114 protein-coding genes and 1 pseudogene (2 of these 115 running past the window's edge) are annotated in these 112,525 nt (G+C 65.2%); 49 read left to right on the top strand and 66 right to left on the bottom strand.

The features are described 5' to 3' along the window. Positions 1 to 856, bottom strand: partial view of an LLM class F420-dependent oxidoreductase gene (locus MRAB57_RS12625; RefSeq protein WP_077087853.1) — the 5' portion only. Its footprint begins 128 nt before the window's first position; the window shows 856 of its 984 coding nt (coding positions 1-856); it begins with the start codon at positions 854 to 856; its stop codon lies off the left edge, out of view. 110 nt (positions 857 to 966) lie between these two features. Here MRAB57_RS12625 and MRAB57_RS12620 point away from each other — a divergent pair, with 110 nt between their 5' ends. After that, positions 967 to 1,293 (top strand): hypothetical protein, encoded by a 327-nt coding sequence (locus tag MRAB57_RS12620; RefSeq protein WP_157900598.1) that lies wholly within the window; start codon positions 967 to 969, stop codon positions 1,291 to 1,293. A 77-nt stretch (positions 1,294 to 1,370) separates the two neighbouring features. Here MRAB57_RS12620 and MRAB57_RS12615 read toward each other — a convergent pair whose 3' ends face one another. Continuing rightward, positions 1,371 to 1,907 (bottom strand): TetR/AcrR family transcriptional regulator, encoded by a 537-nt coding sequence (locus tag MRAB57_RS12615; RefSeq protein WP_077087851.1) that lies wholly within the window; start codon positions 1,905 to 1,907, stop codon positions 1,371 to 1,373. 70 nt (positions 1,908 to 1,977) lie between these two features. Between MRAB57_RS12615 and MRAB57_RS12610 the strand changes: the two genes are divergently transcribed. Beyond that, positions 1,978 to 3,186: an FAD-dependent monooxygenase gene (locus tag MRAB57_RS12610; protein WP_077087850.1), complete on the top strand. Its 1,209-nt coding sequence runs from the start codon at positions 1,978 to 1,980 to the stop codon at positions 3,184 to 3,186. Positions 3,187 to 3,228: 42 nt separating this feature from the next. Continuing rightward, entirely contained in the window at positions 3,229 to 4,086 is an 858-nt protein-coding gene (locus tag MRAB57_RS12605; protein WP_077087849.1) for an LLM class F420-dependent oxidoreductase, read from the top strand. A gap of 59 nt (positions 4,087 to 4,145) precedes the next feature. On the opposite strand, the gene MRAB57_RS12600 is transcribed toward MRAB57_RS12605, so the two are convergent. After that, entirely contained in the window at positions 4,146 to 6,290 is a 2,145-nt protein-coding gene (locus MRAB57_RS12600) for a 3-hydroxyacyl-CoA dehydrogenase NAD-binding domain-containing protein (protein ID WP_077087848.1), read from the bottom strand. A 4-nt stretch (positions 6,291 to 6,294) separates the two neighbouring features. Then, entirely contained in the window at positions 6,295 to 7,506 is a 1,212-nt protein-coding gene (locus tag MRAB57_RS12595; protein WP_077087847.1) for an acetyl-CoA C-acetyltransferase, read from the bottom strand. A gap of 187 nt (positions 7,507 to 7,693) precedes the next feature. Between MRAB57_RS12595 and MRAB57_RS12590 the strand changes: the two genes are divergently transcribed. Continuing rightward, positions 7,694 to 8,872, top strand: a complete 1,179-nt coding sequence (locus tag MRAB57_RS12590) for a pyridoxal phosphate-dependent aminotransferase (RefSeq protein WP_077087846.1) — start codon at positions 7,694 to 7,696, stop codon at positions 8,870 to 8,872. On the opposite strand, the gene MRAB57_RS12585 is transcribed toward MRAB57_RS12590, so the two are convergent. The 4 genes from MRAB57_RS12585 to MRAB57_RS12570 are packed head-to-tail and all read right to left on the bottom strand — an operon-like array spanning position 8,853 to position 11,398. Further along, positions 8,853 to 9,311, bottom strand: coding sequence for an SRPBCC family protein (locus MRAB57_RS12585; protein ID WP_108638083.1), 459 nt, complete (start codon positions 9,309 to 9,311; stop codon positions 8,853 to 8,855). The two genes, MRAB57_RS12590 and MRAB57_RS12585, sit on opposite strands and share 20 nt — an antisense overlap. Positions 9,312 to 9,361: 50 nt before the next feature. Beyond that, positions 9,362 to 9,817, bottom strand: a complete 456-nt coding sequence (locus MRAB57_RS12580; RefSeq protein WP_077087844.1) for an SRPBCC family protein — start codon at positions 9,815 to 9,817, stop codon at positions 9,362 to 9,364. 57 nt (positions 9,818 to 9,874) lie between these two features. Further along, positions 9,875 to 10,948, bottom strand: a complete 1,074-nt coding sequence (locus MRAB57_RS12575; protein WP_108637935.1) for a CaiB/BaiF CoA transferase family protein — start codon at positions 10,946 to 10,948, stop codon at positions 9,875 to 9,877. Between the two features lie 6 nt (positions 10,949 to 10,954). Next, complete coding sequence (locus MRAB57_RS12570; protein ID WP_077087843.1) at positions 10,955 to 11,398, bottom strand: SRPBCC family protein; 444 nt, start codon at positions 11,396 to 11,398, stop codon at positions 10,955 to 10,957. 64 nt (positions 11,399 to 11,462) lie between these two features. Here MRAB57_RS12570 and MRAB57_RS12565 point away from each other — a divergent pair, with 64 nt between their 5' ends. Next, positions 11,463 to 13,166 (top strand): alpha-keto acid decarboxylase family protein, encoded by a 1,704-nt coding sequence (locus MRAB57_RS12565; RefSeq protein ID WP_108638082.1) that lies wholly within the window; start codon positions 11,463 to 11,465, stop codon positions 13,164 to 13,166. On the opposite strand, the gene MRAB57_RS12560 is transcribed toward MRAB57_RS12565, so the two are convergent. From MRAB57_RS12560 to MRAB57_RS12540, 5 genes are all read right to left on the bottom strand, one after another. Beyond that, positions 13,163 to 13,348, bottom strand: coding sequence for a (2Fe-2S)-binding protein (locus tag MRAB57_RS12560; protein WP_077087841.1), 186 nt, complete (start codon positions 13,346 to 13,348; stop codon positions 13,163 to 13,165). The genes MRAB57_RS12565 and MRAB57_RS12560 overlap by 4 nt on opposite strands. Positions 13,349 to 13,364: 16 nt before the next feature. After that, on the bottom strand, positions 13,365 to 13,988 hold the full coding sequence (locus MRAB57_RS12555) for a fatty-acid--CoA ligase (protein WP_077087840.1): 624 nt from the start codon (positions 13,986 to 13,988) through the stop codon (positions 13,365 to 13,367). Beyond that, complete coding sequence (locus MRAB57_RS12550; RefSeq protein WP_245836092.1) at positions 13,985 to 15,388, bottom strand: FadD3 family acyl-CoA ligase; 1,404 nt, start codon at positions 15,386 to 15,388, stop codon at positions 13,985 to 13,987. The genes MRAB57_RS12555 and MRAB57_RS12550 overlap by 4 nt, the downstream gene beginning before the upstream one ends. A gap of 32 nt (positions 15,389 to 15,420) precedes the next feature. Next, positions 15,421 to 16,611, bottom strand: a complete 1,191-nt coding sequence (locus tag MRAB57_RS12545) for an amidohydrolase family protein (protein ID WP_077087838.1) — start codon at positions 16,609 to 16,611, stop codon at positions 15,421 to 15,423. A gap of 87 nt (positions 16,612 to 16,698) precedes the next feature. Next, the gene (locus MRAB57_RS12540; RefSeq protein ID WP_077087837.1) at positions 16,699 to 17,118 is read right to left on the bottom strand and encodes a lipoprotein LpqH; all 420 of its coding nucleotides are present in this window, start codon (positions 17,116 to 17,118) and stop codon (positions 16,699 to 16,701) included. A 109-nt stretch (positions 17,119 to 17,227) separates the two neighbouring features. Between MRAB57_RS12540 and MRAB57_RS12535 the strand changes: the two genes are divergently transcribed. Together MRAB57_RS12535 and MRAB57_RS12530 are read left to right on the top strand one after the other, a co-directional pair. Continuing rightward, a complete protein-coding gene (locus MRAB57_RS12535) occupies positions 17,228 to 17,980 on the top strand; it encodes an enoyl-CoA hydratase/isomerase family protein (protein WP_077087836.1) in 753 nt (250 codons plus the stop codon). 101 nt (positions 17,981 to 18,081) lie between these two features. Continuing rightward, positions 18,082 to 18,405, top strand: a complete 324-nt coding sequence (locus MRAB57_RS12530) for a hypothetical protein (RefSeq protein ID WP_108638081.1) — start codon at positions 18,082 to 18,084, stop codon at positions 18,403 to 18,405. On the opposite strand, the gene MRAB57_RS12525 is transcribed toward MRAB57_RS12530, so the two are convergent. After that, positions 18,321 to 19,022 carry a TetR/AcrR family transcriptional regulator gene (locus MRAB57_RS12525; protein ID WP_077090574.1) on the bottom strand — a complete coding sequence of 234 codons (702 nt, stop codon included), beginning with the start codon at positions 19,020 to 19,022 and terminating at the stop codon, positions 18,321 to 18,323. The genes MRAB57_RS12530 and MRAB57_RS12525 overlap by 85 nt on opposite strands. A 193-nt stretch (positions 19,023 to 19,215) precedes the next feature. On the opposite strand from MRAB57_RS12525, the gene MRAB57_RS12520 reads away from it, so the two are divergent. Next, on the top strand, positions 19,216 to 20,511 hold the full coding sequence (locus MRAB57_RS12520) for a cytochrome P450 (RefSeq protein WP_077087834.1): 1,296 nt from the start codon (positions 19,216 to 19,218) through the stop codon (positions 20,509 to 20,511). 19 nt (positions 20,512 to 20,530) lie between these two features. Here MRAB57_RS12520 and MRAB57_RS12515 read toward each other — a convergent pair whose 3' ends face one another. From MRAB57_RS12515 to MRAB57_RS12500, 4 genes are all read right to left on the bottom strand, one after another. Continuing rightward, positions 20,531 to 20,812, bottom strand: coding sequence for a cytochrome C oxidase subunit IV family protein (locus MRAB57_RS12515; protein ID WP_077087833.1), 282 nt, complete (start codon positions 20,810 to 20,812; stop codon positions 20,531 to 20,533). A 3-nt stretch (positions 20,813 to 20,815) separates the two neighbouring features. Further along, positions 20,816 to 21,346 (bottom strand): cytochrome c oxidase subunit 3, encoded by a 531-nt coding sequence (locus tag MRAB57_RS12510; protein WP_077090573.1) that lies wholly within the window; start codon positions 21,344 to 21,346, stop codon positions 20,816 to 20,818. Positions 21,347 to 21,411: 65 nt separating this feature from the next. Continuing rightward, entirely contained in the window at positions 21,412 to 22,212 is an 801-nt protein-coding gene (locus tag MRAB57_RS12505) for a hypothetical protein (RefSeq protein WP_077087832.1), read from the bottom strand. Continuing rightward, positions 22,209 to 22,979 carry a hypothetical protein gene (locus MRAB57_RS12500; protein WP_077087831.1) on the bottom strand — a complete coding sequence of 257 codons (771 nt, stop codon included), beginning with the start codon at positions 22,977 to 22,979 and terminating at the stop codon, positions 22,209 to 22,211. The genes MRAB57_RS12505 and MRAB57_RS12500 overlap by 4 nt, the downstream gene beginning before the upstream one ends. Positions 22,980 to 23,151: 172 nt before the next feature. Between MRAB57_RS12500 and MRAB57_RS12495 the strand changes: the two genes are divergently transcribed. Together MRAB57_RS12495 and MRAB57_RS12490 are read left to right on the top strand one after the other, a co-directional pair. After that, positions 23,152 to 23,697: a TetR/AcrR family transcriptional regulator gene (locus MRAB57_RS12495; protein WP_077087830.1), complete on the top strand. Its 546-nt coding sequence runs from the start codon at positions 23,152 to 23,154 to the stop codon at positions 23,695 to 23,697. 41 nt (positions 23,698 to 23,738) lie between these two features. Next, positions 23,739 to 25,181 carry a cytochrome P450 gene (locus tag MRAB57_RS12490; protein ID WP_216823738.1) on the top strand — a complete coding sequence of 481 codons (1,443 nt, stop codon included), beginning with the start codon at positions 23,739 to 23,741 and terminating at the stop codon, positions 25,179 to 25,181. On the opposite strand, the gene MRAB57_RS12485 is transcribed toward MRAB57_RS12490, so the two are convergent. After that, positions 25,161 to 26,336 carry a cytochrome P450 gene (locus MRAB57_RS12485; RefSeq protein WP_077087828.1) on the bottom strand — a complete coding sequence of 392 codons (1,176 nt, stop codon included), beginning with the start codon at positions 26,334 to 26,336 and terminating at the stop codon, positions 25,161 to 25,163. The two genes, MRAB57_RS12490 and MRAB57_RS12485, sit on opposite strands and share 21 nt — an antisense overlap. Positions 26,337 to 26,755: 419 nt before the next feature. On the opposite strand from MRAB57_RS12485, the gene MRAB57_RS12480 reads away from it, so the two are divergent. From MRAB57_RS12480 to MRAB57_RS12460, 5 genes are all read left to right on the top strand, one after another. Then, positions 26,756 to 27,823 carry a Rieske 2Fe-2S domain-containing protein gene (locus MRAB57_RS12480; RefSeq protein ID WP_077087827.1) on the top strand — a complete coding sequence of 356 codons (1,068 nt, stop codon included), beginning with the start codon at positions 26,756 to 26,758 and terminating at the stop codon, positions 27,821 to 27,823. Next, the gene (locus tag MRAB57_RS12475) at positions 27,820 to 28,836 is read left to right on the top strand and encodes a Rieske 2Fe-2S domain-containing protein (protein WP_077087826.1); all 1,017 of its coding nucleotides are present in this window, start codon (positions 27,820 to 27,822) and stop codon (positions 28,834 to 28,836) included. The genes MRAB57_RS12480 and MRAB57_RS12475 overlap by 4 nt, the downstream gene beginning before the upstream one ends. After that, on the top strand, positions 28,833 to 29,852 hold the full coding sequence (locus MRAB57_RS12470; RefSeq protein ID WP_077087825.1) for a Rieske 2Fe-2S domain-containing protein: 1,020 nt from the start codon (positions 28,833 to 28,835) through the stop codon (positions 29,850 to 29,852). The genes MRAB57_RS12475 and MRAB57_RS12470 overlap by 4 nt, the downstream gene beginning before the upstream one ends. Before the next feature lie 300 nt (positions 29,853 to 30,152). Next, positions 30,153 to 31,583: a cytochrome P450 gene (locus MRAB57_RS12465; RefSeq protein ID WP_083743378.1), complete on the top strand. Its 1,431-nt coding sequence runs from the start codon at positions 30,153 to 30,155 to the stop codon at positions 31,581 to 31,583. A gap of 173 nt (positions 31,584 to 31,756) precedes the next feature. Beyond that, positions 31,757 to 33,163: a WS/DGAT/MGAT family O-acyltransferase gene (locus MRAB57_RS12460; RefSeq protein WP_077087824.1), complete on the top strand. Its 1,407-nt coding sequence runs from the start codon at positions 31,757 to 31,759 to the stop codon at positions 33,161 to 33,163. A gap of 14 nt (positions 33,164 to 33,177) precedes the next feature. Here the strand turns inward: MRAB57_RS12460 and MRAB57_RS12455 are convergent, their stop codons facing one another. Then, positions 33,178 to 34,248 (bottom strand): Rieske 2Fe-2S domain-containing protein, encoded by a 1,071-nt coding sequence (locus MRAB57_RS12455; RefSeq protein ID WP_077087823.1) that lies wholly within the window; start codon positions 34,246 to 34,248, stop codon positions 33,178 to 33,180. Positions 34,249 to 34,796: 548 nt separating this feature from the next. On the opposite strand from MRAB57_RS12455, the gene MRAB57_RS12450 reads away from it, so the two are divergent. After that, positions 34,797 to 35,663 (top strand): SAM-dependent methyltransferase, encoded by an 867-nt coding sequence (locus MRAB57_RS12450; protein WP_157900596.1) that lies wholly within the window; start codon positions 34,797 to 34,799, stop codon positions 35,661 to 35,663. 162 nt (positions 35,664 to 35,825) lie between these two features. Here the strand turns inward: MRAB57_RS12450 and MRAB57_RS12445 are convergent, their stop codons facing one another. The 15 genes and pseudogenes from MRAB57_RS12445 to MRAB57_RS12380 form a co-directional block, all read right to left on the bottom strand. Beyond that, a complete protein-coding gene (locus tag MRAB57_RS12445; protein ID WP_077087821.1) occupies positions 35,826 to 36,719 on the bottom strand; it encodes an SDR family NAD(P)-dependent oxidoreductase in 894 nt (297 codons plus the stop codon). Positions 36,720 to 36,845: 126 nt separating this feature from the next. Then, the gene (locus MRAB57_RS12440) at positions 36,846 to 38,042 is read right to left on the bottom strand and encodes a cytochrome P450 (RefSeq protein ID WP_077087820.1); all 1,197 of its coding nucleotides are present in this window, start codon (positions 38,040 to 38,042) and stop codon (positions 36,846 to 36,848) included. A 148-nt stretch (positions 38,043 to 38,190) separates the two neighbouring features. Continuing rightward, positions 38,191 to 39,480 (bottom strand): cytochrome P450, encoded by a 1,290-nt coding sequence (locus MRAB57_RS12435; RefSeq protein WP_077087819.1) that lies wholly within the window; start codon positions 39,478 to 39,480, stop codon positions 38,191 to 38,193. Then, complete coding sequence (locus tag MRAB57_RS12430; protein ID WP_083743376.1) at positions 39,480 to 40,361, bottom strand: phthiotriol/phenolphthiotriol dimycocerosates methyltransferase; 882 nt, start codon at positions 40,359 to 40,361, stop codon at positions 39,480 to 39,482. Before MRAB57_RS12430 ends, MRAB57_RS12435 begins: the two co-directional genes overlap by 1 nt. After that, the gene (locus tag MRAB57_RS12425; RefSeq protein WP_083743610.1) at positions 40,358 to 41,812 is read right to left on the bottom strand and encodes a WS/DGAT/MGAT family O-acyltransferase; all 1,455 of its coding nucleotides are present in this window, start codon (positions 41,810 to 41,812) and stop codon (positions 40,358 to 40,360) included. The genes MRAB57_RS12430 and MRAB57_RS12425 overlap by 4 nt, the downstream gene beginning before the upstream one ends. Before the next feature lie 276 nt (positions 41,813 to 42,088). Further along, positions 42,089 to 44,149 carry an FAD-dependent oxidoreductase gene (locus tag MRAB57_RS12420; protein WP_083743375.1) on the bottom strand — a complete coding sequence of 687 codons (2,061 nt, stop codon included), beginning with the start codon at positions 44,147 to 44,149 and terminating at the stop codon, positions 42,089 to 42,091. Positions 44,150 to 44,181: 32 nt separating this feature from the next. Further along, positions 44,182 to 44,373 (bottom strand): annotated as a pseudogene (locus MRAB57_RS29175) (SDR family oxidoreductase); the annotation flags it as partial. A 10-nt stretch (positions 44,374 to 44,383) separates the two neighbouring features. Further along, on the bottom strand, positions 44,384 to 46,297 hold the full coding sequence (shc, locus tag MRAB57_RS12410) for a squalene--hopene cyclase (protein ID WP_083743374.1): 1,914 nt from the start codon (positions 46,295 to 46,297) through the stop codon (positions 44,384 to 44,386). Further along, entirely contained in the window at positions 46,298 to 47,314 is a 1,017-nt protein-coding gene (locus MRAB57_RS12405) for a polyprenyl synthetase family protein (protein ID WP_077087815.1), read from the bottom strand. Continuing rightward, a complete protein-coding gene (gene hpnE / locus MRAB57_RS12400; RefSeq protein ID WP_077087814.1) occupies positions 47,311 to 48,663 on the bottom strand; it encodes a hydroxysqualene dehydroxylase HpnE in 1,353 nt (450 codons plus the stop codon). Before hpnE ends, MRAB57_RS12405 begins: the two co-directional genes overlap by 4 nt. Next, on the bottom strand, positions 48,660 to 49,514 hold the full coding sequence (gene hpnD, locus MRAB57_RS12395) for a presqualene diphosphate synthase HpnD (protein WP_077087813.1): 855 nt from the start codon (positions 49,512 to 49,514) through the stop codon (positions 48,660 to 48,662). Before hpnD ends, hpnE begins: the two co-directional genes overlap by 4 nt. Beyond that, positions 49,511 to 50,404: a squalene synthase HpnC gene (gene hpnC, locus MRAB57_RS12390; protein ID WP_083743373.1), complete on the bottom strand. Its 894-nt coding sequence runs from the start codon at positions 50,402 to 50,404 to the stop codon at positions 49,511 to 49,513. Before hpnC ends, hpnD begins: the two co-directional genes overlap by 4 nt. Before the next feature lie 668 nt (positions 50,405 to 51,072). After that, complete coding sequence (locus MRAB57_RS28540) at positions 51,073 to 51,414, bottom strand: hypothetical protein (RefSeq protein WP_157900595.1); 342 nt, start codon at positions 51,412 to 51,414, stop codon at positions 51,073 to 51,075. A 99-nt stretch (positions 51,415 to 51,513) separates the two neighbouring features. After that, a complete protein-coding gene (locus tag MRAB57_RS29605; protein ID WP_425436809.1) occupies positions 51,514 to 51,648 on the bottom strand; it encodes a Rieske 2Fe-2S domain-containing protein in 135 nt (44 codons plus the stop codon). A 222-nt stretch (positions 51,649 to 51,870) separates the two neighbouring features. Continuing rightward, positions 51,871 to 52,260 (bottom strand): hypothetical protein, encoded by a 390-nt coding sequence (locus MRAB57_RS12380; protein WP_077087811.1) that lies wholly within the window; start codon positions 52,258 to 52,260, stop codon positions 51,871 to 51,873. Positions 52,261 to 52,475: 215 nt separating this feature from the next. On the opposite strand from MRAB57_RS12380, the gene MRAB57_RS12375 reads away from it, so the two are divergent. The 3 genes from MRAB57_RS12375 to MRAB57_RS12365 all read left to right on the top strand — a co-directional run bounded on the left by MRAB57_RS12375 (position 52,476) and on the right by MRAB57_RS12365 (position 54,530). Further along, entirely contained in the window at positions 52,476 to 53,243 is a 768-nt protein-coding gene (locus tag MRAB57_RS12375) for a hypothetical protein (RefSeq protein ID WP_077087810.1), read from the top strand. After that, entirely contained in the window at positions 53,240 to 53,875 is a 636-nt protein-coding gene (locus MRAB57_RS12370) for a hypothetical protein (protein WP_077087809.1), read from the top strand. Before MRAB57_RS12375 ends, MRAB57_RS12370 begins: the two co-directional genes overlap by 4 nt. A 133-nt stretch (positions 53,876 to 54,008) precedes the next feature. Continuing rightward, positions 54,009 to 54,530 (top strand): Rv2253/PknI dimerization domain-containing protein, encoded by a 522-nt coding sequence (locus tag MRAB57_RS12365; RefSeq protein ID WP_077090570.1) that lies wholly within the window; start codon positions 54,009 to 54,011, stop codon positions 54,528 to 54,530. Positions 54,531 to 54,594: 64 nt separating this feature from the next. Here MRAB57_RS12365 and MRAB57_RS12360 read toward each other — a convergent pair whose 3' ends face one another. The 9 genes from MRAB57_RS12360 to MRAB57_RS12320 form a co-directional block, all read right to left on the bottom strand. Continuing rightward, on the bottom strand, positions 54,595 to 56,343 hold the full coding sequence (locus MRAB57_RS12360; protein ID WP_077087808.1) for an MCE family protein: 1,749 nt from the start codon (positions 56,341 to 56,343) through the stop codon (positions 54,595 to 54,597). Continuing rightward, a complete protein-coding gene (locus tag MRAB57_RS12355) occupies positions 56,344 to 57,633 on the bottom strand; it encodes an MCE family protein (protein WP_077087807.1) in 1,290 nt (429 codons plus the stop codon). It lies immediately after the preceding gene. Then, entirely contained in the window at positions 57,630 to 59,063 is a 1,434-nt protein-coding gene (locus tag MRAB57_RS12350; RefSeq protein WP_077087806.1) for an MCE family protein, read from the bottom strand. Before MRAB57_RS12350 ends, MRAB57_RS12355 begins: the two co-directional genes overlap by 4 nt. Continuing rightward, on the bottom strand, positions 59,060 to 60,178 hold the full coding sequence (locus tag MRAB57_RS12345) for an MCE family protein (RefSeq protein ID WP_077087805.1): 1,119 nt from the start codon (positions 60,176 to 60,178) through the stop codon (positions 59,060 to 59,062). Before MRAB57_RS12345 ends, MRAB57_RS12350 begins: the two co-directional genes overlap by 4 nt. Next, positions 60,178 to 61,200: an MCE family protein gene (locus MRAB57_RS12340; RefSeq protein WP_077087804.1), complete on the bottom strand. Its 1,023-nt coding sequence runs from the start codon at positions 61,198 to 61,200 to the stop codon at positions 60,178 to 60,180. The genes MRAB57_RS12345 and MRAB57_RS12340 overlap by 1 nt, the downstream gene beginning before the upstream one ends. Further along, positions 61,197 to 62,459 (bottom strand): MCE family protein, encoded by a 1,263-nt coding sequence (locus tag MRAB57_RS12335; protein WP_077087803.1) that lies wholly within the window; start codon positions 62,457 to 62,459, stop codon positions 61,197 to 61,199. Before MRAB57_RS12335 ends, MRAB57_RS12340 begins: the two co-directional genes overlap by 4 nt. A 21-nt stretch (positions 62,460 to 62,480) precedes the next feature. Beyond that, positions 62,481 to 63,326, bottom strand: a complete 846-nt coding sequence (locus tag MRAB57_RS12330) for an ABC transporter permease (protein WP_077087802.1) — start codon at positions 63,324 to 63,326, stop codon at positions 62,481 to 62,483. A gap of 9 nt (positions 63,327 to 63,335) precedes the next feature. Next, positions 63,336 to 64,154 (bottom strand): MlaE family ABC transporter permease, encoded by an 819-nt coding sequence (locus MRAB57_RS12325; protein ID WP_077087801.1) that lies wholly within the window; start codon positions 64,152 to 64,154, stop codon positions 63,336 to 63,338. A 325-nt stretch (positions 64,155 to 64,479) separates the two neighbouring features. Further along, positions 64,480 to 65,685 carry a CaiB/BaiF CoA transferase family protein gene (locus tag MRAB57_RS12320; RefSeq protein ID WP_077087800.1) on the bottom strand — a complete coding sequence of 402 codons (1,206 nt, stop codon included), beginning with the start codon at positions 65,683 to 65,685 and terminating at the stop codon, positions 64,480 to 64,482. Between the two features lie 362 nt (positions 65,686 to 66,047). Between MRAB57_RS12320 and MRAB57_RS12315 the strand changes: the two genes are divergently transcribed. The 7 genes from MRAB57_RS12315 to MRAB57_RS12285 all read left to right on the top strand — a co-directional run bounded on the left by MRAB57_RS12315 (position 66,048) and on the right by MRAB57_RS12285 (position 72,030). Next, positions 66,048 to 66,749, top strand: a complete 702-nt coding sequence (locus tag MRAB57_RS12315) for an SDR family NAD(P)-dependent oxidoreductase (RefSeq protein WP_077087799.1) — start codon at positions 66,048 to 66,050, stop codon at positions 66,747 to 66,749. Between the two features lie 61 nt (positions 66,750 to 66,810). Beyond that, positions 66,811 to 67,011: a ferredoxin gene (locus MRAB57_RS12310; protein WP_077087798.1), complete on the top strand. Its 201-nt coding sequence runs from the start codon at positions 66,811 to 66,813 to the stop codon at positions 67,009 to 67,011. 14 nt (positions 67,012 to 67,025) lie between these two features. Continuing rightward, entirely contained in the window at positions 67,026 to 68,390 is a 1,365-nt protein-coding gene (locus tag MRAB57_RS12305) for a cytochrome P450 (protein WP_077087797.1), read from the top strand. Positions 68,391 to 68,488: 98 nt separating this feature from the next. Further along, positions 68,489 to 68,950 carry a hypothetical protein gene (locus tag MRAB57_RS29170; RefSeq protein ID WP_077087796.1) on the top strand — a complete coding sequence of 154 codons (462 nt, stop codon included), beginning with the start codon at positions 68,489 to 68,491 and terminating at the stop codon, positions 68,948 to 68,950. Positions 68,951 to 69,005: 55 nt separating this feature from the next. Then, positions 69,006 to 69,917, top strand: a complete 912-nt coding sequence (locus MRAB57_RS12295; RefSeq protein ID WP_077087795.1) for a hypothetical protein — start codon at positions 69,006 to 69,008, stop codon at positions 69,915 to 69,917. Further along, positions 69,914 to 70,528 (top strand): hypothetical protein, encoded by a 615-nt coding sequence (locus MRAB57_RS12290; RefSeq protein ID WP_077087794.1) that lies wholly within the window; start codon positions 69,914 to 69,916, stop codon positions 70,526 to 70,528. The genes MRAB57_RS12295 and MRAB57_RS12290 overlap by 4 nt, the downstream gene beginning before the upstream one ends. 125 nt (positions 70,529 to 70,653) lie before the next feature. Then, positions 70,654 to 72,030, top strand: coding sequence for an alpha/beta hydrolase (locus tag MRAB57_RS12285; RefSeq protein ID WP_077087793.1), 1,377 nt, complete (start codon positions 70,654 to 70,656; stop codon positions 72,028 to 72,030). 4 nt (positions 72,031 to 72,034) lie between these two features. Here MRAB57_RS12285 and MRAB57_RS12280 read toward each other — a convergent pair whose 3' ends face one another. From MRAB57_RS12280 to MRAB57_RS12250, 7 genes are all read right to left on the bottom strand, one after another. After that, the gene (locus tag MRAB57_RS12280; protein ID WP_077087792.1) at positions 72,035 to 73,210 is read right to left on the bottom strand and encodes an acyl-CoA dehydrogenase family protein; all 1,176 of its coding nucleotides are present in this window, start codon (positions 73,208 to 73,210) and stop codon (positions 72,035 to 72,037) included. Further along, a complete protein-coding gene (locus MRAB57_RS12275; protein WP_077090569.1) occupies positions 73,194 to 74,192 on the bottom strand; it encodes an acyl-CoA dehydrogenase family protein in 999 nt (332 codons plus the stop codon). The genes MRAB57_RS12280 and MRAB57_RS12275 overlap by 17 nt, the downstream gene beginning before the upstream one ends. A gap of 114 nt (positions 74,193 to 74,306) precedes the next feature. Continuing rightward, on the bottom strand, positions 74,307 to 74,975 hold the full coding sequence (locus MRAB57_RS12270) for a nitroreductase family protein (RefSeq protein ID WP_077087791.1): 669 nt from the start codon (positions 74,973 to 74,975) through the stop codon (positions 74,307 to 74,309). Positions 74,976 to 75,042: 67 nt separating this feature from the next. Then, entirely contained in the window at positions 75,043 to 76,440 is a 1,398-nt protein-coding gene (locus MRAB57_RS12265) for an acyl-CoA reductase (RefSeq protein WP_077087790.1), read from the bottom strand. Then, entirely contained in the window at positions 76,437 to 77,783 is a 1,347-nt protein-coding gene (locus tag MRAB57_RS12260) for a hypothetical protein (RefSeq protein WP_077087789.1), read from the bottom strand. The genes MRAB57_RS12265 and MRAB57_RS12260 overlap by 4 nt, the downstream gene beginning before the upstream one ends. Positions 77,784 to 77,851: 68 nt before the next feature. Beyond that, positions 77,852 to 78,601, bottom strand: coding sequence for an alpha/beta fold hydrolase (locus MRAB57_RS12255; RefSeq protein WP_077087788.1), 750 nt, complete (start codon positions 78,599 to 78,601; stop codon positions 77,852 to 77,854). Between the two features lie 7 nt (positions 78,602 to 78,608). Then, positions 78,609 to 79,253 (bottom strand): TetR/AcrR family transcriptional regulator, encoded by a 645-nt coding sequence (locus MRAB57_RS12250; RefSeq protein ID WP_077087787.1) that lies wholly within the window; start codon positions 79,251 to 79,253, stop codon positions 78,609 to 78,611. Positions 79,254 to 79,301: 48 nt separating this feature from the next. Between MRAB57_RS12250 and MRAB57_RS12245 the strand changes: the two genes are divergently transcribed. From MRAB57_RS12245 to MRAB57_RS12235, 3 genes are read left to right on the top strand one after another with little or no spacing between them, the layout of a single operon-like run. Continuing rightward, complete coding sequence (locus tag MRAB57_RS12245; protein ID WP_077087786.1) at positions 79,302 to 80,726, top strand: aldehyde dehydrogenase family protein; 1,425 nt, start codon at positions 79,302 to 79,304, stop codon at positions 80,724 to 80,726. A 12-nt stretch (positions 80,727 to 80,738) separates the two neighbouring features. Then, the gene (locus MRAB57_RS12240) at positions 80,739 to 81,131 is read left to right on the top strand and encodes a carboxymuconolactone decarboxylase family protein (RefSeq protein ID WP_077087785.1); all 393 of its coding nucleotides are present in this window, start codon (positions 80,739 to 80,741) and stop codon (positions 81,129 to 81,131) included. An 8-nt stretch (positions 81,132 to 81,139) separates the two neighbouring features. Beyond that, a complete protein-coding gene (locus tag MRAB57_RS12235; protein ID WP_077087784.1) occupies positions 81,140 to 82,042 on the top strand; it encodes an NAD(P)-dependent oxidoreductase in 903 nt (300 codons plus the stop codon). Here MRAB57_RS12235 and trhA read toward each other — a convergent pair. Together trhA and MRAB57_RS12225 are read right to left on the bottom strand one after the other, a co-directional pair. Continuing rightward, entirely contained in the window at positions 82,039 to 82,755 is a 717-nt protein-coding gene (trhA, locus tag MRAB57_RS12230) for a PAQR family membrane homeostasis protein TrhA (RefSeq protein ID WP_077087783.1), read from the bottom strand. The two genes, MRAB57_RS12235 and trhA, sit on opposite strands and share 4 nt — an antisense overlap. 25 nt (positions 82,756 to 82,780) lie before the next feature. Then, positions 82,781 to 83,185 (bottom strand): hypothetical protein, encoded by a 405-nt coding sequence (locus tag MRAB57_RS12225; RefSeq protein ID WP_077087782.1) that lies wholly within the window; start codon positions 83,183 to 83,185, stop codon positions 82,781 to 82,783. Between the two features lie 188 nt (positions 83,186 to 83,373). Here MRAB57_RS12225 and MRAB57_RS12220 point away from each other — a divergent pair, with 188 nt between their 5' ends. Continuing rightward, positions 83,374 to 84,780, top strand: a complete 1,407-nt coding sequence (locus tag MRAB57_RS12220; RefSeq protein ID WP_425436743.1) for a sensor histidine kinase — start codon at positions 83,374 to 83,376, stop codon at positions 84,778 to 84,780. Between the two features lie 8 nt (positions 84,781 to 84,788). On the opposite strand, the gene MRAB57_RS12215 is transcribed toward MRAB57_RS12220, so the two are convergent. The 3 genes from MRAB57_RS12215 to MRAB57_RS12205 are packed head-to-tail and all read right to left on the bottom strand — an operon-like array spanning position 84,789 to position 87,624. After that, positions 84,789 to 86,045 carry a COG4705 family protein gene (locus tag MRAB57_RS12215; RefSeq protein ID WP_077087781.1) on the bottom strand — a complete coding sequence of 419 codons (1,257 nt, stop codon included), beginning with the start codon at positions 86,043 to 86,045 and terminating at the stop codon, positions 84,789 to 84,791. 50 nt (positions 86,046 to 86,095) lie between these two features. Beyond that, positions 86,096 to 86,764, bottom strand: a complete 669-nt coding sequence (locus MRAB57_RS12210; RefSeq protein WP_077087780.1) for a response regulator transcription factor — start codon at positions 86,762 to 86,764, stop codon at positions 86,096 to 86,098. A gap of 47 nt (positions 86,765 to 86,811) precedes the next feature. After that, entirely contained in the window at positions 86,812 to 87,624 is an 813-nt protein-coding gene (locus MRAB57_RS12205; RefSeq protein ID WP_077087779.1) for a COG4705 family protein, read from the bottom strand. 406 nt (positions 87,625 to 88,030) lie between these two features. On the opposite strand from MRAB57_RS12205, the gene MRAB57_RS12200 reads away from it, so the two are divergent. Genes MRAB57_RS12200 through MRAB57_RS12185 form a run of 4 tightly spaced genes read left to right on the top strand, consistent with a single transcriptional unit; the run spans position 88,031 to position 91,579 of the window. Next, positions 88,031 to 89,122: an amidohydrolase family protein gene (locus MRAB57_RS12200; protein ID WP_077090567.1), complete on the top strand. Its 1,092-nt coding sequence runs from the start codon at positions 88,031 to 88,033 to the stop codon at positions 89,120 to 89,122. 29 nt (positions 89,123 to 89,151) lie between these two features. Next, positions 89,152 to 90,297, top strand: a complete 1,146-nt coding sequence (locus tag MRAB57_RS12195) for an amidohydrolase family protein (protein ID WP_077087778.1) — start codon at positions 89,152 to 89,154, stop codon at positions 90,295 to 90,297. A 1-nt stretch (position 90,298) separates the two neighbouring features. Further along, a complete protein-coding gene (locus MRAB57_RS12190) occupies positions 90,299 to 90,697 on the top strand; it encodes a Rieske (2Fe-2S) protein (RefSeq protein ID WP_077087777.1) in 399 nt (132 codons plus the stop codon). Positions 90,698 to 90,712: 15 nt separating this feature from the next. Further along, complete coding sequence (locus MRAB57_RS12185) at positions 90,713 to 91,579, top strand: alpha/beta fold hydrolase (RefSeq protein WP_077087776.1); 867 nt, start codon at positions 90,713 to 90,715, stop codon at positions 91,577 to 91,579. A 5-nt stretch (positions 91,580 to 91,584) separates the two neighbouring features. Here MRAB57_RS12185 and MRAB57_RS12180 read toward each other — a convergent pair whose 3' ends face one another. After that, positions 91,585 to 92,058 carry a hypothetical protein gene (locus tag MRAB57_RS12180; protein ID WP_077087775.1) on the bottom strand — a complete coding sequence of 158 codons (474 nt, stop codon included), beginning with the start codon at positions 92,056 to 92,058 and terminating at the stop codon, positions 91,585 to 91,587. Positions 92,059 to 92,094: 36 nt separating this feature from the next. On the opposite strand from MRAB57_RS12180, the gene MRAB57_RS12175 reads away from it, so the two are divergent. The 9 genes from MRAB57_RS12175 to MRAB57_RS12135 all read left to right on the top strand — a co-directional run bounded on the left by MRAB57_RS12175 (position 92,095) and on the right by MRAB57_RS12135 (position 100,093). Continuing rightward, complete coding sequence (locus tag MRAB57_RS12175; RefSeq protein ID WP_077090566.1) at positions 92,095 to 93,390, top strand: NADH-ubiquinone oxidoreductase-F iron-sulfur binding region domain-containing protein; 1,296 nt, start codon at positions 92,095 to 92,097, stop codon at positions 93,388 to 93,390. Continuing rightward, positions 93,387 to 93,683, top strand: a complete 297-nt coding sequence (locus MRAB57_RS12170; protein ID WP_077087774.1) for a ferredoxin — start codon at positions 93,387 to 93,389, stop codon at positions 93,681 to 93,683. The genes MRAB57_RS12175 and MRAB57_RS12170 overlap by 4 nt, the downstream gene beginning before the upstream one ends. A 76-nt stretch (positions 93,684 to 93,759) precedes the next feature. After that, a complete protein-coding gene (locus tag MRAB57_RS12165) occupies positions 93,760 to 94,083 on the top strand; it encodes a hypothetical protein (RefSeq protein ID WP_077087773.1) in 324 nt (107 codons plus the stop codon). Between the two features lie 266 nt (positions 94,084 to 94,349). Further along, positions 94,350 to 96,005, top strand: coding sequence for a thiolase C-terminal domain-containing protein (locus MRAB57_RS12160; protein ID WP_077087772.1), 1,656 nt, complete (start codon positions 94,350 to 94,352; stop codon positions 96,003 to 96,005). 48 nt (positions 96,006 to 96,053) lie between these two features. Further along, positions 96,054 to 96,944: an alpha/beta hydrolase gene (locus tag MRAB57_RS12155; RefSeq protein ID WP_077087771.1), complete on the top strand. Its 891-nt coding sequence runs from the start codon at positions 96,054 to 96,056 to the stop codon at positions 96,942 to 96,944. Further along, entirely contained in the window at positions 96,944 to 97,759 is an 816-nt protein-coding gene (locus tag MRAB57_RS12150; protein ID WP_077087770.1) for an NAD(P)-dependent oxidoreductase, read from the top strand. The genes MRAB57_RS12155 and MRAB57_RS12150 overlap by 1 nt, the downstream gene beginning before the upstream one ends. Next, positions 97,756 to 98,556, top strand: coding sequence for an NAD(P)-dependent oxidoreductase (locus MRAB57_RS12145; RefSeq protein WP_077087769.1), 801 nt, complete (start codon positions 97,756 to 97,758; stop codon positions 98,554 to 98,556). Before MRAB57_RS12150 ends, MRAB57_RS12145 begins: the two co-directional genes overlap by 4 nt. Positions 98,557 to 98,676: 120 nt before the next feature. Further along, entirely contained in the window at positions 98,677 to 99,882 is a 1,206-nt protein-coding gene (locus MRAB57_RS12140) for a cytochrome P450 (RefSeq protein ID WP_077090565.1), read from the top strand. Positions 99,883 to 99,892: 10 nt separating this feature from the next. Continuing rightward, positions 99,893 to 100,093, top strand: a complete 201-nt coding sequence (locus MRAB57_RS12135; protein ID WP_077087768.1) for a ferredoxin — start codon at positions 99,893 to 99,895, stop codon at positions 100,091 to 100,093. 7 nt (positions 100,094 to 100,100) lie between these two features. Here MRAB57_RS12135 and MRAB57_RS12130 read toward each other — a convergent pair whose 3' ends face one another. The 9 genes from MRAB57_RS12130 to MRAB57_RS12090 form a co-directional block, all read right to left on the bottom strand. Next, positions 100,101 to 100,385: a DUF1330 domain-containing protein gene (locus MRAB57_RS12130; RefSeq protein ID WP_077087767.1), complete on the bottom strand. Its 285-nt coding sequence runs from the start codon at positions 100,383 to 100,385 to the stop codon at positions 100,101 to 100,103. A 29-nt stretch (positions 100,386 to 100,414) separates the two neighbouring features. Beyond that, positions 100,415 to 100,615, bottom strand: a complete 201-nt coding sequence (locus MRAB57_RS12125) for a ferredoxin (RefSeq protein WP_077087766.1) — start codon at positions 100,613 to 100,615, stop codon at positions 100,415 to 100,417. After that, complete coding sequence (locus tag MRAB57_RS12120; protein WP_077087765.1) at positions 100,612 to 101,895, bottom strand: cytochrome P450; 1,284 nt, start codon at positions 101,893 to 101,895, stop codon at positions 100,612 to 100,614. The genes MRAB57_RS12125 and MRAB57_RS12120 overlap by 4 nt, the downstream gene beginning before the upstream one ends. Before the next feature lie 120 nt (positions 101,896 to 102,015). Then, positions 102,016 to 102,543: a hypothetical protein gene (locus MRAB57_RS12115; RefSeq protein WP_077087764.1), complete on the bottom strand. Its 528-nt coding sequence runs from the start codon at positions 102,541 to 102,543 to the stop codon at positions 102,016 to 102,018. Beyond that, complete coding sequence (locus MRAB57_RS12110) at positions 102,540 to 103,157, bottom strand: TetR/AcrR family transcriptional regulator (protein ID WP_077087763.1); 618 nt, start codon at positions 103,155 to 103,157, stop codon at positions 102,540 to 102,542. The genes MRAB57_RS12115 and MRAB57_RS12110 overlap by 4 nt, the downstream gene beginning before the upstream one ends. Before the next feature lie 129 nt (positions 103,158 to 103,286). Beyond that, positions 103,287 to 104,435 (bottom strand): thiolase family protein, encoded by a 1,149-nt coding sequence (locus MRAB57_RS12105; protein WP_077087762.1) that lies wholly within the window; start codon positions 104,433 to 104,435, stop codon positions 103,287 to 103,289. A 4-nt stretch (positions 104,436 to 104,439) separates the two neighbouring features. Next, the gene (locus tag MRAB57_RS12100) at positions 104,440 to 105,255 is read right to left on the bottom strand and encodes an enoyl-CoA hydratase/isomerase family protein (protein WP_077087761.1); all 816 of its coding nucleotides are present in this window, start codon (positions 105,253 to 105,255) and stop codon (positions 104,440 to 104,442) included. Continuing rightward, complete coding sequence (locus tag MRAB57_RS12095; protein WP_077090564.1) at positions 105,252 to 106,418, bottom strand: acyl-CoA dehydrogenase family protein; 1,167 nt, start codon at positions 106,416 to 106,418, stop codon at positions 105,252 to 105,254. The genes MRAB57_RS12100 and MRAB57_RS12095 overlap by 4 nt, the downstream gene beginning before the upstream one ends. Positions 106,419 to 106,536: 118 nt before the next feature. Continuing rightward, on the bottom strand, positions 106,537 to 107,835 hold the full coding sequence (locus tag MRAB57_RS12090; RefSeq protein ID WP_077087760.1) for an amidohydrolase family protein: 1,299 nt from the start codon (positions 107,833 to 107,835) through the stop codon (positions 106,537 to 106,539). 419 nt (positions 107,836 to 108,254) lie between these two features. Here MRAB57_RS12090 and MRAB57_RS12085 point away from each other — a divergent pair, with 419 nt between their 5' ends. The 6 genes in view from MRAB57_RS12085 to MRAB57_RS12060 are tightly spaced (at most 21 nt apart) and all read left to right on the top strand, a layout consistent with a single transcriptional unit that may run on beyond the window. Continuing rightward, complete coding sequence (locus MRAB57_RS12085) at positions 108,255 to 108,764, top strand: carboxymuconolactone decarboxylase family protein (RefSeq protein ID WP_077087759.1); 510 nt, start codon at positions 108,255 to 108,257, stop codon at positions 108,762 to 108,764. Positions 108,765 to 108,785: 21 nt separating this feature from the next. Beyond that, entirely contained in the window at positions 108,786 to 110,063 is a 1,278-nt protein-coding gene (locus tag MRAB57_RS12080) for an aromatic ring-hydroxylating oxygenase subunit alpha (protein WP_077087758.1), read from the top strand. After that, the gene (locus MRAB57_RS12075; protein WP_077087757.1) at positions 110,047 to 110,370 is read left to right on the top strand and encodes a hypothetical protein; all 324 of its coding nucleotides are present in this window, start codon (positions 110,047 to 110,049) and stop codon (positions 110,368 to 110,370) included. Before MRAB57_RS12080 ends, MRAB57_RS12075 begins: the two co-directional genes overlap by 17 nt. Positions 110,371 to 110,373: 3 nt before the next feature. Continuing rightward, on the top strand, positions 110,374 to 111,588 hold the full coding sequence (locus MRAB57_RS12070) for a metal-dependent hydrolase family protein (RefSeq protein WP_077087756.1): 1,215 nt from the start codon (positions 110,374 to 110,376) through the stop codon (positions 111,586 to 111,588). After that, complete coding sequence (locus tag MRAB57_RS12065; protein ID WP_077087755.1) at positions 111,572 to 111,991, top strand: nuclear transport factor 2 family protein; 420 nt, start codon at positions 111,572 to 111,574, stop codon at positions 111,989 to 111,991. Before MRAB57_RS12070 ends, MRAB57_RS12065 begins: the two co-directional genes overlap by 17 nt. Continuing rightward, a protein-coding gene (locus tag MRAB57_RS12060) for an acyl-CoA dehydrogenase family protein (protein ID WP_077087754.1) crosses the window boundary here: on the top strand, positions 111,988 to 112,525 show its 5' end (the start). It continues 569 nt past the right edge of the window; 538 of the gene's 1,107 nt are visible here — the first part of the coding sequence; it begins with the start codon at positions 111,988 to 111,990; its stop codon lies off the right edge, out of view. Before MRAB57_RS12065 ends, MRAB57_RS12060 begins: the two co-directional genes overlap by 4 nt.

The raw sequence follows: 112,525 nt of genomic DNA, 5'->3' as shown, positions 1-112,525 counted from the left end.
CTTGTTCCGTTGTGCCCGTTGCACCCTCGGAGCCGCCGGAGAGCATCGCCGCGGCCGCCGCCTGGGGGACGTAGCGGGACATGCGGTCGAGTATCCGCGCCTGCCGGTCTTTGACGTCGGCCTCGGAGCTGCCGATGATCGCGCTGAAGTTGGCCGAGCGCACGATGGCGTCGTAGTCGGTGCCCACGTCGCGGCAGTGCTGCGCCAGCACATCCGATTTGTGCTTGAACGCCTCGAGCTCCGGCGTGAAGTTCGTGTATTGCGCGTACTGCGCGGCGATCCGCAGCGTCACCTTCTCGCCGCCGCCTGCGATCCAGAACGGAATTCCCCCGTTCTGCAACGGCTTTGGCTCGACGATCGCGCCGTCCACCTGGTAGTGCTTGCCGTCCAGGCTGACCTTGCCGTCGCGCCAGGCGTCGCGCATGATCTGCACGCCCTCGTCCAGCCGGGCCAGCCGCACACCCGCCGACGGAAAGCCGTAACCGTAAGCGCGCCATTCGTGTTCGTACCAGCCGCCGCCGATCCCCATCTGGATGCGGCCACCGGAGATGATGTCCGCGGTCGCCGCCACCTTGGCGAGGTAGACAGGATTGCGGTAACTCATCGCCGTGCACATCTGCCCGAGCTTGATCCGCGAGGTGGTCGCCGCGTACGCCGCCATCAGCGACCACGCCTCGTGGGTGGCCTCGCCCGTCGGCATCGGCACGGTGTGGAAATGGTCGTAGACCCACAGCGAGTCCCACGCGCTGTCGTCGGCGTAGGTGGCAAGGTCGCGCATCACCGCCCAGTGCTTTTCGGGTTCGATATCGACCAGATCCATCCGCCAGCCCTGCGGAATGAAGAGTCCAAAGTGCATAGCTACGGACTTTAGACCGCACCGCCCGCCGCGGATATACCGATCAGCTCACAGCGGATCGCTATGTTGCACCCAGGCCATTCCTGGCCGCGGCACCGTAAATGAGAGGCATGACGAACATCCCCTCCCCCTCGCACGACGCCCCTGTGGCCGACGCCCGTCGTCGGCAGATCCGCACCATGCAACTGTTGTTCGCCGGGGCCGCGGCCGTGGCGACGCTGGCCCTCTTCGGTACCGCCCAGCCCGGCGGCGCTACGGTGTCCCTCGCCTCCGCGGGCACCCCCCACGTGAGCATCAACGGCGGCGGCGCCGGCGGCGTCAAAGCCGTCAACGACGACAGCCCCGGCGGCGTCAACGACCAAGGCCAGACCTCCGGCGACATCTTCACGCAGAACGCCCAGGACCAGAGCACCGCCGACGGCGCGGGCACCTCGTAAATCCCTGCGCAACAATCGGTTTCACCTGAGCCCAATCCCCCCAACAGCCACGGGCGGTCCCCCAGCCGCCCGTGGCTTCATGCTCCCAGCGCCGCCAACGCGGCGTCCACCGATTTCTCCCGCAACTGCCGCTGTGGCGTGTCAGGAAACTGCAGACAGCAGTCCTGCAGGCCACCCAACGCGACGACCGCCCGGGTGGCCTGAGCCAGCGTCGGCCGCGGACCGAACATCCGCTTACCGAGCCGGCCATGCCAGGCCAGCACCTTGTCGATGAGGCCGAGGTCGGTAAGCATCGTCCACTCGGACAGCACCAACATCAGGTCTTGGCGATGCCGGTAGAAGAAATCGAAATACCCCTCCAGCAACTCGCGGGCGTCGGCGTCGTCGCGGCCCTCCTGGTCGGCGACGAACCGCTCGCCCTCCTCGATCAGCGGCATCAGGATGCTGCGCACCAACTCTTCCCGCGATGAGAAGTGGTAGTACAGCGCGGGTTTGGTGATGCCCAGCTTGTCGGCGATGTCCTGCAGGCTGGTGCGCTGCACGCCCTGCTGCCGAAACAAGTCCCGCGCAACTTCTTGAATGCGCCGTCGCGTATCCGACCGCGGTCTGGTCACCAGAAAATAGTAGCTGACTTACCGATAGGTAAGTGCTATCTTAGGGTGACCTAACCTGGAGGAGGTCGACATGCGGATCCTCATCTCGGGCGCCAGTATCTCGGGCCCGGTGCTGGCGTATTGGCTGACCCGCCACGGTTTCGAGGTCACGGTCGTCGAACGGGCGGCCGAGCTTCGCAAGACCGGGGGCCATGCCGTCGACCTGTTCCGGCCGGCGATGGAGATCTCGGAAATGATGGGCGTGCTGCCACGGATCGAGGCGCTCGCCACCGGGACGACCGAGATGGCCATGCATCGCGAAGGTGTCCGGCGCCCGGCGCGCGTCGATCTGACCAAGGTCTTTGGCGCGTCCTCCGACCGGCATGTCGAGATCATGCGCGACGACCTCAGCGAGGTCTACTACGACGCCGGCCACGATGGCGTCGAGTACCTGTTCGGGGATTCGATCACGGCCATCGCGCCGGACGGAGATGTCACGTTCGAGCACGGCGCGCCGCGCAGCTTCGACGTCGTCATCGGCGCCGACGGCCTGCACTCCAACGTCCGCCGCCTGGTGTTCGGCGAGGACGCCGGGCACGGCCGGTTCCTCGGTGGCTACCTGGCGGTCGAGTCGGTGCCGAAATCGCTTGCTCGCGACGGAGAGATGGTCGTGCACATGGGCGCCGGCCGCATGGCGGGCATCTACACCGCACAACCCCTGGATGACGCGCGGGCATTGTTCATGTTCCGTAGCAAGGAAGAACTGCAGTACCACTACCGGGATGCCCTGCGGCAGAAGGAAATCCTGCGGTCGACCTTCGCCGGAATGGATCCGGCGGTGGACGAGTGGCTCGGCGAACTCGAGCGTACGCCGACGTTCTACTTCGACTCGATCATCCAGCTGGAGATGGACACCTGGTCGCGCGGGCGGGTCACGCTGGTCGGCGACGCCGGGTACTGCCCCGGGCCGGCGGTCGGCGGCAGTACCAGCATCGCGGTGCTGGGCGCCTACGTGCTGGCGGGCGAATTGGCCGAAGCGAAGGGCGATTACGCGCGGGCGTTCGCGGCCTACGAACGGGCAATGGCCGACGCCGTGCGCCGCAGCCGGGCGTTCGCGCGGGCGGCGGCGAAAACCATCGTGCCCGGCTCCCGGGCCGGGGTGTGGGCGCTGGCCGGCGCCGCCCAGCTGATCTCGGCGCTTCCCGCTCCCCTCACCAAGGCGATCGCCAAGCTCAACACGAGCGGCGCCCGGCTGTACGACTCAATGCAGTACCGCCGGTACGCCGAAATCGACGTTTGACAGAATGGCCGCTGAAGCATCCCACGAAAGGAACAATCTGCGATGGAGCTCAGCGGCGTCGGGATATGGAGCAGTCAACTTCGCTACGGCAATTCGGCCGAATCTGCCGATGCCGCAGCGGAATTAGATGAGCTTGGTTTCAAGGCGCTGTGGATCCCCGATGTCGGCGGCCCAGTCCTCGATGCTGTGGGGCACCTGCTCGCGTCGACCAAGCGCACGGTCATCGCCACCGGAATCCTGAACCTCTGGATGCACGCGCCCGGCGACGTCGCCGAACGATATGCCGCGCTGACCGCCGAGCACGGGGACCGGTTCCTGCTGGGCATCGGGGTCAGCCACGCTCCGCTGATCGACGCCGGCGAACCGGGTCGCTACCGCAAGCCCCTGGCGGCGACGGCGGCGTTCCTCGATGGGCTGGATGCCGCACCGCAGCCCGTGCCCGTCGACAGGCGGGTCCTCGCAGCGCTGGGCCCGAAGATGCTTACCCTGTCCGCCACCCGCGGCCGCGGCGCGCATCCCTATCTGGTCACGCCCGACCACACCGCCTCCGCCCGGGCGACGTTGGGCGAGGGTCCGCTGCTGCTGCCCGAGCAGACCGTCATCCTCACCGACAACGCCGACGAGGCACACAGCATCGGAAAGGACTGGCTGCGCGCGTATTTGGCGTTGCCGAACTACGCCAACAATCTGCTGCGGAGCGGGTTCACCGAGGACGATGTGGCACAGGTCAGCGATCGGCTCCTCGACGCGATCATCGCGTGGGGCGACGAGGAAGCCATCCTGCGCAGGGTCGCCGAGCATCGTGACGCCGGCGCCGACCATGTCTGCGTGCAGGTGCTGCTGGCCGACCCGACGGCCTTCCCGCGCGAGGAGTGGCGCCGGATCGCCGCCGCGATCTGACCCGGGAAACGCAAAAGCCCCCGAAGGCAACCCTTCGGGGGCTTTTGCGTCTGGAGAAACTACGTCAGCGAGGCAGGCGGCAGGAAGCGGTCGCCGTATTTGGCGGCCAGTTCCTTGGCCCGGGCCACGAAGGCTTCCTTACCGATACCGCCCGCGCCCTGGTAGCCGACGATGAACTGCGCGCTACCACCGGTGTACGGCGGGAACCCGATGCCCATGATCGAGCCGATGTTGGCGTCGGCGGTCGAGGTCAGCACGCCCTCGTCGAGGCACTTCTGGGTTTCCAGCGCCTCGGCGAACAGCATCCGATCGATCATGTCCTGCAACGGAATTTCCGCGCTTCCGGACTTGAACGTCTCGCGCAGGCCCGGCCACAGCCGGGTGCGCTTGCCGTCGACGTACTCATAGAAGCCCGCGCCCTTCAGCCGCGACGGCCGCTCGAGCTCGATCATCTTCTCGACGACGGCCTCGGCCGGGTGCGGCTCGTGGGTGCCGCCCGCATCCTCGACGCCCTTGCGGGTAGCGGTCGCGATCTTGTGCATCAGCTCCAGGTTGAGCTCGTCGGACAGCTGCAGCGGCGGCGCCGGGTAGCCGGCCTGCGAACCGGCGTGCTCGACACTGGCGGGCTCCACGCCCTCGCCGAGCATCGCCAGCGCCTCGTTCACAAACGTGCCGATGACGCGGCTGGTGAAGAAGCCGCGGCTGTCGTTGACCACGATCGGAGTCTTGCCGATGGCCAGCGTGTAGTCGAACACCCGGGCCAGCGCCTCGTCGGAAGTCTTTTCACCCCTGATGATTTCGACCAGCGGCATCTTGTCGACCGGCGAGAAGAAGTGGATCCCGACGAAGTCCTCCTGGCGCTTCACGCCGGTCGCCAGACCGGTGATGGGCAGCGTCGACGTGTTGGACCCCAGCAGCGCGTTGGGTTCGACGACGTCCTCGATCTCCTGGAACACCTTGTGCTTGAGGTCCTGGTTCTCGAAGACCGCCTCGATCACGAAGTCGACGCCCTTGAAGGCCTCGGGGTCGGCGGCAGGCGTGATGCGGTCCAGCAGCGCCTTGCTCTTCTCCTCGGTGGTCTTGCCCCGCTCGAGCGCTTTGGCCTCAAGCTTTTCCGAGTAGTTCTTGCCCTTCTCGGCGGCCTCGATGCTGACGTCCTTGAGGACCACGTCGAAGCCGGCCTTGGCCGAAACGTAAGCGATGCCGGCACCCATCATGCCCGCGCCCAGCACACCGATCTTGTTGATCTTGACCGGCTCGATGCCGTCGGGGCGCGAACCGCCGGAGTTGATGTACTGCAGGTCCAAGAAGAACGCCTGGATCATGTTCTTGGCGACCTGGCCGGTGACCAGCTGGGTGAAGTAGCGGCTCTCGATGCGGCTGGCGGTGTCGAAGTCAACCTGCGCGCCCTCGACGGCCGCATCCAGGATGGCCCGCGGCGCGGGCATCGGCGCACCCTTGAGCTGCTTCTTGAGCAGCGCCGGGAAGGACGGCAGGACGCCAGCCAGCGCGGGGCTGGACGGGGTACCGCCGGGCATCTTGTAACCCTTTTTGTCCCAAGGCTGTTCGTGTGAGTCGGGGTTGGCCTTGATCCACTCCTTGGCGGCGGGAACCAATTCCTCGACCGAGCCGACGAGCTCGTCGACCAGGCCGATCTCCTTGGCCTTGGCGGGCTTGAAGCGGGTGCCCTGCGACAGCACGTTCATGAAGGCGTTCTGGATGCCGAACATCCGCACGGTGCGGGTGACCCCGCCGCCGCCGGGCAGCAGGCCCAGCGTTACCTCGGGCAGGCCGAGCTGACTTCCCTTGACGTCGGCCGCAATTCGGTGGTGACACGCGAGCGCGATCTCCAGGCCGCCGCCCAGCGCGGCGCCGTTGATGGCGGCCACGACCGGCTTGCCCAACGTCTCCAGGGCGCGCAAGTCGCGCTTGACCGACTCCACGGTGTCGAACGCCTCGCCGGCGTTCTCGGGACCGAGGTTGATCATCGCCTTGAGGTCACCGCCGGCGAAGAAGGTCTTCTTCGCGCTGGTGATGACCACGCCGGTGACCGAATCCTTCTCGGCCACAAGGCGTTCGACGGTGTTGTGCATGGACGTGCTGTAGTGCTCGTTCATCACGTTGGCCGACCCGGTCGGGTCGTCCAGCGTCAGGGTGACGATGCCGTCGCCGTCCTTGTCCCAAGCAATGGTGTTCTCTGGCATGTCCTTAAACCCTCTCGATGATGGTGGCGACACCCATGCCGCCACCAATGCACAGCGTGATCAGCGCGCGGCGCGCGTTGCGGCGCTCGAGCTCGTCGACCATGGTTCCGGTGATCATGGCGCCGGTGGCGCCCAGCGGGTGGCCCATCGCGATGGCGCCACCGTTGACGTTGAGCTTCTCGTCCGGGATGTTGAGGTCCTTCTGGAACTTCAGCACCACCGACGCGAACGCCTCGTTCAGTTCGAACAGGTCGATGTCGTCGATCGTCATCCCCGCGCGATCCAGCACCTTCTGAGTGGCGGGCGTTGGGCCGGTGAGCATGATGACCGGGTCCGCGCCACTGGTGGCGGTGGCCACGATGCGCGCCCGCGGGGTCAGGCCCTGCGACTTGCCCGCGGCTTCCGAACCGACCAGCACCAGCGCGGCGCCGTCGACGATGCCCGAGCTGTTGCCGCCGGTGTGCACGTGGTTGATCTTCTCGACGTAGTGGTACTTCTGCAGCGCGACATCGTCGAAGCCGCCCATCTCGCCGACTCCGTCGAAGGCGGTCTTCAGCTTGCCGAGGCTCTCGACGGTCGATCCGGGCCGCATGTGCTCGTCGTGGTCGAGGATGACCAGACCGTTCTGGTCGCGGACCGGGATGACTGACTTGGCGAAGTACCCGCCCGACCACGCCGCGGCGGCCTTGTCCTGCGAGCGGGCCGCGTACGCGTCGACGTCCTCGCGGGAGAAGCCCTCGATGGTGGCGATCAGGTCGGCGCCGATGCCCTGCGGCACGAAGCCGATTCGGTAGTTGGTCTCCGGGTCGGTCGCCCAGGCGCCGCCGTCGGAGCCCATCGGGACGCGGCTCATCGACTCGACGCCACCGGCGAGCACCAGGTCGTCCCAGCCGGAGCGCACCTTCTGCGCGGCAGTGTTGACGGCCTCCAGGCCCGAGGCGCAGAACCGGTTGAGCTGCACGCCACCGGTGGTCTCGGGCAGCCCGGCCACTAAGGCCGCGGTACGGGCGATGTCGCCGCCCTGGTCGCCGACCGGGGAGACGACACCCAGGATCAGGTCGCTGATCAGGTTCTCGTCCAGGTCGGGGTTGCGCCTGCGGAGCTCCTCGACCAGGCCGACCACCAGGTTCACCGGCTTGACCTCGTTCAGCGAGCCGTTGCGCTGCTTGCCGCGTGGAGTGCGGATGGCCTCATAAATGAAGGCTTCTTCGGACATGTCGATTTCCTCTTCGCAAAATGGGGTTTCGGATCCGTGTACCAGCACCCTAACAGGGGTTCCCGGCCAACCTGTTGGTTGGTCAGGTCGCCGCTGCTCAGTGGCCACGAGCGTGACACTGCAGTCACAGTCGACCCCGGGCGTGACGGTGCGGTCACGTTCGGGCGCAAAGCTAAGCTCAACGACCATGACCGTCTCGCGCCTACGGCCCTACGCGACCACGGTGTTCGCCGAGATGTCGGCGCTGGCCGCGCGGATCGGCGCGGTGAACCTCGGTCAGGGCTTCCCCGATGAGGACGGGCCCCCCGCGATGTTGAAGGCCGCGCAGGAGGCCATCGCCGACGGCGTCAACCAGTACCCGCCGGGGATGGGCATCGCGCCGCTGCGCCAGGCGATCGCGGCCCAACGGAAGCGGCACTTCGGCATCGAGTACGACCCCGACACCGAGGTGCTGGTGACCGTCGGTGCCACCGAGGCGATCGCTGCCGCGGTCATCGGGCTGGTCGAGCCCGGCTCCGAGGTGCTGCTGATCGAGCCGTTCTACGACTCCTACTCACCGGTGGTCGCGATGGCCGGCGCGCGGCGGGCCGCCGTGCCGCTGGTCGCGGACGGCCGCGGCTTCGCTCTGGACACCGACGCGCTGCGCCGGGCGGTCACACCCGCGACACGGGCGCTGATCGTCAACACTCCGCACAACCCGACCGGCGCGGTGCTGAGCGCGACCGAGTTGGCCGCCGTCGCGGAGATCGCGGTCGAGGCCGACCTGTTGGTGATCACCGACGAGGTCTACGAGCATCTGGTTTTCGACGGGCGCAGGCACCTGCCGCTGGCCGGCTTCGACGGCATGGCCGAGCGCACGATCACCATCTCCAGCGCGGCGAAGATGTTCAACTGCACCGGATGGAAGATCGGCTGGGCTTGCGGCCCAGCGCATCTCATCGCCGGGTTGCGGGCTGCCAAGCAGTATTTGAGTTACGTCGGCGGTGCGCCCTTCCAGCCCGCCGTTGCCCTGGCGCTGGACACCGAGGACGGCTGGGTGGCCGAGCTACGAAGTTCGTTGCAAGCCAGGCGTGATCGGCTGGCCGCGGGGCTTACCGACATCGGCTTCGCCGTGCACGAGAGCAACGGCAGCTACTTCCTCTGCGCCGATCCGCGCCCACTCGGGTACGACGACAGCACGGCCTTCTGCGCGGCCCTGCCGGAACAGGTCGGCGTGGCGGCCATTCCGATGTCGGCGTTCTGCGATCCGGCGGCACCGCACACCGATGTGTGGAATCACCTGGTGCGCTTCACCTTCTGCAAACGCGACGACACCCTCGAAGAGGCGATCAGGCGACTGTCCGCGCTCAAGAATGGGGCTGGGTAGGACCCTCGTCGCCCATCACGCGCGTGCGCAGGCCCTCCAGCGCAGCGTTGAGGATTTTGTTACCGGCCGAACGCACCCAGAACCCGGGCAGCGGCACCCGAAGCTCGATCGTGAGGCTGAATCGCACCCGGGTCTTCTCGTCGCCCTCGCGCTCCAGGTTGTATTCGCCGTGCTGAGCGTGTTGTTGGGAGGTCCGCTGCGCATCCCAGACCATCCAGTCGGGGCCCCAGTGATATTCGACCAATTCGGTGTCCGCGATGCCGCTCACCCTGATCGTCATTCTCACGTGATGGGGCAGGCCGTCCGGATAGCGGTCGACGACTTCCACTCGCCTGTGCAACGGGGACCAGGAGGGGACGGCGTCCATGTCGGAGAGCGCCTCCATGATCACTGTCGGGGGCGCCTCAATGACAATCTCAGACGATGCGCGTATGGCCACCATCTACCAAGTTAGACCTCGCGCTGCCCCGCCGAGCCGAAAAGCGGTAATTACGTTGCGTTGTCCGCTTCGCCGCTCCCCGCGACGAGGGCGCGCAGCCCCCGCATCGACTTGTCGAGAACGTTCTCGGCGGCCCGCCGCACGATGAAACTCGGGATGGGCCCCGCGGGTTCGACGGTGATGTCGAACCGCACGCGGGTCTGGTCGACGCCCGCGGGCTTGAGGTTGTACTCGACGTGTTGGCCGTGCTGTTGGGCGGTGCCCTTGGCGTCGTAGACCACCCAGTCGGGGCCCCAGTGATACTCGACGATTTCTTTGTCGGTGAGCCCGAAAACCCTGATAGTCGCCCTCACGTGGTGCGGCCGCCCGTCGGGATAGCGGTCGATCACTTCCACCTTTTTGTGCAGTGGCGACCAGGTTTCCAGCACGCCGACATCCTCGAGCGCCCCCATGACCACGTCCAGCGGCGCGTGAACGATAAATTCTCGTGATGCCTTTACAGCCACTGCCTTCAACCTAGCAACGGCGTCCGGCCTACGGAACGTATTAAGTTAAATTTCTGGCTACCAGCCGATTTCGCTGATCGCTGTGGTGGAACGCGGCGGTGGCCCGACCGGCCCCGGCGGCGTTCGGGAAAAGCGGGGAGCCGGTGCGGCCTGCTCGACGCCATGGGCGGTGATCACCGTGGCGCGCGCGTTCAAATGGTCGTCGGTGGCGGCCTCGGTCCACGTCAGCACCGGAGTGACGCACGCATCGGTGCCGGCGAAGACCTGCGTCCACTCGTCGCGCGTCCGGCTGGCGAACCGTTGCGCGAAGACGTCGTGCATCTGTTGGTACGAACCCGCGTCGAGCTGATCGGGTACGTCGCCGGGCGCCAGCCCGAGCCCGCTGCACAGCGCCGCGAAGAACTGCGGCTCGATGGCGCCGACGGCCATGTACTTGCCGTCGGACGTCTCGTAGCACCGATAGAACGGGGCGCCACCGTCCAGCAAGAAGGATTCCCGCTTGTCGCGCAGGCTGCCAATTCCCTTCATAGTCCACATCATTTGGCACAGCACGCTGACGCCGTCGACCATCGCGGCGTCGACAACCTGGCCCCGGCCCGACCGCTCCCGCTCGTACAGTGCGGTCACGATCCCCAGCAGCGCCAGCATCGAGCCGCCGCCGAAGTCCGCGACCAGGTTCAGCGGCGGCATCGGCGGACGATCGGCATAGCCCAGCGCCGACAGCGCGCCCGTCTGCGACAGGTAGTTGATGTCGTGGCCGGCGGTCGAAGCCAGTGGCCCGTCCTGTCCCCAACCGGTAATCCGCGCGAAGATCAGTCGCGGGTTCACCGCCGCGCACTCGTCGGGTCCGATGCCCAGGCGCTCGCAGGTGCCGGGCCGAAAGCAGTCCAACAACACGTCGGCCTTGGCGGCCAGCGCCAGCAGCGCCTCGGGCTCGGACTTGACGTCGAGATCGACGATCCGCTTGCCGCGGTGCAATAGGTCGCAGTCTTCGGCCGGCATCGTCAGCCCGCCGGGGCGGCGCACCCGCACCACGTCGGCGCCGAGATCGGCGAGCACCATTCCGGTGTGCGGGCCCGGGCCGATGCCACCGAGTTCGACGACCTTGATGCCGGCCAGCGGTCCAGCCACGGCGTCCTACTTGCCCTTCTTCAGCTGCAGCACCCGCTTGCGCAGGCCATCGGTCCCGCTGTCGACCGTGCCCTTGATGGCGCGTTTCAAGATGAACCCGGGCACCGGGACCACCGGGTCGACGCTGAGCTGGAACTTGACCAGGGTGGCATCGCCGTCGGGAACCAGCGTGTAGGACGCGTCCTGCGAGCGCTGTTGGCCCGAGCTGATCAGCGACCAGCTCACCACGTTGTCGCCCCATGTGTAGGCGATCACCTGGTCGTCGGTTATGCCCGCGGCTTTGACTTTCATCTTGACCTTGGTCGGGCGGCCAGCGGCGTTGCGCTCGAGAATTTCGGCGCTCTGGTGCGCCGAGGACCACTCGGGCATGCTCTCAAAATCAGCGACGACATCGAGGATCTCTTCGGGGCTGGCCTCGATGACAACTTCCCGGGTTTCTTTGATCGCCATGGCCGCACCCTAGCGAAACGACGTCGCACCGGTAGCAAATTCGACCGAGCGTACCGTCGTGTTCGTGACTGATTCCACGACCGCGGCGGGATCGGTTCCCGCCGAACCCGTCTACACCGTCGGTGACTACCTCTTAGACCGTCTGGCCGAACTCGGCATCTCCGAGATCTTCGGCGTCCCAGGTGACTACAACCTGGAATTTCTCGACCACATCGTCGCCCATCCGGCCATTCGCTGGGTCGGCTGCGCCAACGAACTCAACGCCGGGTACGCCGCTGACGGCTACGGGCGACTGCGTGGAATGTCAGCTCTGGTAACAACATTCGGGGTGGGTGAACTCTCGGCGGTCAACGCGGTCGCCGGCGGGTACGCCGAGCACGTGCCGGTCGTGCACATCGTCGGCGGCCCCTCCAAAGACGCCCAGGGCACCCGGCGGGCCCTGCATCACTCGCTGGGCGACGGGGACTTCGAGCACTTCTTCCGGATCAGCCGCGAAATCACTTGTGCCCAAGCGAATCTCATGCCCGCGACGGCGCGCAGGGAGATCGACCGAGTGCTTTGCGAGGTGCGTGAGCAAAAGCGGCCGGGCTACATCCTGCTGTCCACCGACGTCGCGCGCTTCCCCACCGAACCCCCGGACGCGCCGCTGCCGCGCTACACCGGCGGCACCAGTCCCCGAGCGCTGTCGATGTTCGTCGATGCCGCCACCGAGCTCATCGCCGATGACCAGTTGACGGTGCTGGCCGACCTGCTGGTGCATCGCCTCCAAGCGGTCAAAGAGCTCGAGGCGCTGCTGGCGGCCGACGTGGTGCCGTACGCGACATTGATGTGGGGAAAGAGCCTGCTCGACGAGAGCTCGCCCAACTATCTGGGCATCTATGCCGGTGCGGCCAGCGCGCCGCAGGTGCGCTCGGCGGTCGAGGACGCACCCGTTTTGGTCACTGCCGGAGTGGTTTTCACCGATATGGTCAGTGGCTTCTTCAGTCAGCGGATCGACACCGCGCGCACCATCGACATCGGGCAGTACCAGAGCAGCGTGGCCGGCCACGTCTTCGCGCCACTGGAGATGGGCGCCGCCCTGGACGCGCTGGCCGGGATCCTGACGGGGCGCGGTGTCACGTCACCACCGGTGGTATCGCCGCCGGTGGTGCCGCCGCCGCCGTCCCCACCGCGCGATCAACCACTCACCCAACAGATGTTGTGGGACCGCGTTTGTGGAGCCCTCACACCGGGCAACGTGGTGCTCGCCGACCAGGGCACCTCGTTCTACGGCATGGCCGACCACCGGTTGCCGCGGGGTGTCACCTTCATCGGCCAACCCCTTTGGGGCTCAATCGGTTACACGCTGCCTGCGGCCCTCGGCGCGGGAGTGGCGCACCGCGACCGGCGAACGGTGTTGCTGATCGGCGATGGCGCCGCTCAGCTGACCATCCAAGAGCTCGGCACTTTCTCGCGCGAGGGGCTGTGCCCGGTGATCGTGGTGGTCAACAACGACGGCTACACCGTGGAGCGCGCGATCCACGGGCCGCAGGCGCCGTACAACGACATCGTCAATTGGAACTGGACGGACGTTCCGAAGACGCTGGGCGTCGTCGATCACTTGGCGTTCCGGGTACGGACCCACGGGGAACTCGACGATGCATTGGCCGCCGCCGCGGACTACCAGGACCGCATGGTGTTCGTCGAGGCAGTGCTGCCCCGGCTCGAAATACCGCCCCTGCTAGGCAAACTCGTGCAACCCATGTCGCCGCAGGCTTCGGCGCCCTAGACCGAACGCGTCTTGCATTCGGGGTCTGGGGACCCCAATATCGAGCGCACCGTGCGCCGGCAGCGTCCGCAGTCGGCGCCCGCACCGCAGGCCCGGGCGACGTCCTTCGTCGTCGCCGCCCCGGCCGCCACGCACTCGGCCACCGTTTGGCTGGTGACCCCGTTACACAGACACACGAACACCGAGTGGTCCGCTCACTCAAGCCTCGATACGCATGATGTCGGACATCTGGCCGACGAACAGCGGAGGGTAGGCGCCCGCCCCGGCCCTGGACATCCATTGGGCGGCGGCATCGGGGTGCTCGATCCACTCACGCGCGCTCCGCTCGTCGGCGAACTCCTGAAGGATCAGCACCTCGTGATCGTCGTCGAAAGCTTGGAACACCCAGGTCTTTCGGATGCCAGCCACGGCGAACCTGTCCATCGCGGCTCCGACCTCGGCGGTCAGGATCGCCACGTTGTCGACCGACGCGATGGCGGCGACCACGACACCGGGCGCGGCCGGATCCGGCTGGGGCGCCGGGACGAACCGGTCGATGATCTCACCGGCGAAAACGGCGGGGATGTCCTCGATGCCTGCTTCGTCGAACCAGTCGAAGAAGACCCGCGAGCGCAGCAGCTCCACGATGGGCTCGCGGCTATGGACTCCGATCATCACCAGGACGCGGCCGTGGTCGTGGTTCGACGTGTAGACCAGGACATGGTGTGCCCCCATGTTGGAGAGCGCCGCCTTGTTGCGAGCCAGGAAGGGCCACACCTTGGTCGGGTCGGGCACGCGATAGTCCGACGCGATCACCATCGAATGAATATCGCCGTCGCTCATCGAAGTTGGTCCTTCATCACTTTCCCTGTCGCGTTGAGTGGGAGTGAATCAAGGAACTGTACCGCGCGCGGCACTTTGAATCCGGCCATGCGGTCGCGGCACCAGCCGATCAACTCGTCGGCGGTGACCTCGCCGCTGAGGACGACGAACGCCTTGCCGACCTGCCCCAGCCGTTCGTCCGGCACACCGATCACCGCCGCCTGCGCGACGGCCGGGTGTTCCATCAGGAAGCCCTCGATCTCGGCCGGGTAGGCGTTGAAGCCGCCGACGATGAACATGTCCTTCTTGCGCCCGACGATGCGCAGCCGCCCGGAGTCGGTGAAGGTTCCCAGGTCGCCCGTGTGCAGCCAGCCGTCGGCGTCGATCGCTTGCGCGGTTGCGGCGGGGTCGTCCAGATACCCCTTCATGACGCCGTACCCGCGCACCAGCACCTCGCCGTCATCGGCAATGCGCACGTCGACTCCCGCGCAGGGCACGCCGGCGGTGGTGGCCACATCCTCGGAGGAATCGCCGGGCAGCGAGAGGGTGACGTTGCCGGCCTCGGTCAGCCCGTAGCCGGTCATCAACGTCTGGAACGGCAGTTCGTCGTGGATGCGACGGACGAGCTCGACGGGGATGTCGGCCGCGCCGGTCACGCCGGCCCGCAGCGTCGACAGCTTGGACTTGTCCGCCACCGCGAGCAACGAGTGGTACAGCGTGGGCGGCCCGGGGAGCATCGTGATGCGTTCGCGCTCAATGAGATCCACGACGGTGTCGACATCGAAGACCGCGACGGGCAGCATCGTCGCGCCGCGCAAAAACGACGTGACAAGCCCAGCCTTCAGGCCGAAAGTGTGGAAGTAGGGGTTGATCTGCAGGTAGCGGTCGCCCTCGCGCAGGTCCGCCAGCGTCGCCCACTCCTCGTACATCCGCAGCGTCTGGCGGTGGTGCATCATCGCGCCCTTCGGGCGGCCGGTGGTGCCCGACGTGAAGATGATGTCCGAGGTGTCGGTGCCGTCCATCGCACGCTCGAACGGTGAACCGCTGGAAAGGAAATCGGACTTCAGGTCGATGACGGGTATTCCGGCGGGCGCGGTGTAGTCCTGGTCCAGAAACCCCTTCTGCACCAGGACGGCCTTTGCCCCACTGCGCGCGATGACGTCGCCCGCTTCGTCAGTCTTGAACCGGGTGTTGACCGGCACCAGCACGCCACCGGCGGTGAGCAACCCGAACGCGGCGATGATCCACTCCGCCGAGTTGGGTGCCCAGATAGCGACCCGCTCACCCTTGTCGACACCGAGGTCCGCGAATGCCCCTGCGGCACACCGTATTCGTTCGACAACTTCGGTGAAGGTAAAGCGCAGCGGACCGTCGACGACCGCTTCCGCGTCGCCGAACCGGTCCGCCGCGCTCAAGACCATCTCGGGGATGGTCTGCCAGTTTGGCGGGGCTGTCACACCGTGACGAGCCGTCCGAGGTTGCCGCCCATGATCTTCGCCTGATCTTCGGGCTTCAGGTGAGACAGCGCCTCGATGTAGTAGGTCGGCTCCGCCAGCCCTTCCGGGTGCGGCCAGTCCGAGCCGTACAGCACCTGGTCCACGCCGACGAGCTTGACCAGATCGTCGATGCCGTCCTCGAAGAACGGGCTGACGTGGATCCGACTCTTGACCATCTCGACGGGATCGCTCGGGAACGCCTCCGGGGCCTTGCGGAACACCTCGGCCAGGCCGTCCAGCAGCGGGGTCATCCACTTCGAGCCGGCCTCGACGATCGCGACCTTCAGCTTGGGGTGGCGGTAGAGCGCGCCGTGAATCACCCACGAGCCCACCGAGTCCTGAATCGGACGCCACTCGTTGAGAATGCCCATCGCATTGGTCTGGAACGGCAGCATCTCTGCGGCGGCCCCGTCCCACTCGGAGGTGTACCGGGAGTAGCCACTGTCGCTGGAGTGCATGCCGACCAGCAGGTCGTACTCGACGACGCGCTCCCAGAACGGGTCGAACTCGGGCAGCGCGAACGAGCGCGGGCCGCGGAAACCGGGGACCGGGGCCGGACGGATCAGGATGCAGCGAGCGCCGCGCTTGACCACCCACTCCAGCTCCTCGATCGCCTTCTCCACGATCGGCAGGGTGATGACCGGGGTGGTGAAGATGCGGTTCTGGTAGTTGAAGCCCCAGACCTCGTCGAGCCACTCGTTCAGCGCGTGGACCAGGACGTGGATGGCGACGGGGTCGTCCGCCAGCCGCTCCTCGAGCAGGCTCGCCAGCGTCGGGAACATCAGGGTGCGGTCCAAGCCCAGCTCGTTCATCTTCTCCAGGCGCGGGGCGGGCTCGAAGAACGCCGGAATCGCGCGCATCGGCTCACCGAACAGCTCGCGCTTGGTCTTCCCGTCCGGATTACCGAACTTGAAGTACTCCTCCCAGGCGCCCGGCTTGGCGACGACCTCGAAGGTCGGGTTGGGGATGTAGTTGCTGATCTGGCCGCGCAGCGCAATCTTGGTGCGCCCGTTCACCTGCACGTACTGGACGTGGTTCTTGTACTCCTTGGGCAGGAACTTGGTCAGCGCTTCCGGCGGCTCGTAGAGGTGATTGTCCGCGTCAAAGATCGGAAACGGGACGTCTATCCGGTGCGACAACTGGCCCATGAGATTCTCCTTTGCAATTTGCGAGAATACTATTCTCTCGCTGGCTGTCACCGCAACACGCGCCCCGCGGTGGCAGGTGGCCCGCGGTCAGCAGGTGACGGTGATTTTGAAGTTCGCCGAGGCCGCTTCGTTCGGCTGGTCGGTCTTGAAACCGTTGGCGGTGCCGGTGATGGTGAATTTGTCCCCGGTCATGCTCGTATCGGCGTTGCCACCGTTGCCCCGGGCGTACATGCCGGTGAACCCACCGAGATTCTGGATGCGCACCGACTCGGTCGACGCCGGCTGCGCACCCTCATCGATGATGATGTTGGCTCCGGCGAAGCTGCCGCCGATATCGATCGTCCGCGTCCACTGCATCTGACCGCACTTCACGACGTGGAAATTCGCGTCTTTCCCGTCGACGGTCACCGCTGCCGTGCTGGAGATCTGTGGCACCGGTCGCGACGTGCACGCCGCCAGCAGTGCAACGGTAAGGGCCGCAATGGCGACCACGGTTCGGTTCCGCACCGAGCACCTCCATCCTCGCCGACCGATTCTTCGGCCTGCAACGATGATGTTATTCTCGCGAAAAGAGAATGCCAATATCCAGGTTTCTTTGTCCCGGGAGCGATGACGGATGGTGGACCTAGAGGTCGACGATGGGCTGGCGGTGCTCACCATCGATCGCCCCCACGCGCGCAACGCCATCGCGCTGGACACCATGGGACAGCTGGAGAAGGCGATCGACGCGGCGGCGGGGGCCAACGCCCTGGTCATCAAGGGCGCGGGCGATCGGGCCTTCGTGTCGGGCGGCGACCTCAAGGAGCTCAGCGCGCTGCGGACCATCGAGGATGCCGCGGCGATGGCCAAGCGGATGCGGTCGATCTGCGATCAGCTGGCGAGCTTTCCCGCGCCGGTGATCGCGGCGCTCAATGGCCACGCCTTCGGCGGTGGCGCCGAAGTTGCTGTCGCAGCGGACATTCGGTTGGCCGCCGACGACATCAAGATCGGGTTCAATCAGGTGGAGCTGGAGATCATGCCGGCCTGGGGTGGCGCGGAGCGCCTGGCCGGGCTGGTCGGCAAGAGCAGGGCCCTGCTGTTGGCCGGTACCGGAACGGCGCTCACCGCGGCCGACGCCGAGCGGATCGGCTTGGTGGACAAGGTGTTGCCCCGCGCTTCATTCGAGTCACCCACCGAGGGATGGCGCCCGATCGCGAGGTCGCTGGCTCGTCACCCGGCAACCGAGATAAAGCGCGTAATCCGAGGCGTTTCGCCTGATGAGGCGATAGCATCCTTTGCACGACTATGGGTTACCGACGCGCACTGGCAGGCCGCAGAGCGGGTAATGAACCGCACTGGCACACGTCGGGCGACCGGAGGAGCGACATGACAGGCGTTCAGAGAATATTGGGAACCCCCCTGGCGGGGCTGACGGTAGCTGCGGGTTTGGCCGTCAGCGCTCCACTGGCCCATGCCGACCCCGACCCGACCATGCATCACGTCAAGTACGCCGTCACCACGGAGAACCCGATCTACACCGACATCTATTACCTGGATCACCAGCCGGCAAAGTTCTCCGATTACAGCCACAACCCGTACTCGTTCACCCCGCACATCGACGTCGACCTCGGCCCGGGTAAATCCTGGACCTACGACCTGGATATGACGGACCCCGACCACTACGCGATGGTCGTGGCGAGCACGGGCACGGAGCCCGGCGCGCCAGGGATTCACTGTGTGTTGGCGGTGGACGGCGCAGTCGTCGTATCCAACGGCGGCGCCAAAGGCGCGCTCTGCTCGCTGCGTAACTGGTGAACCACCCAGCTCTCCTCCGCACCCTCGATCGGCTGGGGTTCGCCTTCCAGGCGGCGCAGGTGGTCCTCGACTAGTTGCACGGTTTCAGCGTGGCCGCTGGACATGCCGATCGCCTGTTCGAGCACCAAAAACCTCGACAAGCTGGACATGAGTACGGTGACCACCACCGGCGGCATCTCTTCTCTGGCCACCCCGTACCGCTGCAGGGCCGTCGTCACCGCTTTGCGTTCCTCTTCACGGAAACGCTCTGCGTAATAAGCGATTTCGGCTCGCATTTCCTTGCGGTGGTTGGCCAGCGCCATGAATTCCATGGAAATCCGGGTGAAGGCGGGATCGGTGCCGAACCGCCACAGCGCCCACAGCGGCTGCGGCGACTTCATCAGCATCGCGTGCACCTCGATCGCTTCTTCGCCGCGGCGGCGGAAGACCTCGAGAAACAGCTCCTCCATGGTGCGGAAGTAATAGTGCACCAGTTGTGGCTTCAGCCCCGCCTTGTTCGCGAGGCGGCGCGACGTGACGGCGGCGTAGCCCTCCTCGAGCATCAGCTGCTCGGCCGCGTCGAGCAACAGGACGCGATTCTTCGCGTCCGGCGCCCCGATTCTGCGGGCCGAAGTCATTGTTTGCTCCATACTCTCGGCATTTCCGTTCCGACCACACGGATCGTAGCGCGGCACGGCCTAGTGACCTTGACCATGACATTACCGCCATGCTAAGCAGGTGCTCAGCATATTCTGATCTCGAAGGTGGGGCGGCGGGAATGCGCGCTGCCGACAATCCACAAAGTAAAACCAGCCCAGGAGACGCAACCCGATGACCGACTACGAGTCGATCGACTTCTTGACCGATCCGTCTTTGATCCCAGACCCGCACCCGTACTTTGACTACCTGCGCAGTCAAAACCCGGTGTTGCGGTTGCCGCATCACGGAGTCGTCGCCGTCACCGGATACGCCGAAGCCACCGAGATCTACAAGGACCCGGAGACCTTCTCCAACATCGTCGCACTGGGCGGACCGTTCCCTCCGCTGCCGTTCACGCCCGAGGGCGGCGACATCAGCGCGCTGATCAACGAGCACCGCAGCTACTTCCCGATGAACGAGCACATGGTCACGATGGACCCGCCGGACCACACCAAGGCCCGCTCGGTGCTGGCCAAGCTGCTGACCCCGAGTCGGTTGAAGCAGAACGAAGAGTTCATGTGGCGGCTCGCCGACCGCCAGCTCGACGAGTTCCTGCACAACGGCGAGTGCGAATTCATCGCCGAATACTCCAAGCCGTTCGCCACGCTGGTGATCGCCGACCTGCTCGGCGTGCCAGAGCACGACCACAAGGAGTTCCGCGTCGTCCTCGGCGCCGATCGTCCCGAGGCGCGAGTCGGCGCCCTGGACCATGAGTCGGTGGGAGTCAACCCGCTGGAGTGGCTCGACGACAAGTTCTGCAACTACATCGAGGAACGGCGGCGCGAACCGCGCGGCGACGTGCTGACCTTCCTCGCCGAGGCGAAGTACCCGGACGGCTCGACTCCGCCGGTGATCGAGGTGGTCCGCTCGGCGACGTTCCTGTTCGCCGCCGGACAGGAGACGACGGCCAAGCTGCTGTCCGCCGCGCTGCAGGCGCTCGGCGACCGGCCGGACGTCCAGGAGGAGCTCCGCGCGGACCGCAGCCTGATTCCGGGATTCATCGAGGAATCGCTGCGCATGGAGAGCCCGGTCAAGAGCGACTCACGCCTGGTCGTCAAGGACACCAGCATCGGTGGCGTCGACCTGCCCGCCGGGACCGTGTTGATGATCCTGCCCGGTGCTGCCAACCGCGACCCGAGCCGATTCGAGAACCCGCACGAATTCGACTTGCGCCGCAAGAACGTTCGCGAGCACATGGCCTTCGCGCGCGGCGTGCACTCCTGCCCGGGCGGCCCGCTCGCCCGCGTCGAGGGACGGGTCTCCATCGAGCGCATCCTCGACCGGATGCCGCACATCGAGATCAACGAGGCCCACCACGGCCCGACCGCCGAGCGTCGATACAGCTACGAGCCGACGTACATCCTGCGCGGCCTGAGCGAACTGCATCTGTCGTTCACCACGGCGGACGCGATCGCTCCGGTGGCCTAGCGCCGGCGGGACGCGAGCGCTACCGGACCTGCAGCCCGACGAAGTAACAGCTGAGCAGGGCGACGCCGATCAGCAGCACCCACGCGTCGGTGAGTCGGCAGAGCAGGACCGGAGCGTCGCGCACCTCCATGAATTCCCGAAAGATGATGCGCACCTTGACCAGAGCGATCACGATGACGCTCGATGTCACCACCGCGCTGGATCTCAGCGACCCGTCGACGGAGTGGTCGATGAACAAATAGCCCAGCGTCAGCGCGGCCAGGATCATCCAGACGAACAGCAGTCTCTTGTTGAATTTCATCGCTCACCTCACCACGTACAACAGCGCAAAGATGAGTACCCAGAGGAAATCGACGGTGTGCCAATACGTTGCGCCGGTTTCGACGAGTTCCTGAGAGCTTTGAGATTTGGGCGCCGGGCTCCGGAGTTGATAGACGATGATGCCGAGGACGACGAAGCCGATCAACAGGTGGACGAAGTGAATCCCGGTGAGGAAGAAGTAGTACATAAAGAAGTCGTTGCTGTCCACGCCGTTTCCGGCGTGCACCAACCGAACCCATTCAAACACCTTGAAAAATAGGAACACTGCCGCGAATGCTGCCGTGATGAAGACGTCGCGGAGCGCCGCGCGATACGCGCCGGCCCGTGCCGACTGAACACACCGCGCCACCGACCATGAGCTCAGCAGCAGGATCAAGGTGTTGCAGACTCCTATGCGCAGGTCGAGCTGGGCCTGCGCATGCAGGAAAAGCTCTGGATTGCGGCCCCGGGAGAACAGGTAGAACCCGAAATACGCTGTGAAGACCAGGGTCTCGAACAACACGAAGGCCCACATGTCGGGCTGACCCGGCACGGTCCTGGCGGGTTTGCTCTTTTCGGCGAGGTCCGTCTTGAGATCGGTCACTGCGCCACCGCCTTCTTGCGCGGCAGCGCCGGCAGCGGCCCGGTACCGAAGTCTTCGCGGCGGACCAGTTGGAACAGCATGACGATGAACGTGACTTGGTAGATGCCGAACACCACCATGTCCAGCCACCAGGCGATCTCGCCATCCCATGCGAACACGCCGCGGCGGAAGATCCAGCAGGGCGCCACAACCACCTCGGTCAGCGCGTTGCACAGGTTGAGATAGCCGAACCACTTCGGGAACACGCGATTCTTGTCGAGCAGGATCGCGACCATCCAGATCAGCGAGCCGATCAGGAACACGCCCATCGTTCCGTCGAACGACAGGAAGGCGAAGTCGTAGAGCCAACCGATCGCTTCGGGGTCGCGGTCGGGCCGCAGCGTGCCGACGATCAGCGCGACGTTCAGCAGGATCATGCCGGGAACCGCGCTCAGCGAGTAGATGAGCAGGTACGAGTAAGCGAACGCGCGACTGACCGACATGCGCCGCATCGAATACGCGATGAGGGCGTTGTTGACCGCGATCATGCCGCTGATGGCGAAGATGACACCGAAGCCGACGGGGATGCCGAGGCGACGCTCGGCGAACCAGTGCACCTGCGTCGCGAGGTCCCAGGTGGGCTCCGGCGGGGGCTGCACTTGCGCCACGATGAAGAACATCGGGAAGAACAGACTGTAGAACACCATCAGCGTGCCCCACGCCAACCACAGTTCGCGCCTGGGATCGCGCGTCAGGTGCCAGGCGATCCGGTGATGCAGGGGGCCCGGGGGCGTCGACGGTGTGATCACCGCGCTCATGCGGTGACCAATTCGTCTGGCCGCGCGCGGTTCTCGGCCCGCTCGCGGTAGACGGCCTGCCCCAACGCGACGCCCATCACGACGATCCAGACCGCGATGGCGATGTTCTTCACCCAGAACGACAGGAAGCCGTCCCAGGCCAGCGGGCCGGTCAAGCTCACACCGACGAATGCGGCCGGCGCCAGCGCGGCACCGACGAGCAGGTTGAAGTAGGCCACCCAACGGCCGAATATCGGCCGCGGCTGGTCATCGAAAAAGATTGCGAGGGCGAGGATTACACACTGCCCGATCAGGAATGGGACGACGATGGTGAAGGTAACCCAGCCGAGATCGTTGAGCAGCTGGGTCAGCCCAGGGCTGCGCTCCGGACGAAAGGCGGCGAGCAGCCAGCAGACGTTGGCGACGAGAAAGAGCGTCGGGCCGCCGGCGGCACAACCCAGCATCGCGTAGGAGAAGATGGACGTCCGGTGTGCCATCCTGCGGATCTGCAGCACGATCAGGGCCAGGATCGGGACGAGGCACACGCCGAACCAGTTGAATACGATCATGCTGGAACGGATCTGGGGAATGTGCGCCGGATCGCGGTAGAACGCGGCCACCTGCTCGGCCGTCATCGACGGCGACATCGGCGGGTTGAAGCCGGGGAACAACAAGAACGCGGCGATCCAGATAAGCAGGGCCGCGGGCAACGTCCACAGCAAAATGACTTCGCCGTCGACCCGTCGTACGGTCCCCTGATCCTTGGTGCTCTCGCCGACGTCGGACATTGCCTGACTCCTTCCGGCACATACCCCCGCTTGCCAAATTCGGCTCGTCAGCGAAGCTAGCCGATCGGCTACCCAAGCGCAATAGCCGTTCGGCTACGCTCTGGGTGTGGTTTCCCCGCCGGATGGACGTCGGTTCAGTTCCATCAAACGCAGCCCAGCGCAGACGCGCGTGATGGATGCGGCGATGAAACTGATCGCGGATCACGGCGTGGGCGGAACATCGCTGCAGATGATCGCCGATGCGGTAGGGGTTACCAAGGCCGCGGTCTATCACCAGTTCAAGACCAAAGAGCAGATCGTCATCGCGCTGACCGAACGCGAACTCGGTGGTCTCGAGGAAGCGCTGGAAGCCGCCGAAGCCGAGGATCATCCGCCGCGCGCGCGTGAGTTGCTGCTGGACCGCGTCATCGATTTGACCGTCGAACGTCGCGGTGTTGCCAGTACCCTGCAGTTCGATCCGGTCGTTGTCCGGCTGCTCGGCGAACAGGAACCATTCCTGCAATTCATCCAGCGCCTGTACCGAGTGCTCGTCGGCGACGCCGGCGACGACAGCCGGGTGCTCGCGGCGATGATGTCGGGAGCCATCGCGAACGGCGTAGTACATCCGCTGGTGGGTGACATCGACGACGAGACGCTGCGTTGCCAGCTACGGCGCATCACCCGGCGGCTCATCGAAGCGGCCGATATTGGTGTGACCGCGCGGACTGAGTTCTGCTAGCTCACCCGCACCGGCGCCCAAGTTCGTCAACGGATTCCTCGGTGCAGGACACCAATGCGCCGGTTATTCTCAAACGCGAGTTTAGCCAGGCGGCCGAGGGAGGCTGGATGTCCGCACTTCCTGCTAGCACTCCTGCTGCCACCCGCTCCGTCGAGCGGTTTCGCAATCGAACCCTGACGTTTTTTCCCGCCGAAATGATGTCGACTCTGTATCGCCGGCGTGGACCGATCACGGTGGTCGGCCCTTTTACCTTCCTGTTGGGTCCGGAAGCCAACCGGTTCATTTTGGCGAATCCCGAATTATTCAGCTGGCGTAAGGCTTTCCAAGCGTTCATTCCAGTAAGCGGTGAGTCGGCGCTGATCGTCAGCGACGGGGCAGCACACCGGCGTATGAGGCGAATCCTGCAGCCCCTCTTTCACCGGCGCCAAATCGAGCGCCATCTGGCAGTCATTGCGGAGAACGCCGACGTCGTCATCGACCAGTGGCGCCCCGGGCAGCGAATCGAGGTCTTCCAGGCATTCCGCTCCGCGCTACGGCGGGCCACCATTGACTCGTTATGTGGTCAGGAGATGGCCAGAGATACTCCATTCATTTCAGAGCACATCCAGGACTCGCTGGATCTCGCCAGAAGCGGCCTGCCGCAGGTCGCGGTGTGGAACCGGCGGCTGTCCACGCCGCAGTCGCGCCGGGCGATGGCTGGGATGCGCAAGATCGACGCGCGGGTGTACGCGGAGATCGATCGACTGCGCCGGGATGGGGGCGACGAAGACAACACCTTCCTTGCCACACTGGTGCATGGAGCCGATGGCTCTGGAGAACCACTGAGCGACAAGGAGATTCGCGATCAGGTGGTGAACGTGATCCAAGCGGAAGAGACCACGCATCCGGTACTGGCGTGGGCAATCTACGGAATGCTCACCGGCCCGGGGGTGTGGGATCGCGCCGCGGCGGAGGTTCGTGAAGTCCTCGGCGACCGCCGGCCCGAAGCAGCGGATTTGAAGCGACTGACGTATCTGAACGGCGTGGTGCACGAGACCTTGCGGCTGTACTCGCCATCCGGGATGTCGCTGCGCCATGTTGCCCAAGACTTCGAATTCGCCGGCAGGCGGGTCAAACAGGGCAGCACACTGATATTCAGTCCTTATATCACGCACCGGTCGCCCGAAGCCTGGCCCGAACCCCTGGCGTTCCGGCCGCAGCGGTGGGATCCGGCCGAACCCGGTTACCGGATCCGAGGGACCGACGAGTATCTGCCGTTTATTCCGGGGCCGCACCGATGTCTCGGTGCAGAGCTGGCCAAGATAGAGATCACCGTGATGCTCGCGCGGCTGCTGTCTCGCAGCTCATTACACCTTCCCGATCAGCGTCCGATCCGGATGGCTAGCCTCCCCGTGATGCATCCAGCGCATGGCATACAGGTCGATGTCCTCGATTGCCTTGGCTGCGACGAAAATTCGGTGCAGTCACGACCACGACACCGGTAGTTCAACGAGGCCGCCGGTAATCGAGTCTTGCCGCAGGGGCACTTCGACGGGGTCGCAGGTCAAATGCATAGACGGGAACCGTTGAATGAGTTGAGTGAAAACCGCCTTCAACTCGAGACGCGCTAAGGGGGCCCCTACGCAATAGTGTGCACCGTGTCCAAGAGCGAGGTGACCGGTCTGCTCGCGCGCGATGTCCAGCCGCTCAGGGTCGGCGAACACGGCCGGGTCGCGGTTGGCCGACCCAAGGTCCAGTAGCACGAGGTCCCCGGCCTGAATCGGGACACCGTCGAAGTCAAAGTCGGTGCGCGCGTAGCGAGGGACACCTCCCAGGGTGTTGAAGTTCGAAGCGCGCATGAGTTCTTCGACGGCTTTGGGAACCAGCGCAGGCTCGTCCTGCAGAGTTCGCCACTGGTCGCGGTTCGCCAGCAACCTCAATACTCCCTGATCGATCTGGACCACCGTGGTCTCGTGTCCGGCGAAGATCAACGCCAACGTCAACAATGTGGCCCCAGTGTCGTCGACGTCCTGGCCGCAGAGTCGCGAGATCACGTCGTCTTCGGGGTGGGCGCGCTTGTGCTGCACCAGTTGCAGGCTGTAGCCAAATAGCGCAGCCAGCCCGTTCTCGGAACGCGTGCGATCCTCCACGCTGCCCGCGTCCTCGCACAAAGACCTGAATTGGTCGCGATCGGAAGTGGGCACCCCGAGCAGCTCGCAGATCACCAGAACCGGCAGGGGCACCGCCAATTTCGAGTGCAAATCAGCGGGGGGACCCTGCTCTGCCAGTTCGTCCAGCAACGCGGTCGTGAGTTCTTCTACCCTCGGCGCTAGTGCGTGCAGATGCCTGGGCGAGAAGTGGGGCTGCAGCAACTCGCGCATCTGCGCATGGTCGGACGCTTCAGTTTCGAAGTTGCCCACCGGGTTCCCGAACAACGCCGATTCGGCGACGCGAGGGGCGTTCTCGGGATCGGGATGCGATCTGCCGAGACGATCGTCAGCGAGCAGTCGTCGCACCTGCGCGTAATCGATGACTAGCCAGGCATCGTCGCCGGTGGCAGTGCGGACCCGATGAACGGCGCCTCGCTGCAGTGTGCGCAATTCGGGCGCGATATCCAGTGGCGATGCCTGGCGAAATGGCAGTTGAGGGATGGTCGTCACCGATACACCTCCGGTCGATAACCGACAGAGCGGCCAAAAGCATTAACGAGCAAGATCATTGCAGATCAACCCCTGACTGACGAGGCTAATGAATGGACCACGCGCGGCGCCTGAGGTTTTCGCCCAAATGCGCGCGGCCTCCGGCGAGAATCTGCTCGTTGGACCTGATGCAATGTTCGCTGAGCGGCGGGCCGAGTTGTTGGTAGCCCGCCTTCCGGGTGTTCCTAAACCGCGTCCGAGAACCGATAAGTCGATCGGTAATAAAGTTATTACGTGTCGAGCCGGCACGGGTTAGGCTTGCTGGACAATCGCGTCGTGGCCTGGCACAGGTGGCGGCCGCCGGTCCATGTGGGACGGCGGTACCGCCTGGAGCGACATCCGGAGGACCACGTTGCGGGAGGTCCTTATAGGAGGGTGCGTTGACAACCTTCGAAGCTCAGGACGCGGCGGCGCAGGTCGATCACGCCAGTCAGTCGGACGTCACCGCGGCGAGATCGGTGTCGATGCAAGAGGCGCGACAGCTTCGCGATGCACCTCCGCCTTTCCCGTTCGGGTGGTTCGCGGTGGCGCAGTGTCACGAGCTGCGTGCGGGCGCGGTGTTGACCCGCCAATTCATGGATCGCGAGATTGTCATCTATCGCACCCAGTCTGGAACGGTATGCGCCACCGAGGCGTACTGCCCGCATCTGGGGGCCCACCTGGGACACGGTGGCGAGGTGTGTGGCGAGGAACTGCGTTGTCCGTTTCACGGCTTCCGGTTCTCGGTGAAAGGCTCGTGCGTGTACTCGCCGTCGGGTGCCCCGCCTCCGGCGGCACGCCTGGGTCTTCTCGAGGTCCGCGAGACCCACGGTGCGATCCTGGTGTGGCACGGACCCGCCGGACAGGTGCCATGGGAGATCGATGCGCCCGACGAAGAATCGGAGTGGCGCAGGGTGGGACATAGGATTCGCCACGTCCGCAGCCACCCGCAGGAACTCCTCGAAAACAGCATCGACATCACGCATTTCAGTGCTTTGCATGGGTTCGGAAATGTGGGGGTCTCTCGGCCCGCAACTTTTGACGGCCCACGGTTGGGCGTTGACTACGCACTCAAACAGAAGACCCCATGGGGGTCCCCTGTTGATGTCGCACTGCGCATTCGACTGAACGGTCTGGGCTTTGCCATTACCGAGGTGGAGACACTCGGCTTCACGCTGCGGCTCGTCGGTTTGGCAACACTCGTTGCTGAGCGCGACACGGTCCATTTGCTGTTGATGAGCATGCGCAAACAAGGCCGAAGCCTCGCGGGCAAAGCCTACTGGCGTTGCGCTCAAGAAGTGCTCGGACCGTTCGTTATGGGCGGCCTGATGAACCAGATCAACCAAGATGACCCGGTGTGGTCGAACAAGAAGTATCTGCGCCGTCCGGCCATTGCTGAAGGTGATGGCCCGATCCACGCCTATCGACGATGGGTGAGTCAGTTCTATCCAGAAGGTGCAGCCTGGTGACCGCGGACGTCACGGCGGCGAAATCGGTGTCGCTGCACGAGGCGCGGCAGCTTTGCGATGCGCCTCCGCCTTTTCCGTTCGGGTGGTTCGCGGTGGCGCTGTGTCACGAGCTGCGTGCGGGCGCGGTGTTGACCCGCCAATTCATGGATCGCGAGATTGTCATCTATCGCACGAAATCAGGAACGGCGTGCGCGGTGGAAGCGTACTGCCCGCATCTGGGCGCCCATCTCGGACACGGCGGCGAGGTGTGTGGCGAAGAACTGCGTTGTCCGTTTCACGGCTTCCGGTTCTCGGTGCAAGGTTCGTGCGTGTACTCACCGTCGGGTGCCCCACCTCCTGCGGCGCGCCTGGGTCTTCTCGAGGTCCGCGAGATCCACGGTGCGATCTTCGTGTGGCATGGTCCCGCCGGGCAGGTGCCATGGGAGATTGATGCGCCCGACGATGAGTCGGAGTGGCACATGGTGGGACACACGGTTCGCCACGTTCACGGCCACCCGCAGGAACTTGTCGAAAACAGTGTCGACATCGCGCATCTCAGTACTCTGCATGGGTTGCGGAATGCTCAACTGGTCGAGCCGCCGATTTTTGACGGCCCGCGAGTGCGCATTGGCTACACCTACACTCAACCGACTCCGTGGGCATCCGGTGTTGATAAAATGCGCATTCGAATCGACGGTTTGGGCTTCGTTTTTGACGAGGTCGATACACCCGGTTTTTCACTCCGGTTTTTTCCCTTGTGGACTCCGGTCGGTGAACGCGACACGATCCAGCATCTCCTTGTGAGCGTACGCAAACGGGGCCGAAGCCCAGTGGGCAAAGCCTTCTGGCGTTACGTCGAAAAAATGAGCGGGCCGTTGATCCTGCGCGGATTCGTCGACCAAATCAAGCAAGATGAGCCGGTGTGGGCCAACAAGAAGTATCTGCGCCGTCCGGCCATTGCTGAGGGTGACGGTCCGATCCACGCGTATCGACGATGGGCGAGTCAGTTCTATCCAGAAGGTGCAGCCTGGTGACCGCGGACGTCACGGCGGCGAAATCGGTGTCGCTGCAAGAGGCGCGGCAGCTCTGTGATGCGCCTCCTCCTTTCCCGTTCGGGTGGTTCGCGGTGGCGCTGTGTCACGAGCTGCGTGCGGGTGCGGTGTTGACCCGTCAGTTCATGGATCGCGAGATTGTCATCTATCGCACGGAATCAGGAACGGCGTGCGCGGTGGAGGCGTACTGCCCGCATCTGGGAGCCCATCTGGGGCATGGCGGCGAGGTGTGTGGCGAGGAGCTGCGTTGTCCGTTTCACGGCTTCCGGTTCTCGGTGCAAGGCTCGTGCGTGTACTCGCCGTCGGGTGCCCCACCTCCCGCGGCGCGGCTGGGTCTACTCGAAGTCCGCGAGACCCACGGTGCGATCTTCGTGTGGCATGGTCCCGCCGGACAGGTGCCATGGGAGATTGATCCACTGGTTGATGAATCAGACTGGCGCCGTGTACAACACACCGTTCGGCACGTTCACAGCCACCCGCAGGAACTTATCGAGAACAATATCGACATCGCGCATCTCGGTACTCTGCATGAGTTGCGGAATGCACAACTAGTCGAGCCACCGATTTTTGACGGCCCGCGAATGCGCGTTGACTACACCTACACTCAACCGACTCCGTGGACGTCCGGTGTTGACATCACAATGCGCCTTCGAATGGACGGTTTGGGCGTCCTTGTCGACGAGGTCGACATACTCGGTTTCTCAATGCGGTTCATCGGCTTGGCGACTCCGGTCGGTGAACGCGACACGATCCAGCATCTGCTTGTGAGCGTACGCAAACGGGGCCGAAGCCCAGTGGGCAAAGCGTTCTGGTGTGGCGTCGAAAAAGTGTTCGGACTGCTCGTGATGCGCGGGCTGGCCGACCAAGTCAAGCTAGATGAGTCGGTATGGATTAACAAGAAGTATCTGCGCCGTCCGGCCATTGCTGAGGGGGACGGTCCGATCCACGCGTATCGACGATGGGCGAGTCAGTTTTATCCAGAAGGTGCAGCCTGGTGAGAGCGGGGAAACCCCGCCACTCAGCAGGCTGAGACAGCTTGCTCTCCGTACTGACCGCTATGCAAATGGCCACGGAGCGATCAACGAGTCATGTTGAACGCTAGGTGATTTGGTGTTGTTTGGTACGTGCTGCGGCGGCGTGTTTGGCGGCGATGACGGTACGCAGTTCTTCCATGGAGATATCGGAGCGATAGCGGCGGGTGACAGCGTTGACCGCCAGAGCAATTCCGGTGTAATTTCGGTCTGTTGTACGCCACTGCAACAACGGTTCACTGGCGGGGGCGACCCGAGAGGTACTCGATGAAGGCGACCTCGGATACATTCTGGATTACTCGGAATCCTGTCGGTCGTGGGCGGGATTGGTTGCAGTCGCGGCGGCGGATCGATGCGCCGCGACCGCCCGGCCCACGTGGGCGGCCTTTCGTCGGCGTGATGGGCGACTACTGGGCGGATCCCTGCGGATACCTGCGGGAGTTGAGAAACCGCTACGGTGACGTCTATCGGCTTCCGTGGCCGATGGCTGAAGTGGTGATGGTGAACCATCCCGACCACGTCGCCCACGTCCTGAATAGCAGGGAGGGCAAGTACGGCCGCATGATCGGTCGGAGCGCCGGCTTCGCCGGGTTTGCGGTGGGCGCTGGATTGGGCCTACTGGACGGGGAGAAGTATCGCCAGCGGCGCAAGGCGCTGGCACCGATGTTCGGCCGTCGGCAGCTCACGAGGATCGCCAGCTGTCTCGCCGACGAGTTCGACAAAAGCCTGGCCAGATGGGATCGGTTCGCCGAGTCCGGCGAACGGATCGATCTGCACGAAGAGCTGCCCGCTGTGATCATGCCGGCGTTCATGCGAGTGATGTTTTCGAAAGAGCTCACCGACGCCGAGCTGCACCAGGTTGAAGTCGATATGCGCGCCTGGATGTCCCCATTTACGTATTCCTTGGGCTTTCTCGGCCGCCCCCGGCTGCTACTGGAAGCCGGGAATATCGCACAGGCGTGGTTGCGGATGCGGCGCTGGGTGTTGCGGCGCGTGGACGAACGATTGGTCGACGGTCAGTCTTACGACGACACGGCGCAGGTGGTTCTGGACGCGCACCGCCGGGACGGCGGGTCCATCCGTCGGCGCGACGCCGTCTTGGACATCATGAGCCTGATGGGTGCCGCTTGGGACAGCGTCGACGCGTCGTTGGCGTTGACGCTGGGGTTGCTCCCGCAGAATCCAGCAGCTCAGCAGCGGCTCTACGACGAGGTTGATGGGCTTGGTGGGGCGGTGCCCACTTTCGATGATCTGGATCGGCTGCAGTGGGCGAGGGCGTGCTTCGCGGAGGGTCTGCGGCTGGAGGCCCCTCCCTTCCTGCTGCGGGTTGCAAAGGTTAACGACACCATCGGTGGGTACCAAATCCGTCGCGGAAGCCGTGTCGCAGTATCGCCGTATGCCCTGCATCGTGATGCGCGCTGGTGGGGTCCTGATCCCGACAGCTACGATCCGATGCGGTTTTACGACAAGGACACCATCGCGGCGCGGCCGAGCCTGGCCTACGTCGCCTTCGGCGCCGGACCACGCCGTTGTCTCGGTATGCCGATGACCGAGATGATCGCGCAACTCCTGCTCGCCCAACTCCATCAGCGGTTCCGGGTACAAATTCCCACTGACTGGAGTCCCCGGTACGACCCCGCCGCCTCTCGGTCGCACGTGCCCGCCGTCATCACCAAGGTGCCCGCGCCAGCGAATTGAATTGAGGCCGAACGCTTTCACGAACCGGGGTTGAACTCGAGTCAGCTCGCCGCGTCGAGCAGCTCCTTGAGTGCGAGGCGCAGACCGGCCTAGTTCGAGGCTGCTGGATTTGCTCAACAATCCGTATGTTATTGCGTGACTTTAAGACTGCATACTTGCTAGCCTTCTGAATAATGCACCGGCTTAGTGGAACCGACACGCACACCCTGCGCATGGAGACGCCGGAACAACCGATGACCGCCTGCGGCATGTTCATGCTGGACACTTCGACGATGCCGGGTGGATACAGCTTTGAGGCCTTCCGCGACAAGCTATCCGGGCAAATTGCCGCGCTGCCCGAATTTCGTATGAAGCTGGCGGACAGCGCGCTGAATCTCGACAACCCGGTCTGGGTAGACGATCCCTACTTCGACCTTGACCATCACCTGCACCGCATCGAGCTGCCGGCACCGGGTGGTCACCGAGAGCTCGCCGAGTTGGCCGCGCGTCTGGTCGGAGAGCGGATGGACCGCGACCGACCGGTGTGGGACATGTGGGTGGTGGAGGGCCTCGTCGGTGCCGATCCGGGCTTGCAGGCGAATGTCGCCCTGATATTGCGGATGCAGCATGTTCTCGCGGACGGCCCGACCGCCCTCAACATCTTCAGTCGGCTTTGCAGCACCGAAGCCGACCCGCCGCCGCCGGAGCCTATCGCCGGGGTTGGGACTGTCAGCACGCGGCGGATCGTGCTGGATGGATTGGTCCAGTTCGTCTGCAAGCCTTGGTATCTGATCAAGACGCTGTTGTCGGCGTCGGTCGCCGTCCTATTCAAAGCCAGGAAGGTTCGTCGCTCCGCTGGGGACAAAACGGTGCCGGGTTGGTTCGGCCGAATGCCAAACGCGCCGCGGACCCCGTTCAACGGCAACATCACGAAGAGCCGCGCCGCGGCGTACGTCCAGCTGGATTTGACGGATGTCAAGGTCATCAAGGACAGGTTCGGCGTTACCGTCAACGATGTGATGTTGGCCGTGTTGTCGGGTGCGCTCAGACGGTTTCTGCTCGACCGCAACGCGTTGCCCCAGGCCGGACTCCTCGCGATGATGCCCGTCGCGGTTTCCGACCCGGCCCGCGCGAGCCGCAACCAGTTCGCAATCCGGGTGACCGGCTTGCACAGCGACATGGCCGATCCGGCGGAGCGGATCGAAGCCATCGCCGAGATGAGTTCGCTTGCCAAGCAACATACTTCGGCGGTCGGAGCTTCACTGCTTGGAGACTGGCTGCAATGCGTTCCCGGCCTGTTGGCGATCGGAGCACGCTTTTATAAATGGTCCGGGCTCAGCGAACGCCGGCCCGTGTACAACTTGGGTATCTCTAACGTGCGGGGAGCGGAGACGCAGGAGTATCTGCTGGGTGCGGCGATTACGGGCAGGTACGCCTTCGGTCCGGTTGTCCACGGCTGCGGGCTCCAGATGGTAGTGATGTCGCTCAACGGTAAACTCGACATCGGCTTAGTGTGCTGCCCGGATTTGGTGTCCGACCTTTGGGATCTGGCAGACGGTATACCAGCTGCACTTCTCGAATTGCAGACTGCGGCGGGCTGACAACGCCTAATCCGTCACCAGGCTGCACCTTCTGGATAGAACTGACTCGCCCATCGTCGATACGCGTGGATCGGACCGTCACCCTCAGCAATGGCCGGACGGCGCAGATACTTCTTGTTGACCCACACCGGGTCATCTTGCTTGAGTTGGCCGACCAGTCCGCGCAGGATGAACCGTCCGCTCATTTTTTCGACGCCACCCCAGAAGGCTTTGCCCACTGGGCTTCGGCCCCGTTTGCGTACGCTGACAAGCAGATGCTGGATCGTGTCACGTTCACTGACGGGCGTCGCCAAGCTGAAGACCCGCATCGAAACACCGCGTGTATCGACCTCGTTGACGACGACGCCCAAACCGTCGATTCGGATGCGCATTGTGACGTCGGCATCAGACTTCCACCGGGCCGACTGAGTGTAGGTGTAATCAACGCGCAGTTGCGGGCCGTCAAAAATTGGCGGCTCGGCCAGTTGCGCATTCCACAACCCATGCACGGCACCAAAATGCGTGATGTCGATGCTGTTTTCGACAAGTTCCTGCGGATGGCTGTGAACGTGCCGAACGGTGTGTTGTACACGGCGCCAGTCTGATTCATCACCAGCCAGCGGCTCAATCTCCCATGGCACCTGGCCGGCGGGGCCGTGCCACACGAAGATCGCACCGTGGATCTCGCGGACTTCGAGAAGACCCAGGCGCGCCGCAGGAGGTGGGGCACCCGACGGTGAGTACACGCACGACCCTTTCACCGAGAACCGGAAGCCGTGAAACGGACAACGCAGCTCTTCGCCACACACCTCGCCGCCGTGTCCCAGGTGGGCTCCCAGATGCGGGCAGTACGCCTCGGCGGCGCACACCGTTCCAGACTGGGTGCGATAGATGACAATCTCGCGATCCATGAACTGACGGGTCAACACCGCGCCCGCACGCAGCTCATGACACAGCGCCACCGCGAACCACCCGAACGGAAAGGGAGGAGGCGCATCGCGAAGCTGTCGCGCCTCTTCCAGCGACGCTGATACCGCGGCGGTCTGCTCCGGCTGATCGGCGAGCCCGGTCTGTGTCGCCGCGCCCTGAGCTTCGAAGGTTGTCAACGCACTCCCTTTGGAAGGACCCTCCGACCAGCGATCAGGTGGTCCACCGGATACCGCTAAAGCCCACACCGCATTCACACGGACCGGCAGCTACACTTCGGCCGGACCGCGACGCGATCATGTCGCAGTCTATCCCGGTGCCGCGAGATTGCAGTCTCGATAGGCCGAATAATCTCTGCCTCGAGACATCCCCTGTTTTCGTCATAGAGCGTGTGGCGCCATCTGCCAGGACAGCCATCGGCACCAGGAATTCCTCAAGGTCCTCAAGCGCGGAGCGCGCGCCCACCCCGACCAGCAGCGGCATTCGGTGATGGATAACTACGCCGCCAACAAACGCATCGAGGTCCCCGAGTGGTTGGCCAACCACCCGCGCATCCATGTGTGCTTCATTCGATGACTTGGACGAATCCTCAAGAAAGCAAACCGTCATGGGGGATGAACGGTAGGCTCACCCGACATACACCAGTTCGAGATACGATTCTCAAGGGGTGACAATGCCAACGTCCGAGCGGCACTCAGAAAATTTACTCGCCCGACAGGCACGGTGGATGTACGAGCTGAAGCAATTAATGAGCGTTGGCATGGATATTACGACGCCGCAGAGTATGGGCAAATTATACGACACGGTGTTCAACGACGCGAATAATTTCGCGGAAGACTCGATGTTTTTGAATTACGGGTATTGGAAAAACAACCCGACGACTCTCGATGAGGCTTGTGCTGAATTTGCGCGCTTAGTGGGAAGAGAAGCAGACATACGGCCTGGTGACATCGTGGTCGATGCTGGACCCGGATTCGGTGATCAAGATTTCCTCTGGGCAAAAGAGTTTCAGCCTCAGGAGATTATCGGAATAAACGTATCGAGAAAGCAAATCGAGATAGCTTCCGGAAGAGCACAAGCATTGGACCTCGCGAGCACCGTACGGTACATCCACGGGTCGGCCAGTGAGTTGCCCAGGCCGGACGAATCTGTGAACAAGGTAGTTGCGCTTGAATCGCCCTTTCACTTTCCTTCGCGTCGCGAATTCTTCAGTGAAGCTTTCCGGGTTCTCAAGCCCGGCGGCCGCCTCGTGACTGCGGATATCATTCCGCTGCCCAAGGAGGCAGTCCCACGACCTAACGCCCGGTGGGGCATCGTCGGATCGGCTGCTCGCTCGGTGTATGCGCACGGTGAAGCGAATGATTTCGACGCTTCGGGATATAGCGACGTCTTGCGAGAAACAGGCTTCGAGAAAGTGAATGTGTATTCGATTCGGGACTACGTCTTCGACGACTTCGCAAATTTTGTCCGCCATCGCCTCAAAAACTCGGATTACCGAAGTGTCCATCCTTGGCTACGGCGCATGAACGGTCCCACCGCAGTAGCGATATGGAGCCCGTGGCTAGATTATTTGATCGCGGTCGCGCAGAAGTAGAGTAATCGTCATCGCTTAACTCGTCCAGGAAGGCACGCAGCTGCGGTCGGTGATTGGGGCGAATTCCTCCGTGCTCCAACCGGATTGGGGCTCGGTGTAGAGGCTGCTGCCACAGGGGTGACCACGGTGATCAGGTGGTCTTGGAAGGTCTGTTCGGTGCGGCTACACGTGAAGCGTTGTGCCGGTTTCTTTTTCCGCGAGTTCCCACAACCTACCTGCAGCTTCGTAGTCACAGGCCTTCGCGGCGCGTCCGGCGAGCGTCGGGCCGCCTTTGAGGCCGCTCAGACTGTCGATACCTACGTAGCTACCCGATGCGATCGGCTCGCTGATGCAGTACAGCGTTGGCGCGGCACCGGCTTCGGGGTCGTTCCCGAACATCTTGGGAACCCATTGCCCCCAATGCCAGGCTGACATGACGCGGGTATCAGACATTTTCAACAGGTTCGACGACACCCAGCCGGGATGGGTAAGTTGACTGATCACCGGCGATCCGGCGGCACGCAGACGCCGGTCCAATTCGAGTCCCCAAAGCATCACCGCCAGCTTCGAGCGGCCATAGGCCGGGTACCGCGACCACTTGTGAGCACGCAGATGCGGGTCGTCGAACGCGATCACCGACGACTTATGCTTGTGGCGGTCGGAGCCGACGTTGATGATCTGCGAGCGCACCCGATCGAACAGCAGGTTGGTCAGCGCGAACGGACCGAGGAAATTCGTGGCCAGCGTGATCTCAAAGCCGTCCACGGTCTCGGTCCGCCGCGGCGCGATCGCGCCGGCATTGTTGATCAGAATGTCCACGTCGCCCTCGAACAGGCCCGGAAATGCGCGCACCGACGATTGATCGGCGAGATCCAATTTGACCAACGACGTCTCGCCACTCATTTCGGCGGCACGCTGCGCACCCAACTCGAGATTGCGGACGGCCATGATCACGTGCGCTCCAGCCTTGGCCAACTCGCGTGCCGTGGCCAAGCCCACGCCGTTGGTTGCGCCGGTGACGATGATCCGCTTGCCGCTGAGGTTGCCGAGTCGGGTCGGCGACCAGTTCGATGTCATCGCCTGAGATATACCAATCTGAGGATCGAGACTGCAAGCGGCCAACACGGGCGTCCACAGTCGTTTTCAGGTGTATGAACCCCCGTCGGTGGGGTCGCGGATTCAACGGCAGCCATCTCCGACCAATTACCCCACCCGCACCGGCAGCTGCCCCCATCCGGCGACCGTCGATGCGTTAACTCTTCGGCACTCGTCCCAAATGACCTCGTATCGCGGCATGAAGTCAAGCAAATGGTCAAGCGCGATCGCGGTTTCCATTCTGCCCAGTGCGGCGCCTAGGCAGCTGTGCACGCCGTAGCCGAGCGCGAGCTGCTGCGCTCGGCGATGGTCTCGGTCGATGTCGAAAACGTCGGGGTCGGGGAAGACGTCCGGATCGCGATTGGCGGCCACCTCGCACAGAAACACCGGCTTGCCCGCCGGAATCGTAACCCCTTGTACCGTAACCACTCTCGTGGTTTTGCGCAGAGTGTATAGCACCGGGCTGTCGTATCTGAGCACCTCTTCCACCGCCGCCGGAATCTTGGTGCGATCGTCGAGCAATTTTTGCCACTGGTCGGGGTGCCGCGCGAATGCCGCCACGGCGTTGGCGACGAGTTTGGTCACGGTTTCGGTGCCCGCGCCGCCGACCAGCATTGCGAACACCGTGATCTCGTCATCTGCCAGACTCGTCGTCTCGCCGTGCTCGTTTTGAATCTCGGCGGCGATGAGGGTGCTGATCATGTCGTCTTGCGGCTGCGTGCGACGCTCCAGCACCAGGTTGTAGCAGTACGCGGCCGCGTTCAGCAGCATCGTCAGGGTGGTCTCGTCCGGCGCGGTCTGGCCGGGCTGGTAGCTGAGCGCGACTTGAACCCACTCGCGAAATTGCTGACGGTCCGCGGGCGGGACTCCGACCATGCAGGTGATGACCTCGCCCGGAAAGATGGCCGAGAACTCCTGCACCACATCGAATCTACGAGGATCGGCGCTCTCCAAGCAGCGCCGCACCACCTCGATGACGGTGGCTCGTTGCGCTTCGACCGCGCGCGGCGTGAAGGCCTTGTTGACCAGGCCCCGCATCCGCCCGTGCTCCGGCGGGTCCATGTACAAGATCGCCTTCGGCGGCTCCTCGCCGCTGCGCATCATCGCCAGGTCGAGGCCGCCCGCCGATGAGTAAGTCTGAAAGTCCCTGGCGGCTGCGGCCACATCCTCGTAGCGGGTAAGCGCGTAGAAGTCTAGGTCCTCGTGGTAGTAGACCGGTGCCTCCGCACGCATTCGCCGGTAGATTTCGTGCGGCTGGGCGAAGAATTCCTCGGAGTACGGGTCGAACGTCAATTGCGACTGCATTGTCACTGGACTCCATATCGGTGTCGAGGAGTGCTCGGTAATTGCGCTTTGCCGTATCTGAAGCATAAACCAGGCGTCACCGGCGTTTCCGGCAGATTTATGCGGGCCAACCCAGCGCCCGAGGATTTCGAATGTCGCTGGGCCGGCCTCATCCGAGCACCGCACTGGCCCCGCGGCCGGGCACCGGGATCATCAATCCGCGCCATCGCACCGGCTCGGGTCGCTCGTCGGCCGGACGAACGGTGCAGGTGCTGAATAACGTACCGAGGACGGCCCGCATCTCCAGCTCGGCGAAAGTCGCTCCCAGGCAACGCCTTACGCCGCCGCCGAAGGGAATCCAGGTATAGGGTCCTGCCGGTTGGTCAAGGAAACGCTCCGGGCGGAAACACTCTGGGTCGGGGTAAAGGTCCGGCCTCCGGTGCGTGAGGTAAATCGATGACACCACGCTCACCCCGGCCGGTAATCGGAAGCCGGCAATTTGCATCGGCGCGGTGAGCTGCCGCGTGACCATCGAGATCACCGGTCGCAGCCGCATCGTTTCCTTGACCACGGCATCCGCGAACCGGTGGTCCCCAACGCGGGCTTCCTCGATCAGTCGAGCCTGGTACTCGGGATGACGGATAAGACGCTCCACCGCCCACGCTAGCGAGGTCGCAGTGGTTTCCTCGCCGGCCAACAGCATAGTTACCAGCTCGTCGCGAATCTCCGTATCGCTCAACGGCTGGCCATCAGCGTGGCGGGCTTGCAGAAGAATTGACAGCAGGTCACCGCGCCCGGCCCAGTCGTCAGCCTTGCGTCGATCATCGATCTCAGCACGAACCAAGCGGTCGATCTGACCCATGAGGAACTTGCGCGTCAGCGCCTCCCGCATCCGCGGCGGACCTATAACCAGCAGCAGCAGTCCCGCCCTCGTCGTTAGCATCCGCTTCAGTTCTGCGCGCAGCTGATCAAGACGGGCCCCCTCGCTCAGCCCGAGAACGCCGCGCAGCATGACCTCCAGCGTCAGGGCTTGCATGCGCGGGTGCAGGCGCACCTGCCTGCCGCGCGGCCAACGCGCGATCTCCGCTTGGGCGATGGCGGTCATCGTGTCGGCATAAAATTTGAGGCCGTTGCCGCGGAACGACGGCATAAGGAGGCGACGCTGCTCCCTGTGCGCATCCCCTTCGAGCAGCAGCAAGGAGTTCGCACCCACCACTGGTTCCAAGATGCGATTGCTCTCCGCGGCGCACAGCAGTTCAGGGGGACCGCTGAAGACCTCCTTCACGGCATCGGGATGCGACACCACCACCCAGGGACGCTGGCGGGGAAACCGCAAAGTAAACACGTCCCCGTAACGGGCCGCGCACCAATCCATGAATCCCCATGGGCGGGACGTCCATGCAGCGAACTGAATGAACGTCGGGAGCCGGGGGCCCGGCGGCAGAACATCGCGGGGCATTAGCCGACGCTGCCTTCATCTTTGGCAAGGCAGTACATCCGATAAGACGATCGACGAGGGCCAAGTGTCGCCTTGCCGTATACGACCATCCCATAACGGATTACGTCGAGCACATACCTCGGACCGCGGCCTGCAACGAGGTCATGCAGCCGTTGGGCAGTTCCTATGAGTCCGCGCGAAACCTCCTCATCGATGCACCTTTCCGACAGCACCCGCATCGGGACGTCGGCAAACGCCGCTTCCCACTGCGCTATCCACGGCAGCGGTCGCAGATCGGTGTAGAGAAAATGCCCTCCCGGGCGCAACACACGCGCTACCTCCGCAAGGAAACCAGGAAAGTCGGGATAGCCGTGCGAAGCTTCGACATTGAGCACTGCGTCGAAAGAGTCGTCGGAGAAGGGCAGGCTCTGGGCGTCGCCATGCACAAAGCTCAGGCCGGGCAGGTCGTAGGCTGCTCGACAAAAGTCGATTCCAGCACGGTTTAAATCCAGACCCGTGTAAGAAGCTGGGCCCAAGGTGCGCACAACGTGCGAGGCCCCGCCGCCGTGGCCACAACTGACTTCCAGCACCCTTTTGCCCGTCAGATCGACCTGCGCCGCCGTGCGGTGGTAGAGCTGAATCATGAACCGGCCGGGTTCGTCGGACTGCGGCAACGACAGGCCCATTGGCGGATCCTCCTCGTAGCCCAAATTGATCAAGCGGACTTGATCTGCGAACCGGCGCGTGAAGAGCGGGTAGACGCGCTTGGCGAATATCTGCGTCAGGCGGTCGGAGACCGTTGTGAAGGCGAGCGTCAGCCGGCCAAATGCTAGCCCCGCGGAGAATCTCGGCTGTCTCATATACGAGCCGGGGTCAAGCCTCAGCGGACCTCGGCGTTTCATGATGCCCGATCGCTGCTGCTCGTATCGGGTTTCTGTGCTGCCCGGCGATCGGCGCAGCCCTCAATCCGTCCGGCCAAGTCCAGTAGTTCCCTGAGAGCGATAGGGAGACCATCAGCCAGCTCCCAGAGGTCGGGCAGCAGGTCCGTACACGAAACAAGGCCGACATCGACCTTGCCGTTGAGCGACATAACGGTGACGTTCAGACCGGCTCCGTGGAAAACCGGTCCGAACTTATAGCTCGCTTTGACCTTGGCTCCCATCAAGTAGCACTGCACTTGTGGTCCGGGCACATTGGACAGGGTCAGGTTGTAAATCGGTCGGCGGTCGCTGAGTCCAGACCATCGGTAGATTCGCCATCCCACCTCTAACAACCGGGGAGCGAATTGCGTCCAATCGAGCCCCAGCGACGGACCGACCGCCGAAACATGTTCTTTTGCAACAGAACTCGCCGCAGCGATAGCCCGAAGCCGCGCCATGGGATCGGCCACATCGGTGCACAAACTGGAAATCATGGCAGACAATTGGTTGCGGCTCGCGCGGCTCGACTGAAAAATCGACACCGGCATCGCCGCGGCCAGCGTGGCCTGCGGCAGCGCGGAACGATCAAGCAGGAAACGTCTGACCGCACTTGATACCAGCGCCATCATCACGTCGTTGAACGTGACTCCGAACTTGTTCTTGACGGCCTTGACGTCATCGAGGTCCAGTTGGACGTAGGCCACGGTGCGGCGGCCAGAGACGGTGCCGTTGAACATGGTCCGTGGCGCGTTGAACAGTCCCGTCATGGTTTGACCCCGGGCATTCCGACGGATCGTCGTGATCGCCCCGGCGATTGTTGTGAGCAGCACCTTGAGCAGATACCAGGGCCGTCGCGCGAACCGCACCAAACCATCAACGACGATCTGCCGCTGACTGAGAGTCCCTACCCCCTCAATGGGTTCCGGCGGCGTCGGGTCGGCTTCGGTGCTGCAGAGCCGCGCCAAAATGTCGTTGGCGGTGGTCCCGTCCGCGAGCACGTGATGCATACGGTGCATCACCGCGACCCGGCCGCTGATGCGTGAATCGGTGCCAGACAATCCCTCGATCACCCACATCCCCCACAAGGGCCGGCTGCGGTCGATCTGCTCGGCGATCAAGCGCCCCACGAGCGCCGACAGTTCATCGCTGCTGCCCGGCGCCGGCAGCTTGACGCGGTGCAGATGGCGATCGAGATCGAAGTCGGGATCCTCCACCCACACGGGAGTGTCCAAATTCAATGCGCTGTCAGCCATCTTCATCCGGAATTCCGGCACTGCTACGAGTCGCTGCGATAGCGTCGCGCGGAAGTTGGCGAAGCTATATCCCCCGGGCATGGTCGATGTGTCCAATTCCCACAACGCGCATCCGGTCATGGGCTGTGACTGGGACTCCAGATGCAGCAAGCTGGCGTCGAATCCACTGAGTCGATGGATGGTCATCCGAGCACCCTGCTGGGGCCGGCGGCGTACGAGTTAATGCGTTGCCAAGATTGCCGAACAACGATGTGGGAGAACATGGAATCGGTCACGATCACCTCTTCCCGTAGGCGTGGGCGTTAGCATACTGTGCCAACCCGTCCGAGGCGCTGGCTATTGCCGCGAACGACCCCATTCCATCTGAGTTCAGTCCACCGGCAGCTGATTTCCTCCCTGCCTTGCAGTTGGACAGCGGTTGGCTTGAAAAGCTTGTGGTGGAACTACTTTCGCGGGTCATCGGACCACCGGGCCATCAGCCGCGAAGTAAACCTCGGCGACATCCCGCGGAGCATCGGGCTCCCCAATCAGCCGAGCGAATTTCTGCCCCTCGTAGGCGGCCGTGGCCAGCGGGCGTACCCCGAGCGCGTCGCCGATGGTGAATAGTTGTGCGACTTTACCTTCGAGCTCGCGCGCAATTGCGTCAACGGGGATCCGGCCGGTGGCCAAGACCACGGCATCGACGCCCGGGATCACCGACTCGCGTCCGCTGTTGACGTCGACGATCTGCAGGTCGTGATCGCCGATTCCGCGGACCCAGGTCGTGGCTTGGAACACGACATTGGCCTCAGCCATTCGTTGGGCGATCGAATCCCCTTCTAAGCTCATCACTTCGCGGTGGGAGTAAGGGGCGTAGTTGGGCGACAGCATGATCACCTCGGCGCCGCGGCGGCCAAGCAGCTCTGCCACACCGCTGCCGGTATGCGTGGCTTCGGCGTCTACCACGACAAGCTTGCCCGACGGTTGCACGCGGCCCTCCAGGATGTCCTCGGGACAGCAGACGTGTGGCTTGTCGGCGCCGGGGATGTCCTGGTCGAGAAAAGCGCTTCGCCCGGTCTGGCTATAGCTGGCGCCGGTGGCGACGATCACGGCATCGGGCGCCAGCGCTAACACCTCTTGCGCCGCTGCCGGCTTGCCTCGCCGGATCACCACACCCAGCCGGACCAGTTCGCGCGTCCACCAGTCGATCGCGTGCCGGTAGAAGTCACGGCCCGGCAGCCGCGACCACAGCTCTAGCGCCCCACCAAGTTCCTCGCGCGCTTCCAGCAAGGTGACATCGTGGCCCCGGAGCGCCGCAACCCGGGCTGCCTCAAGTCCCGCTGGCCCGCCGCCAATCACGACCACCTTCACAGGCCGCGCGGCCGCAGTGAATGTGCTTTCACCCCAAAGCCTTTCCCGAAAGGACGCCGGGTTGATCGTGCAACCGATCACGCGATAGTTAATGCCGCCGAGGCACCAGTTACAGGCAATGCAGGTGCGCGCCTGGTCTTCGGTGCCCTCGCGGGCGTGCTTGACGAATTGCGGCTCGGCAATCAGCTGACGCGCCGACCCGACGAGATCGCACACGCCCGACGCGATCGCAGCTTCAGCGTCGTTCATTTTGGTGACCCGGCCAAGCACAGTAAGCACCGGCACCTCACCCGCCGCGCCGCGGACCTTCTCCACAAACGGTCGGTAAGAGAACTCCTCGGTAAAGACCGTGGGCATACCATATTTCAGCTGGAGGGGCTCCATGCCAACGTCCAGATCGACAAAGTCGACCAGCCCCTGTGTGCAGATCGAGCGAACCACATCGTAGGCGTCCGAACTCGCGTAGCCACCCTCGATCAGCTCATCGCAGTTGATCCGCGGGCCGACAGCCATCCCGCTGCCCGCGGCGTCACGCACTGACTGCAACACTTCGACGAGCAGCCGCATCCGGTTTTCCAACGGCCCGCCGTATTCGTCGGTGCGTCGGTTGTAGTACGGCGACAGGAACTGCTCGATGATGGTGGCGTGCGCGGCGTGGACTTCAATGCCATCGAATCCGGCTTCACGTAGATGCACTGTCGATTGGTGATACGCGTCGACGATCATCGCAATCTCGCCGCGTGTGGCCGCGCGGGTCGAACCGCTGATCCCGTTGAATGCGAACTGCGAAACCGACGGGCCAAACGACGGCGCTTGCGGTGCCATCGATTGCCAATGACCGGGAGTCATCCAGTGATACCAAATCTCACCAAAGATTTTCCCACCAGCCCGGTGCACGGCGTCGGCCAGCGCGGCGAAGGCAGCAATGTTCTTCTTCGGATACGGAGAAGGCTGAAAGGAGCGCCCGCGCTGATGCGCCGTGCAGCTCAAGATCACCAGACCGCAGCCGCCATCCTTCACCCGCTCCGTGCAATACGCCACGAAATCGTCAGAAGGGGCGGAGCCGACGTTCAGCGGAATAGCGTGCGGCGCGAAGTAATAGCGGTTGGACAGCTCCACCGGTCCAACCCGCACCGGGCTGAAAACATTGGGGTAACGGGGATGCATCGTCGTCTCTCTCCTTCCGAGCGTGCACCAGGCCGCAACAGCGGGACCATCGACGCCCACGGCCACCAGGGCACGACGGCCCGGCCCCGTTCCCGTTCGATAGCTTCGACTAATGCCTTGACGCCAGTTTCGTTGTCCACCGCGAACATCGAGGATTCAGATTTGGGTTTCATCTCCGACTCGATATCGCCCGCCTCGATGACCGAAATCTTGATCGGGAGACGACCGCCGACCTCATGTGCGCGCCCGAACATAACGGCCAAGCGCCCACATCGGAAAGACCAGCTTGTACATCTCGTAGTTGATATACATGTCCACCGGGAATCCGGTGCCGGTGAAATGTTGTTCGTCCCAACCGCCGTCGGGCAGCTGGTTCGTCACCAGCCACCCGATCCCTCGCTGCACGGCCTCGGTGTCATCCCCGGCCGCCAACAGTGCGAGCAACGCCCACGCGGTCTGCGACGGGGTCGACGCCCCACGCCCCACCCAGGCACGGCGGTCGACGTACGAGCGTGCGTCCTCCCCCCACCCGCCATCGTCGTTCTGGTGCCGCTTCAACCAATCCACCGCGGAACGGATCGGCGCGGCCGCGGCGTCAACGCCGGCCGCGATCAATGCCGGCACGACCGCGCCCGTTCCGTAGACATAGTTGACACCCCACCGGCCGTACCAGGAGCCGTCCGGCTCCTGGTGATCGAGCAGCCACCGCACGCCCCGCTCGCATCGCTCGCCGTGCACTCCCTCGATGGCGAGCATCTCGACAACGTGGGCGGTGACGTCGGCCGAGGGTGGATCGGTGACCGCACCGAAATCACAGAACGGCAACTTGGTCACCAACGTGCTGGTGTTGTCGGCGTCGAACGCACCCCAGCCACCGTCGCGCGACTGCATGCCCGCGGTCCAGTCCACCGCCAGGTCGACTGCGGCGGCGACCCGGGCCGCGTCGGGATGCCTCACGCGGCGCAGGCCCAGGATGACCTCCGCAGTGTCGTCGGTGTCGGGATAGTTGTCATTGGCGAACTCGAACGCCCAAGCACCGGGCCGCAATTCGGGGCGACGCACATGCCAGTCTCCCGGCCGGGTGATCTGCCTGTCGAGTAGCCAGTCGGTGGCGCGCAGTACCGCCGGGTCGTCTGGAGCCACGCCCGCGTCCAGCAGAGCGGCCAGTGACAGCGCGGTGTCCCATACGGGCGACTGGCAGCCCTCCAGCCGGCGGGTCGGCCCGTCCGGGGTGTCCTCGTGGAGGAGGAATCCGTCCAGCCCGGCGAGGCCGGCGCGCACCGCGGGATGGTCCATCGGATAGCCCATAAGGTGCAGTGCCAGAATCGAATACACGGTCGGCGGCTGGATGCCGCCCCACGCGCCGTCGGCTTCCTGGCGGGCCAGGATCCATTCGAGGGACTGCTTCATCGCCGAGGTTCTCAGCGGTCGGAACGGATGCCGCGCGTACCAGTGCAGCAGTTTGTCGAGCCGCTGGAATATGCCGGCAATGGTCCACGGCCGGTCGAGGCGGCGAGGCCGGCCCGAGCGCAGCTCGTTGATACCGAAAGATCTGGGGCGCACCGGCTTTAGCGTGCAGACGATCATCAGCGGCACAATCGTTCCGCGTGCCCAACAGCCCCAGTCATAGATGTTCAGCGGCGCCCAGGACGGGAAGAAGATGAGCTCGGGCGGCAGTTCCGGGCAGTCGTCCCAAGACCATAATCCGGAGAGCGACAACCAGATCCGGGTAAACACGCGGCTGGCTTCGACCCCGCCTGCGGACCGCACGAATTCGGCCGCCTTGGCCATGTGTGGTTCCTCGGGCCCGTCCCCGGCCAATCGCAATGCCACCCATGCCTCGGCCGAGGTCGACAGGTCACCCGGACCGCCCGGATATACCGCCCAACTACCGTCCGCGCGCTGCTGTGACCGGATCCATCGTGCCGTGGGTTCGGTCGCCTCGGGTGTCAGGATGCCCAGGAATGCGCGCATCAGCAGGTCCTCGGCGTCCATGGTCACGTTGGTGTCGAGCGCGCCCTTCCACCCGCCGCTTTGATGCTGTTGTGATCGCAACTGGCGCACCGCGGCATCCAGCGCGGCTCGCACATCGCCCAACTCGTCTGGGGTGGCGGCGGGTTCCGGCATCCGGCTAGCGGTGGTCGACATCTATGCATCCCTATGAGTGAGGTAGCGGGCCAGTGCGCGCAGCTGTCCAGCTGGCTTCGATACGGCCCCGGCTTGTGCGACGGCATCGTCGGCCAGGGCGGCGAGACGGACGGCCTCTCGGGTCGCCCACTCGCGTCCGCCCCCCTGCTCGACAAGCTCGGCGACGCCCGCGAGCTCGGCGTCGGTTGCGTCGCGCGGCTCGTCGGCCAGCCATGCGGCGAGTCGGCGGCCCGGCGCCCCGCCGTTCTCGATCGCCCACGTGACCGGCAGGGTCTTCTTGCGCGACCGTAGGTCGGAATACACTGGTTTGCCGGTGATTTCGGGTTGGCCCCAGATGCCAAGCAGGTCGTCGACGAGCTGGAACGCAACGCCGAGGTGGTCGCCGTAAGACGTCAGCGCGTCGGTCATCGCGGGAGGCGCGCCGGTCAGCACCGCTCCGATTGCCGCGCTGACCGACATCAGCGCTCCGGTCTTGCCGCGGACCATGGCTACGCATTCAGCGAGGCTCACCGCGCAGCGGCTCTCGAAAGCGATGTCCAGGGTTTGGCCCCGGATGAGCTCCCGGGTGGCAACCGCCAGCATCGCTTCCGCGGTGCGTGCGTGTGGCGAACGCAGATCCAACAGCACCTCATGCGCCAGGGATAGCATCGCGTCGCCCGCGAGCACCGCGGTCGGGGCACCCCACTGCGCCCAGACGGTAGGTCGATGCCGGCGTTCGGCGTCCCCGTCCATCACATCGTCATGCACCAGCGAAAAGTTATGTACCAGTTCAACGGCCACCGCGGCGGGCAACGCCGCCTCCGGTTCGGCTCCCGCGGCGACGGCGCCCAACAACGCCAGGCTAGGGCGAATGGCCTTGCCGCCGTTGGTGTTAGCCGGAACACCGTCCTTGTCGCACCAGCCGAGGTGGTAGGAGACGACGAGCCGAGTGCTCGGATCGAGGCGGTGCACCATCTTACGTAGCAGCGGGGTGATCAGTTCCCGTACCTCATCGAAGGTTTGGACTATCGGCGTCATACCGCCTCCGTCGATAGCGATCTCGCGTCGGCCAGCAACGCGGCGGCCGCGGCATCACCGCTGCGCACCGCCCCCTCCATCGTCGCCGGCCATTCGGTCGCCGTCCACGCCCCGGCCAGGTACAAGCCTGGCACGGCGGTACGCGCGGGCGGTCGCAGCCGGGCGGTACCCGGAGATGGCCGAAACGTCGCCTCCCGCTCGCGGGTCACGAAAAAGTCTTTCAATTCGGCGGATTCGAGCCCCGGCAGGATCGACTTCAGGGCGGGCACGAAACGGTCGCGCAGCGTAGCGGTCGGTACGTCGATCAAATCGTCGGCGGCCGAGAGCGATACGGCAAGGTACTGGCCAGAGGGCAGGCCGCTTTGGTCGGTGCGGTCGAAGACCCACTGCACGTCGCTGTCGACGGCCGCGATGAACGGTTCCTGCAGAACCGTTCGATCGAGGATCAGATGCAGGTTGATAATCGGCGAACTGCCTAGCCGCTGCGACCATCCCGGCTCCATGTCCACCGCACCCTCGGGCAACAGAGCTTCGGCACCGGACGGCGGAACGGCCGCGATGACGGCGTCGAAGCGGGCCGAGCCGGTGTCGGCCTCCACGTCCCACGCTCCGTTGCTTCGGGACAGCGACCGCACCGGGGTTCGAAGCTGCACGGCGGCGCCCGATTTGGCGAGCGTGTCGGCGGCGGTGTCGCCGTGCAGTCGCTGCAGGGGCACCGCGGACCAACCGATGTCGCCGCTGCAGTTGTCGCGCAGCATGCCGATCTGGAACACCGTGGCGGCCAAGGCCAGAGACGCGTCGTCGGCGCGGGCGTTGAGCGTCGCGATGCCGACGAGCTCCCACAGGCAGTGCACGGCGCTGGCGCTCTGACCGTGCTCGCGCAGCCAGTCTCCGAAGCCGCGCAGGTCGGTCGCGGGGTCGGCGGCATCGACCGCCCGCAGCGCCAACGCCGCGCGGGCGAAGCGCACGCGATCACCGAGGTTCAGCCATGGGTAGCGGGCCAGCGACGCGGCCAGGTGCAGCGGCGCGGGCAGGCGGGTGCGCCGCAGCCGAGCCGCACGCGACGGGCTGCGTACCGCGATGTCGAGCCGCGGCTGCAGCGCGGTCATGTGCTCGGCGCCGAGCCGTTGCACGAGTGCGCGGTATGACGTGCAGCAGCGCAGGAACACGTGTTGGCCGTTGTCCACCCACAACTCACCGCGCCGGAACGAAGACGTCAGGCCACCCAATCGGGGCCTGGCCTCGTACAGCGTCACCGCGGCCCCGGCATCGGCGCAGCGCACCGCGGCGGTGATGCCGGCGAGGCCGCCGCCGATTACGGCAAGGCGGCAGGACGCGAGGCCCGTCACAGCGCCGCCCTGGCCAATGCGACTGCGGCGACTCGCGCCTTTTGCGTTCCCGACAGGGACAGCCGCCGGTCGTACACGCTCGCGGGCGACGTCTTGATGATGGTGAGCAGATGTCGGTAGATGCCCGACATGGCCAGGCAGCACGCGGCGCTGCGACGGTCCAGATGTGGTATCAGCCTGAGCCCCAACGAGTACCAATCTTCGGCACGCCCGGCGCAGAACCTAAGCAGCGCGGCAAGTTGTCCGTCCGGGTCGTCGAGTTCGCCGAACTCGTCAACGCTCAAACGGACGCCAAACCGCTCAAGTTCGCTGTGCGGCAGATAGATCCGGCCGTTGAGCAGGTCCTCGCGCACGTCGCGCAGGATGTTGGTCTGCTGCAGCGCGATGCCGAGCTGGTCGGCGTAGCGCGAGGTGTGGGGTTCGACCGGACCGAAGATCGACAGACACAGGCGCCCGACCGATCCGGCCACCCGTCGGCAGTACACCACCAGGTCGCAGAAATCCTGGTAGGTAACGCCCTCCACATCCATCTGCACACCGTCGATCAACTCTTCGAAAGCCGACACCGGAATGGGGAACCGGCGCGTCGAGTCGGCCACGGCCACCAGCACGGGATCCGACGAATGATCCAGATTCCCAACCGATTTTCGCACCAGCGACAGTTCGGCCACCTTCTGCTCGGGCGGCAGATCGCCGTCGCCGATATCGTCGATTCGCCGCGCCAGCGCGTACACCGCGCACAAGGCGGACCGCTTGCCCGATGGCAGCAACCGGATGCCGTAGTGAAAATTCAATGCCTGGGTCCGGGTGATGTCCTCGGCGATGCGGTAGGCGTCCTCCACCGTGCTCATTGGGCAGTCAGCTCCGTCGGAGCGCGAAGCAACAGCGCGGCCGCGGAGAAGGCGACGTCGCGGCGACGGGCCTTCGGGGTGCGGCCTAGCACGTCGCCGCCGGTGCGGCGCAATCCCTGCGCGGCGGCGCGCCCGCCCGCGACGTACCCGGCAACCGCGATGCGTGCCCATCCCGTCAGCCGCCCCACCAGCGGCGCACCGGACTCGAGTAGCTTTGCGGCGCGGCCGATCTCAAACATCATCAACTCGCGAAGGGCCTCGGTTGCACGCGTGCCGTCGAGGTCCGTTTCCCGCACGCCATAGGTCGCGAGGTCTTCTTGAGGCAGGTAAACGCGGCCTGCGCGCCGGTCTTCGGCGACGTCTTGCCAGTGTTCCAGCAATTGCAGCGCCCGGCATACCCGGTCCGACAATTCCGCAGTCTCCGACGAACACTGGTCAAATACATCAAGCACCAGTCGGCCCACCGGATCGGCGGACAGCCGACAATACGCGATGAGTTCCTCGAACGTCTCGTAGCGCGAGACGCGTTGGTCGATCAGGTTGGCCTCGATGAGGCGGTCGAATGGCTCGGTATCCAGGTTGTGCGCCCGCACCGTCGGCGCGAGTGCCTGCAGGACCCGCGATCGCGGCGTGTCATCCCGCCAGATGCGGTGCAGATCGGCGCGAAAGTCATTGAGCGCGACAACGCGATCTCCTGGTGCGGCGTCACCGAGGTCGTCGATAGTGCGGGCCACCGCGTAAATCGCATGGAGGTCTTCGCGCACCGCCTTCGGCAGCACGCGCAGCGCGACGGGGAAGTTCTCGCCGCTTTCGCGGTGCCGCAACGTTTCGGAAGCCTGTTTGGGCTCACCACGAATTGAATCGCTGTGAGCGAGGAAGTTCACCCGCATCGGCCGGCGCCCCGGTCACACGTGTCGGGCGAACGGTTGCCGCAATGGTGATCCGGGCCGAAGCTTGGTCCGGACAAGGAGCGGGAAGCAGCAGCGGCAGCGGCCATCTCGTGAAGAGACCTGTGCGGTCGCGAGAACTTCCGCGCCGCGGCTTGCCATTTAGCCATAGCACCTATTGGGTTTTAGACGGCCTTCGCTGCAAAATTGGGAGTGCAACTGATGATTCGTCAGCAGGCGACGAATCAAGCGATAATGCTAGTCGCGTTAATTGAATCTGGCCAGCGAATCGTGAACTTGCCGGGCACTGGCCGCCGCTGCTTCAGAGAACCGAACAACGTTGTGCTGCACCGCCACAAGGAAGACGCGCGTCGGATCCATATATGACCAGGGGTCATATTTTTGGCCTCCGGCGCCTAGCTGCACAAATGCGACGATATCCACCAATGGTGCACGGCCAGCGGACTATTCGGTACCGGCGGTACGGCCATTTCTTTTCGGATAGTCGAGGTGTTCTCGCTCGATTGTCGCGACTAGGCGAAGCGCTTGATGTGCGATAGTGGCACTGCTCGCAGCAACTGCGTGATGGGCGCCCACGGCCACCACGGCACCATGGCCCGGCCCGGTTCCCCTTCGATCGACTCGACTAATGCCTTGACGCCATTGCGTTGTCAAGCATGAACGTCGGGAGCCGGATTTTGGATCAATCGCCACTCGATCCGGTTCGGCTCGACCACTGAAACCTTGATCTGACCCTTTGCGTATCCGGCGCACAGCAACTCTCCGCGCGATCGCAGTCCATCCTTGCTGCAGCCCGAACCACGGTTCCGCTGGCCCAGACCATTTTGAACATTGCGGAGGTCATGCAATCCACTGAGATGCGTAGTGTCGATACTGTTTTCGGCGAGTTCCTGCGGGTGGTTGTGAACTCGCCGAACCGTATGCCCTAACTGGTGCCAGCCCGAATCATCGCCCAGCGGTTGAATTTCCCACGACGCCTGCCCGGGGGCCATGCCAAACGAAGATCGCACCATGGATCTCGCGCACCTCGAGAAGTCCCAGGCGCGCCGCAGGAGGCGGGGCACCTGTCGGCGGATAGACGCAGGAACCGTTCACCGAGAAGCGAAAGCGTGAAATGGGCAATGCAGTTCGTCGCCAAGTACCTTCCCGCCGTGCCCCAGATGGGCCCCAAGATGCGGGCAATATGCCTCGATGGCGCGGGCCAATCCTGACTTGGTGCGGTACATGACGATCTCGCGATCCATGAACTGACGGGTCAGAACTTCACCCACGCGTAGCTCACGGCAAGTGCCACCACGTACCACCAAACAGAAAGGGAGGAGGCGCATCACGAGGCTGGCGCGCGCCTCTTACAGTGACGCTGACCTCGGGGCTGTGTTGTCCTACTGATTGGCGTGGTCGACCTGGGCCGCCGCGTCCTGGGTTTCGAACGTTGTCAACGCATCGCCTTACGTGTCGGCGCGGATCCAGCTGATGATGCCGTCGTGGGCAAAGCAGATGAGGAAGAGCCCATCGGGCGACTGCGCGACGTAGTTCTGGTAGTTCTCGCACTCCGCGTTTTCTTCCTTCACTCCCGCCATCGGTGGTGACCGGAACCACCGAGGCTGGTATCTCCTCGGCGAACCGCAGAACATCAGCCGCCCGGGCTCAGAGGCGAACGAGACATACCCATCCGCAACGCCGAAGGCGTAGTAGGTGGTGTTGTCGCACGGCGCTCCGAGGACCTGATGCGGCATGATGCCCGGCGTGCAGGCAGGGTAGTCGCAGACAGTCGGTCCAGCGAAGGATGGCGGCGCCGCGAGCACGCCGACGCCGAGCAACGCGGCAAAAAGGGCCACGATTAATCGCACCCGATTACTTTGCCACACCTGAAAAGAAAATTCTCCTGCTTGGAGAAGATCCTCCGGGCGAATGCGGTCCTCCGTGCCGGGACACCGCCAAGGCCGCCGAAGCACATGCGATCGCGTGCGCGCGTTTGCCCACGTAGCGGCCACGAAATGCAGCCACCCGATCCCAGTATTTGCCCTAGGCCAGAGTGATAAGCTCCTTCTCCGTGCATGATCCGGAGGGGCCCGACGCCGACCATGGTGATGACCCGCCCGACGTGACCGATCCGGCCGAACCACAGTCTCATCCGGAGGCCGTCGAGACCGCGCAGGAAGCCGACGCGGATGACGAAGTTGCCGAGGCCGAAGCGCGCGCCGAGGCGGCACGGGTACGCGTGGAACGGCTACGCCAGGCAGCAGAACCCGACACCGTCTCCGGCGATGCCGCGAAGTCGACCCGGAAACGGCCCGGATGGCTGCGGCGTCCCAAGCGGCCGCGCTGGTTCCACCGCCCCGGGCGCAAAACAGTCGCCGCCGGCTCCGGCATCGTGCTCACCGTCGCGTCCCTCGGGGCCACCGGCTACATGCTGTGGCAACACCATGCCGGGGTGCACAAAAGGCAGCTCGCCGCGGAATTCAGCGCGGCCGCCCGGCAAGGGATCACGGCGTTCATGTCGATTGACCCCGATCATGCTAAGGACAGCGTCCAGCGCATGATCGACGCCTCGACGGGCGACCAAAAAAATCAGCTTTCGGTGCTGTCACTTCTCATCGTGAACAAGGCCGAACAAACCAAGGTCGGCAGCAAGGTCAGCGTGGAAGCCGTCGCGGTCCAGTCGTTGAGCGACGACTCGGGAGTGGTGCTGGTGGCGGCGAAAACCGCTCCGTTTGGACCGGATGACGCCAAACCGCCACCGGCCCTGTTTCGGATGAGCGTCACGATGGATCGCGACGACGGTCAGCTCAAGATGTCGAAAGTTGAGTTCCTGCCGTGAGTGTCGAGAATGGCTCGTCGCCGGACGATACGGAAATCTCGACTGAGAGTGCCGAGAATTCGATCGCCGACGAGGGCGGCCAGCCACCCGCGGGGTCGGCACGCTTGCGCCCCCTGGCAGCGGTCCGCCGTTGCGGCCGTTGGCGTTTGGAGAGGTGGCGTTCGGTAGTCGCGACAATCGTGGTCATCGCGGCGGTGGGAGTCGCCGCTGGCGTGTACCTCGTTCAGTATCGGCCGGATCAGCAAGTTGGTGATGCGGCCGCACGGGGGGCAATCCAGGCAGCCTCGGATGGTGCCGCGGCGGTGCTGTCGTATTCCTACGACCATTTAAATCGCGATTTCGACAACGCGAGATCGCGCATCACCGGTGACTTTTTGGCCTACTACAACAAATTCGCCGATGACGCCATCGCACCGACGGCGCAGCAGGGGCAACTGACCGCGACCGCCAAGGTGATTCGGGCCGCCGTTTCGGAATTACATCCCGATTCGGCCGTCGTGCTGGTTTTCGTCGACCAGACGACGGCAAGCGTGAAAAAGAAAGATCCTGAGAAGACACAGAGCGCCGTCGTGGTCACGTTGCGAAAGGTCAATGGGTCTTGGCTGATCGCGAAATTCGATCCGGTCGCATGAGCGCACTGAATCTTCTTCCTAACCATTACCTGGCCGACCGAAGCGGTGTAACGTCATCGCTCGAGAAGGCCGCAAGCCGATGGCTAATGGCTGCCTGGGGCACTGCCGGATTATGCGCTTCGAGGAGCACCTGATGCGTACAGCTAAAGCACTCATCACCGCAACGACGGTGGCCGCCAGCGTCTTCGGCGGTTTGGCCGCCGCACCGACGGCCAGGGCAATAACCAAGGAAGACGTGGCCATCAACGGAACCTTCCGCGTCACGTCGGTCGGCGATTATGCCCAGCGAAACGATCAGTACTTCGGTGAGCCGACGGTCTACCAAACGTGGACCATCAGCTCGTCATGCATCTCAACCCAGGAATGCCACGGCTCGGTGACAAGCGACCAGGGCTGGACCGCGCCTCTCTACATGCTCGACGGGGAGATGTGGAAGGTGCGGCGCCAGGTACCGAACTGGGAGCGGTGCGAAGACGGTACGGCGTTCAGCGGAATGCAGACCTACTTTTTCTACCCCGTGAACGACAATGGTGGATTCCAAATCGGGTCGCGGGTCTTATCGGGCAAGGACAAGACGGTCGGCCCGAGCGGTGCATGCGGGCAAAACAATTGGCTCGATATCGCGATGCCGCTGCGCCTGGACCAGCTCTCCTGATTCACCCTTCGTGGTTTCCTTGCCGCCCTGAGGCCGCGTTGCGCCCTTAGCGTCTCGGGCGAAATCAGGTGGGAAGCATGTCCTTCCACGTCTTGGGTGCCTTCGCGGCAACGAGATCCGACTGCTGGTACAACTTCCCGTCCGGGCCGACATAACGACCGGTGTGCGGATCGTACTTCGCCACCACAACCGACGGCGCCGGCTTAGACGCGTTGGCGCCGAACGAACTTGGCGCGGCCTGGGGCTGTCCACCGGTTGTCTGGTCCAGTGGCGCGGGTGCGGGATCGGGTTCTGGTACCGGCGCCGGCGGTGGCGGCGGCGGTGCCGGAAGCTCGCCCGGTGCGGCGACATCAAGGGGCGCAAAGGCCGGAATGTCAGCCGACATTGGCGAAATCGGCGCCAGCCGCGGTCCGGACGGCGTGGGAGGCACAGCGGCCCCAACCGTGCCCGGTAGGGGACTTTCTCCCCGTGGCCCCGCGGGTGTGCCCCGCGGCACCCCTCCTGGCGGCAGCGGCGTTCCCTCGACGGGGCCGAACATCCTGTCGTTGGCAGTGATCCGGTCGTCCGGCGGGACGCCCTGTGCGATCAGGTTCGGATCCAGCGGGTAGGGACCGGTGGTGTGCTGGCGCATCGCCAACGGCATGTAAGGCTTGTCGCTGTTGCAGATTTCGACGGTCGGCGCGCGCTTACCCGGGTGTCCCATGCAGGGATTGTTGCGGGCACCGCGAACGCCGATCGGCGAATCCTGCGGGAGTTTGCAGTACAGTCCGTCCGGCGTGTCGATGTCGCTCAAGTCGTCCGGCGACCGCCACGTGTTGGGTGGCATGAACCCGACGGTGCAAATAGGCGGGTCGTCGACCGTGGCCGCGAAGTCACCGTAGGCCCTGCCGTCGGGATGGTTTTCACCCGCAGCGGCCAGCTCAACGGCGACTCCCGACGGCAGCAGCACCAGCATCTGCTCTAGCGAGGGGTGGTAGGTGATGCCGATCTGCCCGATGGTGGTCAGGTTCGCGAGTAGCACCGGCAGCGTCGGTTTGATTTCCTGGAGCAGCCGGGAGGCCTCGTCCGCGGTGTCAGGACCCTGCTGCAGGATGGTGCGGAAGTGGGAATCGTTGTCCGCCAACGCATCCGAAATTCCGGCGAAGCTGCGCGCCCACGTCCTGATCGAATCGGTGGTGCGCGCCTGAGTATCCAGCAGCGGCCCGGTGTCCTCGGTGAGCGCCTTGGTGCGGTCGACGACGCCGTTGGCGTCGCGGGACAAGGTCTCCGAGGAATCAATCAATGACCCCAGGTCGTAACCACTACCGTTGAAGCCCTGGAAGGTCTCGTCGAGCAATTGGCCGAGTTTGGTCTTCGGGATGCTCCCGACCAACGCGTTGAGCCGCTCGAGCATCGGGGCGACCGGCTGCGGAAGCGTCGTGTCGCGCAGCGAGATTACCGAGCCGTCGTGCAGGTATGGACCCGAATCCGTTTTGGGCCGCAGGTCCACGTACTGCTCACCCACCGCGGAGACGCTGAGCACCTCCGCCGTCAGGTCCGCGGGAACCTTGGGGGAAGTGCTAAGCGACAGCGTCGCTTTCGCGCCGGTTGGCGTCAACCCCACCGCGGTGACCTTGCCGAGTTGGACCCCGCGGTAGGTCACGTTGGAAAACTGATACAGGCCGCCGGTGGCGGGCAGCTCCAGCGTCACCGTCATCCGGCCGATGCCCAGCAGGGTCGGCGCTTGGATGTAGAAGAGAACCATCGCGATCACGCCGATGGTTCCGACGATCGTGAAGATCGCCAGCTGGATTCGAACGAAGCGCGTCAGCATCTATCCACCCTCTCCCGTCGAAGGTGCCTCTGCCGGCGCTGGCGCTTGGCCAAGACCCGCATCGGCCGAGGGAGCCGGACCCGGCGCAGGGCCGGGCAACGGTCCATAACTATTCCCCGGTCCCGGTACCGCACCCGGCGGTGGTGGGGGCAGCGGCAACGCGTTGGGATCGACCCACGGGGGCCTCAACGGGTTATGCAACGGATCGAGTGTGTAGTTCATGCGATACGGGTCCCCGGGCACCGGCGGTACCGGCATATCCAGCTGCCCCCAATGGGTTCCCAGGAGCAGACCCTTCTTCAGCCGTGCGATCGTCAAGTCGAAATCGAAATGAATGTTGAAGTAGTCGCCGCGGACCGCCCGATCGACGAAGTTCTGAGTGAACGGGAACACGAACGCCGCCGAGATGGCCGCGCCGAACTCTGGCCCGACGTCGGCGAGCGCTTTGATGGTCGGCTCCAGGTTTTTGAGATTCTTGACCAGATCCGCCTGCGCGTCGTTGACCAACCGGTTGGCGGTGTTGCTGAAGGCGCGAAGGTGGTTCAGCGCATCCGTCAGCCGCGGCCGCTCCTTGTCCAGCACCTCGAGCGCCGGCGGAATCTTGTTCAGCGCCTGGGTGATTACGTCGCGCTGCTCGGCGAATGTGCCGGCAACCCGGTTCAGCGCCTGGATGGAGGCAACGATGTTGTCCCTCTGGTCGTCCAGAGTTCCGACGAACGTGTCGAGACGGGTAAGCAGATCGCGCACTGCGCCCTCGCGACCGGACAGGGAGGCGGAGAAATTGTGGATGACCTCCCCGATCTGTCCCAATCCCCCGCCGTTGACGACCGCGCCCAACGACGACAGCGTCTGTTCGGTGGACGGGTAGGCCGATGACCGGCTGAGCGGGATGGTGGCACCCGGCTGCAGCCGCCCGCTTCCCTCCTGGCCGACCGGAGTGTTGAGCTCCACGTGCATCGAGCCCAGCAAGCTGGTCTGACCGACGGTGGCTACCACGTTGGCCGGGACAACCACATCGCGCTTCACCGAGATTTCGACGTCGGCGTGCCAGCCTTGGACCCGCATCTCGCCGACACTGCCGACGACGACGTCGTTGATCATCACCGGCGAATTCGATTCCATCGTGCCAACATTCGGCAGTTCGACGTGGTAGATGTTGGCCCCCGGCCCACGCCCGACCGCACCGGGGAGCGGAAGCGAATTCAGACCGTGGAATGCGCAGCCCGTCGACGTCAACACAACGCAGCAGCCGACGGTCAGTACCCGCCGAGCCGCGGCCCGGGCGATCATTGCTGGGGCCCGTCTGCCGGCAGCAGCATGCCCGACAACGCCGGCTCCGCCGGCGGTGGCGGCATCGGTGTCGACGGCGGGGGCGGCAGCGGCATCGCCGCGCCCGGTATCCGCGCCGGCGGCACCGCCCCCGGCGGTCCCACCGGATCGCCCGGCAGGCCTGTGTAGGCCGACACTTCGGGCGGGATCTCGGGTGCTGTGGGTTTCGGACCCTCGCCGCCGGGCGCCAGGCGCGGTTCGGTGTAGAGGACCCTGCTGGGGTCAATCGACTTGGAGATGAACGGGTTCAGGGGGATTGGGGAGTTGTTCCAGCTGGTCTGCCGCAGGCCGGGTCCGAGGAACAGGGCGCACAGCTTCCCCGATTCGACCGCGGTGATGTTCTCGATGGCGCCGATCTGCGTGCAGCCCGGAACGGACAGCAGAACCTGGCCGCCCCAGGTGGGGTTGGCCATATTCATCAACCCGAAGCCTCCGATGATGGTTCCGGTGTCGGCGTTGTAGTCATTGAAGAAGTTGGAGAACGCGTTCGGCGCCGTGTGCAGGATGTTTTCCAGGGCCATATGGTGATCGACCAGGTTCTGCGTGACATCGGCTAACCTGGAAATCTGCTCGCTGGTCTGGTTGCGCGACCCGGCGATGAATCGCCGCACCTCGCCGACCGCCGTCGACAGATCGGTCAGCGCCGCGTCCAGGTCGGACTTGCTGTCGTTGACCACGCTGGTGAGGGTGGCCAGGCGGTCGTTGAACTGCACGAGCTGGACGTTGCTGTCGCGCAGCGCGCCGACGAAGGTCTGCAGGTTTTTGATGATGTCGACGATGTTGCCGCTGCCGTTGGCAAGGATCCGGCCCACGCCCGACAACTGACTAAGCGTTTGCCGCAGCTTCTCGGCGTTACCGCCGTCGAGCGAGTTGGCGGCGCTGTCGATGAACCGGCCCACCGATGTACCCGATACCCCACTCTTGGGCCCCAAATCCGTTGCCAACCGCATCAACTGGGTTTTGACCTCGTCCCACTCCACCGGCACTGCGGTGCGTTCGACCGGTATGACCGCCCCATCGCGCATGACCGGCCCGCTATCGCGGTAGGCGGGAGAGAGCTGCACGTAGCGGGCGGCCACCAGGTTCGGGGCGACGACGATCGCCTTCGCGTCCGCCGGGATGGGCACGTCACGGTCGACCTTGAGGATCATCTTGGCCCGGGTGCCCTGCGGCTCAATGGATTTGATGTTGCCGACCTTGACGCCCGATACGCGAACCTCGTCATGAGGGTAGATGGCGGTGGCGGTGGTGAAGTAGGCGGTAATCGTCCGTGGGCCGAAGAACGTGTTGCGGACGACCATGGCGGCGCCGACAACGATGAGCCCGACCAAGACAACCGCTGTCACGGCCGTCAGCCTGTTGCGAGGGATCCGGGAGATCCGGGCGATCATTGCGATCCTCCGATCCGTCCGCCCATAGTGCAGCCGGGGCACATCGGGATGGAGTTGTACGGCCAGGGGGTCAGCGCCCGAGGAACCGGCGACGGGAAGCCGGGACCCTTCGCAGGGTCGAAGGTGCGGAAGCCCCAGAGGTAGTCGAACAACTCCTGGAACAGTTGCGGGACAAGGAAGTTCGGGGCGAACGCCTGATAGGCGTACATGCCGGAGATGGCCTCACCGGTGGTGATGGTGAATTTTTTCAGGCCTTCCAATGATTTGCCGACGTTGTCGCGTTGCTTCTGCAGCATCTCGGTCACCCGGTTCAGCCGCTCCAGCGTGGGCGCCAACGTGGCTTCGTTGTCGTGCACCAACGCCGTCAGCTGCTTGGCCACCACCGACGTGTTCGCCAGCAGGTCCACGATCTCTTGTCGCCGCGCCGCCAGGACTTGGAGCAGCGAATCCGAGCTGAGGATGAGCTTGTTGACCTGCTGGCTGCGTTCGGAGAGTATCCCGGTGACGTCGCCCGCGCTCTTGAAGAGGTCGCTTAGGTTCTTGTTACGACTGTTGAGGGTGCGTGACAACCGGGTGAGCGCGTCGAAGGCCGGGCCCATTTGGGGTGCGATCTGATCGAGCGTCGCCGACAGGGTGTCCAACGATTGATTGAGCGCGGTGGTGTCGGTTCCCGCGGTGTCCGACGCTAGGTCGCTGACCGCTTCGGTCAACGAATAGGGCGACGACGTGCGCGAGACGGGAATGAGAGCCATCGGATGCAGCGTGCCGCCGCCAGAGGACTCCAGCGTCACCATCCGCTCCCCCAGCAGCGAGCCGGTGCGGATGTGCGCGGTCGTCTCCGACCCGAGCAGAACGCTGCCCTTCGTCGTGAAGGTCACCAGCGCGTCGCCGCGGCGCAGGGAAACATCGGACACCGTACCGACCTTCACACCGGACACGATGACGGGATTGCCCACCGCGATGCCGCCGGCTTCCGAAAACAGCGCCTGGTAGCGAACCATCGTCGCCCAGGCAATGAACCGGTCAGGCGATAGGCCCACCAGGATGACCATCACCGCCAGGGCGACGCCGATGAGTCCGGCCTTGACCCGGCCGCCTCCGCGATACTTGAGCATTAGGGTTCCGTGCACCTTCCTGCATCTGACCTGAAGATATTGGCACGCACGGTCTTGCCGTTGAGGTCTGTGCCGCGGAGCCCGAACTGGCAGAGGTAGTACGGGATGGTGGCGCCGTTCACGCCGAGTCGGACCAGCTTGCGGTAGTTCTTGGGCGCCTTGGCAATTGCGGCCTCCAGGCGGTCCTTGTCCCCGTCAAGTATCGGCGCCAGCCGATTGAGCTGAGCGATGGTGCCGGACAGCGGCGGGCGGGCTTCGGCAAGCAGATCGGCCAGCGAGGCTGTTCCCCTGTCCAGGGCGTCGATGGCAGATCCAATGGTGTCGCGGTCATTCGACAGGCCGCTGACAAGCTGCTCGAGCCGATCGACCGCGCCGGAGAATTGCTTGCCGTCCTTGGAAACCGTCCCGACCACGATGTTGAGGTTGTCGATCAGTTGCTGCACGGTTTGATCGTTCTCGTACACGGCATTCGAAAACGACGTCGTCTTGGAGAACAGCGAATCGATAGTCCCGCCTTGCCCCTGGAAGACCTGCAACAATCCCGAAGTGAGCGCGTTGACGTCGTGCGCATTCAGGCCCTGGGTGACGGGCTTGAGTCCGCCGAGCAGCAGGTCGAGGTCGAGCGCCGGCTGAGTGCGATTGACGGGAATCTGACCCCCGGCCGGCAGATGCTTGGTCGAGCCCGGGCCATCGACGAGTTCGAGGTAACGATCGCCCACCAGGTTGAGGTAGCGGACCGCCGCCCGGCTGCCCTCGGTGAGCACGACGTTGCGGTCGGCGTCGAAATTCACCACGACTTTTTTGTCCGGCTGCAGCGACACGCTGTTGACCGTGCCCACCCGGATCCCGGCGACGCGCACCGACTGCCCCGTCTTGAGGCGCGAGACGTCGGTGAACACCGCCGAATACTCGGTCGTCGAACCCGTCCGGTATTGGCCGAAGATGAAAAACAGGAAGGCTGTCAGCACCGCCATCACTACCGCGAAGATGCCGAACTTGACCAGCGTTGCGCGCGTTGTCATCCCTGTTGTCCGATCTGAGCCGGGTTGCGGGGCGGGCCGGGGAGCGGCCCGTACAACAGCTGCTTGAGCCCGTCGAAGTTGAGCAACAGCTGCGGGTTGCCGAAGTTCACCGGGTTGGCGCCGACGTCGGCAATCAGCTGCGGCGGGCTCGTGTTGAACGGCAGCTTCGGCAGGCCCACGCACTGCGGGCCGCCCGTCGCCGCGACCTTGGGCAGGTTCGTCGGATACCGATAACGTTCGGCGCCCCACGTGAGGCTCGCCGAGATGTTGATGCTCGGCTCCGACAACGGTGCCCCGTGCGACTGTTGAACCAGCCCACCGAGGGCGCAGGTGAGCGCCGGGCCGTATTCGTTGGTCAGATTGGTGGTCGGCACCAGCAGGTGCATCACGTCCGTCAGCGGTTGGCGATTGGTCGACAGCACGTCGTTGCCAATGTCGGCCAGGCCGATCGCGCTGATCAGCAACGCGTCCAGGTTGTGCTGCTCCTCCACGATCGTCTTACTGATGCGGGTCGCGTTGGAGGCGGTCCTCAGCAGGTCCGGTGCCGCATCGGCATAGGCGTTGGACACCGCCGGCAGGACCGAGAGGTCATGACGAAAGGCGGGAAGGCTCGGCTCCAGCTTGGCCAGAAACGAATCCAGGTCGCCCAGCGCCTGGCCCAGCCTCGGGCCTCGTCCGCTGAACGCTTGTGCCAGCGCCCCCAGTGATTCGTTGAGCTTCGGCGGGTCGATGTGAGACAGCACCGACACCAATTCCTGGAATACCGTGTTGATTTCGACCATGACGTGCTGGCCCTGCAGCGTCTGGCCACTGTGCAACCGCTGCGCCGACGGTTGGTCAGGATCGACCAGCAGGACGGACTTCGCGCCGAACACCGTCGATGAGGCGATGTTAACCAGCACATTGCTGGGAATGAAGCGCAACTGCGACGGGTCCAAGGCCAAGTGAATGGCCGCCTGGCCGTTGGCCAGCGGTTCGATCGACGCGACCTTGCCCACCTGCACGCCGCGCATCTTGACCTTCGCGTCGGCGTTCATCACCAGGCCGGCGCGTTCCGAAATCACGGTCACCGGAACGGATTCGGTGAACGAGCCCTGAAACAGACCCACCGCCACCGCGAAGATCAGGCAAATGCTGACGACAGTAACCAGCCCGAGCAGGGGTGGCAGGTAGTTCCGTCCGGCCGCCGGCCGGGCATGCCCGGCGAGCGGGGGTCGGCCGGCGACCGCGCCGCGACCCGCTGGTGCACTCTGCGTCACTGCCTATTCCACCTCCTCAAGCTAACCGGACAAGTTGAAGTTGCCGTTTGTACCGTAAATAGACAGTGAGACCAACAGCGTTACCGACACCACGACGATCAACGAGGTGCGCACCGCGTTACCGGTCGCGTTGCCCACACCGGCCGGGCCGCCCGAAGCGAAATAACCGTAGTACGTGTGGATTAGCAGGATGGTGAGCGCCATCAGGATCGCCTGCAGGAACGACCACAACAAGTCGATCGGGTTCAAAAACGTGCTGAAGTAGTGCTGGTACAACCCCTGCGACTGTCCGAGCAAGAATGTGGTGGTGAACTGGCTGGCCACGAACGACAGGATGACGGCGAGGCTGTACAACGGCGTGATAGCCAGCATTCCGGCCAGGATCCTGGTGCTCACCAAGTAGGCAACCGGCCGAATGGCCATGCTCTCCAACGCATCGATTTCTTCGTTGATCCGCATGGCACCCAGCTGAGCGGTCACGCCTGCGCCGAAGGTGGCAGCCAGACCGATCCCCGCAACCACCGGCGCCGCGATACGCACGTTGATGAACGCGGACAAAAAGCCCGTCAGCGCCTCGATGCCGATGTTGCCCAGCGAGGTGTAGCCCTGGATGGCCAGCGTGCCGCCCGCCGCCAGCGTCAGGAAGCCGACGATCACGACGGTTCCACCGATCATCGCCAACGTGCCCGCGCCCATGCTGATTTCGGCGATCAGACGGATGACTTCGCGGCGGTAGTGGATCGCGGCAAAGGGCATCGCGCCAAGCGCCTTGCCATAGAACAGGGTGTGGTCACCAACCCGGCCCAGCGAGGCGACCGGCCTCTCGAATTGGCGAGCCAATCGTGGATATGCGGCCCTCAGCGCCATTGGCAGCCCCTACTTCGTCGTCATCTTGATGCCAATCGCGGTGACGACCACGTTGACGACGAATAGGGACATGAAGGCATAGACCACGGTTTCGTTCACCGCGTTGCCGACGGCCTTGGCTCCCCCGCCGGTGATCGACAGGCCGCGATAGCAGGCAACCAGGCCGGCGATGAGACCGAAAAGGGCTGCCTTCACACACGAAATGACGACCTCGGGCACGCCGGTCAGCAGGGTGATGCCCGCTGCGAACGCGCCGGGGTTGACGTCTTGCACAAATACCGAAAAGACGTAGCCGCCAACGACGCCGATGATGACGACGAGGCTGTTGAGCAGAAACGCCACCAAACCGGAAGCCAGCATGCGGGGTGTGACCAGCCGCTGGATCGGGTTGATGCCCAGCACCTCCATCGCGTCGATCTCTTCGCGAATCGTTCGCGACCCCAGATCCGCACACATTGCCGTCGCACCCGCGCCCGCCACGATCAAAACCGTGACCAGCGGGCCGAGCTGGGTGACCGCACCGAACGCGGCACCCGCACCGGACAAATCCGCCGCGCCCAGTTCGCGCAACAGGATGTTGAGCGTGAAGCTGACGAGGACCGTGAACGGGATGGCCACCAGCAAGGTGGGGGCCAGCGACACCCGCGCCACAAACCAGGACTGCTCCAAGAACTCCCGCCCTTGGAACGGTCTGCGGAACGCGAACTTGATCGCGTCGGCAGACATGGCGAACAGGGCTCCGACCGCCTGCATGGGTCCCGACAGGTCGAACTTCAGCCTCAGCGCGGGCATTCCCGTCGACCAGCGTTCTGCACCCTTAGTTGCCATCGGCCACAGACCTTTCCCAAGTTACGAGACCGACAGTCTTGTTCTGGCGCAACGGCTCCGGTAGATTCGGCAGAATTGACGGCCGTAAACTCTGCGCCGCAGAGAGCGAAATGCGCAGCGAGCGGCCGGTTTCCGGCATCAACTCCGATGTGACAGCCGAGACCTCGCTCACGCCAGACCTCCGTTCCGTCGCGCGAGTTGACGCTGCAAAACGAGAAACTCCCCGTCTTGAAGCGTCCGGCGATTATGACTCATGCCACGTCCGTGCGGAACGAAAAACGCATAACCGTTATTGAACGCGCAAACATTTCAGTCAGCTCCACTCTTAGGTAACCGCGCCGGCCGTCTTGAGTTCGATGATGCGATCCCAATCGAATCCCAGTTCCAGCAGGATCTCGTCGGTCTGCTCGGCGAATCCGGGTGCGGGCCCGGACTGCGGAGCGGCGACGTCGAACTGTACGGGATTGGCGACGAGTTCGAGTTCGCCTGCCTGCACTACATATTCGTTGGCGCGAATCTGAGTGTCGTCCATCGCCTGCAGGGTGTCCTGCACGGGCGCCCAGGGGCCCGCCAGGGTGGCAAAGCGTTCGCTCCACTCGGCCAGCGTGCGGGTCGCCATGACCTTGGTCAAGATCTCAACCGCTTCCGGTGTGTTGGCGGTGATCTGCTCGATGGTGGCAAAGCGCGGATCGTCGGCCAGCTCCGGCAGGTCGACGTGCCGGCATACGTCGGCCCAGAACTTCGTCGGCTGCATCATCACGAAGGAGATGTAGCGACCATCCGATGTCGTGTAGAGCCCCACCAACGGGTTGTTGGGCGCACCGTGGACACCCGGTGGCGGTGCTTCCAGCCGCTGGTTCAGGTGCTTGGTCAACGCGACGGTGTGGCCCATCGACCACAGCCCACTGCCCAACAGCGATACGTCCACGACCGACGGCTCGCCGGTGCGCTCGCGCTTGAGCAGCGCCGCGGCAATACCGCCCGCGAGGTTGGTGCCGGAAATGGTGTCGCCGTAGGCCGGTCCCGGTGGCGCGATCATGCCCGGCATTCCCATCGGGGTGATGGTGGCCGCGGTGCCGGCCCGGCACCAGAAGGCGGTCATGTCGTAGCCGCCCTTGGTCGATTCTTCACCGCGCGGCCCGAGCGCGCTGCCGCGCGCGTAGACGATCGACGGGTTCACCGCCCTGATGTCGTCGACGTCGATGCCAAACTTCTGTCGAGCGCCGGGCAGGAAGCTGGTCAGGAACACATCCGAGCGCCGGACCAACTCGTAAAGGACTTCCTTGCCCTCGGGCACCGACATGTCCAGGCCGACGCTGCGCTTGAGCCGGTTGGCGTGCTCGATGTTGGGGTTGGGGTCACCCTCGACGCGCAGCATGCCGGTCTGCCGAAGGCCGCGCTGCGGGTCGCCGGTCACGGCGTGCTCGACCTTGACGACGTCGGCGCCCCACTCTGCCAACACGGCGCCGGCCGACGGGACGAATCCGTACATCGCGACTTCGAGAACGCGAATGCCTTCCAACGGCCTCATGCGTCACCTCCTACGAGTGGGACGGCAAATGAGACCGTGTACTGCGGCGGCATACAGACTCCATGGGTGTGGCGGCTGTCACGACCGACGCCTCCAGGTGGCGGCGGTCACGAAAATTTCATTCTCTTCCGGGGCGAATCTTACATTCGAGTATCGAGAATTCAAGAAACTCTCAGGATCTCGGCGACCCGCTGATCGGCTGTGCAACTGCTCAGATCTGGTCCACTTGGGCCGCTCGGCGCAGGCCGGATACCGTTTCCCCGCGATGTTGCACGTCACTTCGCCGCGAGAGTAAGGTTCTCATAATTGCAAGGGAGATTCTTTGTGGCTGAGACGGCCACATTTGCCGCAGGGAGCTCGAGATGAAGACCGCAGTAGTGACCGGTGGTGGCTCGGGTATCGGCCTGGCCGTTGCCCAGCGACTGCGCGCCGACGGCCTCGACGTTGCCACCATCGATCTGCGCCCCTCGGACGCCGAGTTGTCCTTCACCGCGGACGTCACCGACCGGTCGCAAGTGGATGCCGCGCTCTCGGCGATCCGCTCGCAGCTGGGCCCGGTGAGCGTCCTCGTCAACGCCGCGGGACTGGACGGGTTCAAGCGCTTCGCCAACATCAGCTTCGAGGATTGGCTACGCGTCGTCGACGTCAACCTGCACGGTGTCTTCCACATGACTCAGGCGGCGCTGCCCGACATGGTCGAGGCCGGGTGGGGACGGATCGTCAACATCTCGTCGTCGAGCACGCATTCCGGCGCTCCCTATATGTCGCACTATGTCGCGGCCAAGTCGGCGGTCAACGGACTCACCAAGTCGCTGGCCCTGGAGTACGGGCCCAGCGGCATCACGGTCAACGCCGTCCCGCCCGGCTTCATCGACACCCCGATGCTGCGCAGCGCCGAGCAACGGGGCGTTCTCGGCGACATCGACGAGACCATCGCCCGCACACCGGTGCGCCGCATCGGCAAGCCCGAAGACATCGCGGCGGCGTGCGCGTTCCTGGTGTCGGAGGAGGCCGGCTATATCACTGGCCAGATTTTGGGCGTCAACGGCGGCCGAAACACCTGAGCGACGTCGTCGTCCGGATTACCGTAACGGAGCCACACCGCAGCCCCCAGGAGGAGACATCATGAAGGTCTCGGTCGATTCAGAACGCTGCCAGGGCCACACCTTGTGCGCGATGATCGCGCCGGATTCGTTCCAGCTCAGCGACATTGACGGCAGTTCGTCGCCGGTCAATGAGGTGGTTCCGGCCGACCAGGAGGACCAGGTGCGGGAAGCCGCGCACTCGTGCCCGGAGCAGGCGATCATGATCACGGACGAGACGTAAAGGGAGACAGCACCTTGAGTGTCGACGACGTCGTCAGCGACGGCGACCGTAATAAACCGGCGTACCACTTCGATCGGAACGCGCCGGAGTATCGGTCGCAGTTCAAGCAGATCACCGAAGAGATGCAGGCCAAGTGCCCCATGGCGTGGTCCGAGACCTACGGTGGACACTGGGTCGCGGCCGGCAGCCACGAGGTCTTCGAATTGGCACGCTGCCCGGTGGTCTCCAATGACCACGACATCCACAACGAACGCCGCGGCTACAAGGGCATCTCCATCCCGACGGCCAGCCGCGTCAGCGCGGTGCGCGGCGGCATCCTCGAGATGGACGAGCCCGACCACCGCACCTACCGCAACGTGCTGAACCCTTACCTGTCACCGGCGGCGGTCAAGCGCTGGGAACCCTTTATCCACGACATCACCCGCGCCTGCCTCGACGAGAAGATCGAAGGCGGCAGCATCGACTTCGTCGACGACCTGGCCAACGTCGTTCCCGCCGTCCTGACCTTGGCGATGCTGGGCATCCCACTGAAGAAGTGGAATCTGTACAGCGAGCCGGTGCACGCGGCGGTGTACACCCCCGAGCACTCCCCCGACATCGAGAAGGTCACCGCGATGCACCGGGAGATGGGTCTCGACATGGTCAACACCATGCTGGAGATTCGCGAGAACCCGCGGCCCGGCATCGTCAACGGGTTGCTGCAGATGCGGGTCGACGGCGAGCCCGCCCCGGACCTCGAGATCCTCGGCAACCTCGGCCTGGTCATCGGCGGGGGTTTCGACACCACCACGGCGCTGACCGCCCACACGCTGGAATGGCTTTCGGAACATCCCGACGAGCGCGAGCGGCTGTCCAAGAACCGCGACGCCCTGCTCGACCCCGCGACTGAGGAATTTCTGCGCTACTTCACCCCGGCGGCCGGCGACGGCCGGACGTTTGCCGACGACGTCGAACTCGACGGCAACCAGTTCAAAGAGGGTGAGCGGCTGTGGATTTCGTGGGCCATGGCCAATCGCGACCCGGCACTGTTCGCCGACCCGGACGACATCGTGCTCGACCGTAAAGGAAACCGCCACTTCAGCTTTGGCCTTGGCTTGCATCGGTGCAAAGGGTCGAACGTGGCGCGTACCGTGTTCAAGTCGATGCTGACGGCAGTGCTGGACCGGATGCCCGACTACCGCTGCGACCCTGAGGGCACCGTCCACTACGAGACCATCGGCGTGATCCAGGGCATGCGGAAACTTCCGGCAGCCTTCACCCCCGGCCCCAGGGTCGGCGCGGGCCTGGACGAGACGCTGGACAATCTGCAGCGCATCTGCGACGAGCAGCAGCTGGCCCTGCCCGTCACCGAGCGCACGGAAGTCGCTGTCATCGACTAGAAAGCATGGACGACCCGGCCGTTGACTGCCGCAACTTTTCCGAGTAGCCCTTGTTTCGGCACGGTAGCGCTCTATATTCAGGCCAAGCTCGTGCAGAGATGGGAGACGAATCGGTGAAGACTTTAGTAGCAAGTTTTGCGCTCGCCGCAGCTGCACTTGCCACGGCTGCGCTGACTGTCACGCCGCCCGCCCAAGCCGACAACTTGCTGTATGTCAACTACCACATAGACGACCCCCGGGATCCCGGCCACTTTTGGATTTGGTCGATTAGCCCGTGCACACCTGCAGCGCCAGGATGCGTGAGCGTGTATGCGACCCCGCAGCCCAACGGGCAAGCGTCGGTCTACAGAGGAGAGGCCCACGTGGTCAACGGCCGCTACACCCTGTCCGTTGACCGGCCCGACGGTGTGCGCTGCGTGGTCCAGTTCTTTCCTTCGCACGACGTTTTCTCGTGGGACGCGACAACGCTGGCGGGTCAGGTCGACTCGACATTCGACACGGGCTGCGGAGGCGGCCCGGGGGGGACCACCAGTTACCCAATCCAGCTCGTGCGATTCTAACCGCGTGACACGTACCGGAGTCAGTCGCTCATGAGGGCGACGGGGAGTTATTGCGATGGCTGAGGGCAACGAACCGCCGCAGGCTTCGGCCACCTCCAAATCCGACACCATGGCGTTGATCGAGGAAGCCGAGGCGGAAGCGGCCGAGGCCGAGGCGCTGGCCGCGGCCGCGCGTGCCCGCGCCCGCGCCGCCCGTCTCCGCCGCGAGGCGCTGGCCGAGACCGAGACCGAGACAGAGACCGAGGCCGAGGCCGAGGCCGCCGAAACCACCGAGGCCGAGGCTGAGGCCGCCGAAACCACCGAGGAAATTGCGGACCCCGACGAGGCCGTAGCCGAGACCGACGAGGTGGAGGCCGACGACGACGTCACCGACACCGCTGAGGAAGCGACCGAGGACGCGGAGTCCGAGGACGAAGCCTTCGACGAAACGCCCGAAGACACGGAATCGGAAGCCACACCGGCCCGTAGGCGCCGCCTGCGGTTGCCGTCGTTGTCGGTGACGTGGAAAGCGGCCGCCATCCTGCTCATCTGCGCCTTCGTCGGGGCCAGCGGATACATGGTGTGGCAGCGTCATGAAATCACCGAGCGCAACCAGCGCGTCGCGAGCATCATCGCGGGAGCCAGGCAAGGTGTCGTCAACATGACTTCGCTGGACTTCAACAAGGCCAAGGAGGACGTCCAGCGGGTAATCGACAGCTCGACCGGCCAGTTCCGGGACGACTTCCAGCAGCGCGCAAAGGATTTCACCACGGTCGTTGAGCAGTCCAAGGTAGTCACCCAGGGAACCGTGAATGCGGCGGCCGTGCAATCCATCAACGGGGATTACGCGTTGGTTCTCGTCGCGGCGACATCACACATCACGAACGCCGCGGGCGCCAAAGACGAACCACGCAATTGGCGGCTCAAGGTGACCGTCAAAGACGACGGCGGGCAATACAAGATGTCGCTCGTGGAGTTCATTCCATGAGCGAGGACGAGCGCGGCACCGACGCCGCCGACGACACTTCCGAAGCAACCGCGGAAGTCTCCGAACCAGCCGACGACGCATCCGAATCAACTAAGCGCGTCGAACGTAACGAACCCCGCGCGCAGCGCAAGGTGAAAGTCGTTCCCGTTGTCTTGATTCTGCTTCTGCTGCTGTCCGGCGGCGTGACGGGGTGGTTGTACTTCGAGCAATACCGGCCCGATAAGCAAACCGACGCCAGCGTCGCGACCGCGGTCACCAATGCGGCGTCCGATGGCACGGTCGCGCTGCTGTCCTACTCGCCCGATTCACTCGACAAAGACTTCGCCAACGCCAAGTCGCACCTGTCGGGGGATTTCCTGTCGTACTACAACCAGTTCACCGAGCAGATCGTCGCCCCGGCCGCCAAGCAGAAGTCGCTGAAAACCACCGCCCGGGTGCTGGGCGCCGCGGTTCAGGAATTGCACCCGGATTCGGCCGTCGTGCTGGTACTGGTCGACCAGAGCACCACGAGCAAGGACAACCCCGACCCCTCGATGGCCTCCAGCAGCGTGCTGGTGCGTCTGGCACGGGTCAACGGCACCTGGCTGATCACCAAATTCGACCCGGTGTAGCCCGACCGCTGATGCACGACCGGGCATCAAGACTTCGTTGAGAATCCGCCAAGAATTCGTCGAGGCCGCCGTTCGATTCTTTCCTCATACAGCTGGATCGCTGACAGCTGGGAGGAGGAATCGCCATGTCGCTGCTGGGCAACCACATATCGCTGATGCACGGCTGGCTGCCGATCGCGGTCCAGATCGGCTCCGGAGTCACATTGGGGCTGGCCGCCGGATGGCGATCGCGTCGTTGGCGCCTGTTATGGCTGCCGGCCGCGGTCGCCGTTGGGGTCGTGTCGGCCATCGTGGCGCACTCCTACCTCGCCGACCACGCCACCGACGCGGCACCAACCGCCCTGTTTGTGTGGATCGCTCTGCTCGGGATGGCCACGGCGGTGTCGATCCTGGGCTGGCGCGGTTCGGGATGGTTACGGCGCGGACTGTCGGTGCTGGCGGTGCCGCTGTGCCTGCTCTGCTCGCTGCTCGCGCTCAACCAATGGGTCGGCTACTTCCAGACCGTGCAGAGCGCGTTGAATCAATTCAGCTCCGCACCGCTGCTTCACCAGACCGACAAGGCCACCGTCGTCACGCTGGCGGCGAAGGGCAACAAGCCGCCGCACGGCAGCCTGGTGCCCGTGGTAATCCCCGACGACGCATCGCATTTCAAGCACCGCGAGGAATTCGTCTACCTGCCGCCGGCATGGTTTGCGAGCTACCCGCCGCCGCAGCTACCGGCGGTGATGATGATCGGAGGCGTGGTCAACACGCCCGCCGACTGGGTGCGCGCCGGCAACGCGGTGGACACCGTCGACGCCTTCGCGGCCGCACACGGCGGCAACGCGCCGGTGCTGGTGTTCGTGGACCCGGGCGGGGCCTTCGACAACGACACCGAATGCGTCAACGGAAGCCGCGGCAACGCCGCCGACCATCTGACCAAAGATGTTGTGCCATACATGGTCTCGAACTTCGGGGTCAGCTCCGACCCGTCCCGTTGGGGAATCGTCGGCTGGTCGATGGGCGGGACGTGCTCGGTGGATCTGACCGTCATGCACCCGAACATGTTCACCTCGTTCGTCGACATCGAGGGCGACTTGACCCCCAACACGGGAACGAAGCAACAAACCATCGCCAACTTGTTCCACGGCGACGCCGGCGCGTGGGCCGCGTTCGACCCGACGACGGTGATCAGCCGCCACGGCCGGTACACCGGAGTCTCCGGTTGGTTCGCGGTCGCTTCCGGTGGTTCGCCGCGTCACGACATCACGATCGTCGACACCGCCGCGATGGCCGTCGCCAGCCGCGCTGCCGCATCCGACCCGGGCAATCAGGCCGCCGCCGCCTCGTCCCTGTGCGCGCTCGGCCGGGCGAACGGCATCGACTGCGCGGTGGTGAGCCAGGCCGGACGGCACGACTGGCCTACGGCCGGCGTGGCATTCGCGAGCGCGTTGCCCTGGCTGGCGGGCCAGGTGCACACCCCGGACGTACCTCGAATTCCGTTGCCCGGCAAGGGCCCTTAGGGAGCTAGCTGCGCGGCAGGCCGAGCACTCGCTGGGCGATGATGTTGCGCTGAATTTCCGAGGTGCCGCCGGCGATGGTGCCGGAAAAGCTGCGGGCATAACGTTCGAACCAGCTGGCGAAATAGTGGTCGAGGTTCATGTGCGCGTACGGCCCGGTCTGGCCCGGGTGGACGAGCCCGTCGGCGCCCGCGGCAGTGAACGCCAGATCCATCCCCCGCAGCTCGGCTTCCGAGCCCAGCAGCTTGAGCACCGAGATCGCGGCCACGTCGTCCTCGCCGCGGGCCGCGCGGGCCAGGGCCGCCGACCCCAGCAGGCGCAGCGCCTGCTGGTCCATGATCGTCGAGGCGTACGCGTCGCGCTCGACGTCGGTGCCGGGGCGGAAGTCGTCGATCATGTTCTCGATGCGGTCGGCGAAGCCCAACCACATCATGGTGCGCTCGTGGCCGAGTGAACCGTTGGCGACCGACCAGCCCTGGTTGAGTTCACCCACCAGGTTTTCCGCCGGCACCCGCGCGTCGGTGAAGAACACTTCGTTGAAGTCCGTGTCGTCGATCGAGCAGATCGACGGGAAGGGCCTGCGCACGACGCCGGGGGTGTCGGTGGGGATCACCAGCACGCTGATTCCCTTGTGCTTGGGCGCGTCTGGATCCGTCCGCACGAACGTCAGCAAGATGTCGGCGTCATGCGCGCCGGAGGTCCAGACCTTCTGCCCGTTGACCACGAAGTGGTCGCCGTCGAGCACCGCGCGGGTGCGCAGCGACGCGAGGTCGGAACCCGCGCTGGGTTCGCTCATCCCCAGCGATGCGGTGATCTCGGCGCGCAGGATGGGCACCGCCCAGCGTCGCTTCTGCTCGTCGCTGCCGAACGACAACAACGATGCGCCAACGATATTCACGCCCTGCGGGTTGAAGCTGTGGTAAATCCGGCGGCGGCTGAGCTCCTGCAGGTAGACGAACTGCTGCAAAACCGACGCGTTGCGTCCACCGAATTCCGGCGGCTGACTGGGTAGTAGCCAACCGTTGTCGAACAGCAGCCGCTGCCAGCGGCGGGCCCAGTCCGGCATGTGCGAGACCGAGCGCGGGCGCTCGAGGGTTTCGCTTGCGGGAGGCAGGTTTTCGTCGAGGAAGGCCGAGAACTCCGCCCGGAACGCCTCGACGTCGGGATCAAAAGTCAGCTGCACGGTATTCCTCTGCGATCCGCGCACGATGCTCCGCCGCGCCGCCCAGCAGGAGTTCGCCCGCCTTGGCGCGCTTGAGCGCGAACTGCAGGTCGTTCTCCCACGTGAATCCCATCGCGCCGTGCAGCTGCAGGCCGTGCTTGAACACCACCGATTGGCATTCTCCCGCAGACGCTTTGGCCATCGCGGCCGCGAGCCGGCGGCGGGGATCGTCGGCGGCGATCGTCAGGGCGGCGAAGTACGCCAGCGCCCGCGCGCGCTCCACCGCGACGTGCATGTCGGCGGCCTTGTGCTGCACGGCCTGGAACGAGCCGATCGCCACGCCGAATTGCTGGCGGCTTTTGACGTGCTCGAGCACTAGGTCGAGGACCCGCTGGCAGGCGCCGACCATCGTGATCGCCATGCCGGTCAGGGCCACGTGGTGGGCGCGTTCGGCGTCCACGGTCAGCCGCTCGGTGTCGGGCACCCGCACCTCGGCGAAGGACAGATCGGCGACATGCAGCACCGGGTCGAACACCGACGAGCGCCGGGCCGACACCTGGTTGGCGGCGACCAGGAACACCCCGGCATCGGTGACCACGGCCAACCGGTCCGCGCGATCGCCGTCCAGCACGTGGCGCGCCGTGCCGTCGAGCATCCAGCCTTCGGCGTCGCGGTGCGCGACGACGCCCTGGTAGACGGCGGTGCCGGACTCGTGCGGGTCGAACCTGTCCGCGGCCAACGGGGCGAATTGGCTCAACGTCGCCAGGAACGGCGTGGGATCGGTTGCGCGGCCTAGCTCTTCGAGCACGATCGCCAGCTCGACCGCGCTTTCCGGATCGCTGAGCTCGGTCCAGCCCTGGTCTACATACGACTTCCACAGCGGGCTCGGGTCCACGCCCTCTTCGGCCACGCTGCGCACCAGCGACGCGGGGCACTGCTTGGCGACGGCGTCGCGCACCGTGCTCTGCCACAGTCGCTGATCAGCATCGAACTCCAACAGCATTGGGGCCGCCTCCTGTCGTCACCGCCTCAGCGAGAATAACATTCTCGCTCTCGGAAGTAATAATCTCGGTTTCGGCGTATGACGTATCGATCGGCGTCGCCGTCCGACCTCTGGTCAGGGCGTCGATTGCTCCCGTCCGGCGGACAAGAGTCCGTCGGCGGGCTCGTCCCAACGGTCGAGGTTGACGAACTCGGCGAGCTCGCGGCGACGGACCGGTCCGTGCTGTCCTTTCGGCCAGCCGATCACGATGTGGCCGGCCACCAGCCAGCCGTCCGGCACCCCGATGGCATCCCGCAGCAGCTGCTCCCCGCCGTACGATGCCCAGCTGGTCAGGCACGCGCCCAGGCCCTGGGCGCGGGCGGCCAGCAGGAAGTTCTGCATGGCGGGAAACACCGAACCGCCGAGCAACAGCTCGGAGGCCGTCGGGTAATGCTGCTGGGCGAACAGGACCGACGTGAACTCGCCGGCCCGGTCGTGCAATTCGTAGGTGGCGCGGTAGGTACGGGCGCGGCGGCTGTTGTCGTCGGGCGCGGGGCGACTCATCCCGTAAACAGGCTCGATCACCTCCAGCGCGTGAGCGGCGGCCTTGCCGACGACCGCCCGTTGCTCGGGAGAACGCAGGACGACGAACCGCCAGCCCTGCGCGTTGGCGCCCGAGGGCGCCCAACGGGCGGCTTCCAGGCAGCGGGCCAACACCGCCTCGTTTACGGGCTCGTCGGTAAAGCGCCTGATCGTCCTGGCGGTCGACATCACTTCCCAGACATCGCTGCTCGCTACCGCCATGGTGACTCCTTCCGGCACGGGCTTTCCTGAAGCAACCTAGCGTGCCGGGGGTCCCGACCGATCGCCGCTAGCCAAGAGTGATGTCGTCGTCGCCCATCCAATTCACGAATCGCTGCAGCGGATACATCGCGTCGTGCGGGCTGCCCAGCACGTGCGCATTCGCGGTCCCCAAGCGGCACAACCGTTGCGCCCCTTGGCTGGCCAGCCGGTCGCGCAGCTCTTTCTTGCGCTCGTAGGGGTAGATGCCGATGGTCTGGGTGGCGACGTTGACGTAGCGCACTGCGTCGTCGAGCGATTCGACCATCACGACGTTCGACGTCTTGTTGGTGGGCTGAAATTCGACGGGCCGGTCCGAAAGGATGACCAGGCCGCGGCCGTCGAAGCCACCCCACACCTTGAGATCGCCCATGGCTTCGGCCACCTGGATCTCGTCGCGCGACTCGGCCGACAACGGCGGGGCCGCCGCGGAAGCGAATTCGCGGTCCACGGCCAGCCGCTGCGCCAGCGTGGCGCACAGCGATTCGACCTGGGCCCGTAGGCCTTCCACGAACGCGAAGCGGCTGGCCAGGCAGGCCTCCTGGTTGAACACCGTGGTGTCGGCCGCCAGCCGATCGGCGACGTCGGCAACGCGGTCCTGCGACTCGAAGACCTCGCGACCGATCATCGAGATCGACGACTTGGGGTCGAACGAGATCATTTGGATTCCCGGGCCCAGGTATTGGATCACGTTATTGATCGCCTCGCCCCCGCCCCAGGCGACAATCTTGTCGAAATACTGCGGCCGATACAGCGTGCGTTCGATGGCGGTGTCGCCGCCCTGCCAATAGACCGCGGACATCGACTGCACGACAGGATGTTTCGGATCGATCCCCGCCATTGTTCGCAGCACCGCCACCGTGGTGAACGGGTCGCTCGACGGCATCTTGAACAGGTTGACCGCCTTGACGAGGGCGCCCTGCGCGATCGACGCGACACAACCGGACGGGGCATTGCCCGCCAGCATGTGCACCATGCGCGACGGGAACGCCCGCACCGCACCCTTGTTGCCGTACATGTCGGTGTGCTCGACCCAGCTGTCCAGCGCCTCGCGATTGGCGAAATTCGAGTCGACCATGCTCTGAAGCAGCGGCTTGGTCAGGTACATCGGGGCCTGGCGATAGAGGTTCTCCACCACGCGGCGCGGCAGCGGATTTGTCGCCGCGATCAGCTCCAGGCACTGCTGCAGGTGGGGGTTGCGGTCCAGGTGCAGGCGCTCGCCTGTTTCGGCTAGGAAGTCGATGATTTCGGCGAGCTTGACGTCCAGCAACGGCGGCAGCTGCGATCGCGGCATCACCAGCGAGTCCAGATCGATTGTGGGAGTGACGAAGTCAGCGCCCAGATCGCGCGATCGGTGGCGCACCGCCTCGCCCTCGACCAAAACGCCCTGGACGAAGTGGGGCGCCCGCAGCGCATCGACGGACGTCATGACACACCGCGTACGTAGGCGTCGATGCTGCCGGCGCAGGTGATCTTGTCTCCACCCGGCAGGTCGGAATAACGGGTGATCTCCCGATCGATCGTCGGGCCCTGGTGCCCGCACCGGCACTTGGCGAAGCTGATGTTAATCCGGTCCCCGCTGATCACGCCGCCCCAGCGGCCTTCGATCGAGGCGTCGAAAAACGCTGCTCGCGCTTCGATCTCGCCGGTGCCCGGGTCCACCAATTGCTCGCCGGCGCTGTCCAGCGGCAGCATCATCACCCAGGGCGAGACGTGGTATCGGCCGCCATGGCAGAGCGGGAACACCGCGTTGATCTCGCGCATGCTGTAGGCGTGGTAGAGCCGCTCTTCGGCGACGTTGAACGTCTCCAGGATGTATTCGCGGTAATTCTCCGGCAGCACAGTGCCTTTGAGGCCGCCGGCGACCATCATCGCGTTGTTGGGGTTGAAGTCGTCACCGCCGTGGCCCTTGGCGCGGATGCCCTCGGCGATCTGATACAGGGTCGCGAACATGCCTGCCGCCAATAGCGGCAACGCCCGCGCCTCGATCACCGCGTCGACCGCCTTTTTCGCCGAGGTATCCATGTCGGCGGCACGCTGGGTGGCGATGCGTTCGAAATCCGCGATTTCATTCGGGCGCGCGGTGCCCTCGGTCAGCTTGCGCCGCAGCGTGATCATGTCGACCATCGACCCGACGGTGATCGGCTCGCCGTCGCCGAATTGGTAGGACGGATACCGCGAGGAGAAGCACTCGACCATGGCCTGACGGATCGCGTCCTCGCGCGGCGCGGCGAATTGCGGTCCCAGGCCCAGGAATTTGCGGTCCTCGCCGCGGGTGAGGCCGGTGGCCCACAGCAGCGCCGCGCTGTTGATCCTCCCCGAGAGTTCGATGTCGGTCTCGGTGCACGACAGCATGGCCGGCTTTCCGGTGGTGCCGCTCGAACACGACAGGAAGTGCCCGACGGTCTCCAGCTGCTTGATCCAGTCGTCGAGCGTCTGCACCCCGCTGGTATCGAGCCCCTCGACCTTGCGGGTGGACACGGTCGCGAGCCACCTGCCCATGCGGTCCCACTGGCCATCGTTCAGCCAGCCTTCCCCGTAGGTCTTATAGGTGGTGTGGGCGAACAGCAGTGGCACCAGGTCGGCGGTCTGCGTGATCTCTTTGACCCTGCCCGATTCAGCGCGGTTGGCCAGCAGCGGAATGCGCTGGGCCTGGGCCGCGAGCCGCTCGTTGGCCGCCGCCAGCTGCACGGGCAGCAGCTCGGCGGGTGCGATGTCGAAGCAGTCGTCGGCCCCGACCAACGCCACCAGGCGATCTACTGCAGATGTCATGCGGTGCTCCTTGCGCGGGCGATGCGGTCGCCATTAAGTAAACATCATCGTATATTAATTTTCCAGGCTCACGACCGGTCGCGGGCGTGCCGCCGGCACCGCTCGGCCAGGACTTCCGCGAGCCGCGCGGGTTGGCTGAACATCACGTCATGGCATGCGTCGAGGCAGACCATGGTGTCGATGCCGCCGAGTGATTTGATGGCGTCGAGTTGCTGGCGCCTCGATAGCGCCCGGTCCCGCAGGGTCATGATCCAGGTCCGCGGCACGCCGTTGGGCAGACCGCTGCGGTCTGCCGGTTCGAAAATGACGGCCGGCGATTCCATGCAGAGTCGCGACAGCGTGAGCTCGCGCTGCTCGCGCGTCATGCCGTTGCAGAATGCGAAACGCGCTAGGGCCCTTGGCATTGGGAACGATCTCTGAATCCGCCCCGCCGAACGCGCCAACGGGACCAGGGGCCCGCGCAGCGCTGCCACCACCGATGACCCCTGCGGCGGCACGAACGCCGCCAACAGGATCATTTCGCGCACCCGCGCAGCACCCAGCTTCGCCACGATGCCCGGCACGGTGAGCCCACCCATCGAATGCCCAACGACCACAACGTCGTCGAACCCGGCGTCGTCGATATCGGCAACCGCGGAGTTCACCCAATCGGCGATCGTAACGGTGGCCAGGTCAGCCGGCCTACTGGCGCGGCCGGGCAGATCGACCGCCAGGACTCGCAATTCCGGTGCGCACCTGGACAATTCGGCCATGGTCAGGTCCCAGCAATCAGCGGCGTGCGCGCCGCCGTGCACCAACACCAGACCGGGCCAGGTCATCGCGGTGTCACTCCCGACGCAGCACGCCGCGTAGGAACAGGTCGACGGCGCGCTGCAAGTGGCGCTCCTCCTCCTCGGAGCTGCGGTAGATGCCGGAGTCCGCCAGCCGAGCGGGCAGGTGTTCGACGAGCGCGATGAAGTGGCCCGCGGTCAACTCGGGATCGTCCACGTCGATGGCCCCCGCTTCGTGGTGGCGGTGCAGCAGATCCATCACCTGCCGGTGCCGCGGCGACCACGTCATCGAGTGCGCACTGACCGCAAATTCGGGGAACCGCGCCGACTCGGTCATCGCGATCCGCTTCAGGCGCACGACGTCGGGGTCGATGGCCCGCGCGAGCCCCGCCCGGCCGACCGCGACCAGCGCGGTTCGCAGGTCGACGTCGTCGATCTCCTGGGCGGCCTCCCGCTCCGTCGTGCGGGTGAGCGCCCACGGAATGACGTCAAGAAAGACAGCACGTTTGTCGGGATAGCGCGCGTAGAGGGTGCGTCGCGTGATGCCGGCCGCCTTGGCGATCGCGTCCATGCTGGTGCCGTCGTAGCCGTGCTTGACAAACGTCGCGACCGCGGCCTTGCGCAGCTTTTGGTGCAGCTTCTTGGCTTCGGCCTGCGTCGGGCGCCCACGCCGGGTTGTGGTGACCACGGAAATATACATTAACGTGTAGATAACCGTTGGGACGACAAACTCAGCCAAGGGGTCACCGTGACTAGCACGCAGTCATTCATCGACGGCGAATCGGTGGCCTCCGCCGACCTTTACGACAACATCGACCCGGCCACGGGGCGGTCCCTCGGATCGGTGGCGCGGGGCGGTAGTGACGAGGTGGATCGGGCCGTCGGTGCCGCGGCGGCCGCGTCGAAACTCTGGCGCGAAACGTCACCGGAGTCGCGCGCCACGCTCTTGACCCGCATCGCCGATCTGATCACCGAGAACCACGAGCGGTTGGCCCGGCTCGAGAGCGAGGACACCGGAAAGCCGCTGACCCAGGCCCGCACCGATGCGACCGTCGCGGCCCGGTATTTCCGCTTCTACGGCCACGCCATCGACTCCTACTACGGTCAAACCATCCCGCTGTCAACGGATCTGCACGTGTACACCCGGCGGGAGCCGTTCGGAGTCACCGGGCACATCATCGCTTGGAACTACCCGATGCAGTTGCTGGCCCGCGCCGTGGCCCCCGCGATCGCCGTGGGCAATTGCTCCGTGGCCAAGCCGGCCGATGAAACACCGCGCACCGCAGTCGAATTCGCGCAGATCGCTATCGACGCGGGCTTGCCGCCCGGGGTCTTCAACGTGGTGACCGGGATCGGCGCCGAGGCGGGCGCCGCCCTGGCGGCCCACCCGGGAATCGACCACATCGGTTTCGTCGGATCCACCCAGATCGGCTCGCTGATCGCCCACGCCGCCGCCGACCGGGTCGCACCCACCACCCTGGAGCTGGGCGGCAAATCTCCCCAGATCGTCTTCCCCGACGCGGATTTGGAGCGCGCTTCGGAGTCGGTCGCGAAGGCGATACTGCAGAACGCCGGTCAGACCTGCTCGGCGGGATCGCGCCTGCTGGTGCATGACTCGGTGCACGACGCCTTGGTCGAGATGGTCCGCCAGCGGTTGCGGTCCGTGACGATCGGGCCTGGGCTCGAGGATCCCGACCTGGGGCCGCTGGTCTCCCGCAAGCAGCAGCAGCGGGTCGAGTCGATGGTCACCGGCAAGACCAAGGGTGAAATAGTCTGTGGCGGTGCGCCTCCCGACGACCCGAGGCTGGCCGACGGCGCCTACTTCGGGCCGACGGTGATCACCGACGTCGATCCCGCGGACACCATAGCCCAGGAGGAGATCTTCGGTCCCGTGCTGACCGTCAATCGATTCCGCACCGAGGAGGAGGCGATCGCGTTGGCCAACGGCACGCAGTACGGTCTGCTCGGCGCGGTCTGGACCACGGACCTATCCCGCGCGCACCGGCTCGCCGCGGAGATCCGCGCGGGCCAGGTCTATGTGAACACCTACGGCGCCGGCGGCGGGGTGGAACTACCATTCGGCGGATTCAAGAAATCCGGCTACGGCCGCGAGAAGGGTTACGAGGCCCTCGACATGTTCACGGCCACCAAGACGGTCGTCGTACGCCTTTAAAGGAGAAGAACATTGGATCGCGAAACATATCAGCGGGGGTTGGAAATCCGTTCCGCCGTGCTGGGCGAAGAGTACGTCGGCCGCGCAATGGCCGCCGCTGACGACTTCACCGAGCCGCTACAGGATCTCGTCACCGAATACTGCTGGGGCGCGGTCTGGGGTCGCGATGGGCTGCCCCTGAAGACCCGCAGCATGCTCAACCTGGCGATGATCTCAATCCTCAACCGGCCGAACGAATTGCGCACCCATATCAAGGGCGCGCTGACCAACGGCGTCAGCCGCGACGAAATCCGGGAGATCTTCCTGCAGGTCGCCATCTACGCGGGAATGCCCGCGGCGGTCGACAGCTTCCGCATCGCCTCCGCGGTCTTCGGCGAGCTGGATCAAAGCCAGGACAAGGACTGACGCCCGCGATGAAGATTGGATTCATCGGGTTGGGAAACATGGGTTTTCCCATGGCAACTCGGCTGCTCGGCGAAAAGCATGACGTCGTCGCCTTCGACACGAGCGGCGCGGCGCTCGACCGCATCGTCGCCCTGGGGGCGCAGCCCGCGGCGTCGCCCAAGGAGGTGGCCGATCGAGCCGAGACGGTGTTGGCCAGCCTCCCGACACCCGCGGTGTGCCTCGAGGTGGCCACCGGCGCCACGGGCGTGATCGAAGGCTCGAGCGTCAAACGCTACGTCGACCTGTCCACCGCGGGCAGCCAAACGGCGGTGCAGATCCATGACCTGCTGGCCGGCCGGGGCATCGCCGCGTTCGACAGCCCGGTCAGCGGCGGTGTCGGCGGGGCCGAAAAGGGCGCGCTGGCCGTGATGGTGTCCGGCCCGCGTAACGAATTCGATTTGGTACGAACCATTCTCGAGGCAATCGGGCGCCCCTTCTACATCGGCGAGAAGCCGGGGTCGGCGCAGACGATGAAGCTGGCGAACAACATCCTGGCGGCCAATGTCTTGGTCGCGACGGCAGAAGTCGTTGTCATGGGCGTCAAGGCCGGTCTCGACCCGGCGGTGATGGTCGACGTGCTCAATGCCGGTTCGGGCGGCACGAGCGCTAGCCGGGACAAGTTTCCGCGCGCAATCCTGCCCCGCACTTTCGATTACGGCTTCGCCACCGGCTTGATGCTCAAGGATGTGCGGCTCTATCTCGACGAGGCCAGGGCCCTCGGCGTGCCGGTCGAGGTGGCCGAGACGATCGGCCGTCTTTGGGAGGCCGCCGCGCGTGACCAGGGCGCGGACTCCGACTTCACGGCGATTATCAAGCCGTTCGAGAATGCCGCCGGTGTCACTGTGGGACAGGCGGATACACCGTCGGTCTAGAAGACCGCGTACCACATCGCGATGTATTGACAGATGGCCGCGACCGCGGTGCAGGCGTGAAAGAGCTCGTGGTAGCCGAACGTTCGCGGCCAGGGGTCGGGCTTGCGCAACGCATAGAACACCGCGCCGATGCTGTACAGCGCGCCGCCCACCGCCAGCAGCACCGTCGCGGCCACCCCGGCGTTGTGCAGGATCAGCGGGGTGTACCAGATGGCCACCCAGCCCAGCAGCAGGTACAGCAGCACCCCGAGCCATCGTGGCGCCGACGGCCAAAACATCGTCAGCAGGATTCCGGCCACCGCGCCGCCCCACACGATCGAGAGCACGACGTATCCCGTGGTGCGCGGCATGTCCAGTCGGGCGAACGGCGTGTAGCTGCCGGCGATGAACACGAAGATCATGGAGTGGTCCAGCCGCCGCATCCACTTGCGGACGACCGGCGACTCCCAGTCGACGCGGTGGTAAATCGCGCTGACACCGAACATCGCCACGATCGCCAGGGCATACGTCAGCGTCGAATGTCCGGCGCGCTTGGACGCCAGCGCCCACGACACCACCACCAGGGCCGAGCCGGCGAAGAAGGCCGCGACCGCGCAGTAGAGGTGGATCCAGCCCCGCAGCCGTGGCTTGTCCAGGGCGTCGGCGGCACTGTCGACTGCCGCGGCCTCGTGTCCAGGGCCGGGCTGAGAGACCAAGTTAGCTGGGGAGCTCATCGTTCTCCTCACTACCATTGAGCGCTCATTGGATTGTCCCGCACTGGCTTTGGCGCTCGCTATGTCTCATCTGTGAATCGTCTGTGTCGGGGCCTGACGTGCTGACCAGTCCGGCCAATGTTGTTGCGCGCGCACAACTTCGTTGCGGCTCGGGCTCCACGTCGATCACTGTGGGCCAAGCGAGCTGCGGAGAGATGTCGACCACATCATCGTCAAGTTGGCCAAAGCCACTGACCAGCAGCGCGTGACAGTTGTCGCTGCCGGCGTGATGACGCGCGTAGATATACGTGCCGGAGACGCGCCGATCACGATGCGCGGGCGCCACATACAGCGCCGCGTTCTCCATCCAGCCCAGCTTGGAATCGCTGAGCACCACGGGCATCTCACCCGGCAGCTCCGCGAGCACACGGCGCAGTTGGTCGACGTTCATCAGATTCCCAAACCGTTCTTACCTCCCAATTCACCAGCCATCCGTCATCCCCGCGGTGCGGCGGGCTGGCGAGGCGATCCGTCCTCAACCTGGGAGTGCCAGAGTAGGAGCGGGCCGCTGAGAATCCACTGAGAACGCGTGTGAGCTGCGGTGTTCTCAGCCGATGCGAAGACCGGCAGAATCAGATCGTGCCCCTATCCGCGATTTGGCCGCTTCGGCGAGATGAGTCCTCGCTGCGCCTTGCGAACCTGGGTGTCCCCGCCCGCTCGGCCGCGGTATCGGCGATCGTCGTGTTGGTGGCGCTCGCGCTTGCCGGCGCGATATTGGACGCAATCCTGTACCGGTCGTTGCTGGATGCCGTCGACGACGCCACCGCGGCCAGAGTCCGCAACATCGTGGAAGAACTGCGGTCCGAACCGCCCGGCGGCCTCGACAGCGCACTGCTGGATACCGACCAACACGTGGTTGCGGTCCAACTCATCGCCCCCGATGGCAAGGTGATAAGCCGGTCCGGTCTAGCGCCGGACACCGCGCTGATCCCCGTCACACGGTTCGACCTCAACTTGCGCCGTGGCATCCCCGACGACGAAGTGCCCACTGACAACATGCGGATCAGCGGCCAACGGGTGAACACCGCGACCGGTGAATACACGGTGCTGGTTGGCGGGGGTAGCGAAGCCGTCGAGGCCACCGCGCGGGCCGTCGCGCTGCTCTTCGCTTGCGGCGCACCGATAATCGTCGCGGTAGCGGCAGCGGCGAGCTACTGGCTGGTTCGCCGGTCGCTGCGCTCTGTCGACGCAATCCGCAGCAGGGTCGCCGACATCTCGGCTTCGGATTTGGCCGAACGAGTTCCCGTCCCCACCAGTCGCGACGAGATTTCGGCCCTGGCGGTCACCATGAACGAAATGCTGGCGCGTATCGAGGCGGGACACCGGACCCAGCAGCGCTTCGTCAGCGACGCTTCCCACGAACTCCGCAGTCCGTTGGCCACCATCATCTCCGGGCTGGAAGTCGCCGAGGCGCATCCCGAGCTGCTCGACGCGGAATTGGCTGTCGGCACGCTACTTCCGGAGGCCCACCGGATGCGTGTGCTGATCGAGGACCTGCTGCTGCTGGCTCGCACCGACGAACAGAGCCTGGTGTTGCGCAAGGACGAGGTGCGCCTTGACGAGCTCGCCGAGGTCGAGGCGGCCCGGGTGCGGCGCGACACCGGGTGCGCGATCTACACCGACCTATCCCCAACGCGTCTGATCGGCGACCCGGCGGCGGTGGGGCGCATCATTCGTAACCTCGTCGAAAATGCTGTCCGCCATGCGAAATCACGAGTGGACATTCACAGCGGCAGCCGCGAAGGCTCCGCGGTCCTCACCGTCAGCGACGACGGCCCCGGCATTGCCGCGGCCGATCGGGCCCGGGTCTTCGAGCGGTTCGTGCGACTGGACACCGACCGCGCCCGCAGCGGCGGCGGAACCGGACTGGGCCTGGCGATCGTCGCCGAGGTGGTGGCCGCGCACGGCGGCACCGTCACCATCGACGACCGGCCCGACGGAGGTACCGCGATGATCGTGACATTGCCCCAGCGGCCATGCCGATAATCGGCGGTTCAGCGCAGCGAGTCGAGCAACGTATTCAAGGCCCGAGTCTCGGTGGCCGGGTCGGGATGCCCCGCCCGCACGGCGCTCAGGGCGGCATCGGTTTGCCGGTCAAGCACGGACCAGGCCGCCCCGTCCATCGGGCGTAGATTGGGTTCGGCTTCGTCCCAAGCAGTTTCGAGATCCGTGATGCGGTCCCTGGCGCCGCGCTGATCGCCGCCCCGCACCTTGCCAAGAGTGTCCTGGGCGATCACCCGGAACTTGGCGATCTCGGCGGGCGGGAAGTGCGCGGAAGCCGATCCCGGGACAAGCGTCGAAGCAACCGGCTTTGCGCCCCCCTCGTCATCGGTTTCCATGACGAATTTGGAATGGCCGGCCGACCACATCACCAGGCCGACTACCGTCGCCGCGGCGACCACGGCGTAGTAGCCGAGCATCACCCGCTCACGGGCGAGAGTCGTTGCGGCGGGCAGGTTTCGGTCCTGCCCCACCCTATCGATGACGTCGACCCGGCTGACGGTGAGATAGACAACCGTGACCAGGATCGCGGCCAGGAAGGCGGCGCTGGTGACGGCGGTGCCCAGGCCGACACCATGGACGGCGGGCGACGACGCCAGCCAGTCGCCGAGGTTCGCCCCCAGCGGTCGGGTCAGGATGTAGGCAAGCCAGAACGACAGCACCGGGTTGGCGCCCATTCGCCAGCCGATCAGGACCGCCACGATCAGCCCGGCAGGCAGCAACACCGAGACCCCTGCGCCCCACCCGGTGAGCTCCAGCGTCAGGTCGCCCGCGGCGGTGCCCAGCGCGAAGGTGACAAGCACTGCGAGCCAATAGAACAACTCCCTGGGCAGCGTCACGATGCTATGGATCGACAGGGTGCGTTCCCGCGCGAACCACACGCCGAAAACCACCGCCAGCGCCACCGCGAATACACCCGTGCTCACGCCCAGCCGAACGTGCAGATCGTCGGTGAGGATGTCGGTGTAGAGCGTGCCGGCCACGCTGAAGACGACCACGGCCAACCAATACACCGATGACACATAGCGATTGAGAGTCAACTGCCATGCCATGACCGCGGCGAGCGCCACCGTGAAGATCAGTGCGGTCGTGTTCAGGCCGAGGCCCACTGTGATGTTGAGCCAGTCCGCAAAGCTCTCACCGACTGTGGTGCACAGGATCTTGATGATCCAGAACCACGCCGTCACGGCGGGCACCTTGCTCAGCGACGGCCGCTGGATCTGCCAGCCCGATCCGGTTATCTCAGTCACGCCGCAGACGGTACAAGAGGATCGCTGAGACGGCGCTGAGAAGCTTTCGCCTAGCCCATCATCCGGTAGCCGACACCGCGGAGCGTTTCAATGCTATTGGTACCGAAGGGAATATCGATCTTACGACGCAGGTAACCCATGTAAACCTCGACGACGTTGTCGGGCCCTTCGTGGTGGGCGTCCCAGACGTTCTGCAGTATCTCGGCCTTCGTCACCACGACGTCCTTCTTGCGCATCAGGAATTCCAGCAGCCCATATTCACGGGGAGTCAGGGAGATCGGGTCGGAGCCGCGCTGCACCACGTGCCGGGCGGGATCCAGCGACAGCGATCCAGCCGTCATCACAACGGGCCGCTCCGGCGCACCGCGGCGCGCCAGTGCGCGCAGCCGGGCCACCAGCACCCGAAACGAAAACGGTTTCGTCAGATAGTCATCCGCCCCGAGGTCGAACGCGTCGGTCTCGTCGTACTCGCCGTCCTTGGCGGTCAGCATCAGCACCGGCGTCCACACGTCGCGCGCCCGCATCCGGCGCAAGACCTCGTATCCGCTGTGTCCCGGCAGCATGATGTCGAGCACCACGACGTCGAAGCTGTTCTCGAGCGCCTCATGCAGGCCTTCGATGCCCGTGCCGACGGACACCACGACGAAGCCCTCGGCCTTGAGCCCCCTCGACAGGGTCGCCGAAAGCCGCGCTTCATCCTCGACAAGCAGGACCCTCATATCGGTACGCTACGTCGCCCGCCGCGCGCACGAAAGGAGTGCTGGGGTCATGCGTTTGGGCCCACGCCCTCGCCGGCCGCCGTCCGATCGGCGGTCTCGGCGCTCCCGGGGTGGCTCCCAGCGCGCTGCGGCAGGACGATGAGCAATGCGACGATCACCGCCCCGAGGACCGCGGAGGCCAGCGGACGGCTCAGGGCCAGGCCGCCGCTGGCGACGGGCTTGTCCAGCAGGTCGCCCACGGTCGCGCCCAGCGGCCGCGTCAGGATGAAAGCCACCCAAAAAAGGGTGACGCGGGAGATGGGAGTCCAGTAGTACAGGGCCACCACCGCGAGCAGAGCCGCGCCGAAGACCAGCGCGCCGCGCTCGTAGCCAAAACCCCTGGTGTCGGCCAGCCAATCGCCCAGCGCGGTGCCGAGCGTCTGGGAAAACGTGATGGTCGCCCAATAGAACGCCTCCACTTTCGGCGTCGAGACCGTGCTGACCGACACCGTCCCCTCCGACCATCGCCAGAGCCCCAGCGTCGCCAACAGACAGGCCAGGAGCAAAAGGGTGCCTCCCGTGTAACCGATCCCGAGCGACCGGTCGGCAAAGTCGGCCAGCACGGTGCCGAACGTCGTCGAGGCCACGATCGTCGCCCAGTACAGGGACGCGTGGAATCGCCCGGCGAAGATCTGCGCGGCAATCAGCGCCACCAACGCGACCCCGAAAAGCGCGACCCCGGCGGCGTACCCCCAATTCAGCGTCATCGTGACGGTGTCGCCGCCGGTCTCGCCCAGCGTTGTCGCCAGGACCTTGATGACCCAAAAGCCCAAAGTGACCGCCGGGACCTTCGTCAACGCCTGTCTCGTCACGTCCGTCATCAACCGGCCTTCCGTTCTCGTTCGAAGGGGCGGGCGGCGAATCGTTGCGGCCAAGCCGACCTCAATGCTTGCGCGGCAGCGCTGAGAAAACGCTGAGATCGGGCCCGCGTGACAGTTGTCAGCAAATCTGTAATGTCCGCGTACCGCCGGACCGGGCCGCCGCGAGAACCCCCAAGCAACGTCCCGGGCGCGGCTCACCGCCTCCGACGAATCCGGAGAATGGTATTATCCGGATTGAAGAACGACGCTTGCTCTGATGGTACCAATACCGGCACCTACCAGGGCTTATAAATAATCGAGATGCTTACCGGAAATCCATTGATCGACGGCCGACGAGAATGTTAGATTATCTATCTTATGACCGGGTTGGGCTCACTTTGGCTACCGGAACCGAAGGGTGGCTGTCGTGATCGAACACGCTGACGGGACAAGCACACCGCTGATCGATGCGAGCGTGCACATCTTCTTTCCGTCGAACAAAGCGCTGCGCAAGGTCCTGCGCGAGCCGTTCAAGAGCCGCGGCTTCCCCGACTACGAGATGGACTGGTACGGCGCCCCCGGCGGCGAGTACGCGCCCAACACCGAGGGCCCCGATCGCCAGTACCCCGGTTCGGATCCGGAATTCGTTGGCAATGAACTGTTTTCGAAGCGCGGGGTCGACATCGCCGTCCTGCATCCGGCGGCCCGCGGCATCATGCCCGACCGCCATCTGGGCAGCGCGCTGCACGCCGCGCACAACGAGATGATGGTGTCGGACTGGCTCGAGTCCAGCCAGTTCGGCGAGCGGTTCCGCGGCACCATCCGGGTGAACCCCGACGACATTCCGGGCGCGCTGCGCGAGATCGAGAAGTGGCGATCGCATCCGCGCGTGGTCCAGATCGGCGTCCCGCTGCAAAGCCGCGAGCTCTACGGCAAGCCCCAGTTCTGGCCGATCTGGGAAGCCGCGGTCGACGCGGGCCTGCCGGTCGCCGCGCACATCGAGGTCGGGTCGGGCATCGCATTTCCACCGACCCCGAACGGCAACACCCGCACCTACGAGCAGTACGTCAGCTTCATGGCGCTGAATTACCTGTACCACCTGATGAACATGATTGCCGAGGGCGTGTTCGAGCGCTTCGAGGGTCTCAAGTTCGTCTGGGGCGACGGCGCCGCGGACTTCATCACGCCGTTCATCTGGCGGATGGACACCTTCGGCCGCCCGCACCTGGAGCAGACGCCGTGGGCGCCGCGGATCCCCAGCGATTACCTGCCCGGGCATGTCTACTTCATTCAAGGCAGCCTCGACGGCCCCGGCGACGTCGAGTTCGCCGGCGAATGGTTCGGCTTCACCGGCAAAGACGACATGGTGATGTTCGGCTCGAGCTACCCGCACTGGCAGCTCGGTGATGTCAGGAAACTGGCCAGCGCCCTGAGCGCCGAGCAGCGCGACAAGGTGTGCTGGCGAAACGCGGCGCAGCTCTACGGCATAGACATTCCCGCCGGGGTGGGCGCACAGTAGAAGTACGACGTGAGACTGAGGAGTTTCAGATGACGTTGACCCATTCGCAGGAGCGGGTCCCCGCTGCCGAGCGCATAGCCGTCCGATGCGTCGACTCGGATGTCCACCCGGCGCCCAAGCGCGGGGAACTCCTCCCGTACATCCCCGAGCCGTGGCGCAGCAAGTACTTCCTCACCCGCACGGTGGGCGAGCAGATCTACTATGACGCCCCCGACTACGCGCACTCCTATGCCATGCGCGTGGACGCCTTCCCCGCCAACGGCGAATTCCCTTGCAGCGACCCGGACTTGGCGTTTCGCCAGCTGATCATGGAGGCCGGCTCCGACATCGCGATCCTGGAACCGGCCGCCTACCCGGCGCGCCTGCCCGAGGCGCAACACGCGATGTCGGCCGCGCTGAACGACTGGCAGGCCAACCACTGGCTGGACAGCCACAACAACTGGCACGAGCGGTGGCGCGGTTCGATCTGTGCCGCCATCGAGGAGCCGGAAGAGTCGGCGCGCGAGATCGAGAAATGGGCGGGGCACCCGTTCATGGCGCAGGTCCTGATCAAGGCCGAGCCGCGGCCGTCCTGGGGCCACCCGAAATACGACCCGATCTGGGCGGCGGCCACCAAGCACGACATCACCGTGAGCTGCCACCTGTCGCGCAGCCAGTTCGACGAGCTACCGATCCCGCCGGTCGGATTCCCCAGCTACAACCACGACTTCATGGTGACCTACTCGCTGCTGGCCGCCAACCAGGTGATGAGCCTGATCTTCGACGGCGTCTTCGACCGCTTCCCGACGCTGCGGATCGTCTTCGTCGAGCACGCATTCAGCTGGATCCTGCCGCTGATGTGGCGCATGGACGCGATCTACGAGGCGCGCAAGTCGTGGATGGACATCAAGCGCAAGCCGTCGGAGTACGTCAAGGACCACATCAAGTTCACCACCCAGCCGCTGGACTACCCCGAGGACAAGACCGAGCTGACCCGCGCCCTGGAGTGGATGGAGTGCGAGAAGATTCTGCTCTTCTCCTCGGACTACCCGCACTGGACGTTCGACGACCCGCGCTGGCTGGTCAAGCACCTGCCCAAGCACGCCCGCGACGCGGTCATGTACAAGAACGGCATCGCGACCTATCACCTGCCCGAGACCGTGCCGGTCCTCGAGGGTCAGACCCGGGTGCTCTGAGTTGACCGAAGAAACCAAACGGCCCGAGCCACGTCTCGCCCAGGGCCGCGAGCACGTTGTCGCCACCGTAGACGAAATCCCGCCGGGCACACACAAATTGGTGCCCATCGGACGTCACGGGGTGGGTGTCTACAACGTCAACGGCACCTTCTACGCGATCGCGAACTACTGCCCGCACGAGGGTGGCCCGCTGTGCTCGGGACGCCCGCGCGGGCGCACCATCGTGGACGAGAGCGTTCCCGGCGACGCGGTGATGGTCCGCGACCTGGAATTCATCTATTGCCCTTGGCACCAATGGGGTTTCGAGCTGGCCACCGGTACCACCGCGGTCAAGCCCGAATGGAGCATTCGCACCTATCCGGTGCGTGTCGTCGGCAACGACGTTCTGGTACAGGCCTAACTACAGGAGAATCAGGTGCCTTCTATCGAGATCAACGGGGGAAATGTTGTCTACGAAATCCTCGGTGACTCAGGCGATCTCATTGCACTGACGCCGGGCGGCCGGTTCAGCAAGGAGATCGAGGGCCTGCGCCCGCTGGCCGAGGCGCTGGCCGAGGGCGGCTATCGGGTGCTGCTGTGGGACCGGCCCAACTGCGGCGCCTCCGACGTCCAGTTCTACGGCCAGAGCGAGTCGCACATGCGCGCCGAGACGCTGCACAAGCTGGTGACGGGGCTGGGCTTCGAGCGCTGCATCCTCGCCGGGGGATCCGGCGGCGCAAGGGATTCCATGTTGACCACGATGCTCTACCCCGAGATGGTCACCAAGCTGGTGGTGTGGAACATCGTCGGCGGCATCTACGGCTCGTTCGTGCTCGGCTCTTTCTACATCATCCCCAGCATCCTCGCGGTGCGCGGCACCGGCATGGACGGCGTGATCAACGTGACCGAGTGGAAGGAGCGCATCGCGGAGAACCCGGCCAACAAACAGCGCTTCCTGGACTTCGACAAGGACGACTTCCTCAAGCTCATGCTGCGCTGGCTCAACGCCTTCGTGTCCAAGCCCGGACAGACGATTCCCGGTGTAGAAGACGAAATGTTCGACCGGATCAAGGTCCCCACGTTGATCATTCGCGGCGGCGAAAACGACATGGACCACCCCAAGCGGACGTCGCTGGAAGTCAGCTGCTTGATCAAAGGCTCGAAGCTCATCGACCCGCCGTGGCCGGAGGACGCCTGGGAGCGGGCCTCCGAGGACCGCGCCGCCGGCCGGGTCAAGCACTTCAACATGTTCGACACCTGGGTGCAGGCCGCGCCCGCCATCCTCGAATTCCTAGGCTCGTAATGGGTCTACACGGTGCGAATGTGGACCTCACAGTTGAGCGACGCCTCCAGCGCCGTGTGGACTCGGCTTTCCGGGATGCGTTCGAGGTCGGACTCCCGCAGCGTCACGTAGACGATGTCGAATCCGTCGTCGCCGGGTGTGCGCTCGATCTGCCCGGTGAGCCCGAACGCGGACAACACCCCCTGCGCATCGTCGTCGGTTCCCCGGCTGACAAAGGTGATCACACCCGGTGCGGGGCTCGAGCCGAACGCCTTGGCGCACAACCCGATTGCGGTGTCTTTCGCCGTGTCGCGATCTTCGGCGGCGATGAGCAATTCGACCTCGCGGCGGCTGACGGGCATGGACGCCAGGTCGTTCTCGACCACGCCGGCGCCGCTCGCGGCCGCGAGTTCGAGGAGGGCCGCCATGCCGTCGCGTAGCTGCGCGGGCGTCAGCACGCCGTCCGGGTCGACGTGGACGCGCACCACCGCAGTTCGCATGTGCGCAAGCCTAACCAAGACGACGGCAGGCCAGCTTTGAACACCACCCAGTCCACCACCATCACCACCGCCACCCCGCCCGGGTGCACGCCGCGGCTGCTGACCGAGCGGGCCGGCCGGGAAGACCTGGCCGCTTATCGGCAAGCCGGCGGCTATGCCCCGCTCACCGATCCCGATGCGCTGCTGAGCGAGGTGGAAGCCAGCGGACTCGTCGGCCGGGGTGGCGCGGCCTTCCCGCTCGCGGTCAAGTTGCGCACGGTGCGCGACAACGGACGGCTGATCGCCGAGACCGGCGGCACGGTCGTCGTCGCGAATGGTGAAGAGGGAGAACCGGCTTCGGTCAAGGACCGTTGGTTGCTGCGCAACCGCCCGCACCTGATTTTGGACGGGCTCCGGTTGGCCGCCACGATCGTCGGCGCCGACCGTGCCTACGTCTACGTGTCCGACCCCGAATCCGCGCACAGCGTCGAAATCGCCCTCGGTGAAATCGATTCCCAACCCATCCGGGTCGAGCTGCTGACCGTGCAGCCCGGCTATGTCGCCGGCGAGGAGACCGCCGCGGTCCGCATGATCAACGAGGGTCTGGCCAAGCCGACGGACAAGCCGCCACGGCCCTTCGAGGCCGGCGTCGACGACCGGCCCACCCTGGTCAGCAACGTGGAGACGCTGGCCAACCTGCCTTACCTGCAGCGCCACGGCGCGGCGGCGTTTCGCGCCGAGGGCACATCGCTGTCCCCGGGCACGTTCCTGGCCACCATCACCGGGGCCGGCCGCGCGCCGGTGCTCTATGAACTCCCCCACGGCCTGCCGTTCACCGAACTGCTTGCCCTGCATGGGGTTTCACCCGACCAGGTGCGCGGGGTGCTGATGGGCGGTTACTTCGCCGGCTTGCTCGACCGCCGCGTACTGGAGACCAACCTGGATCACGAGACCATGCGACGCATGGGCAGCGGCCTGGGCTGCGGAGCGATCTCGGTGATCACCGACGACTGCCCGGTCGCGGTCGCGGCTTCGGTGCTGGCCTACTTCGACCGCGAAAATGCCGGGCAATGCGGTTCGTGCTTCAACGGGACCGCGGCGATGGCCGCCGCCGCGGGGGCGCTGCGCGACGGCGCCGCGACGACCGAGGACGTCGAGCGATTGCGCCGCTGGTCGGTGCTGCTGCGGGGCCGCGGTGCCTGCGCGACGCTGGACGCCGCCACCAACGTCGCCGCCACCCTGCTCGACCAATTCCCGGACGACGTCGCCGCGCATCTGGGCGGCACGTGCCAGGGCTGCTCCCCCGCCGCCTTCCGGGCCGACCGCCCCTACGAGGCGGAGGCGCACGCATGAGGATCCGCTTGGACCGCACCGTCTGCGACGGCTTCGGGGTCTGCGCCAAGCACGCGCCCGGGTACTTCTCGCTGGACGACTGGGGCTACGCGTCCCTCATAGGGGACGGCACCGTGGCCGAGGCCGACCGCGACGCGGTGATGCGGGCGCTGCTGGACTGCCCGGTGCACGCGATCACCGAGATCGGCCAGCACAGGTTCCCCGCGCCGCAGCCTCCGCTCACCGACGAAGACGATCCGGCGGAACGGCTCAAAACCGAAGAGAACGAAGCGGAGTGGGGCTTTACGCGCTGACCTGTGTTTCGGCGGCGGCAAAGGCATAAACTGAAGCCATTCGAGCTCGGGATGCTCCCAATAAGGAAGGCCTACCATGAGTCGATTTGGTCGAGGTCTGGCCGGCGTTGTCGCGGCCGCGTTTGCGGCGCTCGCGGCGACCGTTGTCGCGACGCCGGGGATCAGCTGGGCGGGTTGCGACCGCAACATGTCGCATAACGATGTGACCAACGCGTGCACTCCGCCGCCGCCAATGCCGGCGTGGTACGTCCCGCCGCCGGCCTACGCTCCGCCGTTCGCGGCGCAGGATGTGCCCCCACCCCCTCCGCCGCGGCCATCGTGGTCACCGAACGAACCGATGTGGAATGCGGGCTTTCACCAGTGGGGTACCTATATCACCGGCACCTGGGTGCCGTACTGACAGTGCACTCCAGATCGCGCCTGATGTGCCGTTCTGCCCGCCTCCGGGCGGCAATCTCCACCTGCGCACACTGTTCAAATAGCCTGTGCCACTTGGGTTTCTGTGGTCACTGGCTCGCGTCCTTTCGGCGGGTCCCGATAATTTCGGAGTATGAGCTTCGACGAGGTCGCGCCAGTGCCCTAGATCGTGCCTGCTAGCGGGTGATAACGTAATTCTCCGATTCGTATAACGGGCCTACCAGTTCCCGCGCGACTCCCGGAGGTGACGTGTCAGCAGCACCGGGCCGCCCACTGCCCCTGGTCACGCAAGAGAACGAGTTCTTTTGGACCTCGGGTGCCGACGGAAAGCTGCGGCTGCAGGAATGTAAGGCCTGCGCAGCCCTGATCCATCCGCCCGCGCCGGTATGCCGCTACTGTCGCTCCCGCGACGTCGGGGTACGCGAGGTCTCCGGGCGGGCGACGCTGGCCGGGTTCACCATCAACGAGCGGTTCAGCCTGCCCGGGCTGGCGGCGCCCTACGTGATCGCCCAGGTGGCGATCGCCGAGGACCCGCGCGTGCGGCTGACCACCAACATCGTCGAGAGCGATGCCGACTCGCTCGAACTCGGCCAACAGGTCGAGGTCGTCTTCGAGCAGGTCGAGGACGTCTGGTTTCCGCTGTTCCGACCGGTGCCGAACGCCGAGCCCGCCGCACTGCCGGAAGACGAGGTGGCGCCGGAACGCTTCGGCGACTACATCCGGCCGATGCTCACCACCGAGAAGTTCGAAGACAAGGTGGCGCTGACCGGGATCGGCATGTCGCCAATCGGGCGGCGGCTGATGGAATTGCCGCTGTCCCTGACTGTGCAGGCCTGCGAGGCGGCCATCGCCGACGCGGGGCTGATGTATGCCGATATCGACGGCCTGTCCACCTACCCCGGCGCGATCAACGTCGGCGGGTTCGGCGAGGGCGGCACCTCCGCTCTCGAGGCCGCGCTGGGCATCCGGCCGACGTGGCACAACGGCGCCATGGAGACGTTCGGTCCGGGCGGCTCGGTGATCGCGGCGATGCTCGCGGTCGCCTGCGGGCTGGCGCGCCACGTGTTGTGCTTCCGGACGCTGTGGGAGGCCACCCACGGCGAGCTGATGAAGCAGGGCAAGATCACCCCGTCGATGGGCCGGATGTCGGGCTGGCAGATGCCATTCGGCGCCACGTCGGCGGCGCACACGTTGGCGATGAACGCGCAGCGCCACTTCCACCGATACGGCACCACCAAAGAGACGCTGGGCTGGATCGCGCTGAACCAGCGCGCCAACGCCGAACTCAACCCGACGGCCATCTACCGGACCCCGATGACGATGGACGACTACCTGAACGCCCGGCCCATCACCACGCCGTTCGGCCTGTACGACTGCGACGTGCCCTGCGACGGCGCGATCGCCGTCATCGTCTCCGCCGTCGACGCCGCCCGCGACCTGGCCAAGCCGCCCGTCCTGGTGGAGGCCGTCGGAACCCAGATCGTCGAGCGACTCGACTGGGACCAAAGCACTTTGACGCACGAGCCGCAGGTGCTGGGCCAGGCGGCGCACGTGTGGACGCGCACCTCGCTGCGGCCCACCGACGTCGACGTCGCCGAGCTCTACGACGGGTTTTCCTTCAACTGCCTGTCCTGGATCGAGGCGCTGGGCTTCTGCGGAATCGGCGAGGCCAAGGAATTCCTGGACGGCGGCAAGAACATCGCGCGCGACGGCCAGTTGCCGCTCAACACCCACGGCGGTCAGCTGTCGCATGGCCGCACGCACGGCATGGGGCTGCTGCACGAGGCGATCACGCAGCTGCGCGGCGAGGCGGGTGATCGCCAGGTCGCAGGCGCCCGCGTCGGTGTGGTCAGCAGCGGAGGCCTCACACCCAGCGGCGTGCTCCTGCTGCGGGCCGACACATGAGTCGCGCCGCCGACGATGCAGAGCGGAGCGATGAGGAGGAGCGGCGCCATGAGTGAAGCTCCGTGTCCCCGGCTGGTGATCGTCGACGGGGTACCGATGTCGGCGTTGGTCGCTGAAGCCGAAGACCCCACGGCCGTCATCGTGGCGATTCACGGCGGCGGCACCACCGCAATGTATTTCGACTGCCCGGGTCATCCGTCGTACTCCCTCGCGCGGACCGGCGCGGCGGCCGGATTCACCGTGGTGGCCCTCGACCGCCCCGGCTATGGCAGCTCGGCACCCTATCCGGAGGCGATGGTCTCCGGCGAGCAGCGGGTCAACCTCGCCTACGGTGCCATCGACCGCATCCTCGGCGAACGACCGCGTGGCGCAGGCATATTCGTGTGGGGTCATTCGGGTGGTTGCGAGCTGACGATACGGATGGCCGCCGACGCGCGGGGCGCCGACCTGCTCGGCATCGAGCTCGCGGGCACCGGCCGGCACTACCATCCCGCGGCCAAGGAGATACTGAAAAACGCCACTCGCGAGCGCCGCCCGTCGGGCATGCGCGACCTGTTGTGGAGCCCCGAGGAACTGTATCCGCCCGAGGTTCTGGGCGGCGCAACGGTTTCGCCGTCGGCCCCGGCGTACGAGGACCAGATGGTGTCCGACTGGGCGCGACAAACCTTCCCGACGCTCGCGCCCGCCGTGGGCGTCCCGGTGCACATCAGCATCGCCGAGCACGAAAAGGTCTGGCAGACCGATGATGCGGCCGTGACCGAGATCGCCGGCCTGTTCTCCGGGGCGTCGCGGTTCGTCGTGCATCGGCAGCCGGGCGCCGGGCACAACATCAGCCTCGGCCACGCCGCCCCCGATTACCACGCGAAAGTCCTTGGCTTCGTGCAGGAATGCGTGGCCGGGCGGTCGACGGACGCACAAGCCGATCTTGAGGCCGGTTGATGCGGGTCGGATTCATCGGACTGGGCAGCCAGGGCGGGCCCATGGCCCGGCGGATCATCGAGGGCGGCTTCGGAACCACGTTGTGGGCGCGCCGGCCCGCGTCACTGGAACCCTATGCCGACACCGGGGCGACCTTCGCCCAGTCGCCGGCCGCGCTAGCCGCGGCCAGCGACCTGATCTGCCTGTGCGTCGTCGGCGAGGCCGACATCGAAGAGGTCATCAGCGGCGAGCAGGGTCTGCTGGCGGGGCTGAAGCCGGGCAGCGTGCTCGCCGTGCACAGCACCGTGCATCCCAACACTTGCAGGTCGCTTGCGAAAAAGCTTGGCAGCAAGGGTGTTTCGGTGATCGATGCGCCGGTGAGCGGCGGCGGCCCGGCGGCCGCCGAGGGCCGTCTGATGGTGATGGTCGGCGGCGAGGCCGACGTCGTCGAACGCTGTCGTCCGGTGTTCGAGACCTACGCCGACCCGGTCGTCCACCTCGGCGAACTGGGTTCGGGACAAACCACCAAGCTGCTCAACAACCTGCTCTTCACCGCGAACCTGGGCACCGCCGCCACCGCATTGGCGCTGGCGAAATCCCTGGGCGTCTCCCCCGAACGGCTCACCGAAGTCGTCTCGCGCGGCAGCGGAAACAGCTTCGCGCTCAACGTCGTCGGTGGTGAAGCCAGCCTGGACCGGCTGGCCGGCCTGGCGGGCACCCTGCTGCAGAAGGACGTGCGGCTGGTCGTCGACCTCGCCGAGCGGGCAGCCGCCAGCGCGGGTGCCGTCCTCGATGCAGCCGACGCCGCACTGGCCCTCATGGACCACCCGAGGTGAGAGTCGGATTCGTCGGCGCGGGGCGGATGGGCCGCCCCATGGTGGCCCGCCTTGTCGAAGGCGGACACAACGTCGACGTGTGGGGCCGCACCGCCGAGAAGCGGCGCGACCTCGAGCAGCTGGGCGCCCGCGCCGTCGGTGAGCTCGCCGCGGCCGTCGCGCAGGCCGACGTCGTGGTCCTCTGCGTATTCACCGACGAGCAGGTGCGGCAGCTTTGTCTGGACGGCGCCCTGCTGCCCGGCATGCGTCCCGGGTCGGCGTTGGTGGTCCACACGACCACCAGCCCCGACACCATCGAGGCCGTTGCCGCCCGCGCCGGGAACATCGACGTCGTCGACGCCCCGGTCAGTGGCGGCCCGCACGACGTCGCGGCCGGCGCTCTCACGCTGTTCGTCGGCGGCGCCGGCGACGCCGTCGCGCGGGTGCAGCCGGTTTTGGGTTGCTACGGCGACCCGATCCTGCACGTCGGGCCCAGCGGCGCCGGTCAGAAAGTGAAGCTGGTCAACAACGCGCTGTTTGCCGGCCACATCGGGCTGCTCGCGGAGTCCGTCCGGCTAGCCGGGCAATTGGGCGTGCCGGAAACGACCGTGCTCGCCGCGCTCGCGCACGGCAGCGCCACCAGCCGGGTGCTCGATATCGTCGCCGCACGAGGTTCCGTCGCATCGTTTTTCGAGGTCGCCGGGGAATTCGTGGCCAAAGACGTCGCCGTGGTCCGGGATATCGCCGAAAAACTCGGCGGCGACCTGGGGGCGCTCGACGACGTCATCGAAGTCGTCAATGTCGGCGGAAAGGTCTGACATGACACCGCTTCGGTTCTTCCCGGTTCGCGACGAAAGCGCTACCGTTAGCGTTACAGTCAGGCATTCGATCGTAACGACTCCAGCCCGCCCGAAACCTCGCCGCTGAGGAGCATGTCAGTGACAAAGCCGAAACTCATCTTCGATCCGTATTCCGAGGACTACTACAACAACCCCTTCGACATCTATCGGCAGATGCGCGAGGACGCGCCGCTGTATTACGACGAAAAAGAGGACTTCTACGCGCTGACGCGCCACGAAGACGTCGCGGCGGCGTTCAAGGACTTCGAGACGTATTCCTCGGCACGCGGCTGCGACCTGGCGATGGTGCGCAGGGGCATCTCCCCCGAGCAGAAGTCGATCATCTTCATGGATCCCCCGGAGCACCGCCACATGCGCAGCCTGCTCAACAAGGCGTTCACCCCGCGGGCCATCCAATCGCAGCGCGAGACGATCATCGAGGTGATCGAGAAATACCTGGGCGCATGCGACCCCGACAACTTCGATGTGGTGCAGGACTTCTCCGGCCCGTTCCCGGTCGAGGTCATCACCCGGATGGCCGGGGTGCCGGAGGAATACCGCCAGCAGGTGCGCCACTGGATCGACACCAGCCTGCACCACGAGCCCGGGCAGATCGAGGTCAGTGAAGCCGGCATGCAGGCGAACATCGAGACCGCGATGTACTACTACGGCCTCATCCAGGAGCGCCGCGCCGACCCGCAGGACGACATGATCAGCCGGCTGATCGCGGCCGAGATCCCCGGCGAGGACGGCGAGCTACGTCAGCTCGACGACATCGAAATCACCGGATTCGCGACCCTTTTGGGCGGCGCGGGCGCCGAGACCGTCACCAAGTTGATGGGCAACGCGGCGGTGATCTTCGCCAAGCACCCCGACCAGTGGCAGAAACTGCAGGACGATCCCGACAAGATCCCGGGCGCGGTCGAGGAACTACTGCGCTATGAGGGCCCGGTGCAGTACAACGTCCGCTACACGCTCAAGGAAGCACACGTCAGCGGCGGCGTGATCCCGCCGTTCAAGCCCGTGTTCCTCTGCGGCGCCGCGGCCAACCGCGACCCGGAGGCGTTCACCGACGCCGACACGTTCGACATCGAGCGCGACCAGACCCAGGCCCAGCACCTCGGCCTCGGGTATGGGATCCACAGCTGCCTGGGCGCTGCGCTGGCCCGCCTGGAAAGCCGGATCGCGCTGGAGCGGCTGGTCGAGTTCATGCCGCGCTACGAAGTGGACTGGGACGGGTGCCAGCGGGTGAACATGCAGAACGTGGCGGGTTGGAAGCACGTACCCGTCCGGGTGCTCCGGTAGGGGGGCCGCGATGACGAGGAAGATCGAGGTCGATTGGGGCCTCTGCGAGAGCAACGGCGTCTGCATGGGCATCAACCCGGAAATCTTCGAGCTCGGCGACGACGACATGCTCACCGTGCACACCGAAGAGGTCACGCCGGAGAATGAGGCCGACGTGCTCGAAGCCGTCCGTCAATGCCCGCGGCAGGCCATCGCGATCGTCGGAGAATAAAACGGCTTCAGAAGCCGGAGAGGATGACCGCGTTGCAGTCCGCGGCCGCCTGACGCAATTTCGCCGCCTTCTGGTAGCCCTCGGATTCGTACCACGCACGCGCGGCCTCGACCGATTCGAACTCCAGCACCACGGTCTGATCGCCGTGCCAGCTGCCTTCGATGACCTTGGGCGCGGTGTCCACCGCGAGAATGGTGGCCCCACTCATCGCCGAGCCGGCGGCCTGGGCGTAGGCCTTCATGCCCTCCGGGTCCTTGATCGCCTCGGTGAGGATGACGTATCCCTTGGCCATTGAATCTCCTTGCGTCGATGCGGATCTGATCAGTTCTCGTCTTTGACTTCGGAGATGGCCTGCTCCGGGCAGCACTGGATGGCTTCCTGGGTGGCGTCCTCGAATTCCGTTGGGACGTCGGAATCTATCGACACGGCGTAACCATCGTCGGTGAGGCTGAACACGTCCGGGCACAGCGTGAGGCACATCCCGTGGCCGCGACAGCGTTGGTCGTCTACCCAGACCTTCATGCCAGCGTGAACTCCAAGTGCAATTCGGTCAGCCCGCGCAGGATATACGTCGGAACATATTGGTAGCGGCGGTCGTTCGCCGGGCCGTGGAAGTCCTCGTTGATCCTGATGTCGGTTGTGCGGTCCAGCAGGCGCTCGATCGCCACCCGGGTCTCGGCCCGCGCCAGCGGCGCGCCGGGGCAGCTGTGGATGCCGCGGCCGAACGAGATGTGCTGGCGGGCGTTCTTGCGGGCCGGGTCGAAGCTGGCAGGGTCCTCGAACCGGCGCGGGTCCCGGTTCGCGGCGGCCTGCACGATCATCACCGTGGTTCCGGCGGGCAGGTCGACGCCGCCGACGTTGACGGGTCGCCGGTTCATCCGGAAGTCGCCCTTGACCGGACTCTCGTGGCGAAGCGACTCCTCGATGAAGTTGGGCAGCAGGCTGCGATCCTTGCGCAGCTGCGCCTGGATGTCAGGCCGCTCACCGAGCGTCTGCAGCGCGGCACCGAGCAGCCGCACGGTGGTCTCCTGGCCCGCCGAGAAGACGTTGGCAGCGACGCGGGCGACGTCTCCGACCTCCGGTGTCGAGCCGTCCGGGAAGGTGGCGGTGGCCAGGCCGGTCAGCACGTCGTCGCGGGGATTGGCGCGGCGGTCGGCGACATAGTCGGAGAAAAGGCCGTACAGGAATTCCAGTGGGCTGTGTGACAGCGACTCCTTGCCGGTGCCCCCGACGCCGCCGCCCGCGTGCTCGGCGATGCCCTTGACGAACTTGTCGCGGTCCTCCATGGGCACGCCCAGCAGGTCGGCGATGACCAGCAGCGTGAACGGGCTGGAGAAACCCTTGATCCATTCGCCGTGCCCGGGTGCCAGGAAGTCGTCGAGCGCCTGATCGGCGAGCGCCCACATGGCGTCCTCGTTCTCCTTGAGGCGCTTCGGGGTGATAAGCCGCATCAACAACGAGCGGTGGTTGGTGTGGGTCGGCGGGTCGAGCGTGGGCAGTTGGTCGCTGAAGGGCAGCTCGTCGCGATGCTCTTCGATCAGCTCGGTGAGGTCACTGTCGCCCAGACCTTCGAGGCTTACCGGAAAGCCGGGGAACGGTCCCGTCACCGAGATGCACGAGGACCACGTCTCGGCGTCGTTCAAGACCGCGCACGCCTCGTCCCAGCCGGTCACCATCGTGATGCCGTGGTGGTCCTCCCGCGTCACGGGGCACTGCTGCCGCAGCGACTCGTAGTAGGGGTAGGGGTCCTCGATGAGCTCTTTGCCACGGAAGAAGTCCATCGTGGAGAAGTCGTTCGCCATCTTGCTCCGTTCGAATCTCAGCAGTGAGAATGGGCCTCTCAGAGATGAGTATTAGATTTCCACACGGCACGATCGTCGTCAACGACGGCCCCCTGCCGCGGCGGGGATTTATCCCCTAAGTCAGCTCGCGGGGACCAGGTCGGCCGCGACCGACGGCCACGCGAGCAGCCCGCTCCGGAAGGTCTCGGTGTGGCCGACCGATCCGGGCGGTGTCCCCGTGCCATTCAGCGCGGCGGCCAGCGCCCGGCCCTTGAAGATCTGTGCGGCCGAACTCAGCCGGTGTTGCACCAGGCCGACGCTGTCGTCGAGCTCGGCCGGCCACGCCTCGCCCCACAGCGTGACCTCGGTGGCGCCCTGGTTGAGCGCCTGCAATACGCCCTCGCGCACCTGCGAATCGCAGCCGAACAGGTCCGATGCCACCGCCAGGGCCTGGGGGTGGGGACGGGCGTCGACCGAGGCCAGGGCGTCTTCGAGGTCCAGGGTCTTGGCGCCCAGGATCTGCAGTGGACGCTGGTCGGGGTCGTCGCCGGACTCGGTGAGGAGCACGGTCACGTCCCAGCCGGCCATCGCTCGGTCGAAGAGCCAACCCCCGGCGAAGCGCACCACGTCGGCGACGTCGGAGGCGACGACGTCGAGCCGGTACCTCATGTCGTGGTCAGCGGCTGGTTGGTCGGCGCGAAGTCCCGCGCCAGTGTCTCGGCGTACTGCTTGAACACCTCGGTCAGCGGTATCGAAGGATCGAGCAACCATAGGGTTTCCATTCCGTGTATGAAGGCGAGAATCTCGACCGCCTTGACTGCGGGGTCTATGTCGACGCGATACGAGCCGTCGGCCTGGCCGTTCCGGATGGCCGCGGCCACGATCTCGGAGGCGGCCTGCTGCCGGGCCAGCATGCGATCGTGCAACGGGGCGTCGGGAAGGATGCTCTCGACCAGTAACACCGTGAACGTGCTCAGCAGCTCCGGGGCACGGTCGAAGCGCTCGGCGACCTGGGAGATCTGGCTGAGCAGGTCGCCCGCCCGGTCGGCATGCGATTCGTCGTCGAGGTCGCGGGCGTCCAGGACCGCGTGCAGCAGCTGTTCCTTGGACTCGAAGTGGTGCAGCAGCCCCGCGGGGGTGACACCCGCTTCACCGGCGATCTGGGCCAGCGTCGTGGCGCGCCAGCCGTTGCGCGTGAGCAGGCGCTGCGCCACCTCGAGGATCCGCTGTTTGCGGTCCTCACCCTTGGCGAGAAGCGTGTCGTATCGGCGTGCGTCGGGCACCGGACTCCTTTGACCGATTGGTGGGCTGAACCAACCTAGTGAACACACAGTAAGTTGGTTTGGCCGCAGTGACAAGGCTCACCGGTGGTTGGTGATTTGCGGCCCAGGTCAGGCCGGTGCGGCGGACCGCTAGGTAAGCAGCTCGACCAAGGTGGCGTTGGCCGTGCCGCCGCCTTCGCACATGGTCTGCAGCCCGTAGCGGATGCCGTTATCGCGCATGTGGTTGACCATCCGCGTCATCAGCACCGCCCCGGAGGCCCCCAGGGGGTGCCCCAGCGCGATGGCGCCGCCCAGCGGATTGACTAGCGCCGGATCGGCACCGGTCTCGGCCAGCCAGGCCATCGGGACCGGCGCAAAGGCCTCGTTCACCTCGAACGCGCCCACCTCCGGCAGCGCGACGCCGGCCTTGGTGAGGACCTTCTCGGTCGCCGGAATGGGGCCGGTCAGCATCAGCACCGGATCCGCTCCGGTGACCGCACCGGCGCGGTAGCGCACGATCGGCGTCAGGCCCAGCTGCACCGCCATCTCGGACGTGGTCACCAGCAGCGCCGCGGCGCCGTCGGAGATCTGCGAGGAATTGCCCGCGTGGATCACGCCGTCGTCGACGAACGCCGGCTTGAGTCCCGCCAGTTTCTCCACGCTGGTCCCCCGCCGCACCCCCTCGTCGACGTTGACGATGGATCCGTCCTCGACGAAGACCGGGACGATCTGGACGATGAACGCCCCTGAGTCCAGCGCGGCCGCGGCGCGCTCGTGGGACTGCGCGGAGTACTCGTCGACCTGGGTGCGCGAGAAGCCCCACTTCTTCGCGATCATCTCCGCGGAGATGCCCTGGTTGAAGGAGAAATCGTCATAGCGGGCAAGGGCCTTGGGGCCGTAAGGCATTCCGGTCGCCCTGGCCGAACCCAGCGGGACGCGACTCATCACCTCGACGCCGCCGGCCACGACGACGTCCTGCTGGCCGGACATCACCGCCTGCACCGCGAAGTCCAGGGCCTGTTGGCTGGAGCCGCAGGCCCGATTGACCGTGGTACCGGGGATGGTCTCCGGCCAGCCCGCGGCCAGGACGGCGTAGCGCCCGATGTTGCTCGACTGGTCGCCGACCTGGGACACGCATCCCCAGATCACGTCGTCGACGATCTGCGGATCGACGCCGGAGCGCTCCACCAGTTCGTTGAGAACGACCGCGGACAGGTCGGCGGCGTGCATGCCGGAGAGCCCGCCGTTTCGCTTACCGACCGCCGTGCGCACCGCCTCGACGATGACCGTCTCCCGCATATCCCTACTCCGATCGCTCGTCGTCAGATTTTGACAGCGCCCAGCGCCCAGTAAACGTCGGCTCTCGCTTCTCCGCGAAAGCGGCATAGGCGGCCGCAGCATCCGTTGTCGCGAAGTTGCCGATCTGCGCGCGCGCCTCGTTGGCCAACGCGTCGCGCATGGTGCGGTCGGCGTTCTCGTTCAGCAGCGCCTTGGTCTGGGCGAGCGCGAACGGCGGGCCGGCCGCCAGTCGGCCGGCGAGGTCGTCTACGAAGCCGTCTATCTCGGCGCCCGACACCACCCAGGTCACCAGGTTCAGCGCGAATGCCTCTGCGGCATCGATGGTTTCGGCGAGCAGCGCGAGCCGCTTCGCCTGCTGCAGGCCAACCAGCTTGGGCAGCAGCCAGGAACCGCCGAGGTCGATCGACAGGCCGCGCTTCGAAAAGATCTGCGAGAAGGTCGATTCCGGCGTCGCGACGACCAGATCGCAGCCCAGCGCCAGATTCCAGCCGGCGCCGACAGCGACACCGTTCACCTTGGCCACTGTCGGGATGGGGAGTTCGTGCAGGGCCAGCGCCACGTCGGTCAGGCGCTGCAGCTTGTATTTCGGATGTACGTCGTCGGGGACCGAGATGTCGGCGCCGGAACAGAAGCTGCCACCGGCACCGGCGATCACCACCGCGCGCACGGCGCGGTCACGGCCGGCCTCGTTGAGCGCGTCCCGCAACGCGATCCACAGCTCCGGATTGATGGCGTTCTTGCGGCGCGGACGGTTGAGCGTCAGCGTGCGGACCCCGCCGCTGTCTTCCGACAGCAGGACGGGGTCATCGGTGGTGCTCAATAGCTCCTCGGCAGTTTCAGCACGTTGGCACCCAGGAAGTTCAGAATCATCTCCTGGCTGACCGGCGCGATCTTCATCAGCCGGGCCTCACGGAAGTAGCGCGTGATGTGGTACTCCTCCGCGTAGCCCATGCCGCCGTGCGTCTGCAGGGCGCGGTCGGCGGCGGTGAAACCAGCGTCGGCGCACAGATACTTCGCGGTATTCGCCTCGCGCCCACAGGGTTTGCCCTTGTCGTACAACCAGGTGGCCTTGCGCAACATCAGTTCGGCGGCGTCTAGCTGGGCCAGTGAGTCGGCGAGCGGGAACTGCAGGCCCTGGTTCATGCCGATGGGCCGCCCAAAGACCTCGCGCTCGTTGCCGTACTTGACCGCCTTTTCCAGCGCCACCCGGCCGATGCCGAGCGCCTCGGCCGCGATCAGCATCCGCTCGGGATTGAGGCCATCGAGGATGTACTGAAATCCCTTGCCCTCCTCGCCAACTCGGTCCTCGACCGGGACCTCGAGGTTGTCGATGAACAACTCGTTGGAGCTGACGGCGTTGCGGCCCATCTTGCGGATCGGACGGATGTCGATGCGGCTGCGATCGAGGTCGGTGAGGAACAGCGTCATCCCGTCGGTCTTCTTGGTGACCTCGTCGTAGCTCTTGGTGCGGGTGAGCAACAGGATCTTGTCGGACTCCATCGCCTTGGAGATCCACACCTTGCGACCGTTGACGATGTACTTGTCCCCGTCCCGCTTCGCGAACGTGGTGATTCGCGAAGTGTCAAGCCCTGCACCGGGTTCGGTCACGCCGAAGCAGATGTGCACCTCGCCGTTGGCGACGGTGGGCAGGGTGCGCGCCTTGAGTTCGTCGGAGCCGTGCACCACGACCGGCTGCATGCCGAAGATCGACAGGTGGATTGCGCTGGCCGCGTTCATCGCACCGCCGGACTTGGCGACCTCTTCGAGCAGCAGTGTGGCCTCGGTGATTCCGAGGCCATGGCCACCGTACTCGGTCGGGATCGTCATGCCCAGCCAGCCGCCGTCGGCGATCGCCTTGTAGAACTCGGCCGGAAATTCGTGCGCCTGGTCCTTCTCCATCCAGTACTGATCGTCGAATTTCCGCGCCAGCTCGGCGACCGACTTGCGGATCAGCTCCTGGTCGTCGGTCAGCTCAAAATTCATTCCGTCGCCGGCCACTGCCAGATCTCCTTTCAGCGCGAGCAGACGCAGAATCGCACGATTGCCACCCGAACAATGTGATTCTGCGTCTGCTCGCCGGGGCCCGCCTACTTAAGCCCTGTCAGTCCTTGTTGCCGGTAAGGGCTTTCGCGTTCGCTGCGAAGTCCGCGAAGGACCCACCACTCCGGCTGTCCTTGCTGTGGCCCGCCGCCTTGATGGACACGTCGTGTCCCTCCGCCGCCTTGCGCAACGCGCCGACAGTAGCCTGCTCGCGCGAGATGTGGGTGAACGGGTCGAACGAGTACCACCGCATCGCGTTCTCGTAGGTCATCTTGTTGATCTCGTCGTCCGGAACGCTGTTCAGCGACAACACATCCCACAGCTCTTCGGGCGCGCCCGGCCACATCGAGTCGCTGTGCGGGTAGTCGGCCTCCCAGCAGATGTTGTCGATGCCGATCATGTTGCGGAGCGCGACGCCGACCTTGTCGCTGATGAAGCAGGTCAGGAAGTGGTCGCGGAAGACCTCGCTGGGCAGCTTGCCCTTGAAATCCTGGTGGGTCCAGGTGGAGTGCATCTCGTAGGTGCGGTCGGCGCGCTCCAGGAAGTACGGAATCCAGCCTGTCCCGCCCTCGGACAGCGCGACCTTGAGGTCCGGGTACTCCTTGATCGGCCGCGACCACAGCAGGTCAGCGGCGGCCTGCACGATGTTCATCGGCTGCAGCGTGATCATCACGTCCATCGGGGCGTCCGGCGCGGTGATCGCCAGCCGACCCGACGACCCGATGTGCACGTTCATCACCATGTCGGTGTCGCACAAGGCTTTCCACAGCGGGTTCCAGTACTCGTCGTGGAAGCTCGGGTAACCCATCGCGGCCGGGTTCTCGGTGAAGGTCAGCGCGTGCACGCCCTTCTTCGCCACCCGGCGCACCTCGGCGGCGCACGCCTCGGCATCCCAGATCACCGGGATCGCCATCGGGATGAACCGGGCGGGGTAGGCGCCGCACCACTCGTCGATGTGCCAGTCGTTGTAGGCCTGCACGAGCGCGATCGAGAAGTCGTGATCGTCGGTGGCGAACAGCCGACCGGCGAAGCCAGGGAACGATGGGAAGCAGATCGAGGCCAGGATGCCGCCGGCGTTCATGTCCTTGACGCGCTCGTCGACGTCGTAGCAACCCGGCCGGATCTCGTCGAGCCCCGTCGGCTCGATGCCGTACTCCTCCTTGGGCCGGCCGGCGACCGCATTCAGCGCGACATTGGGAATCACCGTGTCGCGAAACTTCCACATGTCGGAGCCGTCATCGTTGTGCACCAGCCGGGGTGCGTCGTCCTGGTACTTCTTCGGCAAGTTGTTCTTGAACATGTCCGGCGGCTCGACGGTGTGGTCGTCGACACTGATCAGCATCATGTCTTCTTTGTTCATGAGCGTTCCTCTCCATCGAGTCCACTTGCAGTCTGCCCCCACAACGTCGGCTTGCCAACGTGGGCCGTCTACCTGTCGAAAACTATCTTCTCGCCAGGCGAGAATCAACATCCCCGCCAGCGTCACGGTGGCCCCAGCAAGCGTCGCGGCGCTTGTCGCCGGGGCGCAGATAGCCCCCTCACGTGCTGCTATGCGACGATAGAAGTGCCGACACCGAGGCCCTACCAAAGTCCGAAACAAAAATTTGGTGTCATGGGCGCCGGCCCGTCCGCCGGGACCGCCGACAACTGCCTCCGAGCAGCGCTTCGGCCGCTGGGCGCGGGCCGCGAACCCGCTCTTATTGACCAGAAGAGCGATTCGTGCAAGTCTGTTGGTTGTAAATGAGAATATGATTCTCTTCCGCCGAGAGGACCCTCACGATGCGCTTGCAGCCGCTCCCCGCTGACCAGTGGGACGAGGCTACCCAGCAGGCACTTTCGGCGATGCGCGGCGCGGCCACCAACAACGCGCTTTCCACGCTCGCTCACCACCCGGCGCTGGCCAAGGCGTTCCTTCGGTTCAACGTCCACCTGTTGATGACGTCCACTCTGCCGACGCGTATCCGCGAACTGGCCATCCTGCGCGTCGCGCATCGCCGCGAATGCGAGTACGAGTGGTCGCACCACGTCAGCATGGCCAAGGATGCGGGCGTCACCGACGAGGAGATCGCCGCGGTGCAGCGTGGCGAGGCCTCCGACGAGTTCGACCGCACGGTGCTCACCGCGGTCGACGAGCTGGACGAGAAATCACAGTTGTGCGACCAGACCTGGGCGGCCCTGGGCGAGCGTCTCGACGACCAGCAACGCATGGATTTCGTTTTCACGGTCGGCTGCTACGCCCTGCTGGCCATGGCTTTCAACACTTTCGGCATTCAGCTCGAGCACGACTAGACGGATCAGAGAGGTAATACCGTGGCTCACTTCCCCAAGCCAGCCGCCGGCAGCTGGACAGAAAACTATCCCGACCTGGGAACCGCGCCGGTCGATTACACCGACTCGATCGACCCGGCGTTCTTCGAGGCCGAGCGCGAGGCGGTCTTCAAGAAGACCTGGCTGAACGTCGGTCGGGTCGAGCGACTGCCCAAGACCGGCAGCTACTTCACCAGGGAACTGCCGTCAGCCGGTAAGGGCACCTCGGTGATCATCGCCAAGACCAAGGACGGGACCGTCAAGGCGTACCACAACGTGTGCCGCCACCGCGGAAACAAGTTGGTGTGGAACGACTTTCCCAGCGAGGAGACCTCCGGCACCTGCCGGCAGTTCACCTGCAAGTACCACGCCTGGCGCTACAGCCTCGATGGCGACCTGACCTTCATCCAGCAGCCAGAAGAGTTCTTCGATGTCGACAAGTCCAACTTCGGCCTGGCGACGGTCCGCTGCGAAGTGTGGGAAGGCTTCATCTTCATCAACTTCGACGAAAACGCGGCGCCGCTGATCGACTACCTCGGGCCGCTGGCCAAGAGCATCGAGGGCTACCCGTTCGGCGAGATGACGGAGACCTACTCCTATCGGGCCGAGGTCGGCAGCAACTGGAAGCTGTTCATCGACGCGTTCATCGAGTTTTACCACGCGCCGATCCTGCACCAAGGCCAGTACACCAAGGAAGAAGCCGCCAAGATCCAGAAGTTCGGCTATGAGGCGCTGCACTACGAGCTGGCCGGCCCGCACAACTTGCAGTCGACCTGGGGTGGTCAGGCGCCGCCCCCGGACATGTCCATGGTCAAGCCGCTGGATCAGGTGTTGCGCAGCGGGCTGTTCGGTCCGTGGGACAAGCCGGAGATCATGCAGAACTTCGAGCTGCCGCCGGGCGTCAACGTGAAGCGGGTGCCGCAGTGGGGCATCGACTCGTGGCTGTTCTACCCGAACTTCATGCTGCTGATCTGGGAGCCGGGCTGGTATCTGACCTACCACTACTGGCCGACCGCGGTGGACAAGCACATCTTCGAGTCGTCGCTGTATTTCGTGCCGCCGAAAAACGCGCGGGAACGGCTGGCCCAGGAATTGGCCGCGGTGACGTTCAAGGAGTATGCGCTGCAGGACGCCAACACCCTGGAAGCCACCCAGACCATGATCGGCACCCGGGCCGTCAAGGAGTTCCTGCTGTGCGACCAGGAAGTCTTGATCCGCCACCTGCACAAGACCACCGGTGACTACGTGAAGGAGTACCAGCGCAATGGCGTTACCGTCTGAATTCGCGGCCCTGGAGCCCTTTTTGGATTGGGATCTGGCCACCGAGCCCGAGCGCTACGCCAAGCGGCTGGCCTCGACGATGCCCGAGATGCAGGCCTTCTACGATGTCGCGTTCCCGAAGCTGAACGACGTGATCGCCTACTGCGACAAGTTTCCGCTGGACGACTTGCCGGACGACGCGAAGAGCCTGATGCACATCATGCAATCGTTGGTCATGGTGTCCTTCCCGATCGAGGCATGGAAGCAGCCGCGCGTACCCGACAGCGGTGCGGCGTGGGTCGAAGTACTCCGGGAACCGGTGATCTAACCGGTGCTGACGCTCAAGGCCGCTGGGCTGCTCGACGTCGACGCCGGTGAGATCGTTCGGCCCGGCATCGTGGCGATCGACGGCGAACGGATCGTCGGCATCGGCGGTGAGCCGGAGGGCGAGATCATCGATCTCGGCGACCAGATCCTGTTGCCGGGCCTGATGGACATGGAGGTCAACCTCCTGATGGGCGGGCGCGGCGAGAAGCCGGGACTGTCCCAGGTCCAGGACGACCCGCCGACGCGGGTGCTGCGCGCGGTCGGCAATGCCCGACGCACGCTGCGCGCCGGCTTCACCACGGTGCGCAACCTGGGCCTGTTCGTGAAGACCGGCGGCTACCTGCTGGACGTCGCACTGGGTAAGGCCATCGACGCGGGCTGGATCGAGGGGCCGCGCATCGTCCCGGCCGGCCACGCGATCACGCCCACCGGCGGGCACCTGGACCCGACGATGTTCGCCGCGTTCATGCCGGGCGCGCTCGAGCTCACGGTCGAAGAGGGCATCGCCAACGGAGTCGACGAGATCCGCAAGGCCGTGCGGTACCAGATCAAGCACGGCGCCCAATTGATCAAGGTGTGCGTGTCCGGCGGCGTGATGTCGTTGACCGGTGAGGCTGGCGCACAACACTATTCGGACGAGGAACTGCGCGCGATCGTCGACGAGGCGCACCGGCGCGGGCTGCGTGTCGCCGCGCACACCCACGGAGCCGAAGCAGTCAAGCACGCGGTCGCGTGCGGCATCGACTGCATCGAACACGGCTTTCTGATGGACGACGAGGCCATCCAGATGCTGGTCGACAACGACCGTTTCCTGGTGACCACCCGCAGGCTCGCTCAGGCGATGGACGTGTCCCACGCTCCGAAGGAGTTGCAGGACAAGGCAGCCGAGATGTTTCCGAAGGCGGAAACTTCGATCAAGGCCGCCTACGAGGCGGGGGTGAAGATCGCGGTCGGCACGGACGCCCCGGCGATCCCGCATGGCCGCAACGCCGATGAGCTTGTCACGCTCGTCGAATGGGGCATGCCGCCGTTGGCGGTGCTGCGGGCCGCCACGACCACCGCCGCCGACCTGATCAACTCGACCGACCGGGGCCGGCTCGCGTCGGGTCAGCTCGCCGATATCATCGCGGTACCGGGAAACCCGTTGGAAGACATCACCGTTACCCAACGTGTCAGCTTTGTCATGAAAGGCGGCAAGGTCTATGCCAACAAGAACTGAGGATTTGGTCGAGATCCAGCAGACGCTCGCCCGCTACGCCGTCACGATCACCCAAGAGGACATCGAAGGGCTGGTCAAGGTGTTCACACCCGACGGCACCTACAGTGCTTTCGGGTCCACCTACACCCTGGACAGGTTCCCCGACCTCGTAGCCGCCGCGCCAAAAGGCCTGTTTCTCACCGGAACACCGGTGGTCGACCTGGACGGCGACACCGCCAGTGGTACGCAGCCGCTGTGCTTCATCGACGGCTCCACGCACGACATGCGGATCGGCTACTACCGGGACACGTACGTCCGCACGGCTGAGGGCTGGCGACTGAAGACTCGCGCCATGACGTTCATTCGCCGCAGCGGGGTGCACGACTCTGGCCGTCCGCACGCCATCGGCCGCCCCACGCCGTGAATGTCGAGGAGTTCCGGTCGGGTCTGCGTAAGTGGCTCGACGAGAACGACTTAACGCCGGGACCCGACCACTCGCTGCAGGGTCACATGCAGCAATTCCTCCGGGTCAGCCGCGCGCTGTACGACGCCGATTGGATGCGGTACGGCTGGCCAGTCGAGGTCGGCGGACTGGGCGGGGACGCGGTGCTGCGCGCGATCGTCGGCGAAGAGGTCGTCGGCCGTCGCCTCGCCGAGCCCGGCCCGTACTCGATGCTCGAGGTGCTCACGCCCACGATGATCGACTACGCGCCACCGGAGCTCGCCGCGGAGATGGTGCCGCGGCTACTACGCGGCGAGGAGCAATGGTGCCAAGGCTTTTCCGAGCCCGGCTCGGGTAGCGACCTGGCGTCGCTGACCACCCGGGCGACGCAGGACGGCGACAACTGGATCGTCAACGGGCAGAAGGTCTGGACCAGCTTCGCGCAGTTCTCCACCCGCTGCATCCTGCTCACCCGTACCGCGCCCGGCCACGACGGCATTACCGCGTTCTTCGTCG

Origin of the sequence: Mycobacterium rhizamassiliense, from assembly GCF_900157375.1 — a bacterium.
GTDB classification, from domain to species: domain Bacteria; phylum Actinomycetota; class Actinomycetes; order Mycobacteriales; family Mycobacteriaceae; genus Mycobacterium; species Mycobacterium rhizamassiliense.
The sequence above is the reverse complement of the archived record's forward strand: the minus strand, read 5'-3'. Positions and strand labels throughout refer to the sequence as shown.

Bases quoted from the DNA above. Each gene is read 5' to 3' on its own strand.
- MRAB57_RS12065 (WP_077087755.1), top strand. From the start codon at position 111,572: ATGCCAACAAGAACTGAGGATTTGGTCGAGATCCAGCAGACGCTCGCC.
- MRAB57_RS12250 (WP_077087787.1), bottom strand. From the start codon at position 79,253: ATGTATATTTCCGTGGTCACCACAACCCGGCGTGGGCGCCCGACGCAG.
- MRAB57_RS12605 (WP_077087849.1), top strand. From the start codon at position 3,229: ATGGAGCTCAGCGGCGTCGGGATATGGAGCAGTCAACTTCGCTACGGC.
- MRAB57_RS12535 (WP_077087836.1), top strand. From the start codon at position 17,228: ATGGTGGACCTAGAGGTCGACGATGGGCTGGCGGTGCTCACCATCGAT.
- hpnC (WP_083743373.1), bottom strand. From the start codon at position 50,404: ATGCGGGTGAACTTCCTCGCTCACAGCGATTCAATTCGTGGTGAGCCC.
- MRAB57_RS12350 (WP_077087806.1), bottom strand. From the start codon at position 59,063: ATGATCGCCCGGATCTCCCGGATCCCTCGCAACAGGCTGACGGCCGTG.
- MRAB57_RS12125 (WP_077087766.1), bottom strand. From the start codon at position 100,615: ATGAAGGTCTGGGTAGACGACCAACGCTGTCGCGGCCACGGGATGTGC.
- MRAB57_RS12345 (WP_077087805.1), bottom strand. From the start codon at position 60,178: ATGCTCAAGTATCGCGGAGGCGGCCGGGTCAAGGCCGGACTCATCGGC.
- MRAB57_RS12610 (WP_077087850.1), top strand. From the start codon at position 1,978: ATGCGGATCCTCATCTCGGGCGCCAGTATCTCGGGCCCGGTGCTGGCG.
- MRAB57_RS12180 (WP_077087775.1), bottom strand. From the start codon at position 92,058: ATGCGAACTGCGGTGGTGCGCGTCCACGTCGACCCGGACGGCGTGCTG.
- MRAB57_RS12270 (WP_077087791.1), bottom strand. From the start codon at position 74,975: ATGGCGGTAGCGAGCAGCGATGTCTGGGAAGTGATGTCGACCGCCAGG.
- MRAB57_RS12545 (WP_077087838.1), bottom strand. From the start codon at position 16,611: ATGGGCCAGTTGTCGCACCGGATAGACGTCCCGTTTCCGATCTTTGAC.
- MRAB57_RS12590 (WP_077087846.1), top strand. From the start codon at position 7,694: ATGACCGTCTCGCGCCTACGGCCCTACGCGACCACGGTGTTCGCCGAG.
- MRAB57_RS12360 (WP_077087808.1), bottom strand. From the start codon at position 56,343: ATGCTGACGCGCTTCGTTCGAATCCAGCTGGCGATCTTCACGATCGTC.
- MRAB57_RS12330 (WP_077087802.1), bottom strand. From the start codon at position 63,326: ATGGCGCTGAGGGCCGCATATCCACGATTGGCTCGCCAATTCGAGAGG.
- MRAB57_RS12165 (WP_077087773.1), top strand. From the start codon at position 93,760: ATGAGTCGATTTGGTCGAGGTCTGGCCGGCGTTGTCGCGGCCGCGTTT.
- MRAB57_RS12205 (WP_077087779.1), bottom strand. From the start codon at position 87,624: ATGACGGACGTGACGAGACAGGCGTTGACGAAGGTCCCGGCGGTCACT.
- MRAB57_RS12405 (WP_077087815.1), bottom strand. From the start codon at position 47,314: ATGACGCCGATAGTCCAAACCTTCGATGAGGTACGGGAACTGATCACC.
- MRAB57_RS12510 (WP_077090573.1), bottom strand. From the start codon at position 21,346: ATGTGGGCCTTCGTGTTGTTCGAGACCCTGGTCTTCACAGCGTATTTC.
- MRAB57_RS12555 (WP_077087840.1), bottom strand. From the start codon at position 13,988: ATGAGCGACGGCGATATTCATTCGATGGTGATCGCGTCGGACTATCGC.
- MRAB57_RS12260 (WP_077087789.1), bottom strand. From the start codon at position 77,783: ATGACATCTGCAGTAGATCGCCTGGTGGCGTTGGTCGGGGCCGACGAC.
- MRAB57_RS12420 (WP_083743375.1), bottom strand. From the start codon at position 44,149: ATGCATCCCCGTTACCCCAATGTTTTCAGCCCGGTGCGGGTTGGACCG.
- MRAB57_RS12500 (WP_077087831.1), bottom strand. From the start codon at position 22,979: ATGTCCGACGTCGGCGAGAGCACCAAGGATCAGGGGACCGTACGACGG.
- MRAB57_RS12430 (WP_083743376.1), bottom strand. From the start codon at position 40,361: ATGAAACGCCGAGGTCCGCTGAGGCTTGACCCCGGCTCGTATATGAGA.
- MRAB57_RS12530 (WP_108638081.1), top strand. From the start codon at position 18,082: ATGCATCACGTCAAGTACGCCGTCACCACGGAGAACCCGATCTACACC.
- MRAB57_RS12310 (WP_077087798.1), top strand. From the start codon at position 66,811: ATGAAGGTCTCGGTCGATTCAGAACGCTGCCAGGGCCACACCTTGTGC.
- MRAB57_RS12365 (WP_077090570.1), top strand. From the start codon at position 54,009: ATGCGTACAGCTAAAGCACTCATCACCGCAACGACGGTGGCCGCCAGC.
- MRAB57_RS12150 (WP_077087770.1), top strand. From the start codon at position 96,944: ATGCGGGTCGGATTCATCGGACTGGGCAGCCAGGGCGGGCCCATGGCC.
- MRAB57_RS12225 (WP_077087782.1), bottom strand. From the start codon at position 83,185: ATGAACGTCGACCAACTGCGCCGTGTGCTCGCGGAGCTGCCGGGTGAG.
- MRAB57_RS12600 (WP_077087848.1), bottom strand. From the start codon at position 6,290: ATGCCAGAGAACACCATTGCTTGGGACAAGGACGGCGACGGCATCGTC.
- MRAB57_RS12290 (WP_077087794.1), top strand. From the start codon at position 69,914: ATGAGCGAGGACGAGCGCGGCACCGACGCCGCCGACGACACTTCCGAA.
- MRAB57_RS12075 (WP_077087757.1), top strand. From the start codon at position 110,047: ATGGCGTTACCGTCTGAATTCGCGGCCCTGGAGCCCTTTTTGGATTGG.
- MRAB57_RS12120 (WP_077087765.1), bottom strand. From the start codon at position 101,895: ATGGCGAACGACTTCTCCACGATGGACTTCTTCCGTGGCAAAGAGCTC.
- hpnD (WP_077087813.1), bottom strand. From the start codon at position 49,514: ATGAGCACGGTGGAGGACGCCTACCGCATCGCCGAGGACATCACCCGG.
- trhA (WP_077087783.1), bottom strand. From the start codon at position 82,755: ATGAGCTCCCCAGCTAACTTGGTCTCTCAGCCCGGCCCTGGACACGAG.
- MRAB57_RS12465 (WP_083743378.1), top strand. From the start codon at position 30,153: ATGAAGGCGACCTCGGATACATTCTGGATTACTCGGAATCCTGTCGGT.
- MRAB57_RS12085 (WP_077087759.1), top strand. From the start codon at position 108,255: ATGCGCTTGCAGCCGCTCCCCGCTGACCAGTGGGACGAGGCTACCCAG.
- MRAB57_RS12320 (WP_077087800.1), bottom strand. From the start codon at position 65,685: ATGAGGCCGTTGGAAGGCATTCGCGTTCTCGAAGTCGCGATGTACGGA.
- MRAB57_RS29170 (WP_077087796.1), top strand. From the start codon at position 68,489: ATGGGAGACGAATCGGTGAAGACTTTAGTAGCAAGTTTTGCGCTCGCC.
- MRAB57_RS12105 (WP_077087762.1), bottom strand. From the start codon at position 104,435: ATGCGGGAGACGGTCATCGTCGAGGCGGTGCGCACGGCGGTCGGTAAG.
- MRAB57_RS12315 (WP_077087799.1), top strand. From the start codon at position 66,048: ATGAAGACCGCAGTAGTGACCGGTGGTGGCTCGGGTATCGGCCTGGCC.
- MRAB57_RS12325 (WP_077087801.1), bottom strand. From the start codon at position 64,154: ATGGCAACTAAGGGTGCAGAACGCTGGTCGACGGGAATGCCCGCGCTG.
- MRAB57_RS12440 (WP_077087820.1), bottom strand. From the start codon at position 38,042: ATGCAGTCGCAATTGACGTTCGACCCGTACTCCGAGGAATTCTTCGCC.
- MRAB57_RS12435 (WP_077087819.1), bottom strand. From the start codon at position 39,480: ATGCCCCGCGATGTTCTGCCGCCGGGCCCCCGGCTCCCGACGTTCATT.
- MRAB57_RS12595 (WP_077087847.1), bottom strand. From the start codon at position 7,506: ATGTCCGAAGAAGCCTTCATTTATGAGGCCATCCGCACTCCACGCGGC.
- MRAB57_RS12155 (WP_077087771.1), top strand. From the start codon at position 96,054: ATGAGTGAAGCTCCGTGTCCCCGGCTGGTGATCGTCGACGGGGTACCG.
- MRAB57_RS12095 (WP_077090564.1), bottom strand. From the start codon at position 106,418: ATGAATTTTGAGCTGACCGACGACCAGGAGCTGATCCGCAAGTCGGTC.
- MRAB57_RS12550 (WP_245836092.1), bottom strand. From the start codon at position 15,388: ATGGTCTTGAGCGCGGCGGACCGGTTCGGCGACGCGGAAGCGGTCGTC.
- MRAB57_RS12130 (WP_077087767.1), bottom strand. From the start codon at position 100,385: ATGGCCAAGGGATACGTCATCCTCACCGAGGCGATCAAGGACCCGGAG.
- MRAB57_RS12115 (WP_077087764.1), bottom strand. From the start codon at position 102,543: ATGAGGTACCGGCTCGACGTCGTCGCCTCCGACGTCGCCGACGTGGTG.
- MRAB57_RS12570 (WP_077087843.1), bottom strand. From the start codon at position 11,398: ATGGCGATCAAAGAAACCCGGGAAGTTGTCATCGAGGCCAGCCCCGAA.
- MRAB57_RS12170 (WP_077087774.1), top strand. From the start codon at position 93,387: ATGAGGATCCGCTTGGACCGCACCGTCTGCGACGGCTTCGGGGTCTGC.
- MRAB57_RS12445 (WP_077087821.1), bottom strand. From the start codon at position 36,719: ATGACATCGAACTGGTCGCCGACCCGACTCGGCAACCTCAGCGGCAAG.
- MRAB57_RS12235 (WP_077087784.1), top strand. From the start codon at position 81,140: ATGAAGATTGGATTCATCGGGTTGGGAAACATGGGTTTTCCCATGGCA.
- shc (WP_083743374.1), bottom strand. From the start codon at position 46,297: ATGTCGACCACCGCTAGCCGGATGCCGGAACCCGCCGCCACCCCAGAC.
- MRAB57_RS12460 (WP_077087824.1), top strand. From the start codon at position 31,757: ATGCACCGGCTTAGTGGAACCGACACGCACACCCTGCGCATGGAGACG.
- MRAB57_RS12275 (WP_077090569.1), bottom strand. From the start codon at position 74,192: ATGCTGTTGGAGTTCGATGCTGATCAGCGACTGTGGCAGAGCACGGTG.
- MRAB57_RS29605 (WP_425436809.1), bottom strand. From the start codon at position 51,648: ATGTACCGCACCAAGTCAGGATTGGCCCGCGCCATCGAGGCATATTGC.
- MRAB57_RS12135 (WP_077087768.1), top strand. From the start codon at position 99,893: ATGACGAGGAAGATCGAGGTCGATTGGGGCCTCTGCGAGAGCAACGGC.
- MRAB57_RS12255 (WP_077087788.1), bottom strand. From the start codon at position 78,601: ATGACCTGGCCCGGTCTGGTGTTGGTGCACGGCGGCGCGCACGCCGCT.
- MRAB57_RS28540 (WP_157900595.1), bottom strand. From the start codon at position 51,414: ATGGCCCCCGGGCAGGCGTCGTGGGAAATTCAACCGCTGGGCGATGAT.
- MRAB57_RS12355 (WP_077087807.1), bottom strand. From the start codon at position 57,633: ATGATCGCCCGGGCCGCGGCTCGGCGGGTACTGACCGTCGGCTGCTGC.
- MRAB57_RS12195 (WP_077087778.1), top strand. From the start codon at position 89,152: ATGACGTTGACCCATTCGCAGGAGCGGGTCCCCGCTGCCGAGCGCATA.
- MRAB57_RS12515 (WP_077087833.1), bottom strand. From the start codon at position 20,812: ATGAAATTCAACAAGAGACTGCTGTTCGTCTGGATGATCCTGGCCGCG.
- MRAB57_RS12450 (WP_157900596.1), top strand. From the start codon at position 34,797: ATGTACGAGCTGAAGCAATTAATGAGCGTTGGCATGGATATTACGACG.
- MRAB57_RS12265 (WP_077087790.1), bottom strand. From the start codon at position 76,440: ATGACGTCCGTCGATGCGCTGCGGGCGCCCCACTTCGTCCAGGGCGTT.
- MRAB57_RS12525 (WP_077090574.1), bottom strand. From the start codon at position 19,022: ATGACTTCGGCCCGCAGAATCGGGGCGCCGGACGCGAAGAATCGCGTC.
- MRAB57_RS12295 (WP_077087795.1), top strand. From the start codon at position 69,006: ATGGCTGAGGGCAACGAACCGCCGCAGGCTTCGGCCACCTCCAAATCC.
- MRAB57_RS12340 (WP_077087804.1), bottom strand. From the start codon at position 61,200: ATGACAACGCGCGCAACGCTGGTCAAGTTCGGCATCTTCGCGGTAGTG.
- MRAB57_RS12520 (WP_077087834.1), top strand. From the start codon at position 19,216: ATGACCGACTACGAGTCGATCGACTTCTTGACCGATCCGTCTTTGATC.
- MRAB57_RS12210 (WP_077087780.1), bottom strand. From the start codon at position 86,764: ATGAGGGTCCTGCTTGTCGAGGATGAAGCGCGGCTTTCGGCGACCCTG.
- MRAB57_RS12620 (WP_157900598.1), top strand. From the start codon at position 967: ATGACGAACATCCCCTCCCCCTCGCACGACGCCCCTGTGGCCGACGCC.
- MRAB57_RS12285 (WP_077087793.1), top strand. From the start codon at position 70,654: ATGTCGCTGCTGGGCAACCACATATCGCTGATGCACGGCTGGCTGCCG.
- MRAB57_RS12090 (WP_077087760.1), bottom strand. From the start codon at position 107,835: ATGAACAAAGAAGACATGATGCTGATCAGTGTCGACGACCACACCGTC.
- MRAB57_RS12505 (WP_077087832.1), bottom strand. From the start codon at position 22,212: ATGAGCGCGGTGATCACACCGTCGACGCCCCCGGGCCCCCTGCATCAC.
- MRAB57_RS12495 (WP_077087830.1), top strand. From the start codon at position 23,152: ATGGATGCGGCGATGAAACTGATCGCGGATCACGGCGTGGGCGGAACA.